At 58.4% G+C, this 115343-nt stretch carries 94 protein-coding genes and 1 pseudogene (2 of these 95 only partly in view); 60 read left to right on the plus strand and 35 right to left on the minus strand.

Going from position 1 to position 115343, the window contains the following annotated elements:
- The 3 genes from BLP65_RS05730 to polX all read left to right on the plus strand — a co-directional run.
- On the plus strand, window positions 1–19 hold the end of the coding sequence (locus tag BLP65_RS05730; RefSeq protein ID WP_092993812.1) for a hypothetical protein. 443 nt of this gene lie to the left of the window's left edge; 19 of the gene's 462 nt are visible here — the last part of the coding sequence; its start codon lies beyond the left edge, outside the window; it ends in the stop codon at window positions 17–19.
- Between the two features lie 16 nt (window positions 20–35).
- A complete protein-coding gene (locus BLP65_RS05735) occupies window positions 36–365 on the plus strand; it encodes a hypothetical protein (RefSeq protein ID WP_092993815.1) in 330 nt (109 codons plus the stop codon).
- A gap of 129 nt (window positions 366–494) precedes the next feature.
- Window positions 495–2213 carry a DNA polymerase/3'-5' exonuclease PolX gene (gene polX, locus BLP65_RS05740; RefSeq protein ID WP_092993818.1) on the plus strand — a complete coding sequence of 573 codons (1719 nt, stop codon included), beginning with the start codon at window positions 495–497 and terminating at the stop codon, window positions 2211–2213.
- Window positions 2214–2224: 11 nt separating this feature from the next.
- On the opposite strand, the gene ftsH is transcribed toward polX, so the two are convergent.
- Window positions 2225–4138 (minus strand): ATP-dependent zinc metalloprotease FtsH, encoded by a 1914-nt coding sequence (gene ftsH / locus BLP65_RS05745; protein ID WP_092993821.1) that lies wholly within the window; start codon window positions 4136–4138, stop codon window positions 2225–2227.
- A 159-nt stretch (window positions 4139–4297) separates the two neighbouring features.
- Here ftsH and BLP65_RS05750 point away from each other — a divergent pair, with 159 nt between their 5' ends.
- Window positions 4298–6436, plus strand: a complete 2139-nt coding sequence (locus BLP65_RS05750) for a VTT domain-containing protein (RefSeq protein ID WP_092994347.1) — start codon at window positions 4298–4300, stop codon at window positions 6434–6436.
- Window positions 6437–6446: 10 nt separating this feature from the next.
- Window positions 6447–7172, plus strand: coding sequence for an endonuclease/exonuclease/phosphatase family protein (locus BLP65_RS05755; RefSeq protein WP_092993824.1), 726 nt, complete (start codon window positions 6447–6449; stop codon window positions 7170–7172).
- Here BLP65_RS05755 and BLP65_RS05760 read toward each other — a convergent pair.
- Entirely contained in the window at window positions 7123–9693 is a 2571-nt protein-coding gene (locus tag BLP65_RS05760) for an AMP-binding protein (protein ID WP_092993827.1), read from the minus strand. The two genes, BLP65_RS05755 and BLP65_RS05760, sit on opposite strands and share 50 nt — an antisense overlap.
- A 376-nt stretch (window positions 9694–10069) precedes the next feature.
- Between BLP65_RS05760 and BLP65_RS05765 the strand changes: the two genes are divergently transcribed.
- From BLP65_RS05765 to BLP65_RS05780, 4 genes are read left to right on the plus strand one after another with little or no spacing between them, the layout of a single operon-like run.
- Complete coding sequence (locus BLP65_RS05765; RefSeq protein WP_092993830.1) at window positions 10070–11101, plus strand: HlyD family secretion protein; 1032 nt, start codon at window positions 10070–10072, stop codon at window positions 11099–11101.
- Window positions 11098–12825, plus strand: a complete 1728-nt coding sequence (locus tag BLP65_RS05770; protein WP_092993833.1) for an ATP-binding cassette domain-containing protein — start codon at window positions 11098–11100, stop codon at window positions 12823–12825. Before BLP65_RS05765 ends, BLP65_RS05770 begins: the two co-directional genes overlap by 4 nt.
- Window positions 12826–12839: 14 nt before the next feature.
- Window positions 12840–13946 carry an ABC transporter permease gene (locus BLP65_RS05775; RefSeq protein WP_245688243.1) on the plus strand — a complete coding sequence of 369 codons (1107 nt, stop codon included), beginning with the start codon at window positions 12840–12842 and terminating at the stop codon, window positions 13944–13946.
- The gene (locus tag BLP65_RS05780) at window positions 13946–15061 is read left to right on the plus strand and encodes an ABC transporter permease (RefSeq protein WP_092993839.1); all 1116 of its coding nucleotides are present in this window, start codon (window positions 13946–13948) and stop codon (window positions 15059–15061) included. Before BLP65_RS05775 ends, BLP65_RS05780 begins: the two co-directional genes overlap by 1 nt.
- Window positions 15062–15161: 100 nt before the next feature.
- On the opposite strand, the gene tal is transcribed toward BLP65_RS05780, so the two are convergent.
- The 4 genes from tal to BLP65_RS05800 all read right to left on the minus strand — a co-directional run bounded on the left by tal (window position 15162) and on the right by BLP65_RS05800 (window position 19747).
- On the minus strand, window positions 15162–16292 hold the full coding sequence (gene tal, locus BLP65_RS05785) for a transaldolase (RefSeq protein ID WP_092994350.1): 1131 nt from the start codon (window positions 16290–16292) through the stop codon (window positions 15162–15164).
- Window positions 16293–16446: 154 nt separating this feature from the next.
- Window positions 16447–17469, minus strand: a complete 1023-nt coding sequence (locus BLP65_RS05790; protein ID WP_092993842.1) for a class I fructose-bisphosphate aldolase — start codon at window positions 17467–17469, stop codon at window positions 16447–16449.
- A gap of 293 nt (window positions 17470–17762) precedes the next feature.
- Complete coding sequence (locus BLP65_RS05795) at window positions 17763–18566, minus strand: EF-hand domain-containing protein (protein ID WP_092993845.1); 804 nt, start codon at window positions 18564–18566, stop codon at window positions 17763–17765.
- Window positions 18567–18652: 86 nt separating this feature from the next.
- A complete protein-coding gene (locus tag BLP65_RS05800; RefSeq protein WP_092993848.1) occupies window positions 18653–19747 on the minus strand; it encodes an acetate/propionate family kinase in 1095 nt (364 codons plus the stop codon).
- 115 nt (window positions 19748–19862) lie between these two features.
- Here BLP65_RS05800 and BLP65_RS05805 point away from each other — a divergent pair, with 115 nt between their 5' ends.
- From BLP65_RS05805 to BLP65_RS05840, 8 genes are all read left to right on the plus strand, one after another.
- Window positions 19863–20186 carry a PilZ domain-containing protein gene (locus BLP65_RS05805; protein ID WP_092993851.1) on the plus strand — a complete coding sequence of 108 codons (324 nt, stop codon included), beginning with the start codon at window positions 19863–19865 and terminating at the stop codon, window positions 20184–20186.
- Between the two features lie 33 nt (window positions 20187–20219).
- Entirely contained in the window at window positions 20220–21449 is a 1230-nt protein-coding gene (locus BLP65_RS05810) for a glucose-1-phosphate adenylyltransferase (protein WP_092993854.1), read from the plus strand.
- 248 nt (window positions 21450–21697) lie between these two features.
- Window positions 21698–22507, plus strand: coding sequence for a molybdate ABC transporter substrate-binding protein (gene modA, locus BLP65_RS05815; protein ID WP_092993857.1), 810 nt, complete (start codon window positions 21698–21700; stop codon window positions 22505–22507).
- Window positions 22508–22668: 161 nt separating this feature from the next.
- Complete coding sequence (gene modB / locus BLP65_RS05820) at window positions 22669–23343, plus strand: molybdate ABC transporter permease subunit (protein ID WP_092993860.1); 675 nt, start codon at window positions 22669–22671, stop codon at window positions 23341–23343.
- Window positions 23340–24416 carry a molybdenum ABC transporter ATP-binding protein gene (gene modC, locus BLP65_RS05825; protein ID WP_092993863.1) on the plus strand — a complete coding sequence of 359 codons (1077 nt, stop codon included), beginning with the start codon at window positions 23340–23342 and terminating at the stop codon, window positions 24414–24416. Before modB ends, modC begins: the two co-directional genes overlap by 4 nt.
- Before the next feature lie 64 nt (window positions 24417–24480).
- Window positions 24481–26319 (plus strand): cation:proton antiporter, encoded by a 1839-nt coding sequence (locus tag BLP65_RS05830; protein WP_092993866.1) that lies wholly within the window; start codon window positions 24481–24483, stop codon window positions 26317–26319.
- Window positions 26320–26477: 158 nt separating this feature from the next.
- Window positions 26478–28418 carry a sensor histidine kinase gene (locus BLP65_RS05835; RefSeq protein ID WP_092993870.1) on the plus strand — a complete coding sequence of 647 codons (1941 nt, stop codon included), beginning with the start codon at window positions 26478–26480 and terminating at the stop codon, window positions 28416–28418.
- A 93-nt stretch (window positions 28419–28511) separates the two neighbouring features.
- Window positions 28512–29573 (plus strand): FAD:protein FMN transferase, encoded by a 1062-nt coding sequence (locus BLP65_RS05840; RefSeq protein ID WP_245688244.1) that lies wholly within the window; start codon window positions 28512–28514, stop codon window positions 29571–29573.
- A gap of 86 nt (window positions 29574–29659) precedes the next feature.
- Here the strand turns inward: BLP65_RS05840 and BLP65_RS05845 are convergent, their stop codons facing one another.
- Complete coding sequence (locus BLP65_RS05845) at window positions 29660–30775, minus strand: PQQ-dependent sugar dehydrogenase (protein ID WP_217631912.1); 1116 nt, start codon at window positions 30773–30775, stop codon at window positions 29660–29662.
- Window positions 30776–31127: 352 nt separating this feature from the next.
- Between BLP65_RS05845 and BLP65_RS05850 the strand changes: the two genes are divergently transcribed.
- A complete protein-coding gene (locus BLP65_RS05850) occupies window positions 31128–31700 on the plus strand; it encodes a 3'-5' exonuclease family protein (RefSeq protein ID WP_092993876.1) in 573 nt (190 codons plus the stop codon).
- Between the two features lie 28 nt (window positions 31701–31728).
- Here BLP65_RS05850 and BLP65_RS05855 read toward each other — a convergent pair whose 3' ends face one another.
- Window positions 31729–33621 carry a sensor histidine kinase gene (locus BLP65_RS05855; protein WP_092993880.1) on the minus strand — a complete coding sequence of 631 codons (1893 nt, stop codon included), beginning with the start codon at window positions 33619–33621 and terminating at the stop codon, window positions 31729–31731.
- Window positions 33622–33912: 291 nt separating this feature from the next.
- Between BLP65_RS05855 and BLP65_RS05860 the strand changes: the two genes are divergently transcribed.
- Entirely contained in the window at window positions 33913–34611 is a 699-nt protein-coding gene (locus BLP65_RS05860; RefSeq protein ID WP_092993883.1) for a response regulator, read from the plus strand.
- Window positions 34612–34702: 91 nt separating this feature from the next.
- On the opposite strand, the gene BLP65_RS16875 is transcribed toward BLP65_RS05860, so the two are convergent.
- Window positions 34703–34876: a hypothetical protein gene (locus tag BLP65_RS16875; protein ID WP_217631913.1), complete on the minus strand. Its 174-nt coding sequence runs from the start codon at window positions 34874–34876 to the stop codon at window positions 34703–34705.
- Window positions 34877–35283: 407 nt separating this feature from the next.
- Complete coding sequence (locus BLP65_RS05870) at window positions 35284–38010, minus strand: cation-transporting P-type ATPase (RefSeq protein ID WP_092993889.1); 2727 nt, start codon at window positions 38008–38010, stop codon at window positions 35284–35286.
- A gap of 235 nt (window positions 38011–38245) precedes the next feature.
- On the opposite strand from BLP65_RS05870, the gene ubiA reads away from it, so the two are divergent.
- Window positions 38246–39112, plus strand: a complete 867-nt coding sequence (ubiA, locus tag BLP65_RS05875; protein WP_092993892.1) for a 4-hydroxybenzoate octaprenyltransferase — start codon at window positions 38246–38248, stop codon at window positions 39110–39112.
- 121 nt (window positions 39113–39233) lie between these two features.
- A complete protein-coding gene (locus BLP65_RS05880; RefSeq protein ID WP_092993895.1) occupies window positions 39234–40580 on the plus strand; it encodes an adenosylmethionine--8-amino-7-oxononanoate transaminase in 1347 nt (448 codons plus the stop codon).
- A gap of 35 nt (window positions 40581–40615) precedes the next feature.
- Here the strand turns inward: BLP65_RS05880 and BLP65_RS16880 are convergent, their stop codons facing one another.
- The 3 genes from BLP65_RS16880 to BLP65_RS05890 form a co-directional block, all read right to left on the minus strand.
- On the minus strand, window positions 40616–40768 hold the full coding sequence (locus tag BLP65_RS16880) for a hypothetical protein (RefSeq protein WP_175452460.1): 153 nt from the start codon (window positions 40766–40768) through the stop codon (window positions 40616–40618).
- A 107-nt stretch (window positions 40769–40875) separates the two neighbouring features.
- Window positions 40876–41325 carry a host attachment protein gene (locus tag BLP65_RS05885; protein ID WP_092993898.1) on the minus strand — a complete coding sequence of 150 codons (450 nt, stop codon included), beginning with the start codon at window positions 41323–41325 and terminating at the stop codon, window positions 40876–40878.
- 250 nt (window positions 41326–41575) lie between these two features.
- The gene (locus BLP65_RS05890; RefSeq protein WP_092993901.1) at window positions 41576–43147 is read right to left on the minus strand and encodes a bifunctional aminoglycoside phosphotransferase/ATP-binding protein; all 1572 of its coding nucleotides are present in this window, start codon (window positions 43145–43147) and stop codon (window positions 41576–41578) included.
- A gap of 208 nt (window positions 43148–43355) precedes the next feature.
- Here BLP65_RS05890 and BLP65_RS05895 point away from each other — a divergent pair, with 208 nt between their 5' ends.
- The 3 genes from BLP65_RS05895 to tsaB all read left to right on the plus strand — a co-directional run bounded on the left by BLP65_RS05895 (window position 43356) and on the right by tsaB (window position 47237).
- Window positions 43356–45284 carry a DNA repair helicase YoaA gene (locus tag BLP65_RS05895; RefSeq protein ID WP_092993904.1) on the plus strand — a complete coding sequence of 643 codons (1929 nt, stop codon included), beginning with the start codon at window positions 43356–43358 and terminating at the stop codon, window positions 45282–45284.
- A 602-nt stretch (window positions 45285–45886) separates the two neighbouring features.
- Window positions 45887–46525: a hypothetical protein gene (locus BLP65_RS05900; RefSeq protein WP_092993907.1), complete on the plus strand. Its 639-nt coding sequence runs from the start codon at window positions 45887–45889 to the stop codon at window positions 46523–46525.
- A gap of 34 nt (window positions 46526–46559) precedes the next feature.
- Window positions 46560–47237, plus strand: coding sequence for a tRNA (adenosine(37)-N6)-threonylcarbamoyltransferase complex dimerization subunit type 1 TsaB (gene tsaB / locus BLP65_RS05905; protein WP_092993910.1), 678 nt, complete (start codon window positions 46560–46562; stop codon window positions 47235–47237).
- 70 nt (window positions 47238–47307) lie between these two features.
- On the opposite strand, the gene BLP65_RS05910 is transcribed toward tsaB, so the two are convergent.
- The 5 genes from BLP65_RS05910 to dapC form a co-directional block, all read right to left on the minus strand.
- Entirely contained in the window at window positions 47308–47952 is a 645-nt protein-coding gene (locus BLP65_RS05910; RefSeq protein WP_092993913.1) for an arylesterase, read from the minus strand.
- Window positions 47953–48127: 175 nt separating this feature from the next.
- Window positions 48128–49264 (minus strand): succinyl-diaminopimelate desuccinylase, encoded by a 1137-nt coding sequence (dapE, locus tag BLP65_RS05915; protein ID WP_092993916.1) that lies wholly within the window; start codon window positions 49262–49264, stop codon window positions 48128–48130.
- 171 nt (window positions 49265–49435) lie between these two features.
- Window positions 49436–49783 (minus strand): ArsC family reductase, encoded by a 348-nt coding sequence (locus BLP65_RS05920; protein WP_092993920.1) that lies wholly within the window; start codon window positions 49781–49783, stop codon window positions 49436–49438.
- A 177-nt stretch (window positions 49784–49960) separates the two neighbouring features.
- On the minus strand, window positions 49961–50785 hold the full coding sequence (gene dapD / locus BLP65_RS05925) for a 2,3,4,5-tetrahydropyridine-2,6-dicarboxylate N-succinyltransferase (RefSeq protein WP_092993923.1): 825 nt from the start codon (window positions 50783–50785) through the stop codon (window positions 49961–49963).
- A gap of 202 nt (window positions 50786–50987) precedes the next feature.
- On the minus strand, window positions 50988–52184 hold the full coding sequence (gene dapC, locus BLP65_RS05930) for a succinyldiaminopimelate transaminase (protein WP_092993926.1): 1197 nt from the start codon (window positions 52182–52184) through the stop codon (window positions 50988–50990).
- A 93-nt stretch (window positions 52185–52277) separates the two neighbouring features.
- Between dapC and BLP65_RS05935 the strand changes: the two genes are divergently transcribed.
- Together BLP65_RS05935 and BLP65_RS05940 are read left to right on the plus strand one after the other, a co-directional pair.
- Window positions 52278–52490, plus strand: a complete 213-nt coding sequence (locus BLP65_RS05935) for a hypervirulence associated TUDOR domain-containing protein (RefSeq protein WP_092993928.1) — start codon at window positions 52278–52280, stop codon at window positions 52488–52490.
- Window positions 52491–52492: 2 nt separating this feature from the next.
- Complete coding sequence (locus tag BLP65_RS05940; protein WP_092993931.1) at window positions 52493–53017, plus strand: DUF488 domain-containing protein; 525 nt, start codon at window positions 52493–52495, stop codon at window positions 53015–53017.
- A gap of 177 nt (window positions 53018–53194) precedes the next feature.
- Here BLP65_RS05940 and glnD read toward each other — a convergent pair whose 3' ends face one another.
- Window positions 53195–55834 carry a [protein-PII] uridylyltransferase gene (gene glnD / locus BLP65_RS05945; protein WP_092993934.1) on the minus strand — a complete coding sequence of 880 codons (2640 nt, stop codon included), beginning with the start codon at window positions 55832–55834 and terminating at the stop codon, window positions 53195–53197.
- A 120-nt stretch (window positions 55835–55954) separates the two neighbouring features.
- Window positions 55955–56740, minus strand: a pseudogene (map, locus tag BLP65_RS05950) (type I methionyl aminopeptidase); the annotation flags it as partial.
- Between the two features lie 245 nt (window positions 56741–56985).
- On the opposite strand from map, the gene rpsB reads away from it, so the two are divergent.
- From rpsB to BLP65_RS06050, 20 genes are all read left to right on the plus strand, one after another.
- Entirely contained in the window at window positions 56986–57738 is a 753-nt protein-coding gene (gene rpsB, locus BLP65_RS05955) for a 30S ribosomal protein S2 (RefSeq protein ID WP_092993940.1), read from the plus strand.
- Between the two features lie 116 nt (window positions 57739–57854).
- Window positions 57855–58739: a translation elongation factor Ts gene (gene tsf, locus BLP65_RS05960; protein ID WP_092993943.1), complete on the plus strand. Its 885-nt coding sequence runs from the start codon at window positions 57855–57857 to the stop codon at window positions 58737–58739.
- Between the two features lie 3 nt (window positions 58740–58742).
- Window positions 58743–59486: a UMP kinase gene (gene pyrH, locus BLP65_RS05965; protein ID WP_092993946.1), complete on the plus strand. Its 744-nt coding sequence runs from the start codon at window positions 58743–58745 to the stop codon at window positions 59484–59486.
- On the plus strand, window positions 59483–60040 hold the full coding sequence (frr, locus tag BLP65_RS05970) for a ribosome recycling factor (protein WP_092993949.1): 558 nt from the start codon (window positions 59483–59485) through the stop codon (window positions 60038–60040). Before pyrH ends, frr begins: the two co-directional genes overlap by 4 nt.
- A 45-nt stretch (window positions 60041–60085) precedes the next feature.
- Window positions 60086–60844, plus strand: a complete 759-nt coding sequence (gene uppS / locus BLP65_RS05975; RefSeq protein ID WP_092993951.1) for a polyprenyl diphosphate synthase — start codon at window positions 60086–60088, stop codon at window positions 60842–60844.
- A complete protein-coding gene (locus tag BLP65_RS05980; protein WP_092993954.1) occupies window positions 60837–61655 on the plus strand; it encodes a phosphatidate cytidylyltransferase in 819 nt (272 codons plus the stop codon). Before uppS ends, BLP65_RS05980 begins: the two co-directional genes overlap by 8 nt.
- On the plus strand, window positions 61652–62842 hold the full coding sequence (ispC, locus tag BLP65_RS05985; protein WP_092993957.1) for a 1-deoxy-D-xylulose-5-phosphate reductoisomerase: 1191 nt from the start codon (window positions 61652–61654) through the stop codon (window positions 62840–62842). The genes BLP65_RS05980 and ispC overlap by 4 nt, the downstream gene beginning before the upstream one ends.
- Window positions 62839–64197 carry an RIP metalloprotease RseP gene (gene rseP / locus BLP65_RS05990; protein WP_092993960.1) on the plus strand — a complete coding sequence of 453 codons (1359 nt, stop codon included), beginning with the start codon at window positions 62839–62841 and terminating at the stop codon, window positions 64195–64197. The genes ispC and rseP overlap by 4 nt, the downstream gene beginning before the upstream one ends.
- A gap of 11 nt (window positions 64198–64208) precedes the next feature.
- Window positions 64209–66527, plus strand: a complete 2319-nt coding sequence (gene bamA, locus BLP65_RS05995) for an outer membrane protein assembly factor BamA (RefSeq protein WP_092993962.1) — start codon at window positions 64209–64211, stop codon at window positions 66525–66527.
- 26 nt (window positions 66528–66553) lie between these two features.
- Window positions 66554–67075 carry an OmpH/Skp family outer membrane protein gene (locus tag BLP65_RS06000; protein WP_092993964.1) on the plus strand — a complete coding sequence of 174 codons (522 nt, stop codon included), beginning with the start codon at window positions 66554–66556 and terminating at the stop codon, window positions 67073–67075.
- A gap of 128 nt (window positions 67076–67203) precedes the next feature.
- Window positions 67204–68232: a UDP-3-O-(3-hydroxymyristoyl)glucosamine N-acyltransferase gene (gene lpxD, locus BLP65_RS06005; protein WP_092993966.1), complete on the plus strand. Its 1029-nt coding sequence runs from the start codon at window positions 67204–67206 to the stop codon at window positions 68230–68232.
- A 13-nt stretch (window positions 68233–68245) separates the two neighbouring features.
- A complete protein-coding gene (gene fabZ, locus BLP65_RS06010; protein WP_092994356.1) occupies window positions 68246–68683 on the plus strand; it encodes a 3-hydroxyacyl-ACP dehydratase FabZ in 438 nt (145 codons plus the stop codon).
- Window positions 68680–69453 carry an acyl-ACP--UDP-N-acetylglucosamine O-acyltransferase gene (lpxA, locus tag BLP65_RS06015; RefSeq protein ID WP_092993969.1) on the plus strand — a complete coding sequence of 258 codons (774 nt, stop codon included), beginning with the start codon at window positions 68680–68682 and terminating at the stop codon, window positions 69451–69453. Before fabZ ends, lpxA begins: the two co-directional genes overlap by 4 nt.
- A gap of 205 nt (window positions 69454–69658) precedes the next feature.
- Entirely contained in the window at window positions 69659–70927 is a 1269-nt protein-coding gene (gene tviB / locus BLP65_RS06020; RefSeq protein ID WP_092993971.1) for a Vi polysaccharide biosynthesis UDP-N-acetylglucosamine C-6 dehydrogenase TviB, read from the plus strand.
- 144 nt (window positions 70928–71071) lie between these two features.
- On the plus strand, window positions 71072–72454 hold the full coding sequence (locus BLP65_RS06025) for a TIGR03013 family XrtA/PEP-CTERM system glycosyltransferase (protein WP_092993974.1): 1383 nt from the start codon (window positions 71072–71074) through the stop codon (window positions 72452–72454).
- Window positions 72455–72493: 39 nt separating this feature from the next.
- Complete coding sequence (locus tag BLP65_RS06030; protein WP_092994359.1) at window positions 72494–73132, plus strand: XrtA/PEP-CTERM system exopolysaccharide export protein; 639 nt, start codon at window positions 72494–72496, stop codon at window positions 73130–73132.
- Window positions 73133–73149: 17 nt separating this feature from the next.
- Entirely contained in the window at window positions 73150–74031 is an 882-nt protein-coding gene (locus BLP65_RS06035; RefSeq protein ID WP_092993977.1) for a P-loop NTPase family protein, read from the plus strand.
- Between the two features lie 5 nt (window positions 74032–74036).
- Window positions 74037–75458: a TIGR03016 family PEP-CTERM system-associated outer membrane protein gene (locus BLP65_RS06040; RefSeq protein WP_281180175.1), complete on the plus strand. Its 1422-nt coding sequence runs from the start codon at window positions 74037–74039 to the stop codon at window positions 75456–75458.
- A 3-nt stretch (window positions 75459–75461) separates the two neighbouring features.
- A complete protein-coding gene (locus BLP65_RS06045) occupies window positions 75462–76457 on the plus strand; it encodes an XrtA/PEP-CTERM system-associated ATPase (RefSeq protein WP_092993983.1) in 996 nt (331 codons plus the stop codon).
- A 93-nt stretch (window positions 76458–76550) separates the two neighbouring features.
- Window positions 76551–77582 carry a polysaccharide deacetylase family protein gene (locus BLP65_RS06050; RefSeq protein WP_092993985.1) on the plus strand — a complete coding sequence of 344 codons (1032 nt, stop codon included), beginning with the start codon at window positions 76551–76553 and terminating at the stop codon, window positions 77580–77582.
- On the opposite strand, the gene BLP65_RS06055 is transcribed toward BLP65_RS06050, so the two are convergent.
- The gene (locus BLP65_RS06055; protein ID WP_092993988.1) at window positions 77553–78689 is read right to left on the minus strand and encodes a GNAT family N-acetyltransferase; all 1137 of its coding nucleotides are present in this window, start codon (window positions 78687–78689) and stop codon (window positions 77553–77555) included. The two genes, BLP65_RS06050 and BLP65_RS06055, sit on opposite strands and share 30 nt — an antisense overlap.
- Window positions 78690–78774: 85 nt before the next feature.
- Here BLP65_RS06055 and BLP65_RS06060 point away from each other — a divergent pair, with 85 nt between their 5' ends.
- Complete coding sequence (locus BLP65_RS06060) at window positions 78775–79521, plus strand: hypothetical protein (RefSeq protein WP_092993991.1); 747 nt, start codon at window positions 78775–78777, stop codon at window positions 79519–79521.
- A gap of 17 nt (window positions 79522–79538) precedes the next feature.
- Here the strand turns inward: BLP65_RS06060 and BLP65_RS16630 are convergent, their stop codons facing one another.
- The 3 genes from BLP65_RS16630 to BLP65_RS06075 are packed head-to-tail and all read right to left on the minus strand — an operon-like array spanning window position 79539 to window position 82918.
- Window positions 79539–80381, minus strand: coding sequence for a polysaccharide pyruvyl transferase family protein (locus BLP65_RS16630; protein ID WP_139181433.1), 843 nt, complete (start codon window positions 80379–80381; stop codon window positions 79539–79541).
- A 6-nt stretch (window positions 80382–80387) separates the two neighbouring features.
- Window positions 80388–81917, minus strand: coding sequence for a lipopolysaccharide biosynthesis protein (locus tag BLP65_RS06070; protein ID WP_092993997.1), 1530 nt, complete (start codon window positions 81915–81917; stop codon window positions 80388–80390).
- Entirely contained in the window at window positions 81917–82918 is a 1002-nt protein-coding gene (locus BLP65_RS06075; protein WP_092994000.1) for a glycosyltransferase family 2 protein, read from the minus strand. The genes BLP65_RS06070 and BLP65_RS06075 overlap by 1 nt, the downstream gene beginning before the upstream one ends.
- Window positions 82919–83458: 540 nt before the next feature.
- Between BLP65_RS06075 and BLP65_RS06080 the strand changes: the two genes are divergently transcribed.
- The gene (locus tag BLP65_RS06080; protein WP_092994003.1) at window positions 83459–84871 is read left to right on the plus strand and encodes an O-antigen ligase family protein; all 1413 of its coding nucleotides are present in this window, start codon (window positions 83459–83461) and stop codon (window positions 84869–84871) included.
- Between the two features lie 177 nt (window positions 84872–85048).
- On the opposite strand, the gene BLP65_RS06085 is transcribed toward BLP65_RS06080, so the two are convergent.
- Complete coding sequence (locus BLP65_RS06085; protein ID WP_092994006.1) at window positions 85049–86179, minus strand: aminotransferase class V-fold PLP-dependent enzyme; 1131 nt, start codon at window positions 86177–86179, stop codon at window positions 85049–85051.
- Window positions 86179–87315 carry a glycosyltransferase family 2 protein gene (locus BLP65_RS06090; RefSeq protein ID WP_092994009.1) on the minus strand — a complete coding sequence of 379 codons (1137 nt, stop codon included), beginning with the start codon at window positions 87313–87315 and terminating at the stop codon, window positions 86179–86181. The genes BLP65_RS06085 and BLP65_RS06090 overlap by 1 nt, the downstream gene beginning before the upstream one ends.
- A 927-nt stretch (window positions 87316–88242) precedes the next feature.
- Between BLP65_RS06090 and BLP65_RS06100 the strand changes: the two genes are divergently transcribed.
- Entirely contained in the window at window positions 88243–89583 is a 1341-nt protein-coding gene (locus BLP65_RS06100) for a glycosyltransferase family 4 protein (RefSeq protein WP_175452462.1), read from the plus strand.
- A gap of 54 nt (window positions 89584–89637) precedes the next feature.
- Here the strand turns inward: BLP65_RS06100 and BLP65_RS06105 are convergent, their stop codons facing one another.
- The 4 genes from BLP65_RS06105 to BLP65_RS06120 form a co-directional block, all read right to left on the minus strand.
- Window positions 89638–90924 carry a right-handed parallel beta-helix repeat-containing protein gene (locus BLP65_RS06105; RefSeq protein ID WP_175452463.1) on the minus strand — a complete coding sequence of 429 codons (1287 nt, stop codon included), beginning with the start codon at window positions 90922–90924 and terminating at the stop codon, window positions 89638–89640.
- Between the two features lie 83 nt (window positions 90925–91007).
- The gene (locus BLP65_RS06110; protein WP_092994020.1) at window positions 91008–91406 is read right to left on the minus strand and encodes a fibronectin type III domain-containing protein; all 399 of its coding nucleotides are present in this window, start codon (window positions 91404–91406) and stop codon (window positions 91008–91010) included.
- Window positions 91407–92367: 961 nt separating this feature from the next.
- Entirely contained in the window at window positions 92368–93522 is a 1155-nt protein-coding gene (locus tag BLP65_RS06115; RefSeq protein ID WP_092994023.1) for a glycosyltransferase family 4 protein, read from the minus strand.
- Between the two features lie 15 nt (window positions 93523–93537).
- Window positions 93538–93861 carry a hypothetical protein gene (locus BLP65_RS06120; RefSeq protein WP_092994026.1) on the minus strand — a complete coding sequence of 108 codons (324 nt, stop codon included), beginning with the start codon at window positions 93859–93861 and terminating at the stop codon, window positions 93538–93540.
- Window positions 93862–94264: 403 nt separating this feature from the next.
- Here BLP65_RS06120 and BLP65_RS06125 point away from each other — a divergent pair, with 403 nt between their 5' ends.
- From BLP65_RS06125 to nadE, 8 genes are all read left to right on the plus strand, one after another.
- Complete coding sequence (locus BLP65_RS06125; protein ID WP_092994029.1) at window positions 94265–95815, plus strand: XrtA system polysaccharide chain length determinant; 1551 nt, start codon at window positions 94265–94267, stop codon at window positions 95813–95815.
- A gap of 68 nt (window positions 95816–95883) precedes the next feature.
- Window positions 95884–96876, plus strand: a complete 993-nt coding sequence (locus BLP65_RS06130) for an XrtA system polysaccharide deacetylase (RefSeq protein WP_092994032.1) — start codon at window positions 95884–95886, stop codon at window positions 96874–96876.
- Window positions 96812–97873: a FemAB family XrtA/PEP-CTERM system-associated protein gene (locus tag BLP65_RS06135; protein WP_399351283.1), complete on the plus strand. Its 1062-nt coding sequence runs from the start codon at window positions 96812–96814 to the stop codon at window positions 97871–97873. Before BLP65_RS06130 ends, BLP65_RS06135 begins: the two co-directional genes overlap by 65 nt.
- A 56-nt stretch (window positions 97874–97929) precedes the next feature.
- Window positions 97930–98832, plus strand: a complete 903-nt coding sequence (locus tag BLP65_RS06140) for a glycosyltransferase family 2 protein (protein ID WP_175452464.1) — start codon at window positions 97930–97932, stop codon at window positions 98830–98832.
- Window positions 98833–98845: 13 nt separating this feature from the next.
- Window positions 98846–100825 (plus strand): asparagine synthase (glutamine-hydrolyzing), encoded by a 1980-nt coding sequence (gene asnB, locus BLP65_RS06145; RefSeq protein WP_092994041.1) that lies wholly within the window; start codon window positions 98846–98848, stop codon window positions 100823–100825.
- Complete coding sequence (locus BLP65_RS06150) at window positions 100809–101069, plus strand: acyl carrier protein (RefSeq protein ID WP_092994044.1); 261 nt, start codon at window positions 100809–100811, stop codon at window positions 101067–101069. The genes asnB and BLP65_RS06150 overlap by 17 nt, the downstream gene beginning before the upstream one ends.
- Window positions 101062–102666 carry a class I adenylate-forming enzyme family protein gene (locus BLP65_RS06155; protein ID WP_092994047.1) on the plus strand — a complete coding sequence of 535 codons (1605 nt, stop codon included), beginning with the start codon at window positions 101062–101064 and terminating at the stop codon, window positions 102664–102666. Before BLP65_RS06150 ends, BLP65_RS06155 begins: the two co-directional genes overlap by 8 nt.
- Window positions 102667–102669: 3 nt before the next feature.
- Entirely contained in the window at window positions 102670–103680 is a 1011-nt protein-coding gene (nadE, locus tag BLP65_RS06160; RefSeq protein ID WP_245688246.1) for an NAD(+) synthase, read from the plus strand.
- 50 nt (window positions 103681–103730) lie between these two features.
- Here the strand turns inward: nadE and lpxB are convergent, their stop codons facing one another.
- The 3 genes from lpxB to BLP65_RS06175 form a co-directional block, all read right to left on the minus strand.
- Entirely contained in the window at window positions 103731–104852 is a 1122-nt protein-coding gene (gene lpxB, locus BLP65_RS06165) for a lipid-A-disaccharide synthase (protein WP_092994365.1), read from the minus strand.
- 147 nt (window positions 104853–104999) lie between these two features.
- A complete protein-coding gene (locus BLP65_RS06170; RefSeq protein ID WP_092994050.1) occupies window positions 105000–106097 on the minus strand; it encodes a DegT/DnrJ/EryC1/StrS family aminotransferase in 1098 nt (365 codons plus the stop codon).
- A 196-nt stretch (window positions 106098–106293) separates the two neighbouring features.
- Window positions 106294–107229 carry a Gfo/Idh/MocA family protein gene (locus tag BLP65_RS06175; RefSeq protein WP_092994053.1) on the minus strand — a complete coding sequence of 312 codons (936 nt, stop codon included), beginning with the start codon at window positions 107227–107229 and terminating at the stop codon, window positions 106294–106296.
- Between the two features lie 296 nt (window positions 107230–107525).
- Here BLP65_RS06175 and rnhB point away from each other — a divergent pair, with 296 nt between their 5' ends.
- Complete coding sequence (gene rnhB, locus BLP65_RS06180; protein WP_092994368.1) at window positions 107526–108131, plus strand: ribonuclease HII; 606 nt, start codon at window positions 107526–107528, stop codon at window positions 108129–108131.
- Window positions 108132–108182: 51 nt separating this feature from the next.
- Here rnhB and BLP65_RS06185 read toward each other — a convergent pair whose 3' ends face one another.
- Complete coding sequence (locus BLP65_RS06185; RefSeq protein ID WP_092994056.1) at window positions 108183–108479, minus strand: sll1863 family stress response protein; 297 nt, start codon at window positions 108477–108479, stop codon at window positions 108183–108185.
- A gap of 182 nt (window positions 108480–108661) precedes the next feature.
- Here BLP65_RS06185 and dnaE point away from each other — a divergent pair, with 182 nt between their 5' ends.
- The gene (gene dnaE / locus BLP65_RS06190; RefSeq protein WP_092994059.1) at window positions 108662–112201 is read left to right on the plus strand and encodes a DNA polymerase III subunit alpha; all 3540 of its coding nucleotides are present in this window, start codon (window positions 108662–108664) and stop codon (window positions 112199–112201) included.
- A gap of 286 nt (window positions 112202–112487) precedes the next feature.
- On the opposite strand, the gene BLP65_RS06195 is transcribed toward dnaE, so the two are convergent.
- Window positions 112488–114545, minus strand: coding sequence for a ferrous iron transporter B (locus BLP65_RS06195; RefSeq protein ID WP_092994062.1), 2058 nt, complete (start codon window positions 114543–114545; stop codon window positions 112488–112490).
- A 155-nt stretch (window positions 114546–114700) separates the two neighbouring features.
- Between BLP65_RS06195 and BLP65_RS06200 the strand changes: the two genes are divergently transcribed.
- A protein-coding gene (locus tag BLP65_RS06200; protein WP_092994065.1) for a hypothetical protein crosses the window boundary here: on the plus strand, window positions 114701–115343 show its 5' portion. Its footprint extends 299 nt past the window's final position; the window shows 643 of its 942 coding nt (coding positions 1–643); the start codon lies at window positions 114701–114703; its stop codon lies off the right edge, out of view.

The raw sequence follows: 115343 nt of genomic DNA on the forward strand, positions 1-115343 counted from the left end.
TATCGATCAGGGGCTTTGAAAGCCGGGAGGAGTTTATGCGAAGGCAAGATCCCGAAAACCGGGTGTTCTGGGGTGGACAGGGGTCGCTTGATTCGGCGGTTGAATTGTTCAGGGAAAAAGGCCATGTCGAGATAGAGATGCCGGCAGAATTGCACCATGCAGTATTTTCGCACCTCTCTTCCGGCGCACGGGAGACGCAGGTGGAGCAGATCGATCAGCAGGGCGATGCGGAGCTGCTCGAACAGATTGCTGAAATCGGACAACTGGCCGACTTGCGGGTCTTTCTGCCTCTTGCGCGCGAGCGTCACGCCAGGGTTTCGATCCAGAGTCCGGCGCCACATCTCACGATTCAGGCAGAGGACTGATAGCGCAGATTATGCCTGGCGTCGGCTGAAGGCCGGGCTACGTTGGTGGAGCAGATGAAGCCCTGTCATCCCGTCCTATCGTTTTTCCCCTGTCAGCCATTCAAGATCGTCTTGCGGTGGTGATTGCCGATGCGTGAGAACCGGGAAATTGCTCACACCTTTGATACCCTGGCTGACCTTCTGGAGATTGAAGGTGCCAATCCGTTCCGGGTACGGGCCTATCGCAATGCCGCGCGCGTAGTCGACAGTATCTCCCAGAACGTGGCGATGATGGTTCGGGAGGGGCGTGATCTTTCGCAGTATCCCGGTATCGGCAAGGACCTGGCCGGAAAGATTCGGACTGTCAGCGAAACCGGGACGCTCCCCCTGCTCGAGGAGGTGGAGAAGCGGGTCCCCCGGGCGTTGAGTGAACTGACGCAAATCGAGGGCCTCGGCCCACGACGGGTCAAGGCCCTCCATGAATCCCTTCAGGTCAACAGCCTCGAAGACCTGGAGAAGGCTGTCGATCAGGGGAGAGTGCGCGAACTTCCGGGCTTCGGTGCACGGACCGAGGAGCTGGTCCGCAATGGCCTGAAGCGGCTTCGTGGCACCCAGGGGCGAACCCTGATTGCCGATGCCGAAGAGACCGCAGTACATCTGGAGCGTTTCCTGTCCGGCCTGCAAGGCGTAAAGCAGGTGACCGTGGCCGGCAGTTATCGCCGCCGCCGGGAGACGGTCGGTGACCTGGACGTACTGGTAACCTGTCGTCCGGGAGTACCCGTCGGGAAGTGGTTTACATCTTTCGAGTCGGTCGAGACGATCCTCTCGCAGGGGGAAACCCGTTCTTCGGTGCGCCTGCGCAGCGGGCTACAGGTGGACCTGCGTGTGGTTCCCGAGATCAGTTACGGTGCTGCGCTGCACTACTTTACCGGATCCAAGGCGCACAATATTGCGATAAGGAAGCTGGGGATGGCGCGCGGCCTCAGGATCAACGAGTACGGTGTATTCAGCGGCGATCAGCGGATCGCCGGGCGAACCGAGGCCGAGGTATTCGCTGCGGTCGACTTGCCATTTATCGAGCCGGAACTGAGAGAGGATCGGGGCGAGGTCGATGCCGCCAGAAACGGGCGGCTTCCGGAGCTGATTCGGATCGAGGACATCCGGGGGGATTTGCATGCCCATACCAACGCCACGGATGGACGTAGTGGTCTTGAATCGATGGTTGATGCGGCCCGGGAGCGAGGATACGAATACCTCGCGATCACCGATCACTCCCAGGCGGTGACCGTCGCAAAAGGTCTGGACGTTGAACGGTTACGGAAGCAGTTGCAGGCCATCGATCGGCTTCAGGAGCAGTATGACGACATCCGGATCCTCAAGGGGAGCGAAGTGGATATTCTGGAGGATGGACGTCTCGATCTGCCGGATGAGATTCTTCGCGAACTGGATATTACAGTCTGTTCGGTACACTCCCGCTTCAATCTCCCCGAGGCGCAACAGACTGAACGAATCCTGCGCGCGATGGACAATCCGCACTTTCGCATCCTGGGCCATCCGAGCGGGCGCCTCCTGAATAAACGGGATCCGTATCCAATGGACCTGGAACGCATCATCACAGGCGCCGTCGAACGCGGCCGCTTCCTGGAGGTAAATGCCCAGCCCGATCGGCTGGACCTGACCGACACTGCCTGCCAATTGGCAAAGGAGAAAGGCGCGAAACTGGCCATTTCCACCGATGCCCACTCTGATTCGGGACTTGCGGGAATTCGTTTCGGGATCGGCCAGGCACGCCGCGGCTGGCTGGAAAAGCAGGACGTGATCAACACCCGGCCGCTGCCGGAATTGTTGAAATTGCTACGTAATACCTGAAACGTTAAAGCCTATGCCGCCTTTTCCGCATCCTTGAACAACTGATTCACCTGGGAGGCCTCGATGGTTTCATGTTCGAGGAGCGCCCTGGCGAGGGCGTCGAGTTTGTGGCGATTGTCCCTGAGTGTCGCCGTCGCATACTTCTCGAATTCCTCCAGGATCTTGCGGATCTCCTTGTCGATGATCTGCGCGGTCTGTTCCGAGAAGTCCGGCGGCTGTGCCATTTCCCTTCCGAGAAAGACGTGCTCCTCGCCTCTTGGAAAGGAAGCCGGGCCGATGACCTCGCTCATGCCCCACTGGGAGACCATGCGGCGCACCAGGCGGGTGGCCTGTGCAAGGTCCGCCTCGGCGCCGGAAGTTACCTCCCCGAATACGGTCTTTTCTGCCACCCGGCCGCCCAGCATTACGGCGACCCGGTCCTTCAGGTAACTGAACTTGACGTTGTGGCGCTCTTCTTCGGGTAGTTGTTCGGTGGCACCCAGCGCCCGTCCGCGGGGAATGATGGTCACCTTGTCCAGTGGGTCGGCTTCGGGTAATTCCCAGGCGAGAACCGCATGGCCGGCCTCGTGATAGGCGACCAGTTTGCGTTCATTCTCGTTGAGCAACCCTTCGCGCTCCTCGCCCAGTATGATCTTGTCGCGAGCACGATTGATATGGGCCATCGATACCGTTTCACTCCCGTCACGCCCGGCGAGCAGGGCGGCTTCGTTGACCAGGTTTTCCAGGTCGGCTCCGGAAAAACCCACTGTGCGCTGGGCAATCACATCCAAATTGACATCCTCATCCAGCGGCATCTTTCGGGTGTGTACACTGAGGACCTGCTTTCGCGCCTCTTTGCGTGGCAGATCGAGAACGACCTTGCGATCGAAGCGGCCGGGGCGCAGCAGAGCCCGGTCCAGTACGTCCGGGCGATTGGTGGCTGCCAGCACCACCACCTGTTCATGGGGTTGAAAACCATCCATTTCGGCCAGGATCTGGTTCAGGGTCTGTTCACGCTCATCATGCCCGCCGCCCACGCCGGTGCCACGGGAGCGACCCACGGAATCCAACTCGTCGATAAAGATGATGGAGGGCGCCTCTTGTTTGGCGTCCTTGAACATATCCCGTACCCGGGCGGCACCGACCCCGACGAACATCTCGATGAACTCCGAGGCGCTGATACTGTAAAACGGCGCACCGGCTTCACCGGCGACCGCTTTGGCCAGCAGGGTCTTTCCCGTACCGGGTGGACCCATCAACAGGATTCCCTTGGGGATCTTGGCCCCCAGTCGACGATAACGGGCCGGGTCCCGCAGATACTCGATGATCTCCCGCAGATCCATCTTGGCGTTTTCGAGTCCCGCTACATCGTCGAAGCGCACGTGCGTTGCACCCTCGCGGAACCGGCGGGCCTTGGACTTGCCGAAGCTGAACATGCCATCACGGCCGCCGGCCCCTCCCATGCGTTCTTGCATACGGGTCCAGCCCCACCAGAACAAGGCAATGATCAGGATCCAGGGGAGTATCCCGATGAGGGCCGACGCCCACCAGGGGGTTTCGGCGCTCTCGGCGTGAACGGTGACGTTGTTTTGCTCCAGTAGCGGGATCAGGTCGGGGTCTTCGACCGAGGGGATCGTGGTGGTGAATCCCCCAGGCTCTTCCGGCTGGGGCGCCGGTTCCTGTTCCTCGTCTGCCGGTTGTTCGGGCTGTGCATAGTGGCCGCGGATATCCTGGCCTTCGATGGTGACTTCGGTGACGCGTCCCTCACGTACCGCTTCCTTGAATTCCGTGTAGGCAAGCGACTCGGTAGTTACGGGGCCCGTGGTGGTATTGGCCCAGTACAGAAAAAGTGTGGTCACCACCAGGATCCAGAGGAGATAGCGCCAGTAAAAACTGCGACTCGATTCGGCCCCGGGACCGTGCTGCGGCCTGTTTGGCTTTTCCATGATGAAGTCTGCCCCCTTGGGTCAACGGTGACGACGGGTAGCCCAGCCATTCGCTGGCCGTAATTATAGCCGCTGACTTTCACAGCGCTGTCTCTGCAAGCGTTTGAAAAAAGCCGGATTTGCTACCCTTGAGAGATGGCAGACCCACCCGGTTTTTCCATGGGAGTTGAACAGATCCTGGTCCCCGGCAGCAATTGTTGGCGGGTCGAGCGGGCGCACCGTGCCGCCTGTCTGGTGGAGGGCGAAGAATACTTCGCGGCGTTTCGCGAGGCGGTTCAACATGCACGCCACCGCATCCTGATCCTCGGCTGGGATATTGATTCCAACCTCCGTCTGATGCGGGGTAAAAATGGGGATGGGGGCCCGCTTGGAGATTTTCTGAACGAGATCGTATCAAGCCGTCCCGAACTCGAAGCGAACGTACTGATCTGGGACTTCGCCATGATCTACGCCATCGAGCGCGAATGGCTTCCCGTCTACCGGCTTGGCTGGAAAACCCATCGGCGGTTGCACTTCCATCTCGACGATGAGCATCCCCTCGGGGGATCCCAGCACCAGAAGGTCGTGGTCATCGATGACGCCGTGGCATTTGTGGGTGGAATGGATTTGGGCAAGTGGCGTTGGGACACCTCGGAGCATCGTCCCGGGGACCCCCGCCGCGTGGACGCAGCGGGCAATGCCTATTTGCCCTATCACGATCTGCAGATGGTCGTCGACGGTCCGGCGGCGGCGGCGTTGGGCCTGCTGGCGCGCAGGCGCTGGGAGAGCGCCACCGGCCAGTCCCTGCCGGGACCGGAACCGAGAGGGGATCCATGGCCCGAGTCGGTGGTTCCCTACTGGTTGGAGGTGGATGTCGGCATCACCCGCACCGAGCCTCGCTACCGGAATCGGCCGCAGGTTCGAGAGGTGGAACGGCTCTACCTCGATGTCATTGCCGCGGCCGGAAAATACCTGTACATCGAGAACCAGTATCTCACCGCAAAGGTGATCCGCGATGCCCTGGCTGCTCGGCTACGGGAGCCGGATGGCCCCGAAATGGTTATCGTGGTGCCGTTAAAAACCGGGGGATGGCTGGAACAGAATACGATGGACGTTCGTCGTCGCGCATTGATTTCGCATTTGCGCAAAGCGGATCGTTATGGACGTCTGCGCATCGTTTATCCCGATGTGCCCGGGCTGGCGCCGGACCACATCAGCGTCCACTCCAAACTGATGATTGTCGACGATGTCTTCCTGCGCATCGGCTCCTCCAATCTCAACAACCGATCCATGGGCCTCGACTCCGAGTGCGATCTGGCTATCGCTTCCGCTGGCGATCCGCACCACTCCAGCGGCATCATCCAATTGCGCAATCGCTTGCTCGCGGAGCACCTCGGCGTGGGCCCGGACGAGGTACAGGCCCAGTTCACCACGACCGGTTCACTGCTGGCGACGGTGGACGCACTCTCCGGGAAAAAGCGAACGCTTAAGGAACTCAATGATCAATCTCATCTCGACCCGGAATTGGAGGCGCTCGTCAACAGCATCGATCTGGTCGATCCCGAGGCACCGGTGGATCCGGAAGAACTGGCGGAGCGGGTAATCCCGGAAGAGCAGGGGCGTCCCGCCAGCCGGGGGCTGTGGTCTGTGATTGTCACCCTGGTGGTGCTATTCGGGCTTGCTGCGGCCTGGCGCTGGACACCACTGGGTGAGTGGCTCGATCTGGAGAGTATGCTCGGGGCACTGGACGCCATTCAGGAGCACCCGTGGGCTCCGGCGCTGGTACTCGCGGCTTACGTGATCGGCGGACTCCTGGTGATCCCCATCACTTTCATGGTGGCCGTTACGGCGATAGGATTTGGTCCGTTATGGGGATTCGTCTACGGCCTTGCCGGTTCACTGTTGAGTGCCACGGTCACCTTCGGTATCGGCCACTTCATGGGCCGCAACACCATTCGCAGGGTGGCAGGGAGCCGCCTGAACCGTCTGAGCCAGCGTCTTGCCGAACGCGGATTGTTGGCCGTGATCACGGTGCGTGTGTTGCCTGTGGCGCCGTTTACGGTGGTCAATCTGGTCGCCGGTGTCTCCCACATTCGCTTCAAAACGTACCTGTTGGGGACCGTGCTGGGCATGGCTCCCGGCATTGCCGGCATGGTGATCTTTATAGACCGCCTGATTGCCGCGATTCGTGAGCCGGGATTCTACAACTTCGCCATTACCATCGTAGTCATCATCGCCCTGGTTGGTGTTGCCGTGCTGTTGCGCCGCTGGGTGCTGCGGCGCCGGGCAGCGCGTGAGGAAACGGAAGCCGGAGACTGATGGGTTTAAAATGCAACTGACCTTCGCTTCCTACAATATCCACCGCTGCATCGGTCGTGACGGTCGCCGGGATCCCGACAGGATTATCCGGGTCCTGAATGAATTCGAGGCGGACGTGATCGCCCTTCAGGAGGTGGAAACCTACCCGGGCGGTGACCGCGACTTCCTGGCCCGCCTCGGCACCAGGACCGGCATGCGGGTGATACCCGGACCGACACTTCGCCATAAACATTACCGGTACGGTAACGCCATACTGACCCGGGCGCGGGTCAACGCGGTTCGTCGTATCGACCTGAGTTTGCTGGAGCGCGAGCCGCGCGGGGCCCTGCAGGTGGACCTGGAATGGGATGAGACCCCGGTGGAGATACTGGCCACGCACCTGGGCCTCTGGCCTCTCGAGCGACGTTTCCAGATTCAGCAGATTCTGGAGCTACTGGCCCTGGAGGATCGGAGTCCGGCAGCCCTTTTGGGGGACATCAACGAATGGTTTTCCTGGGGTCGGCCCCTGCGCTGGCTGCACGGCCACTTCGGCAGACCCCCGTCACCGGCGACGTTTCCGTCCGGATTCCCCGTTCTGGCGCTGGATCGTATCTGGTTTCGCCCCCGCGAGTGTCTCGATACGATCACGCCGCATCGATCCCCCCTGGCGCGAGTGGCATCGGATCATCTGCCTCTGCTGGCCACGGTCACTCTTCCTGCAGAAGCTTCCTCATCCGTTGCTGAAGGGCCTGTGTGATACGCTCGGGCCGCTGGTCGCCCGTACCCTCGCGGTCCAGCTGGTCGACCTCGACGGGGGAAGCAAAGCAGAGCTGTACGGGATGCCGTCGGGGCAGTTTGCGGTCCGGCGGCATGGCCTCGTAGGTGCCTCGTACGACGACCGGCAAGACGGTGACGGGGGTGTGATCGAGCAGGTGCCCCACCCCCTTGCGGAAAGGCTGCATCCGACCGTTTCGGGAGCGCACCCCTTCCGGGAACCAGACCAGGTTGTAACCGCGCTTCAGGACCGCCTCGGCGAGCGCCAGACTGGTCCGCGCGCTTCGCTGGTCCACGGGAATCGCCTGCCCCAATCGGGCGATCACTCGCGTAAACGGATTCCGGAATGCCGCACCGGTCCAGCCGGCCCAGAAGGTACGGCGCATCTGTTCCGGCCCGAGTGCTGCCGCAAGCATGAACGGGTCCAGATGGCTGATGTGGTTGGGTGCAAACAGGACCTGGGCAGGTGGTGGCGGCGCTCCCTCGACCGAGAGGTCGAACCAGCGCTCGGCCACCATGCGATCGATCCGGTGCAGAAAACCAGCCAGCGCTGCCCCGGGAGGGGACAGGGGCTGCAGCCAGTGCTGGTCACGCCGGGTCAGGACCCGCTGCGGGGTCGATCGCTGTTCGCCCATCGGTGTGGAAGACTCGGTTTCCGTCATAAGCTCCAGCAGATCCCGGACGCTCTCCAGTGCCGACGTCTGTGACTCGTCGAGTTCGACGCCGGTGCGCCGACTGATCTCGAGTCCGAGGTCCAGCCACTCCATCGAATCGATGCCCAGATCGAGCTGAAGATTGGCATCCGGTGTGAGCCGTCGATCGGGGTAACGTTCAGTCAGAAGTTCCCAGACCTGGCGCGCCTGGTCACTGTCCAGCAACGCCAGATCCGCATCCGGCATCTCTTCCGGTGTCATGGGTCGGGCAACGGGTTCCGCCAGACCCTCGCGCGCCTGCCGGTAACGCTCCTGCAGCAAGTGCCGGCGCAGTTTGCCCAGACGGGTACGGGGCAGGGGTTCACGGGTGATGGCGAAGTCTGCAATACGCTGATAAGAGGGAAGCTGACCTGAGATGCGGTTGATGGCTCCACGCAGCACCTCTTCGCTGTCGCCGCCATCATGCAGCGCAGCGCTCTCGGGAACCACGACTGCGACAAGCCGGCTCTCCTTTTGGAGAACCGCAATTTCCCGAATGGCAGGGTGGCTTTCGTAGGCGGTCTCAACTTCGTCCGGCTGGATATTCTTGCCGCCCTCGGTGACTAGCACCGTGGAGGCACGGCCGGTGATGTAGACGTAGCCCTCCTCGTCGATACGGGCCAGATCACCGGTCCGGAACCAACCACCTTCGGCAAAGGCTTCCCTGCTCTTGTCGGGGAGGTGGCGGTAGCCTGCAAACACGCCCGGCCCCCTGGCCTGCAGTTCACCCTCGGTGACCCTGAGATCGGTGCCCGGCAGGGCGGATCCGACACTTTCGGGGTGAGGCGAACGCCCTTGATTGATGGTGAGCAGGGGTGAAGTTTCGGTAAGCCCATAGCCGATCGCCACGTCCCATCCGAGGCCCTCCAGACGCAGAGCGGTTTCAGGGCTCAAGGGGGCGCCGCCGCTCGCGAACAGTCTGAGCTGGGGTCCTACGCGGCGATGCACCGGTGCGAGCAACAGGCGACCGGCAGAGATTCCGGTGGTCGAACGAATGCGGTAGCAGATTTCGCCAGCCACCTTTAACAGTACGCCTCCACGGCGCTCCAGGCCTTCAAGCAGGGCACGGTAGAGTCGCGGGACACCAATCATCACCGTCGCTCCACTCTCTGCCGCAGCGTGCAGTACCTCGCGTCCGGTCAAAGAGCGGGGAAGGACCACGCTCAGGCCCAGTGCCAGAGGGACGAGCACACCGATCACCAGTGGATACACATGGTGCAGGGGCAGCGGCAGCAGAAGGCGATCACCGGGGCCGACCAGGCCGGAGTTCTTCAGGACATCGAACTGGTAGGCAAGATTGCGTTCCGACAGGGGGACCCCTTTCGGGGGGCCGGTCGTGCCCGAGGTATAGAAAAGCGCAGCCGGATTCTCCGGTGTGCGGGCAGGAAATTCACTATCGCCACCAGCGTCGGGTGCGGGCGCCTCCACCGGCAGGCGGGCCAAATCCGGCCTCAATGCCTTCAGACGTGAACAGCGCCGGGAATCGCACCAGACGGCGGCCAAATCGGCATCGTCCAGCACGGACGTCAATGTCTCGTCAGTGAACTGGGTGTCGACGGGGACCAGAGTAGCACCACTTCTCAGCACAGCCAGGCTGGCGATCACCGACCGTGCGGAGGGTGCCGCAAAAACCGCAAAACGTCGGTCGGGACCGGCGCCGAGATCCCGGATGAGACGGCTGGCTTCGGATTCGACAGCGTGTGTGAATTCACGGCCCGACAGGGTCTCCTGTTTCCCGGTCTCGAAAGTCACCAGGACCGGTCGATCGTCGGCCTCTTCTATCGAGGCAAACAGGGGTGCGAGGGTGTCCATCACCACTGCCTCAGTGCGCCTTGCCCCCTGCCGGGGCAAGCACTTCGGTATCCGCTTCCCTGAGTCGATAACAGGGAACTCCCTTAACTCCCGCTCCGAATCGGGTTTTTACCCTTGGATGGCGATGCGGGAACCCGTGCAGTGCCATGAAAGGTCTCCTACCGTTAAGAAAGGCATCAAAACTAAGCATAGAGAAGAAACCAACGCAGGCACTGAAGGAAAAAACCGATTCGGGGATTCGGACCCTGCAAGAATTTCCCGAGTGCCGTTAGCGCCTTCAGGCACCCACAAGTCGTTCTCTGTGTCCATGCACTCTCCGCGTACCGGCCTGTCGAGAGTGCAAGGGATCTGCTTTCTGGGGAGGAGAGATGAAATCATGCGCAAGGCGCTCCTGATTGCCTTGATCGGGATTGCGGTCGTGGTCGCAGCGATTTATCTGTGGCCGGGAACCGATGATGGGGAGGGGCCCGGTGAACGTCTGACTATCTACGGCAATGTCGATATCCGCGAAGTGACCGTGGCCTTCAAGGGCAGCGAGCGTATCGCCACTCTGAACGTGGAAGAGGGTGACCGCGTCCAAGCGGGCCAGCTGTTGGGATCCCTGGAAACGCTTCGTCTGGAACATGCACTTGAGCGTGCCCATGCCCGAATGGTGGCGCAACAGGCGCAGCTTGCTGCACTGAAGGCTGGTACGCGACCGGAAGAGATTCGGCGGGCACGTGCAGAGGTCGAGGCGGCGCAGGCGCGTGCCGTAAACGCGCGACGCACCTATTCGCGCCTGCAGAATCTGCTGGAGCAAAAGCTGGCTTCGGAAGAGGATGTGGATGAGGCAAAGGCCTCTCGGGATGCGGCCAATGCACAGCTACGCGCTGCTCGCGAATCCTTGCAGCTGGCCGAGAAGGGGCCGCGCGAGGAGGATATTGCTGCCGCGAGGGCCACGCTCAAGTCGCTGGAGGCCGAAGTTGCACTGGCTGAACTCGATCTGGCAGAAGCCAGTCTGGAGTCGCCGGTCGGCGGCGTGATCCGGGACCGAATTCTCGAGGCAGGGGAGATGGCTTCTCCCCAACGCCCTGTCTATACCGTGGCGATAGACAGCCCGTTGTGGGTGCGGGCCTATCTGCCCGAGCCGCAACTGGGCCATGTCCGGATCGGGATGGGTGCCTGGGTCATCAGCGACAGTTTCCCTGGAAAACGCTACCGCGCCTGGGTCGGTTATATATCGCCTACTGCCCAGTTCACGCCGAAATCGGTACAGACCGAGGAGGTGCGCACCCGTCTGGTTTACCAGGTGCGCATAATCGTTTGCAATCCCGAGGGAGAGTTGCGGCTGGGGATGCCGGCGGAGGTGCAGATTCCGCTCTCGGGGAATACACCTCGGGGCCCTCATGAATGTGGTAAAAGCCGGTGACCTCCCGCAAAGCCGCTCCGGCAGTACAGTTTTCCGACGTCTACAAGAGCTTCGCCGCGCGTGGCAAACAGACCAGAGCCTTGAATGGCGTCAGTTTTGCCGCCGACAGTGGAAGCGTTACCGGTCTCGTGGGGCCGGACGGGGCGGGCAAAACGACGTTGATGCGTTTGGCTGCCGGCCTGTTGGCACCCGATCGGGGTGAGATTCAGGTCCTGGAGATGGATGCCACCGGAGATGCTCTGGCAGTACAGTCGGTGTTGGGCTATATGCCACAGCGATTCGGTCTTTATGAAGACCTCACGGTCCGGGAAAACCTGAACCTCTATGCCGACCTTCAGGGTGTTCCGGTAGACCAGCGGGAGGAGCGCTACCGGGAACTGATGCATATGACCGGTCTCGGCAGCTTCACTGCGCGCCTGGCCGGTCGGCTCTCAGGCGGCATGAAACAGAAGCTCGGACTGGCGTGCACACTCGTGCGTTCACCTCACGCCCTGATTCTGGACGAGCCCACGGTCGGCGTTGATCCGGTCTCGCGGCGTGAACTGTGGACCATTATTGACCGGCTGGTGCGGGACGAGGGGCTCACCGTACTGCTCAGCACCGCCTATCTGGACGAGGCGGAGCGGTGCAGTCGCGTGGTGTTGCTGCATGAAGGTGAAGTGCTGGGAGAGGGCAGCCCGGACTCGTTCAGCCGTCAGCTGCGGGGGCGTACCTACCTGTTGCAGAGCCGGCTGCGGGGCCGTCAGGTTCAAGCACGCCTGCAGGGACGCAGGGCGGTCACCGACGTGGTGGTTGCCGGTGGCCGGGTACGGCTGGTACTCGAGCCGGACAGTGATCCCGGGGAGTTCGAGGGAGAGGGCTCCGTTCAACCGGTGCCGCCACGGTTTGAGGACAGTTTCGTCGCTCTGCTGCGGGAGCGGCGTGGAGCGCCTTCGCTTCCCGAGATGCAGCAGCACACAATTGCAGGGCGTGGTGAGGATGCGGTGATTGCCGTGCGGGATTTGACCCGGCGCTTCGGCGATTTCTATGCCGTCAAGGGGCTCACGTTCTCCGTGCACCGCGGTGAGGTGTTTGGCCTGTTGGGCGCCAACGGGGCGGGCAAGTCGACGACGTTCCGGATGCTGTGCGGCCTGCTGCCCGCAAGTGGGGGAACACTGCGGGTGGCCGGTGTCGACTTGCGCCATGCCGCGGCCGAGGCGCGGGCCCGTATCGGTTATATGTCCCAGAAATTTTCCCTCTACGGCATCTTGAGCGTCGAACAGAATCTGGATTTTTTTGCCCGCAGTTATGGATTGGGCCGCAAGCGTCGCGACGAGCGGATCCGCTGGGCACTGGAGCAGTTTGAACTTGAAGAGTTGCGGGAGTCTGCGAGCGACGCCCTGTCGCTGGGGCACAAGCAGCGGCTGGCAATGGCCTGCGCCCTGATGCACGAACCCGACATCCTGTTTCTGGATGAGCCCACGTCAGGCGTGGATCCACTGGCGCGGCGTGAATTCTGGTTGCGTATCAATGCCCTGGCCGAAGCGAATGTCACGATAATGGTTACCACGCACTTCATGGAAGAGGCGGAATACTGCGACCGGCTCGCCATTATGGCTGCGGGCGAGATCCTCGAGCTGGGTACGCCGGCCGAGATCAAGAGCAGTGTGGCACCGAAGGGACGTGAACCATCGCTGGAGGAGGCCTTCATTACACTCATCGAACGTCGGGACACGGAGGCATGAGGGGCGGAGGTGCGATGCGGCTGCGCGGACTGATGCGCAAGGAATTTCTGCAAATCGTTCGCGACCCCAGCAGCATCTCCATCGCCTTTGTCATGCCGGTGTTCTTACTGCTTCTATTTGGCTATGGGGTTTCGCTCGACGCCGAGGAGGTCCCGGTCGCCGTAGTGATGGAGGCATTCGGCAGCGAGGCGGTCAGCTTTGCGGCAGAGTTCCGTCACTCGCGCTATTTCGAGGCCCGGGAATACATCGATATGCGTGAGGCCGTGGCAGCGCTTCGGGCCCGTGAGGTGGATGGCATCATCCGTCTGCAGGCCAATTTTGCCGAGCGGATCGAGAGCCCGGGGCCGGCCCCCATCCAGGTCATCCTCAACGGGGTGGATGCCAATACGGCAGAGTTGGTCTCCGGGTATGTGCAGGGCAGCTGGCTGAACTGGCTTCAGCACCGGGCCGAACAGGCCGGGCAGCAACTGGAGGTGCCCGTCGAAGTGGAGCAGCGGATCTGGTTCAATCCCGAGGTGAGGAGTCGCAACTTCCTAGTGCCTGGGCTGGTGGCGATCATCATGACCCTTATCGGTGCACTGCTCACGGCGCTGGTAATGGCGCGCGAATGGGAGAGGGGCACCATGGAGGCACTCCTTGTCACGCCTGTCTCCATGACCGAAATCCTGCTGGGAAAGTTGGTGCCCTACTTCATCCTTGGAACCGGCGGTATGCTGTTGTCAGTGGCCATGGCGGTCTGGCTGTTCGAAGTGCCCCTGCGAGGTTCGTTCGGGATCCTGTTCGCGACCGCTTCTCTCTTTCTGCTGGTGGCGCTGGGGATGGGGCTGCTGATTTCGATCACTGCGAAAACCCAGTTCGTCGCCGGGCAGGTGGCGATCCTTGCCACCTTTCTGCCGGCATTCATCCTTTCGGGTTTCATTTTTGATATCAATAGCATGCCCTGGTTCATCGAATGGCTCACCTTTGCCGTTGCTGCACGGTATTTCGTGGCGATTCTGCAGAGCATTTTCCTGGCTGGTGACGTCTGGTCGGTCATCATCCCCAATGCGCTGGCGCTGACAGGTATGGCAGTGCTGTTTCTGGGGCTAAGCCGGATTCGTTCCCGAAAGAGGCTGGAGTGATGCTCTCCTGGCTGCGTGTTCTCGCTCTGGTTCGCAAGGAGTTTCTGGCGATCCTCAAGGATCCCAAGAGCCGGTTTGTCGTCATCGGTCCGCCGCTCATCCAACTGGTGGTGTTCGGCTACGCCGCCACCTTTGATCTCAACAATATCCCGTTTGCGGTCTACAACGAGGATCGCGGCAGCTACTCCCGCGATCTGGTATCGGCTTTTGATGGTTCGCCGACGTTCAACAAAGTGGCCGTACTGAATGCCGATCGGGAGATCGCGCCGCGGGTCGAATCGCAGGAGGTGTTGCTGGTGCTGCGTATCGGTCCCCATTTCAGTGATGATCTGTTGAAGGGGGAACCGGCCAGGGTGCAGGTGATTATCGACGGCCGAAACTCGAATACAGCGATGATTGCCCTGAATTATGCCCGCACCGTCATCCGCGATTTCAATGACCAGGTATTGGCGGAGCGGGGTGCCGCGGGTGCGCCGGCGGAGCTGATCGTTCGCGCATGGTACAACCCTAATCTGGAGAGCCGCTGGTTCATTGTCCCGGGGATCGTGGGCCTGCTGACGTTGGTGGTCACCCTTCTGGTGACGGCTCTTTCGGTTGCCCGTGAGCGGGAGCAGGGGACATTTGATCAGTTGCTGGTGACACCCCTGCGTCCGGTGGAGATTCTGATCGGCAAGGCGACGCCGGGTTTTCTCATCGGGCTGATTGAGGCTGCAGTGGTAATTAGTGTGGCGCTGCTGTGGTTCGAGGTGCCGTTTCGGAGTACCGTTCTTACCCTCTATACCGGCGTGGTGCTCTTTTTGCTGTCGGCAGTAGGCGTGGGCCTGATGATCTCTTCGCTTTCGGTCACCCAGCAGCAGGGGCTTTTGGGTGCGTTTCTGTTCATGGTGCCCGCCATCATTCTCTCCGGGTTCGCGACGCCCATCGCCAACATGCCCGAAGTGGTACAGGCGGTTACTCTGGTTAATCCCCTGCGCTACTTTATGGTGATACTGCGCAGCACCTTCCTTGAAGGCGCCTCCTTCGAGGCACTGATCCCCCAGTTCTGGCCCATGGCGGTAATCGGTCTGATCAGCATGGCGCTGGCCGGCTGGCTTTTCCGTCACCGCATGTACTGAGATGTATGAATCGATTGATCAGGTGCCGGGGCCGATCCACCCAGGAAAGTGACCGGTATGGCAATCCCCACATGTTCACCCAGATCGCCCTTTTTGCACTTCAGCCAGCCAGCGCCCGGCTCTTTTCTTCAATCAGTTCCAGCAGGGCGTCGAACGGATCGATAAACTTCTGAATACCCTCTTCCAGTAGCTGGTCGGTAACGGCATCGAGGTCAATGCCCAGTTTTCCCAGGTCCTTCAGGACCTGTTCGGATTGTTCCACATCCTCTTCAATGGTGTTGCCAACGCGTCCGTGGTCGGCAAAAGCCGCAATCGTATCGTTGGGCATGGTGTTGATGGTGTGTGGTCCGATCAGCGGCTCCACGTACATGACATCGCTATAGTGGGGGTTTTTCGTGCTCGTGCTGGCCCAAAGCATTTTCTGGGGATGGGCGCCTTTCTCTGCCAGTGCTTTCCAGCGCTCCGTGTCCAACAGGGATTGAAACCGGCGATACGCCAGTTTGGCATTGGCAATGGCGGTCCTGCCCAGCAGGTCGACAGGACGCGGATCGGCGGTTTGGCTGGGTACTTCCGGATCGATGATGGCTTCGAGCTTTTTATCGACCAGGGCATCGATCCGGCTCAGGAAGAAACTGGCCACTGAATTCACATCATGAACGGAGTGGCCCGCTTCCACACGTCGCTCAAGCGCCCGCAAGTAGGTCTCGGCGACCTTTTCATAGGCCGTGATCGAAAACAGCAGTGTGACATTGACGTCGATGCCCTCGAACAGAAGTTCCTCGATGGCACCGAGGCCTGCTTGCGTGCCTGGAATCTTGATCATCAAGTTGGGTCGATCAACGGCCGCATGGAGCCGGCGAGCTTCTTTTATGGAGGCCTGCGTCTCGTTGGCCAGGTGCGGTGATACCTCGAGGCTCACGAACCCTTCACGTTCATCGCTGCTGTCGTAAACGGGGCGCAGGATGTCGCAGGCGTTACGAATGTCCTGTGTGACTACACGTTCGTAGATCTCGCTGGTCGAGAGCCCCGAACGGGTGAGATCACGGATCTGGTCGTCATATCCTTCGTGGCCACTGATCGCCTTGTGAAAAATCGCCGGGTTCGATGTGACCCCCCGCAGTCCATCCTCGCGAACCCTACGTTCCAGTTCACCATTGTTGATCATGGCGCGGGTCAGGTTATCGAGCCAATAGCTTTGCCCATAGTCGTGCAGTTGTCGTAGCGGGTTCATCGGGGCGATCTCCTTCGTACCGGACAGAGAAAATTCAACGACCGTCATTCGCTTTCGGCCATACCGTGGCGGCCGGGATGACCTCCCGGCGCAATGACTCAGAGTAGGCAGAGGAATGGATCGATCAACGGATTCTCTCCTCTGCGCTTCCGGGTTATGTGGTATCCATGGCCGGATCGTATCCACCGCGAGAGGCATCCGCGGCCAGTCGGGCCCTGTGGTAGAACGCCTGTTGTGCGTCTTCGACGGTATCTGATCGACCACCCCAGGACGCCATGGCCGGCTCCTGAAGGGCTCGGGCGAACGAAAAGCTCAAAGCCCACGGCTGCCCGGTGAAATCCCGGTTCATCGCATTGAGGTTGGCTGTTGCCTGGGCTGGGGTCTGACCGCCGGAAAGGAAGTTGATGCTTTGCACTGCCGCCGGGACGGTTCTCCGCAGTACCTTGATCGTCCATTCAGCCACCTCGTGCGGCTCCGCCTGCCGGTCGTTCGATTTTCCAGGCAAGACCATGTTCGGCTTGAGGAGCATCAGTTCCAGGGCGACACGGTGGCGCTGCAGTGCATGGAAGACTTCGTGCAGGACCGCTTCGCTGACTTCGGCACAGCGTTCGATATCGTGGTCGCCATCGAGCAGTACCTCCGGCTCGACGATAGGCACAACGCCTTCAGCCTGGCAGGCTGCAGCGTAGCGTGCCAAAACTTCGGCATTGGCCTCGATGCCAAGCGGAGTCGGATTGTGCGGGGTGATGCTGTACACCTCGCGCCATTTTGCAAATCGTGCACCTTGCTGTTTGTAACCGACCAGCCGCTCCCTGAGGCCATCCAGTCCCTGGGTAATTTTGTCGCCCCCTGCGCCGGGCAACTCGGTGGTGCCCTTGTCCACCTTGATTCCTGGAACAATCCCCTGTTCGGTGGCCACTTCGGGAAGGGATCGCCCGGAACCGTTCGTCTGTGCAAGTGTCTCTTCAAAGAGAATAACACCGGCAATGTATTCACCCACCCCGGCGGTAGTCAGGAGCAGGGAGCGGTAGGCGCGCCGCGTCTCTTCCGTGGACTCTATACCCACCGCCTTGAAGCGCTTGGTAATCGTGGGGGTACTCTCATCGGCCGCAAGGATACCCTTTCCGGGACGCACCAAAGCGGCCATGGTCTGGTGAAGTTCTTCTGTGGGGGTCATGACAGATGTTCTCCATCGCATCGAAAGGCGTTAAAGTTAAAGGTTAGCAGCCTGTCGGACGTAGGAAGAATCTACCCGGGATGTGGGTGCGGGGATAGCAGGGAGGAATTCCTGCCATGCAGGCATGCTTATCCAAACCGTGAAATGTTGGCTCTCCCTCCCAGCACGTCGCTATGAGTACTCAGGTACGACAGGTGCTAGCCCCGGTTGATACGGCTCAATGGATCTTCAGAAAAGGTTTTGCCCCCGGCAGAACCTGGCCTGCCGGGGGCATGCGGGCCGGCTACTCAGACTTATTCAGCTTGTTCGGGACGGAGTTCGTCACCGGTTACCCCGGGTTCTTCGCCCATACCTGGATCCATACCGGTATCCGTTTCCTGTCGAATGTCCGGAACCGCTGCTTCCCATCCGGCTTCGAAGGCACTGAATTCAGCCTCGTTGATCTGGTTGTCTGAATCAACATCCACATCCTGCCAGGCGTTGACGATACTGGTGTGCGCCTGTGCCTCTTCACGGCTTATCTGGCCATCACCATTCTGGTCGATCTCCTGAAACGAAGCGATTTCGGCGCCCGGGGAGGGGCTTTCACCGCTCACTTCGGCAAGTCGCTGGTTGTCACGGACAGACCCGTAATCATCCGGGTTGTAGGCGGTACGCTGGTCAAGCTCCTCCTCGGTCATTTGTGTCGAGGTGACGATTTCGCCGTTTCGCAGCTGGAGCTCCTCTACCGGATAAGTGACTCTGTTCTGACTGACTCCGAGCATACCGCCAACGACCACGACGGCGTGGAGACTCTGGTCCTCAGCGCTTTGCACGATGTCGCTGATTTCACCCAGGTTGGTGCCGTCGGGGCTGGCGACTGATTTGCCTTTGAGTTCGCTGACCTGCAGCTGCATCAGTGAATCCGGTGATTCACCCGCGGCCTGGGGGTCGCTCTCCATCGGGGTATCATAGACCGTGTATTGTACAGTTTCGGCCTGCACGCCGGGTTGGGAAGCGCTTTTCGTATCTGTCTGTGCGGCAACCGTCGAACCGGATGCGGCCACGGAAAGTCCCATTATCGTCCCGGTGATCAGTGAAAGGTGTTTCTTTTCCATACAGAGCCCTCCTATCCATGTGTTGACCGCTCTTAATGAGTAATAGTGAACGGAACGGGTTGTGACTATGGGAATTTCCACAACGTCTACCGTGTTGTCGCAAGTTTCTCCACCTTACGGGCGATTACCCGGGCCTCGTCGATGGGTACGACCCACACATCGGTCAGACTCTCTCTTGCGGAGATTTGCAACGGGGCATCCGAGCGGACAGCGTTGCGCTCTTTGTCGAGACAGATGCCGAGCGGCTCCAGTCCCTCCAGTATGCGGTTTTGGATGGTGGCTGCGTTTTCGCCCACTCCACCGCCGAACACTATCCCGTCTGCGCCACCCAATGCCGCCAGGTAAGCCCCGACGTATTTCTTTGCGCGATAGCAGTAAGCGGAAACAGCCTCCCCGGCAAGGACAGAAGGGTGGCTCAGCAGTTCTTCCATATCCGCACTGCAGCCTCCCGAAAGGCCCAGAAGTCCCGACTCCTGGTTTAAAATTCGTTCAACCGAGTCGATGGCGGCGGCACTGTCACCCAGTTTTCGCGCCAGGAACAGGACGATTTCCGGATCGAGATCGCCGCTGCGCGTCGCCATGATCAGTCCTTCTACAGGCGAGAAACCCATCGAAGTGTCGATGGGTCGTCCCCGGTCGATCGCCGCCGCTGAAGCCCCGCCTCCAAGCTGGAGCGAAATCAGGCGACCGCCACGTTCCAGTTCGGGATGGATTTCGCACCACGACTGCCACATCGCCTGATGGGCAATGCCATGGAATCCGTAACGCCGAATCCCGTAACGTTCGCCAAGGTCACGGGGGAGGGCGTAGCGGGCCGCAACCGAAGGCAGGTCTGCAAAAAATCCGGTATCAAAAATCGCGACCGCCGGGACATCTTTCCAGAGCCTTCGAGAGGCGGCAATCCAGCGGCTGGCGAACGGGTTGTGCAGGGGCGCCAGTTCGGAGAGCCGGTCGATTTGTGCGGCAACGGAATCATCGATAAAAACCGGTTGTGACAGTGCGGCTCCGCCATGCACCACCCGATGCCCGACCATCTTCGGTATCCGGCCGTCACAAAACTCCGGCAGGACTTCTTCCGCCCGCGCATCGCCGGGAAACTTGTCGTCATGCACTCGCTGGTGATCGGTGAAGCGAGTCAGCTTGACCGAGGTGCTCCCGGCGTTGACCACGAGAATGTCCACCAGCTCAGCCTCCGAAATCGATAATGGGTACTTCCAGTGTACGCCCTGACACAACGACTGAAGGGCGTTGACACCCGACCCCCCAAGTCTATCTTGCTCGGTAGAGGAGTCGCCTATGTGGGATGATCGGGAAAGTCGTCGAACGGGAGCTGATGCTGAAGTGCTCTTCTACCGGCATGGTGTGCCGGCCGGAAGCGGCAAGGTCAGGAATGTCAGTCTCGACGGGTTGTTTCTGGAGACCAATACTCCCGATCTCGATCGGGATGATCATGTGGAGCTGGAATACCGAAGCCTCAGCGGAACGCGAATTTACCGCTTCGATGCACTCGTTGTACACCGGAGTGAAGATGGCATAGGTTTATTCGTGGAGCGAGATGATAGACGGGTGGCCGACGGGATTCGGGCCCTGATGGGAATCCACAAGCGCATTCACCATTGAAGCGGCGCAAGGCGCAGAGTCACAGGAGGTGGCATGAGCACGACGGCCAAGGTACTGGCCATCGTTCTTGCCGGCGGGGAGGGTTCGCGCCTGAGTCCGCTGACGCAGGAGCGATCGAAGCCATCGGTTCCCTTTGGTGGACGCTATCGAATCGTCGATTTTGTGCTCAGTAATTTCATCAATTCACATGTTTACTCCATTTACCTCCTGGTCCAGTACAAATCCCAATCGTTGATAGAACACGTGCGCAAGGGCTGGGGGTTGTCACCGCAGATTACCGGCCACTTTGTAACCGTCGTCCCGCCGCAGATGCGTGGTGGTGCCGATTGGTTCCAGGGTACCTCGGATGCGGTATACCAGAATCTCAACCTGATCCATAAGCACCGTCCCGATCTGGTTGCGGTGTTCGGTGCCGACCACATCTACCGGATGGACCTGCGGCCGATGATTTCTTTTCATCAGAAGATGCGCGCTGACGTGAGCGTTGCTTCACTCCCCGTGCCCCTCACCGAGGTGAGCGCCTTTGGAATCATCGAAACGGATGAAAAGGGCCGGATTAGCAGGTTTCAGGAAAAGCCCGAGACTGCCAAGCCCATGCCCGGCAATAAAAATCGCGCGTTCGCATCCATGGGTAACTATCTCTTCAATCGTGATGCGCTCGTGGATGCTCTCGAGGAAGCACACCGGAGAGGAGAAAAGGACTTTGGAAAGGATGTCATTCCACGGTTGCTCGGTGATAAGGACGTCTATGCGTATGACTTTTCCAGCAACCAGGTCCCCGGCGTCAAAGCGTACGAGGAGCACGCCTACTGGCGGGACGTCGGGAGCATCCGTGCCTACTGGCATGCCCATCAGGACCTGCTGGGTTCGCAGCCGCGATTCGATCTCTTCAATCCGTTCTGGCCCATTCGTTCCAGCCATTACGACGGGCCCACCGCCAGGATCATCACGGGCCGGGTGGAAGACAGTAGTATCGGTGCAGGAGCTATTATCTTTGGTGGCCATATCAAGAAGAGTATTGTGCGTCGGGAAGTGGTCATCGAGGACGACGTCGAACTGGAAGGTTGCATCATCATGGATTATGTGATGATTAAACGGGGAAGTCGTCTTCGAAATGTCATTGTCGATCGCTACAACATCATTGATGAAAACACGCAAATCGGGTTTGACAGGAAGGCGGATGAGGCCAATTACTACGTTGACGAAGCCTCCGATCTGGTCGTCGTCTCCAAAGGGCGGAGACACCTGGATCCTGTCTATTAGACCAATAGTGCACGCCTGCAGGAGCATCAGGAGTAACTCTTTGGATTGCGTTCCAGACCTCCATGCGTCGACCGGCCGCCCCCCCTTTCTCTAAGCGGATTCTAGCCTGATATAGCGGTTTCGAAGAGATGACGTCGGCCTGAAGACCGACCTGCGGGTACAGTGACCAGGTGCCTGGAAGGTGGCACAATAGGGCGTAACGGCCTCCACCGACCCTGGCCCCTCTCACCGCTCTCAGTCTCCGTCTTATGAATACAAAACGTCTTCGGGAAACCGGAAAAAAAGGTAAGGTCTGCTGGTTGGTGTTCGCTCTGTTCGGTGTGCTCATCGGCTCCGCCCGGGCAGGCGAGGTTTCGGTAGCGGTGGCGGCCAATTTTACCGATGCCACACGGATCATCGTCAAGAAATTCGAGGCTGCCACCGGGCACGGGGCGAAAGTGAGTTTCGGCTCAACCGGCAAGCTTTATGCACAAATCGTCAACGGTGCCCCTTTCGAGGTCTTCCTCGCCGCGGACAGTGACCGGCCGATGCGATTGGAAAACGAGGGAGTGGCCGTCAAAGGGAGTCGTTTCACCTATGCGCGGGGACGACTGGTCCTGTGGAGCCCGGATGAAGAGAGGGTGGATCTCCGGGGAGAGGTTCTTGAATCCGGCGATTTCCGCAAGCTGGCACTGGCCAACCCGGCAACCGCACCCTACGGGCTGGCTGCCCGACAGGTGCTCGAAAATCTGGACCTTTGGGAAGGACTGCGGCGCAAGCTGGTTCGCGGTGACAACATCGCCCAGACCTTCCAGTTTGTAGCCACCCGCAACGCGCAGCTGGGCTTTGTCGCCCGCTCTCAGGTGTTGGCACTTCCCGAGGCGGAGCGGGGATCCTGGTGGAACATTGACCCGGAGCTCTATGAGCCCATCCGCCAGCAGGCGGTTCTCCTCGATCGCGGTAGAAACGACCCGGTGGCGCAAGCCTTTATGGAGTATCTGAAGAGCGATGAAGTCCGCGAAATCATTGAGCGCCTGGGCTACGATAACGCGCGGATTTTGCGCAAGGGTTCAGATTAAATAATGGCATCCAACCATCCGAGGCTGTAGCGGTGGGCTATCCGGGACCGTCAGCGGCAAGGATGCCGCGTCGAGCCTACACGGGTGTATTCACGGCGTGTCCCGGATAGCCCACCGCTACAGCCTGGGCACCATTTCCGAACAGCTATTTTAGGTGAAAGGTGGAATTTGACTGGACCCCTGTCTGGCTGACGCTGCAGTTGGCCTCCGTGACGACGCTGATTCTACTGGTAGTGGGGACGCCTATTGCCTGGTGGCTGGCAAGGACCGGTTCCTGGCTGAAGCAGCCGATTGGGGCTGTCGTGGCACTACCGCTGGTACTGCCGCCGACCGTGCTGGGCTTCTATTTGCTGCTGTTGCTGGGGCCCAACGGACCGGTGGGGGAACTGACCCGGACACTGGGCCTGGGAACGCTGCCGTTTACCTTTGCAGGACTGGTAGTGGCATCGGTGTTTTATTCACTGCCGTTTGTTGTACAGCCACTGCAAAATGCCTTCGAAGCTTTGGGTGAACGACCACTGGAGGTGGCGGCGACTCTCCGGGCCTCGCCTTGGGATCGTTTCCTGACGGTGGCAGTGCCGTTGGCCCGTCCCGGTTTTCTGACTGCGACGGTGCTGGGTTTCGCCCACACGGTTGGGGAGTTCGGGGTGGTGTTGATGATTGGTGGCAATATTCCTGGTGAGACCAGGGTCCTGTCGGTTGCCATTTACGACCACGTAGAGATGCTTGAATACGGCAAGGCACACGCCCTCTCGGCCGGTATGGTCGGTTTTGCTTTCGTGGTCCTCTACCTCCTGTATCTCGCCAACCAGCGACTCGGGATGCGGCGCTCGTGAATGGATTGAGGGCGAGTTTCGTAACCCGCCTCGGCGGCTTCAGCCTTGAGGCGGCATTCAACGGGCCGGGCGTCGGAGTGACGGCCTTGTTTGGCCACTCCGGATCGGGTAAAACCACGCTGCTTCGCTGTATCGCAGGTCTGGAAAGGGCGCAGGGATATCTGGAGGTCAATGGCGAGGTGTGGCAGGACCGTAAAACCTTTCTTCCTGTACACCGCCGGTCCCTCGGTTATGTCTTTCAGGAGGCGAGTCTGTTTCCGCATTTATCGGTTCGGCGTAACCTCGAATTCGGCTGGAAACGTATCGCCCGGAGTGAACGGCGGGTGGCCTTCGAACAGGCAGTGGAACTGCTCGGCATTGAACCGCTGCTGCCACGGAACCCCTCGAGCCTTTCCGGTGGCGAACGCCAGCGGGTTGCCATCGCCCGTGCACTATTGACCAGCCCAAGGCTGCTACTGATGGACGAGCCCCTTTCCGCCCTGGATGAGCGTAGCAAGCAGGATATTTTGCCCTACCTGGAGCGGCTCCATGGTGAATTGGCGCTTCCTGTGATCTATGTCAGCCACTCCCTGACGGAGGTTGCGCGGCTTGCCGATTACATGGTCTGGATGGAGCAGGGCTGCGTCAGCGCGCAGGGTGCGTTGGCGGAGGTGCTGTCCCGGTTTGATTTGGAAGCATCGGAGGCGGAGGAGGCCGGTGCTGTCATTGATGCCGTAGTGGCGGTGCACGATCACCCCTATCACCTGACCGGTCTTGACAGCCCGTGGGGCCGGCTTTGGGTCAAACAGATGGACGCCATCCCGGGGCGCCGGGTGCGGGTACGTCTGCCGGCCAGGGATATCAGTATTGGTCTGGTACCGGACCGGGACAGCAGTATTCTCAATGTCTGGAGCGCACAAGTGGATTCCGTTGGAGACGCCGCTCCCGGTCAGGTACTGGTTCGTTTGCGGCAGCCTGACGATGAACAGGCACCGCCGATTATTGCGCGGATTACCCGTCGTTCTGCCGATGCGCTTGAACTGAGCGAAGGCAGGCGAGTGTATGCGCGAATCAAGAGTGTCGCGTTGATGTAGGGGACATCGTTCCACGGCGCAACGTACCTTTTGTTAGTTACGAGCGATGGGGAGATGGTACGGCATGGCTGAAGAATCCACGGTAATTCTGGTCGGGGTCGTTGTGATCGGGGTGCTTTGCCAATGGGCGGCGTGGCACCTGAAACTGCCCGCCATTCTCCTTCTCCTTTTGGCAGGGATTCTACTCGGGCCGGTTGCCGGAATTGTCGATCCCGATGCCCTGCTCGGTGACCTGCTGTTCCCCGTGGTCTCTCTTTCGGTGGCAATCATCCTTTTCGAGGGCGCGCTCCGTCTCAAGCTTCACGAGGTTACCGGTGGCCTCGGCTCGGTGGTACGTAATCTGGTCAGCGTCGGTGCGCTGTTCAATTGGCTCATCATGTCGGCAGCTGCCCACGCATTTATCGGTTTCGACTGGCCACTTTCGCTTCTCTTCGGCGCTGTTGTGACCGTTACCGGACCGACGGTAATCATTCCGCTGTTAAGAACCATGCGCCCCAATGCCAATATTTCCCGGGTGCTGCGCTGGGAAGGGATCATCATCGATCCGTTCGGGGCCATCCTGGCGATTCTGGTCTTCAAGTACATCATTTCGGGGCGTAGCGCCGATCCCCTGACCACCTTTTTCCTCAGCGCAGGGGCTGGTCTGGGGGCCGGCCTTCTGGGTGCCGCAGTGCTGGGGTTTATCCTGCGCCGCCATCTGTTTCCCGGTTATTTGACCAACGTCGGTACCCTGGCTTTCGTTCTGGCCGTCTTTACCGGGGCCAATTTGTTGCAGGAAGAGACCGGGCTGCTGGCGGTAACGGTCATGGGAGCCTTCATTGCCAACATGCGGGATGTGCCTGCCGAGGAGATTCTCGACTTCAAGGAGAGTCTCAGTGTCGTACTGATATCGGTGCTCTTCATCCTTCTGGCTGCCCGTCTCGACCTGACCCCGCTGCTGGACTTCGTCTATCCCGCCCTCGCGCTTCTTGCCGTTGTGCTCTTCGTTGCCCGTCCGGTGGCCGTTGCGGTGTCTACCTGGAGATCGAAGCTGAACTGGCGGGAGAGGGCTGTGCTGGCCTGGGTGGCTCCCAGAGGGATCGTTGCGGCAGCCGTTTCTGCGGCGTTCGCACTTCGTCTGGAGAGTGACGGCTATCCCGGTGCCGAACTCCTGGCCCCGCTCGCCTTTATGGTGATCATCGGTACCGTAGTGCTGCAGGGGCTTACCGCCCGTCCCGTGGCCAATCTCTTGGGTGTTTCCGAACCGGAGCCCAAAGGGGTCATCATCGTGGGGGCGCACCGGGTCGCCCGCGCCATCGGTAGCTCCCTGCAAGAGAACGGGTTTCCGGTCATCCTGGCCGATGCCAACTGGGAAGATATTGGCAAGGCTCGCATGGAAGGTCTTTCGACTTATTTCGGCAATCCGATATCGGCACATGCCGACCGGCATCTCGATCTGGTGGGGGTCGGGCGCCTGATGGCCATGAGTCACCGTCCGGACTTCAATGCATTGACCTGTCTGCGCTTCAAGAGTGAATTCGGAGCCAATCGCGTGTACGCCCTGCGCATGCCGGAGGAAGGAGAGGATAAAGACAAGCGCGAGCCTGCCTCCCGCTACGCCTGCCCTACGCTTTTCCGCGAAAAGGTGACGCTCCCGATGTTGAGTAGTCTGTTGGCTCAGGGTGGTGAAATCCGCACCACACCCTTGACGGAAAATTTTTCGATGACGGAGTACCGAAAGTTTTACCGGGGACGGGCCATACCCCTGTTTGCGATAGACCCGGCCGGTCGGTTACGGGTCTTCACCGAGGCCAGGGAGCTCGAGCCGAATGCGGGATGGCGTGTGATTGGGCTCTTACCTGAGGAGTTGGTCCAGGTGATGCGGGAGGAGCGTTCGGAAGTGCAGAATGACGGTACTGGTTAGCAGAAGCCGCAGTGCGGTCTAGACTAAAGGGCACGGCTTGAGTTTTGCCGCGTCGTTTGGCAAACGAGCGGGATAATAAACCAAATATAGCTGACGCAAGGAAGGGGGGAGTTTGTTTTGGCTAGTGGAAAGCCGTTGTCAATGCGGGGGGAGACACGGTGAGACCAGGCCTGCGTACCCGGTATGCCGTTTCCACTTCGTGTCTCATTATCGTCGTCGTACTGGTCCTCTCCAGCGGCCTGATGTGGCATTTTCGGCAGGCCCTGGAGAATCTGTCCCAGGCTGGAATGCAGACACTCAGCGAATTGGGAGAGTCCCAGTTACGTAACCACGGCCTGGAGTTTGCCCACCTGGTCGCCGGAAACGTGGCCAGCCCCTATTCACGCCAGAGCATTGAACGCATGCACGAGGTGCTGCAGGACGCTCGTCAACATTATAGCGTCGAGTACCTGGTGCTGTTCGATGAGCGGGGACGGGCCGTCCTGGACGGCTTACGACAGAATGCGCCATCGTTTGGCGAGCCTCTGCCCGAGTCGTTCGCCCTCGGGGTCTTTGAGGATGGCGAGCCGATTGTCCGTCACCGCAACGGCATCATCGACGTCGCCGTACCCGTGGTAACAACCGTTGCGGGGCAGAATGCCGGGGAGAGGGAGCTCCTCGGCGGGCTCTGGGTCGGCTTTTCCAAGAAAATGATGACCGTTCGCCTGTCGGAGATGAGGGACGAGCTCACTGCGTTACGTTTGGAGACCTTGCGGGAAGAATTAATTGCCATCGCCCTTATTACTTCGGCTCTGCTGGTCGGCGGTATATTGGTGGCGGTGCAATTGGGCAGACGCCTGACCGATCCCATTCTCAAACTGGCCGCTACGGCGCAACGCATCGGGCAGGCGCAGCCGGCCACAATCGATGTGGATCGCGGGGACGAAGTCGGTGACCTCGCCAAGGCCCTAGCCGCCATGCAGGAGAGTCTCAGGGCGACGACCGTATCGAAAGACTACCTTGGCGCCATTATCCACAGCCTCCACGAAACATTGCTGGTCACCGATGCGCAATGGCGCATCCGACTCACCAACCGGGCCATACGAGATAGCTTCGGTTTCGAGGAAGATGAGCTCATTGGACGATCCATCGACGAGTTGTTCAACGGATCGGCAGAGTGCCGGTCCGTTTTCGACGCGACCTCCACTTATGCCTATCGGGAGTGTTCCTTCAAGGCAGGGGACGGTAAGTGGGTGCCAGTGGTGGCTTCGGCGGCTTTGCTTAAGGGGGAAGACGGTCAAACCGGTACCGTATTCGTGATCCAGAACATTGCCGAGCGCAAGGAGATGGAGGATGAGCTTCGCCATTACCGCGACAACCTTGAGCGGCTCGTCACAGAGCGGACCGCGGAGTTGAGCGCAGTCAATGAGGAGCTGGAGTCGTTCAGTTATTCCATTTCCCATGATTTGCGCGCGCCGCTTCGGGCCCTGAACGGATTCAGCCAGATGCTCATGGAGGATTATCGGGAGCGGCTGGACGAGGACGGTCAAGGCTATCTGGAGCGTATCCGCGGCGCCAGCGAACGTATGTCGCAGATGATTGATGGCATGCTCACGCTCTCCCGGGTAGCGCGTCGGGAAATCAGGCGGGAATCGGTGGATCTGAGTGCTCTGGCCGAGGAGTTGCTGGACGAACTGCGTTCGGCAGATCCGAAGCGCAGGGTCGAGCTCCATATTGAATCGGGGCTCAGGGTCACTGGCGACCCGGCGCTCCTGCGCCTGCTCATGCAGAATCTTCTCCATAATGCGTGGAAATTTACCGCAAATCGGGAACCTGCACGGATCGAAGTGGGTCGTTCCATAGAGGATGGGCAGACATTTTTCTTTGTGCGCGATAATGGCAGCGGCTTCGATATGTCTGAGGCGAACGAACTCTTCAAACCTTTCCGGCGTCTGGAGAGCGCACAGCACTACGAGGGTACCGGCATTGGACTGGCCACGGTATCGCGGGTTGTGATGCGGCACGGTGGAAGAATTTGGGCCACCGGAACGCGAGGAGAGGGTGCCACTTTCTCTTTTACCATTCCGGATCGTCGCCTGGCTCGCCGATCCTCGGCTTGAGCCTTGAAAGAGGGCCGTCGCGGCTGGCCGCTCTCGACTTTCCGCTGTCTTGGCGTTAACTTGCCACCACCGTTCACTCTGAGAGAACCAGCTGTGCTGAATTCGGATCGGCGGCCCCTGCGAATGGCTGCCTTTTTCCTGTTGCTAGCCGTGCTCCTGACCGCCTGCTCGCGTACCGGGACCGAGACCCTTAGGTATGAGCTCTACGTCTTCGGCACGCTGGTGAACGTCACCCTTTGGGAAGTACAGCCGGAGGAGGGCGAGGTCGCAATTACCGAGCTCAATGAAGCCTTTCAGCGCATGCACCACGATTGGCATGCCTGGAAACCGGGGCCGCTGGTGGACATCAACCGGGCCATTGCCCGCGGTGAATCGACGGAAGTGATCCCCTCTCTAGTGCCCATTATCGAACAGTCCAAAGTACTCGAGAGACGTAGTGATGGGCTGTTCAACCCGGCGATCGGTGGGCTGCTCTCAATTTGGGGCTTCCAGAGCGACCAGCCACCGAGCGGGCCCCCGCCGGCGAGCGAGGCTATCGCCGAGTGGGTGGAGCAAGCCCCCTCCATGGAAAATGTGCATCTGGATGGAAATGTACTGACCTCCGACAACCCTGCTGTGCAACTCGATTTCGGTGCCTTCGCGAAGGGCTACGCCGTCGACCTTGCAATCAGGCACCTGCGCGAGAGGGGTATTGAGAACGCCATTGTGAATGCCGGCGGCGATTTGCGTGCCATAGGCAGCAAAGGTGAAAAGCCATGGCGTGTCGGGGTTCGTCACCCGCAAGGGGGTGGCGTGATGGCGGCCATCGAAGTCCGTGATGACGAGAGTGTCTTCACCTCAGGTAACTATGAACGTTATCGGGAGCACGAAGGAGTCCATTACCCGCACATTCTCGATCCGCGTACCGGCATGCCGATCGAGAGCGTGACCTCGGTGACCGTGATTCATGATAACGGAGCGGAAGCCGATGCCGCTGCCACCGCTTTGATCGTCGCCGGTCCGAAGGAGTGGCACCGCATTGCAGAACAGATGGGTATCCGTTATGTCATGCTGGTCGATGATGGTGGTACCATTTACATGAACCCTGCGATGGCCGAACGCGTCGATTTGCAGGGTGACGCGGCGCAGAACGTCGAACTCAGCCAATCGCTTTGAGGGGCCGGGGAGGAACGCCGGGTGCCGAACCGCTCAACTTCAGCCCTGGACACTCGACGGCCACATCCCTGCGGCACGGGTGGTATTCAGTCCGCCGGCGTGAGTCGCAGGATTTTCCCGTTGGTCTGGTCGGTCAGGGCATACACGGCCCCGTCCATTCCCTGAACCACATCCCGGATGCGGGCATCCAGTTCGATACGCTCCTCTTCGGTGATCTGCTCGCCGTCCTGGCTGAGGCGGACGATGGCCTGAGCCACCAGGCCGCCGACGAGGATGTTGCCCTGCCATTCGGAAAATTGACCGCCGGTGTAGAACGTCATGCCTGAAGGGGCGATTACCGGTGTCCACTGATAGAGAGACTGTGCCAGTTCCGGCCGTGTCGGTGGGTCGGGGATATTGCGACTGTCATAGTGGCTGCCCCAACTGACCAGCGGCCACCCGTAGTTGCGACCGGCCTCGGCAATGTTGAGCTCATCGCCCCCTTTCGGCCCATGCTCGATCTCCCAGAGCTGGCCGGTCTCGGGATGGATCGCTGCGGCCTGGATATTGCGGTGGCCGTAGGACCAGATCTCGGGCTTCGCTCCCGTCTGGTTCACAAAGGGGTTGTCTTCCGGCACCGAACCATCGGGGTGGATGCGGACAACGGTTCCAAGGTGGTTGGAAAGCTCCTGGGCCGGATCGAACCTGAACCGCTCACCCGTGGTGATGAACAGTTTTCCATCGGCCGAAAAGGCGAGCCGGGAACCGAAGTGGTTGCCACCCCCGACCTTCGGTTGCTGACGGAAAATGACCTCTACCCGTCTCAATGTATGGTCCTCCAGCCGCCCGCGTACAACGGCCGTTGAGGCGCCCCCTTGCCCGGGTTCTGCGAAGCTGAGATAGACCAGCCGGTTGGACGTGAATTCCGGATCCAGGGCGACATCCAGCAGCCCACCCTGTCCCCGTGCAAACACCTCGGGGACACCGGTAACCGGCTCAGAGATATCTCCCTCCGGTGACACGATGCGCAGTCGTCCAGGCCTTTCGGTGACCAGCATGCGCCTGTCCGGCAGGAAGGCGAGTCCCCAGGGATGTTCGAGTCCCTCCGCCAGCGTTTCGACCTGGATCGGACCCGACTGGCTTTCCACCGTCCGCGCCATGGCAACTGGCATCGCCAAAGCCAATAGCAGTATCCCTCCGACGAGATAATTCTGGTGCGTCATGAACATTTCCCCGGGAAGTGTAGGGACCTGCCCTTAGGTTAGCCCACAGCGAAGAAAGAGGGTGCCTGATGCGAAGCGACCGGTTACCGCCGGTGGTCTTCAAAGGTGGTAGGCATTCACTCGCTGGCTAAAACGAAACCCGGTGAAAATGCCTCTAACCTGTAGTTACCGGTTGGGCGACTTGAGGGAGCCTCTACAAATTCATTTCGTCACTCCCGCGAAAGCGGGAGCCCAGTAAAATCAACGGCTGGATTCCCGCTTTCGCGGGAATGACGAATTTATAGAAGTGGCCCTTGATTCGGCTCTGATGGGCTGTTTAACTGTGCGGCCTTTTGACGGAAGCAGTGAAAGCATGGCGAAAAGACCCGAGATTTACGTGAGTGTGGATATCGAGGCGGATGGACCGATCCCGGGGCCGCACTCCATGCTCAGTATTGGTGCGATAGCCTATGATGCGGCGGGCGAGAACATGGGTGAGTACAGCGCCAATCTGGAGACGCTGCCGGGTGCCATGGCCTATCCACCGACGGAGGAGTGGTGGAAGGGTTTCCCCGAGGCCTGGGCGGAGGCGCGCCGCGAGCCACGGCCGCCGAAAGAGGTGATGGAAGACTTTGCCGGGTGGCTGGAGGGATTGCCGGGTACGCCGATCTTCGTCGCCTGGCCCGCGACATGGGATTTCATGTGGATCTACTGGTATCTGATACATTTCACCGGCAAGCGCACCTTCTCTGAACACGGCATTGACATGCGCTCCTATGCGATGGGCATGCGTCGGAAGGACTTTCGGCATGCCGGAAAGAACTATCTCCCCAAGCGCTGGTTTTCGCCGCAGAGCCACACCCATGTGGCACTTGATGATGCCCGTGAGCAGGGCGAGCTCTTCATGAACATGATGCGCGAAAATCGGGTTAACAAGAAAGATTGAACAGGCCCTGCAAAGCAGGGGGTCGGGTTTATGCCGGTAGCTCGATCCAGAATCGGCTGCTACCCCCTTCCCGCTCCTCGACTCCGACCGTGCCGCCCATGCGAGAGACACCGCGCTGGACGATGGCCAACCCGAGGCCGGTGCCGGGATAAGCCTCTTCCGGGTGAAGTCGTTTGAAAACCCCGAAGATTCGTTCTCGCTGTTCGGCAGGGATTCCCACCCCGTTGTCCTCCACCCATAGCCGAATGCGGTCGGCACTTGATTCGCTGTAGATCCGCACGCGTGGAGTAACACCTTTCGCAACGTAGGTGATTGCGTTATCCAGTAAATTGGAGAGTACCTGCACGAGGGTCGGGTGGTGCCCCCGGGCCTCGCCCAGAGGAGTGTCCACGGTGACTTGCGCCTCTTTTTCCCGGAGCGGCTTTTGCAACGCCGATAATGCATCCGTAACCGCACGATCAAGGCTGACAGGCAGCGACCGGGTTTCGGTTCGGTTGATGTGGCTATAGGTCAACAGGTCCTGAATCAGCACCGTCATGCTTTGCGCGGCATCGCCGATACTATGGACGTAATCGGTACCTTCTTCATCGAGACGGTCGCCATATTTCTCCCTGAGCAGCTCCGCAAACCCCTGCACGGTCCAGAGGTGGCCACGCAGATCATGGGATACGGAGTACGTAAAGGCCTCGATTTCGTTCTGGGCGTCGCGCAGTTCCCCTGTGCGTTCCTGAACACGGGATTCCATCTCTGCCGCATGCCGCTGAACCTCTTCATTGAGTCGAACCTGCTTAATGGCCAGTGCCAGTACGTTGGCGACTTCAACGGCAACATCGAGTGACTCGCCGCTGCAGACCCCGGCGTGGGGGGCAGCCAGGTGCAGAGCACCCAACAGCTCGTCACGATAGGTGATGGGGACGATGGCATAGGCGCGAGCCCCTTCGTCGGCGAAAATCTGCTCCATGACCGAGAGCTGTTCCAGTGCGTTCAACTCCCTCACTATGAACGGTTCACCGTTCCGGACCGAGTCGGGAATGCCTTTCACATCGATGGGCAGGCGATCTGCAATGCGCAGTCGTGTCAACTGATCCGTGCGCAGGGCCAGGACCTCGGCCTCGGCCTTTTGGAGGTCGAAGAGGGTAATTACAATGCGTTTGCAGGGTAATAAATCGCTGATGTGGGAAAGGGCACCCTCGGCGATTTCAGGAAGCGACCGGGCGGCAAGAATCGCCTGGTCCACCTCCCGAAGCACCTTCAGGCGTTCAGTCGAGCGGCGCAACCGGTGCTCCGCCTGCCTTTTCTCTTCCACCTCGTTCTGGAGGTTGCGATTGGTGGCGGTGAGTTCGGCGGTTCTCTCCTGGACGAGCCGCTCGAGCCGGTAGCGGTGCATGTGGAGTTCATCCTCATACCGGCGCATCGGGAGCAGGGCCATGCGGCGGACCGTGATCCAGAGAAAGCTGCCCAGTACTGCTATGAAGATGGTCGATCCGGCGATGAGCTGAAGACGGACCTTTTCGACCACCTCCTCGATGCGGGTGAAGTCCCGATTCATGGTCAGATGCAGTTCCCGGTCCGGAAAAGCCGTCATGGTGTGCTCAACCTCGAAGGTGTAGCGGGCCGGTCGGTCGCGGCTGTATTCCAGCAGTTCGGTTTCTCCGTCGCGTATATGGATGCTTACAATGGCCGGATTTTGTTGAGCCCAATTGCGCAGCGCGGAGCCCATGGTGGAGATATCGCTGGCGGTAGCCGTCCACGTCCCCAGTAGCTTCAGCTCGTGAACGGCATAGACGCGGGCGGAATTGAGGAACTCTTTCCGCTGCTGAGCGACCAGCAAAGCGTCCCCTACGAGCGAAAACGCCAAAAGCACACCCACAAACGTGAGCAATGTGTGCCGGTAACGCAAGGTGTCGGCCCTGCTAGCCAATGAACTCTTCCTGTTATTCGGTGTAGGGGACTGGCAGCCTGTCGGACTTGGCAAAATCTACTACCGTCGTCATCCATGGCGGCATGCAGACTACCGATCGGGTCGATGCAGTCGCATGTGCCTAAAAATCGCGAACATCTCGCCTCGCTCTCCCGCCAGGCTCGCTACGATTGCCAAATCCCACAGGTCGGTAGTAAACCAGTGTAGTTCTCCGGCGACCCGATCCGGCACCTGGGGGGGATTTTGTGGTCTTTACTTACCGATGAGTGGAATCCTGGAACGGGGAGAGCGATGAGTGAAGCCGTCGGTGAAAAAATACTGGTCGTAGATGATGCGCCACAAAACGTCAAACTGTTACGGCTGATCCTCAAGGATGCCGGTTATCGAGTGGTCGAGGCGTTCAGCGGTCCGGAGGCGATGGACAAGCTGCGTGCCGAAAACCCGGCGGCCATGATTCTCGATGTGCGTATGCCCGGCATGAGTGGATATGAAGTTAGCCGGGCGGTACGCGCGGATTCGGAATTCGCCACGCTGCCTGTGATCATGGTTACGGCACTCTCCATGCCCGAAGAGCGCATCAAGGGTATTGAATCCGGTGCCACTGACTTCATTACCAAACCGTTCGACAAAAAAGAACTGCTGGCCCGTCTGCATTCGAGCCTGTCGCTGGTAAAAGCGGAAAGCCGGGGGTCGCTTGATTTCCTCGAGGAGATGGTGGTCATTACGGACCCTGCCTGGCAAATACTGGGGATTTCACCGACGGCCGCTGATGCCTTGGGAGTGACTGGACAAGAGAGTGCGGGCAGTGATCTGCAGCGGCTGTTAACGGAACGCGAGGCCAGTATGCCGGCAGAAACATCGGACGATGGTCTGATTGATTTTCAGATGCGAAGCGTCGATGGTCGCGAACTCATCGGCCGTAGTAACCCGGTAAGCGACCCTCGGGAGCAACTGTGTCTTTGGGTTACCATACTCCGGGAAAGCACATGATCCACCCGTAATTTTCCTGACTTGTGCGTACAGGGAAACAGCTCCTTTGCTCGTAAATCACTTACACGGCGCTCCCGTGAAGCCCCTGAATTCAGCTACGGTAGACACGCGTGTGTAACCGCGACTGGCGGATGCGGTCCAGTACCGCTTCGAACTTGCGAATTCTTTTGATGACACGGTCGCGGTCCTGACGATGCCGTGAGTGATGTGGGGCATTGTCGATATCGGTGAGGCGTGCCTTGCAGTAGGCAAGTTGTCTTCGCAAAGACTCCTCCGAGAGCATCGGATCAGAGGATGTTTTACGATTCAGCCAGGGACTTGCCATCGGCACGACCTCCTTGTTGATCCTTTGAATAAACGCAGTATCAGAACGGTTTTTCGCGCCGGCCCTCCGACCAATTTCTGTCTGCCTCGGTGGACTTGGCTACGGGCTAAATGTAGTCGATGAGCGGCGATTACAAAAATCATTTTCATGAATTTTGACATCGGCGTCCCGCTTCCATCTGCTACACAGGAAGGATGTCTTACTGCCTCGGACGCAGTGGTTCCCGATTCGAAAGGGGGTTACAAAGAGGGGCTGTACTCCATTAGTCCCTGCAATCAGAGAGGGTTTACGTGGTTTTTATTGAATTGATCATTCTGGCAATCGTGGTTGGCGTCGTTTGGTTGGCACTACGTCCGCCGCGAGGATGAAAGCCGCCAGCGGCGGATGACAAATTTTTCCGATTCCACCAATAGCAGGACCGTGAAGGTGATTGCGACCAACCTGGACCACGCGTCGGTGCCCACAGGTGCGGTCTCAAACAGTGCCTGCATGAACGGGGCGTAGGTAAAGAGCAGTTGCAAACCGATGACCAGGACCACTGCAATCAGCACATAGCGGCTGCCGAAGAGTCCCCGGATATTCAGTACCGAATCGAACATGTAGCGGGTACTGAAGAGATAAAACACCTCAAACAGGACCAGGGTATTGACGGCGATGGTGCGCGCCTCGATAACAGGGGTGCCATTGATGCGCGTCTCCCAGAGAAACAGCCCGAAGGTGCCGGAGACCAGGATCAGTGAAACAAAAGCGATGCGCCAAAGCAGGAATGGAGTCAGCAGCCGTTCTCCGGAATCCCTTGGAGGGCGCCGCATTGTGTCGCTTTCCGGTGGTTCGAAGGAGAGTGAGAGTGCCAGGGTAACTGCAGTGATCATGTTGACCCACAGGATCTGCAGTGGCGTAATCGGAAGGACTGCACCCATCAGGATTGCACCGAGGATCATCAGGGCCTGGCCGCCGTTGGTAGGCAGTATGAACATCACCGACTTCTTGATGTTGTCGTAGACCGTTCGGCCCTCTTCGACGGCCCGGCCGATGGAGGCAAAGTTATCATCGGTGAGTACCATTTCCGCAGCCTCCTTGGCGACCTCGGTGCCATTGATCCCCATTGCTACCCCTACATCGGCCCGCTTCAGAGCCGGGGCATCGTTTACGCCGTCGCCGGTCATCGCAACGACAAGGCCTTCGGCCTGATACGCCTCTACCAGACGCAACTTGTTTTCGGGACTGGCGCGTGCGAAAACATCGGTTTCCAGAACAGCAGAGCGCAACGCCGATTCATCCAATTCGTCCAGATCCCGCCCTGTCATTACCCGGCTACCGTCCCCGATACCCATTTCGGTGCCAATAGCTCCGGCCGTGAGTGCGTGGTCACCGGTGATCATCTTTACGTGGATGCCGGCGGACTGACAGGCGGCAACCGCGTCGATGGCTTCCTGTCGGGGTGGGTCGATCAGCCCTACGATGCCAAGCAGCGTAAGTCCGCCCTCCACGTCATGAAAGTCGAGGCTGCGCTGTTCGGCGGAGGCAGTCCGAAAGGCGATGGCCAATAGCCGCTGTCCGCGGGACGCAAGCTCTTCGATGCGGGCGTGCCAGCGCTCTGTATCAAGCGGTCTGTCATCACCGGCAAACCGCTCATAGGCACACATTTCCATCAGGCGCTCCGGAGCGCCCTTCACAATCATGAAGCCATGTCCCGCATGGTCGTGGTGGAGGGTGGCCATGAAGCGGTGCTCCGATTCGAAGGGTATAACGTCGGTGCGCGGATACTCCTCGTTCATCAGCCTTCGGTCGTAGCCCGCCTTGAGGGCGAGGACCACCAGGGCACCCTCGGTGGGATCGCCCTCTACCGCCCAGTGCTCGTCGTGTTGCCGGATATTACCGTCATTGCACAGCAGTGCGGCGCGGCACACTTCCAGAAGTAGCGGCTGGCATTCAGGTCCCTCTTCATTACTGCAGGTTTGCAGAATCAACGGTCTCTCGGGGGAATCCAGTCGTGCGCCGTCCTGCAAAAACCCGCCGTGCGGGTTGTACCCGATGCCGGTGATGTCATAGCTTGCCTCTGCAGTGGCAACACTCTGGGCGGTCATTTCATTGCGGGTCAGTGTCCCGGTCTTGTCGCTACAAATGACGGAAACCGAGCCGAGGGTCTCCACGGCGGGGAGGCGTCGGATTATTGCGTGGCGGGACGCCATTCGCTGTACGCCGATCGCCAGGGTGATGGTGATGATCGCGGGCAGACCTTCGGGAATCGCTGCCACCGCCAGGCTTACGGCTGCCAGAAACATCTCCTCGGCGCTGTAATCACGCACCAGGTAGCCGAAACCGAACGTCAGAAACGCGAGCCCGGCAATCCAGAAAGTGAGCGTGCGGCCAAATTGGTCGATCTGCCGCAGCAACGGCGTGGTAAGGGCCTGAACGCTGGACAGCATGGCGTTGATACGGCCGATCTCTGTGGTGCTGCCGGTCGCCACGACCACGCCGCTGCCCTGCCCGAAGGTGACCAGCGTAGAGGAAAACGCCGTCCCTGTGCGGTCGCCGATCGGGGCTTCGCCGGCCACCGGATCGGTGCTCTTTTCCACTGGCAGGGATTCACCGGTTAGCGCCGCCTCCTCGATGCGCAGATTGCGGGTTCGGAAAAGGCGCAGGTCGGCCGGCACCTTATCCCCCGACTGCAGGAGAACGACGTCACCCGGCACCAGCTCTTCGGCGGAAATGACTTGCCGTCGACCGCCGCGTAGCACCGTTGCCTGCTGGGAAAGCAGGCCACTTATGGCATCCAGTGCCTTTTCAGCCTTGCCCTCCTGCACGAACCCAATCAGCGCATTGATGACGACGACCCCGATGATGACGGCGGTGTCTGCAAAATGGCCGAGGCCGGCGGTGACACCGGCGGCGGCCAAAAGGACATAGATGAGAATGTTGTTGAAATGCAACAGGAAGCGTTTGAACGGGCCAAGTCGCCGTGGCGGAGGTAGACGGTTGGGGCCGTATTTCTCCCGCCTGTCGCGAATCTCGTCGGGTTCGAGACCCTCGTGCCGGCTCTCCAGTCGGGTAAACACCTCCCCGGTTTCCATGGCATGCCATGCAGGCTGAGGGGCTTTTGCTGGAGATGGTGAAGAGTCCTGGCTGGCCATGGCGACTTGTTGGTGGTGGATGGTTTTCGCCTTATCGGTTGTCGGCCGGCGCCCGCGTCGAATCGCGGTCCGACGAAAGGCCAACGGCATAGGATAAAGGTAACACACGCCCGGTTTGGGGACACAGGGGAAAACCCGTTACAATTTACGTCCTGGCGGACAGCAGGAGCACGCATTGCACGCGATTGGGGCGCGTTTCAAAGAGTACGTCTACCTGACCCGGCTCGACCGGCCCATTGGTATCTATCTGGTACTGTGGCCGATGCTGTGGGCGCTGTGGATTGCTTCGAAAGGGGAGCCTGACCGGCTGGTCTTTGTGGTTTTCGTGGCGGGTACCGTACTGATGCGTTCGGCGGGCTGCGCCATCAATGACTTTGCCGATCGGAAAATCGATGGGCATGTACGCCGGACCCGACAGCGGCCGCTGGCACGGGGTGCGATTCACCCCGGGGAAGCGGTCGCGGTGTTCGCCGTTTTGAGCCTGATCGCCTTCGGACTGGTGCTGTTACTCAACCGATTGACTCTGCTGCTATCGGTAGTGGCGGTCTTCCTGGCGGCCAGTTACCCGTTCATGAAACGTTATACCCATCTTCCCCAGGCCTACCTGGGCGCCGCCTTCGGGTGGGCCATCCCGATGGCGTTCGCTGCGCAAACCGGCACGGTACCGGCCGGGGCATGGATTCTTTTCGCCGCCAACATCTTCTGGGCACTTGCCTATGACACCATGTATGCGATCGCCGACCGTGAGGATGACCTGAAGATCGGTGTGAAATCGGCGGCCATCCTGATGGGGCGTTTCGACCGGTTGGGTATTGGCCTGATGCAGGCGATGACCCTGGGATTGCTCGCGGTTGCGGGCCTCCATTTCGGCCTGGGACCGGTATTTTATGCGGGCCTCCTCGCGGCGGGCGGATTTGGCCTCTATGAGCAATATCTGATCCGCGACCGGGACCCGCAGCTGGGTTTTCAGGCGTTTTTGAACAATCACTACTTCGGCATGTGCATCTTCGCCGGTATCGCCGTCGATTACCTGATCCGCTGAGCGGCACGGCCGTTCCTGTGAAATGAAAAGCTCACCGCAAAGACGCCAAGAGCGCAAAGACTAAAAAATCGGTTTTCTTTGCGTGCTTGGCGTCTTTGCGGTGAATAAGTGAGGTCTTATTTTGAAAAATTCCGACATTATCGATCGCGATCTCGCCGTCGTCTGGCATCCCTGCACCCAGATGAAGGACCACGAAAGTCTGCCCCTGGTACCCATCCGGCGGGGGGAGGGCGTTTGGCTCGAGGACTTCGACGGGAAGCGTTATATCGACGCCATCAGCTCCTGGTGGGTGAATCTGTTCGGTCACGCCAATCCACGCATCAATGCAGCGGTCAAGGATCAGCTCGATACACTGGAACACGTAATTCTGGCCGGCTTCTCCCACCAGCCGGTGGTGGAGTTGTCGGAGCGCTTGGTGAAGATCGCGCCGCCGGGTCTGAACCACTGTTTCTACGCCGACAATGGCTCGGCCGCCGTGGAAGTTGCACTGAAGATGAGCTTTCACTACTGGCGTAATACGGGAAAAACGAACAAAACCAAGTTCATCACCCTCTCCAACAGCTACCACGGCGAGACCCTGGGAACACTCGCTATCGGGGATGTGGCACTCTACAAGAAGACCTATGAACCGCTACTGATGGAGGCCATTACGGTTCCCGCTCCGGATTGCTACGACCGAGAACCGGGGGAGAGCTGTGCGGACGTGGCGCATCGCATGTTTGTACACATGGAGCAGGCGCTGGAACGCCACGCCCACGAGACGGCGGCCGTGATCGTCGAGCCGCTGGTGCAGTGTGCCGGCACCATGCGAATGTACGATCCGGAATACCTGCGCCTGCTGCGCGAGGCGTGTGACCGGCATGGAGTGCATCTTATCGCCGATGAGATCGCCGTCGGTTTCGGGCGCACCGGAACCATGTTTGCCTGTGAGCAGGCCGCAATCAGCCCGGATTTCATGACTACCTCCAAGGGATTGACCGCCGGTTACCTGCCCATGGCCGTGGTGCTGACCAACGAGACGGTCTACCGCGCCTTCTACGATGAGTATGAAAACCTCACAGCCTTTCTGCACTCGCACTCCTACACCGGAAATCCGCTGGCCTGTCGCACCGCACTGGCCACGCTGGATATCTTTGAGGAGGATGACGTGCTTGCGCGTAACGTGGAATTGGCCGAGGTGATGCGACAGGCCACCGAACACCTCAATGAACATCCTCATGTCGCCGATGTGCGACAGACGGGAATGATATTGGCGGTGGAGATGGTAAAGGACAGGGCCACCAGGGAGCCGTTCGACTGGAAGGAGCGCCGCGGACTTCGGGTCTATCAACACGCCCTGAGCCGGGGGGCACTATTGCGGCCACTGGGGAATGTCAGCTATATGATGCCTCCCTATGTCATTACGCCCGAGCAGATCTACTTCCTGGCGGAGGTCATGACCGAGGGTATCGACAAGGCCGTGAAATAGGGTAGTAGTGATGCCGGGGCTGGCCGGTGCCCCGGTTACTCCATCATCCGTCGGATAGTGGGGGCGAGGAGCAGGGCGACAAGGACAGCAGCTACCGTTTCCGGAGCCATTCCCAGAACCTCGGTCGTTGGCAGCTTTCCGCTGGCTGCCGAGTAGAAAATGATGGCAATGGCCAAAAAACGCAGCATACAGGGTTTTCCCGGCCTATTTCGATCGCAGGATAGGCACTTTAACGCTTCGGGCGGATCGAATCGCAGGTTAGGGTTGGCAAAACCGGTGTGAACGGAGTCACAAATCAGCCCAGCTGTGGCGCCAGTTGGCCAAGCAGATCCCGTTCCGGCACCTTGGTGTAGTCCTTCTCGATATTTCGCGTGACGCAGCGGGTCAAATCAGTCGTCATGTGCTTGTTGAACCGGCCGTGAAAACGCGGCGGTGCCACCACAACGAGTTCGCTGAATGCATTCTTGGCCCGGTGGGCGTCCAGCGTGTGGGCCAGCTCCCGCGCGAAGCGATCGACTTCAAAGTCATGCGGATCGGTCGGTTCCGGGAAACTGCCGTAGGCTTTCTTGCCGGCGGTGCCGTCGCTACGGGTTTCCCTGTGACTGGAGTGATCGGAGGTGATCTCCTGGTCCTTGCGGCGGCTGTCGGGGTGAGCAAACTCTTCAATCAGGCTGAGTGCTTTGCCTTCGTGACGAAACAGTCGTGCCTCGCTGCCATTGGCGACCAAAATCCAAGCCTGGTTCATCGAGACCTCCTTAATTCGATTCTACCAAAGAGTGTAGCTTTGCCTTGAACCATTATCCCGTCGAAGCGGTTCTTTCCGATCCGGGTGCCGCCCTGCCGCTCCAACGGGGTGGTGCACCGGGGATCTGCCCGGTTTCCGGTAGCGCACCTGCCCCGAGGTGAAAAGGAGTAAAGGCCGCTATTCCAGGCATTCGGCCGGACGATCCATGGGCCGCCAAACCGGTGGCCGGGCGTAAAAAGCGGGGATCTTGTCAGGCGTTCGCCTGCCAGCTGGTGTCCAGCTCTTTTTCAATTTGCTCGATCAATCGGTTCGTGAACAGTGGCCGGGAGGTATCGATAGTGATTACGGGTTCATCGGGCGCCGGTCGCTGAACGTGAGAAAGTTGCTGTATGAGCACCGCGATATCGGCCTCCGATGCGTCCGAGCCATCGGCTTGCCGACTTGCTACGCGCTCGCGCAGCACCGACTCCGGGGCCTCGCACTGCAGTATCAGGAACGGGACGCCGCGGCGCTGCGCCAGTAGAGCGAACCGGTCCCGTTCCTCCCTCTTCAGAAAGGTGGCGTCCACAAGCGCAGGAGTACCGCCGGCCAGGAGCTGTTCGGTGATCGACTCCAATCGCTCATAGGTCTGCAGGGTCGCCTCGGGGGTATAGATGCCGCCCCCCGGGGCCGATGCGGAATCGGCATCCGGAGCCAGATTGAACAGGCGTTTGCGTTCGACGTCAGAGCGTGCGCGGACCGCCCCGAGCTGCTCGACGAGCGTTTGACTCACCGTCGTTTTGCCGGAGCCGGAGAGGCCCCAGGTCAGTAGCAGGAAGGGCCGGCAGCTTTTGGTGAAATGGCAAGCCAGCTTCAGGTAGGAGTCCAGTTCCGAACGGCTTTGCCGATCATCGGTGATCTGGGAGAGGCGGATGGCCGCGATCTTTGCCCGCACCATGGCCCGGTAGACCTGGTAGAAACGCAGCAGTGTCACGCCACCGAAATCACCGGTCCACTCCAGATAGCGGTTGAGAAAACGCCAGGCCAGCGGCCCGGCGTGCCGGTTGGTAAGGTCCATGGTGAGAAAGGCGATCTCGCTGACGGGGTCGATGAAACGGAGTTGCGGGTTGAACTCGATACCGTCGAATGCCTGGGGCCGGCCATTATAAAAGACGATATTGTTGAGGTGCAGATCGCCGTGGCATTCGCGGATAAAGCCCGCCTGCCAGCGCTCGCCCAACAGCGATCTGTGCTGTTGGTAACGGGCTTCTGACCATTGCTCCAGTTGGTTGAGTTCTGCCGGGTGCTCGGCCAAAAACCGGCGGATCTGCCGAAAGTTCTCCGCCATTGGCGCCAATATCGATTCGGCATCGCCGTAGGCTGTGGTACCGGGCAGGTCGAGATGGAAAGTGGCGATCCGCTGCGCCAGGGCATCGATATGCTCCGGTTGCAGACGCCCGTCTCTTTGCATGCGGCTCATGAGCTCCGTTTCGGGGAAACGCAGCATCTTTACGGCGAATTCGACAGCCGGCGTACCCCCGAAGACGGGTCCCTCCGTCGTCTCGGCGACGCTCACCCGCTCCAGGTAGAGGTCCGGGGCCGTGCGCTGGTTCAGGCGCAGCTCCTCGTCGCAGAAATGGCGTCGCCGTTCGAGAGTCGAATAGTCGACAAACCCGAGGTCCAGCGGACGCTTGAATTTGTAGGCGTACCGTCCGGCGAGCAGGACGCGGGAGATGTGGGTTTCGATGATACGTACCGACCCCTCCGGCCCAGTGGACCGGCAGGAATCCGCCAGGGCTTGAATCCGCCCGCCCTGTTGCTTGTCTTCCGCTTCCAAGTCCATGCAAAATACGCGCTTGTCCGATACCCCACTGATTGTACGATACACTGGATCAGTCGCGCAGGGGGTTCGGTAAACGGGCAGGGAGTCCGCACCTACTGGTCGACAAAACAGAAGGCGAAGAGCACCGACGGTCCCCTGAACCAAAGAACGGGAATAACCGATGGGCTCACGCTCCCCTCAACCCTGACAGGCGACCATCTCCCTTCCCATGCAGACACCCGGTGACATCCTTGGGCCGGACGGGCCCTTCGCCCGGCTACTGACCGGTTTTTCGCCGCGCCTGCAGCAGCGGGAAATGGCCGATGCCGTGGCCGAGGCCATCGCAGGCCGGGAGGTACTGGTCGCGGAGGCCGGGACCGGCACCGGCAAAACCTTTGCCTATCTGGTACCCGCCCTGCTGTCCGGCGAGAAGGTGATCATCTCCACGGGGACCCGCAATCTCCAGGATCAGCTCTTCACCAAGGATCTGCCGCTGGTCCGGGATGCCCTGGCACTGCCCGTGGAGGTTGCGCTGCTCAAGGGGCGGGCGAATTACCTCTGCCTTCCCCGCCTGGATGCGGCCGTCGAGGAGGGATTTGCCAGCCGGCGAATCGCAGCCGAGATCCAGACCGTCAGGCGTTGGGCAGCTATTACTGCCGCCGGTGATATTGCCGAACTGACGGCATTGCCGGAGGATTCCCAGGTTTGGCCGATGGTCACCTCTACCGCCGACAACTGCCATGGCGGGGAGTGCGATCACTTTAATGATTGTTTTCTGATGAAGGCGCGTCGGGCGGCGCAGGAGGCGGATGTCCTGGTGGTCAATCACCACCTGCTGTTCGCCGACATGGCGCTCAAGGAAAGCGGGTTCGGTGAACTGCTGCCCGGGGCCAGTGCCTTCATCCTGGACGAGGCACACCAGCTTCCGGAGACGGCGTCCCACTTTTTCGGCACAAGCATTACCGGTAATCAGTTGCTGGAGCTGGTCCGTGACAGCATTACCGAGGAGCTGCGCGAGGCGGGGGATAGCCGGAGTGTGCGCGAAAGTGCCGAGTCTCTGGAGAAGTCCGTTCGTGACCTGCGACTTGCGTTCGGGGAGTCGCTGCGGCGTGGTCCCTGGCGTGAAGTGATGGCGCAGGTGATGCCCGTCGCAAAAAGCACCGCGGCTTGTCTGGGAGTGCTGAACGACGCCCTTGAGCAGTTGTCGAAGCGGGGCAAGGGACTGGAGGCGTGTGCCCGTCGGGCGGTGGAGTTGTCGGCGCGTTTCGACCAGCTGGTGTCCGATTCGCCGGTCGAGGGCTACATCCATTGGTACGAGACCCACAAGCGCTCGTTCGGGGTCAACCTGACCCCCATGGAGGTGGATCAGGTCTTCCGCGAACAGCTCGAACGTTTCCCCCAGGCCTGGATCATGACCTCTGCCACGCTGGCGGTGGGGGAGGAGTTCGGCCACTTCACCCAGCGGCTCGGCATCGGCGATGCCGTGACTCGTCGCTGGGAGAGCCCCTACGACTTTGCCCGGCAGGCGGTTCTTTATGTGCCACAGGGAATCCCGGAGCCGCCCGCCTCCGACTACACGGCCGCAGTCGTGGAGAGTGCCATACCGGTTATGGAAGCGGCCGGGGGACGGACCTTCATGCTGTTCACCAGTCACCGTGCACTGCACGAGGCGGCGGAACTGCTCGAAGGGCGTTTCGACTATCCCATTCTGATCCAGGGTGATGCGCCGCGGAGCAAGTTGCTGGAGCGCTTTCGGGAACTCGGCAATGCGGTGCTGCTGGGCACCGGAAGCTTCTGGGAGGGGGTGGATGTGCGTGGAGAGGCGCTCTCCTGTGTGGTCATCGACAAACTCCCTTTCGCCTCGCCGGGCGACCCGGTGCTGCAGGCCCGGATCGATGCCATGCGCGAGCAGGGCGGCAATCCGTTTCGGGACCACCAGTTACCGCAAGCGGTGATTAGCCTCAAACAGGGGGTGGGGCGTCTGATTCGCGACGCTACCGATTACGGCGTCCTGGTACTTTGTGACCCGAGGCTGGGTAGCCGCAGTTATGGCCGCGTTTTTCTCGACGCACTGCCGCCCATGACCCGAACCAGGAAACTGGAAGTGGTGGAACGTTTTTTTCGAATCCGGCAGCAGCCTAGAACAGCGAATAGGTAAATTCCGAGCGGGGTGCAACTTATTGATATTGGGGCGCCGGCCGCACGGACGCGGCCGTCGAGCCTTCAGGGACGTATTCATGGCATCCCCCAATATCAATGAGTTGCACCCCGCCCCACCGTTAGCTGATCGGTGCTCTAGTGGGCCATGCGGAAAATAGTGTAACTCTCAGCCGTTCCACAAAGCTCATAGGCAAGGCGCACGAGCGCAGGACTAGCGGGCCCGATTGATGTGTAGGGATGCACGAATGCCGCGAGCGCATGGATGCGCAGGAGCGGCCAAGTGAGTGCAACACCGAATATGGGCTTTGTGGAACGGCCCGGAGGCAGCCCCGCCAAGGAGCCAATGCCGCGTTACGGACTCCTTCCCTGGAGCCCGCCCTTCGGGCCGGCCTGCGGCTGTTCCAATCCGCTCCCGGCGGATTAGCGCACTCTTTGTAAAGGGCTCGCCATTCCCTGCGGAGTGCGCCTTGCCTTGGCTCCTTGGCGGGGCTCTGAGTGTCACACTATTTTCCGCATGGCCCACTGGTCCGCTTGATACCCCCGTAGCGTCCGGGCATGATGCGGCTATATGCACTCACAAAAGAGATCACAGGAGAACTGATGCACAAGCTGATGTTAACCGTCGCTGGCGCCGGAATGCTGCTAACCACCGCTCCCGTCATGGCGGAAACCATGAGCGGGTGGGGCGCAGGTGCCAGGCTGAGCAGTCTCGGGTACGGGGTCGAGGTGACCAAATCCCTGACGCGGCAGCTGAATGCGCGTGTGGGCGTCAATACCTTCAGCCACAGCGATACCCGTACCGAAGGCGATATTACTTATGATGCCGATCTGAGCCTCCGCAACGCCAACCTCCTGCTGGATTGGCATCCGTTTGAGAATGGCTTCCGGATGAGTTTGGGTTATCTGTTAAGCAATAATGAACTGGACCTGGAATCCCAATCAACCGGTACCGTTACCGTCGGCAACAGCGAATACGAGCTGGACGGCGGTTATGTGAACGGAACCGCGGAGATGGGGGGCGGTGCCTATGTCGGTCTGGGCTACAGTCGTGCGGGGCGGTCCGGATGGAGCTTTACGGCCGACCTGGGTGTCGTCATGCAGGGTAGCCCGGATGTCTCGCTTACGAGTAATGTCGTGGGCGATGAAGACTTGCGAGCGGAGGAGAGGGAGCTGGAAAGTGACCTTGACGAGTTCGATCGCTATCCGGTGGTGGGTATTGGTATCTCCTACGGTTTCTGAATGTACTGCGCTTCGCACCCCTGGTTGACCGTTTATGAAACTGATTGCCCTGGAAACCGCCACTGAGGCCTGCTCGGCAGCCCTCTGCAGCGATGGTGAAACGCTTGAACGCTACACCGTCCAGCCGCGTGGCCATGCCGACCTGATCCTCGGGATGGTCGACGAGCTCCTCTCCGAGGCGGGCCTGAAGCTCGGGGAGCTGGATGCCCTGGCCTTTGGTCAGGGGCCCGGCGCCTTCACCGGTGTGCGAATCGCGGTCGGTGTGATTCAGGGGCTGGCTTTTGGTGCCGAACTGCCGGTGGTGCCGGTTTCCACCCTGCAAGCATTGGCGCAGGGGGCATTCCGTGAACAGGGACACGGCCGGGTGCTGGCCGCCATCGACGCCCGGATGGGGGAGGTCTACTGGGGCGCCTTCACGGAGGGCCCTTCCGGCCTCCTGGAGCCTGCGGGCGAAGAGGGTGTGTTCAGGCCCGAGGCGGTGCCGTTTTCGACCGGGAGCGACTGGTTCGGGGTCGGCTCCGGCTGGAACACCTACCCTGAGGTCCTTGCCCGGCATCTGGGCAGGGATATCCCCCACGATGGCGAGCGGCTTCCCAGGGCACGAGACATAGCGGCGCTGGCGGTGCCGGTGATCGGGCGGGGCGAGGGCCTCCCGGCCGAAAAGGCGCTTCCCGTCTATCTTCGGGACCAGGTGGTTCGCAAACCCGCCTGAACACCACTACAGGGTTGATGAGAGTGGGCAGCGAGAGCCCGCAACCGATGAAACTCTGTGGCCACCGTGATTATCTCGTAATTGCCCCCGCTTCATGCAACAGCTCGGCTACTGCTTCGGCCATAAGACGGTAGCCCGCGGCATTCGGGTGGATGCGATCGGATTTCAGCTCCTCATCCGATTCCACAGCAGGGATGATATCCGGCTCCAACGGCACCTGCATGGTCGTGGCGATGTCGCTGTACAGCGGTTCACTCTCCATCAGGAACAGCTTAGGCCTGGGGACGCCCAGGAGTACGACTTCAATACCCCTGGCCCGGGCGATTTCAATCATCTCACGGAGGTTGTCGGCGAGCCGATCACCATCCTGTTTTTGCAGCAGGTCGTTGCCGCCGTGGCAAAGCAGTAGCAGGACGGGTTGGTGCTGTTCGAGGAGGCCGGGCAGGCGCTTCAGTCCCTCGTGACTCAATTCGCCGGGAACGCCGGCATTGACGACGCGTCGGCCGATGAGCCGTTCCAGGACCGCGGGGTAGCTCTCCTCGGGAGCGGCACCGGTGCCGTACGTGAGACTGTCCCCGAACGCCAGAATGGTAGCGTGCTGGTGAAGCGGCAACAGTTGCGGCTGCTCCCCGCAGGCGAAAAGCAGGAGGACGGCAGCAAACACGACGGCGCTGCCCCTGAACCCCCGGATTATGTGGTTGCACGATTCCCGCATGCCTAATTTCCTGTCATGGAATTCCTGGGCTATCCCCTCCGTTCCCGGCGGGGGCCGCCCCCGGCACGATATCCGTGACGGGAAATCGCCGCGGGGGCGCGCCTCCTACCGAGTGGCTATTGCCTCCGTTCCGGGTAGGGAAGCCGCCCCGGCGCGGCCTGATCGGTGATTGGTTTTATTCATCCGTCCCAAAAAGCCGCTCGAGGATCCTCTCGTAGATGGCGGAAAGCTCCTCCAGGTGCTCGACGCGAACCTGCTCGTTCACTTTGTGAATGGTGGCATTAAGCGGTCCGAGCTCGATGACCTGGGCACCGGTGGGGGCGATGAAGCGCCCGTCGGAGGTGCCACCTGCGGTATTCACATCCGGTTCGCGGCCGGTCTCTGCGCGAATGGCGGCGACGGTGGCCTCGACGAGTGCGCCGCGGGGGGTGAGAAAGGGATCACCCGAGAGCGACCAGTCGATCGAGTAGTTGAGGTTACGGGCATCCAGAATGGCATGGACCCGTTTTTTCAGTTCATCGGCGCTGCTTTCGGTGGAGAAACGGAAGTTGACAAGGGCCTCTACCTCGCCGGGAATCACATTGGTCGCCCCGGTCCCGCCGTGGATATTGGAGACCTGGAAGGTGGTCGGAGGGAAAAATTCATTGCCCTCGTCCCACACTTTCCGATAGAGGGCATCCAGGGCCGGAGCCAGATGGTGGATGGGGTTATCGGCCAGGTGCGGATAGGCGACGTGGCCCTGGGTGCCCCGCACCACAAGACGGCCGTTCAGCGATCCGCGCCGTCCGTTCTTCACCACATCCCCCACTTCGCTGGTGGAGGAGGGTTCGCCTACCAGACACCAGTCGACCTTTTCGCCGCGCTGTTCCAGGTGCTCCACCACTTTGACGGTGCCATCCTGCGCCGGACCCTCCTCATCGCTGGTGATGAGGAAGGCGATGCTCCCCCGGGGCTCCGGATGTCGGGTCAGGAAACGTTCGCAGGCGGTGACGAAGGCGGCAATGGAGCCCTTCATGTCCGCGGTGCCGCGCCCGTGCAGCACGCCATCATCGACCACGGCATCGAAGGGCGGGTGACTCCAGTTGGCCTCGGGGCCGGTGGGGACCACATCGGTATGGCCGGCGAAGCAGAATACCGGACCTTCCGTACCTTTCCTTAGCCAGAGATTGTCCACCTCGCCGAAGCGCAGGTGTTCAGCTCGGAAACCCAGCGGCGCGAGGCGCTCCGCCAACAAGGGCTGACAGCCGGCGTCTTCGGGCGTAACGGAGCGGCGACGGATGAGGTCACGGGCGAGGTCGAGGGTTTCAGACATGGAGGTTCCGTCGGTGTTTGGAGAAAGTGAACCACGGGGCGCACGGGGCAAAACTCGATTACCACAGAAGACGCTGAGTCCGTCACAGGGACCACACATGAAATTTTCTGGTGCTCTGTGTCTTCTGTGGCTTGTTCTGGTCCTTCCCCGTGCTCCCTGTGTCCCCCTTGGTCAGTTCTTGAAAAGCTCAGAGTATCCACCTTCGGAGAAGCCTACGCGAATCGCGCCGTCGTGCTCCAGCACCGGGCGCTTTATCAGCGTCGGCTCTTCGCGGATGAGTTCCAGCGCTTTTACTTCATCGACATTGGCTTTCTTCTCGGCCGGCAGTTTGCGCCAAGCCAGGCCCCGGCGATTCAGCAGCACCTCCCAACCGACGGCTTCTACCCAGGCAGTCAGCCGATCCTCCGGAAGGCCGTCGGCGCGAAAATCATGGAACGTGTGCTCGATAGCGTGCTCGCGCAACCACTTGCGCGCCTTTCGCACCGTATCACAGGTTTTGATGCCGTAGATTTTGGCCATTGTTAGCTATCAACCACAGAGAACACTGAGTTCACAGAGAAAACGCTTATAACCTAAAGCGAAAAAGCGTGCTTCTAGCGCAATCCTAGATTTTCCGTTTTTTGAGTCTTTGCGTGTCATCCCTTTGCATTTCTCTGTGTGTTCTCTGTGTCCTCTGTGGTTGGTTTTCTACTGCTGTTAGATATCCCGCAGCAGCTCGTTGATGCCGACCTTGGAGCGGGTCTTCTCGTCGACTTTCTTGACGATCACGGCGCAGTAGAGGCTGTATTTTCCATCCTTGCTCGGCAGGTTTCCGGAGACCACCACCGAGCCGGCGGGGATGCGGCCATAGAGGATTTCGTCTTTTTCGCGGTCGTAGATGCGGGTGGACTGGCCGATGTAGACCCCCATGGAGATGACCGCACCCTCCTCGACGATGACCCCCTCGACAACCTCGGAGCGGGCGCCGATGAAGCAGTTGTCCTCGATGATGGTCGGGGCCGCCTGCAGGGGCTCCAGAACGCCGCCGATGCCGACGCCGCCGGAGAGATGGACATTCTTGCCGATCTGCGCACAGGAGCCGACGGTCGCCCAGGTATCGACCATGGTGCCGGAATCCACGTAGGCGCCGATATTGGTATAGGAGGGCATCAGCACCACACCGGGCGCGATATAGGAGCCGCGTCGGGCCGAGGCCGGTGGGACCACGCGTACACCGCAGTCGCGAAAGTCGCGTGAGTTCATGTCGGCATATTTGGACGGCACCTTGTCGAAATAGTTGGTGAAGCCGCCCTTCATGTAGCGGTTGTCCTCGATGCGGAAGGAGAGCAGGACCGCCTTCTTCAACCACTCGTTGACCTTCCAGTCACCCACGCCGCGGCGTTCGGCAACCCGCTGTTCGCCACTGTCCAGCAGGCGGATGGCCTCTTCGACGGCCTCTTTCACTTGAGGCTCGGCACTGCGCGGCGTGATGTTGGCGCGGTGCTCAAAGGCTTCCTCGATAACACTCTTGATGTCTTCCATCTTTTCTCCTTGAACCGGATTGATAAACGGCTAAACGGTTGAACCACGGGGAACATTGGGAGCACGGGGTTGTTACCACAGAGAGCACAGAGTCGTTTTTTCGAAGATTATTTTCTCCGTGTTCTCTGTGCCCTCTGTGGTTTGCGGTGTTGTCCCCGTGAACCCCGTGCCCCCCGTGGTTAGCTGCTTTTTAAATCGTCACTTACAGGCTCTCGACGAAGCGGCGGACACGTTCGGCCGCTTCGATACATTCATCCAGTTCCGCCACCAGGGCCATGCGTATTCGCCCGGCGCCCGGATTCAGACCATGGGCCTCTCGGGAGAGATAGCTGCCGGGCAGAACTGTCACGTTCTGTTGCTTGAACAGCCCCCGGGTGAAGTCGGTATCGGCGATCGGGGTTTTCGGCCACAGATAGAAGCCCGCATCCGGTCGTTCGATATCGAGGACTGGCTGGAGGATATCCAAAACGGCGCCAAATTTCGCCCGGTAAAGGTCCCGGTTGGCCTTCACATGGGTTTCATCCTGCCAGGCGACGATGCTGGCCGCCTGGGTGGGCGGCGGCAGTGCACAGCCTTGATAGGTGCGGTAGTGCAGAAAGCGGCGCAGGAGTTCGCGGTCTCCGGCCACAAAGCCGGAGCGCAGGCCGGGCAGATTGGAACGCTTGGAGAGGCTGTGGAACACCACGCAGCGGCGGTAATCGTCACGGCCCATTGCCGCGGCGGCCTGGAGCAGGCCGGGCGGCGGGGTATCCTCCTCGAAATAGAGTTCGGAGTAACACTCGTCGGAGGCGATGATGAAATCGTGCTCGTCCGCCAGCCGAATCAGCCTCTGCAACTGCTCCACCGGCATCACGGCACCCGTCGGATTGCCGGGACTGCACAGGTAGATGAGCTGGGTGCGCTGCCAGACATCGGCCGTGACCGCATCCAGGTCCGGGAGGAACCGGTTTTCCGCCGTGGTGTTCAGGAAAAAGGGCGTGGCACCGGCCAGCAGCGCGGCACCTTCATAGATCTGATAGAAGGGATTGGGGGCCAGTACCAGCGGGTCGCGCGAGCGATCCACGACGGCCTGGGCGAAGGCGAACAGGGCCTCACGGGTACCCGCTACCGGAAGCAGGTTGGCCTCCGGGTCAATACTGTCCGTTGGCAGGCCGAAGCGGCGGGTCAGCCAGGCCCCTGCGGCGGCGCGCAACTCCGGGCGCCCCTTGGTAATGGGGTAATTGGCCAGCCCATGCAGGTGCGTGATCACCTCTTCGACCACGAACGCCGGCGGCTGGTGCTTGGGCTCGCCGATAGACAGGGCGATGTGGGGCTTGCCTGCGGGCGGCCGTACGCCGGTCTTCAGAGAATTCAGTTTCTCGAAGGGGTAGGGCTGCAGTTTTTCGAGATCCGGGTTCATGGTGTCGGTTCACGGCAAAACCACCATTATACTGGATGAGAGAAGGGAATGAAGTTGCTAGCTGGCATCTGCCAAGTTTGGGAGGAAGTAGCTATGGCAAGACGCTTCAAGGTTGGCGATCACGTGCGTTGGAACTCGGAGGCCGGCTACGTCACCGGCCGCATCATCCACGTTCACACCCGGGACACCGAGTACAAGGGCCATCGTCGGCGTGCCAGCGAGGACGAGCCCCAGTACGAAATCCGCAGCGACAAGAGCGATCACATTGCCATGCACAAGGATTCGGCACTGGAGCCGGTCCGCTGAGGATGGTGATCTGGACGCTCGTGCACTCGAACCGGAACTGGGGAGAATTTCTCACTCTGCTGCGCTCGCAGCGTATTGAGCAGGTGGCGGATGTGCGCCGCTTCGCCGGCTCACGCAAGCACCCGCAGTTCGGTCAGGAGGAACTGCCCCAGCGGTTGGCCGCCTCCGGTCTGGCCTATCAGCACATCGTCGAACTGGGCGGACGCCGCAGGTCCAACCCCGGCTCCATCAACACCGTGTGGCGCAACCCGGCGTTCCGCGCCTACGCCGACTACACGCAGACCGAGAGCTACCGCAGCGGACGCGCTCGGCTGCTACAGATGGCGGCCCACGGTCGCACCGCCCTCCTGTGTTCGGAGGCGGTGTGGTGGCGCTGTCACCGCGCGCTGATCGCCGACGACCTCAAGAGCGTGGGTATCCTCGTGCTCCACATCATGTCGCCGACGAAAGTCGTGGAGCATCCCTATACAACCGCCGCCAAGATAGTCGACGGTCAGCTCGTATACGGGCCGGCATCGCCGCACTGACCGCCCCGCCGATCCGGGACTCAGCCTCTCGCTCCCGCCCGCAGGCTGAAACCGGCGTGTTTGCGACCGCGAGGCGTCTTCAGATTGAACCGGAACGACCCGCATCAGCGGTGTGCCTACGCCGGCGCAGGGTGGTTTGGGGCCTGGCACTCAATTTCGTTGTAATTCCGTTCGAACTCAGTCCCGATCGAGTCTCTCGCAGATGCGCTGCCGCAGGCAGCGGGTTTTCTGTTCATCGCGCAGGAGTTCGCCGTTTTTGTCGGCAACCATGAAGACATCCTCCACCCGTTCTCCGAAAGTGGCGATCTTTGCATCCTGCAGTAACACTCCGCATTCCGTCAGCGCACGGCCGATCTCGGCCAGTAGCCCGGGGCGGTCGGCCGCAACCACTTCCATGATGGTTCGGCCGTTGCGTAGATCATTCTGGAAGGTCACCTGGGTGGGTAGATTGAAGTGTGTGAGCTGTCGGGAAACCCGACGGCGTACCCTGGGCGGCGTCTCCTCCGGGTGTGCCAGGAGATAGGTCAGGCGCTCACGGATCTCACGTTCGCGCTCTGGTTCTTCAATGGGCTCGCCCGACTCCTCCAGGACGATGTAGGTGTCCAGCGTATAGCCGTCCCTGGAGGGGATGATGCGTGCGTCGGCTACCGTCAGACCCAGCTGGTCGAGTGCGGTGGTGGTGATCGTGAACTGGTGCTCCCGAATGCGGGTAAAGATAAAGACCTCGGTGCCGCCCCGCTTGCGTCGCAGTAGCACCAGCGGCCGGTCCGGCTCGGCCTTTTTGGCGATGGCCCGGCTATGCCAGGCGATTTCATCGACCGAGTAGCGGACAAAATAGTCGTCGGTCAGACGGTCCCAAAACCGGGACACTGCATTCATGTCGACATCGCTCGCCTCGAGAAGCCGGATGGCCTCACGCTGGGTCTCCTCAATCAACTCCTCCTTGACGATGGGATTGGTAAGACCCTGGCGCAGCGCCTTGCGTGCAGCATGGTAGAGCTCGGCCAGCAGCGCATCCTTCCAGGAGTTCCAGACACCGGGACTGGTAGCACGGATGTCCGCCACAGTCAGCAGGTAGAGATACTCCAGGCGGATTTGAGCACCCACCTGTGCCGCGAATTCGTTGATGATGTCCGGGTCGGAGATGTCCTTGCGCTGGGCGGTTGTGGACATCAACAGATGGTTACGGACCAGCCAGGCTACGAGGTGCGTGTCGTATTTCGATAGCAGATGGTGGGCACAGAAGGCGGTGGCATCTTCTGCACCCAGCCGGGAGTGGTCTCCACCGCGCCCCTTGGCGACATCGTGAAACAGGGCGGCGATGTAGAGGAGCTCCGGTTTGGCGATGCGCTGGATGAGTCGACTGCAAAGGGGAAATTCCCCGGCGTGCTCCGGGACGGCGAAACGACGCAGGTTGCGAACCACGAACAGCGTGTGTTCGTCTACCGTGTAGACGTGAAACAGGTCGTGCTGCATCTGGCCCGCCACCCGCCCGAATACCGGCAGATAGGCACCAAGCACACCATAGCGGTTCATCCGGTGCAGGGCATCGGTGATCCCCTGCGGCTGGCGCAGGATCTCCATGAACAGGCTTCGGCAGCGCAGATCCGAACGGTATTCGGCATCGATCAGATAGAGGTGGTTGCGGATCTGACGAATGGTCTCGGCCCGCACGCCTTTGGCATTGGGGTGTTGCATCAGTACCAGGAACAGCTCCAGCAGCGCGAATGGATAGCGCCGGAACACCCGGTCGGAGGTGGTCTCCAGAAAGCCCTTGCGCAGTTGAAAGCGTTTGCTGATGGGAACCGGGTCAGCGGGTTGATCGCCATAAAGGATCTCCTCCTGGAACAGTTGCAGCAGCATCTCGTTGAGCCGCTCCAGCTCCATGACGGTCCGGTAGTACTCCTTCATAAAGTGCTCGACTGCCAGACGCGTTTCGTCATCCCGGAAGCCGAACTGGGTGGCCAGCGTGCGCTGGTGATCGATCAGCAAACGATCCTCGCGGCGTCCGCTGAGGATGTGCAGGCCGAAACGGACCTTCCAGAGGAAGGCCTGTCCGTCGCTCAGCGCACGGTATTCGGAGGCGGTCAGAAAGCCGTGGCCGACCAGGTTATGCAGGGTTTCGGCGCCGTAGTGACGCTTGGCCACCCAGCCGATCATCTGGATATCGCGCAGTCCGCCGGGGCCCTCCTTCACGTTGGGTTCCAGGTTGTAGGCGGTGTCGTTGAACTTGTGGTGGCGCGCGATCTGCTCCTCCCACTTGGCCTCGAAGAATGCCGGGCCCGGCCAGACATGATCCTGACTGGTCCGCTCGCGCATGGCCTCATAGAGTGCCCGGGGCCCGATCAGCAGTCGTGATTCCATGAGATTGGTGGCGACCGTGATATCCGCCTCTGCCTCCTCCACACACTGTTCCACGGTTCGGACACTGTGCCCCACCTCCAGGCCGATATCCCAAAGGAACAGCAGAAAACCCTCAAGGCAGGATTGAAAGTGACGGATGGCCCCCGGTTCGGCGAGGATCATCAGGTCTACGTCCGAATGGGGGTGCAGCTCGCCGCGGCCGTAGCCGCCAACCGCGACCAGGCAGAGCTCGTCGGTCGCCTCCCTGAAATGGAGGCCCCAGGCCCTTTTCAGAAGCCGGTCGACGAAGCGGGCGTGGGCTGTAACCAGCTCGACTACCGAATCTCCTGCCTGAAAACGCTGCTCCAGTGCGGATCGTGCGAACCTGGCGGTGTCTCTGAATAGCGCAAGCGGAGGCTCTCCGGCAGCCAGGGCGCTGTCGAAGGCCTCGGCGTCAAACAGTGCCAGCGACATGTTAATGCGTCTTTTCCGTCTCGGAGGTGCCTTCAGCGCCCTCCGGAGCCGTCAAGCCCTGCACCGTGAACGTAACGCTTTCGGGGGCCTCCTCCGGGCGTCCGGAACGGAAACAGGACATCAGATCTCCTCCCCTTCGCGGAGGGTCAGTACCTCATAGCCGCTATCGGTGACAAGGATCGTGTGTTCCCACTGGGCGGAGAGGGTGCGGTCCTTGGTGATCACGGTCCAGTTGTCCGGCAGCAATTTCACAAACCGTTTTCCGGCATTGATCATCGGCTCGATGGTGAAGGTCATCCCCGCCTCGAGCACGATACCGGTTCCGGGCTTGCCATAGTGGAGTACCTGCGGGTCTTCATGGAACTGCTGACCGATACCGTGGCCACAGTATTCGCGAACCACCGAATAGTGGTGCTTTTCCGCGTATTCCTGGATTGCGTGGCCGATATCCCCGAGATGAATGCCGGGCCGGACCAGCCTGATCCCGGTGATCATCGCCTCCCGGGCCACTCGCACCAGCCGCTCGGCCTTTACGCTCGGTTCGCCGACAAAGAACATCTGGCTGGTATCGCCGTGATAGCCGTTCTTGATGACGGTGATGTCGATGTTGACCAAATCACCCTTTTTGAGCACTTTGTCGCCGGGAATCCCGTGACAGACCTGGTGATTGACCGAGGTACAGATAGACTTGGGGAAACCGTGGTAGTTGAGGGGCGCCGGGATCGCCTGCTGCTCCTCGACGATGTAGTCGTGGCAGATGCGATCCAGCTCACCGGTGGTGACTCCGGTTTGCACGTGGGGTGCAATCATTTCCAGTACCTCGGCGGCCAGCCGACCGGCAATACGCATCTTTTCGATCTCTTCGGGCGTCTTGATGTGGACAGCCATGTGTTTGAAAATCCTGAATTTTGTGGGTTGGCCGGTGGGGCGTTTCCGGCTCGGCGGGTTGTCTGTGAAAAGGCATCGGCAATTGTTGTGCCGTTACGGATATGGTATAAAGGCGCGCTTTTATAGGCAAACGAAAACGGCTCCGGCTCGCGCTGGGGGCGAATAAAATCCACACATGTGCCGTCACGGGTATCCGGGTGCCCCCGTAAGGGGTCGATATCCGAGGGTGCATGGAGGACCAACCCAAATGAGGAGATTTTTACATGGCTAATGTAACCATGCGTCAGATGCTGGAGGCCGGTGTCCACTTCGGCCACCAGACCCGTTACTGGAATCCGAAGATGTCACCGTACATCTTTGGTCAGCGTAACAAGATTCATATCGTCAACCTCGAGAAGTCGCTGCCGCTCTACAATGATGCAATGAATTACCTGGGAAAGCTGGCCTCGAACAAGGGCAAGATCCTGTTCGTCGGCACCAAGCGCCAGGCCCGCGACATCGTCAAGCAGGAAGCCGAACGTTGCGGTATGCCCTATGTGGATTATCGCTGGTTGGGCGGCATGCTGACCAACTTCAAGACCGTCAAGCAGTCTATCCGACGCCTGAAAGACCTGGAGGCCCAGGAGCAGGATGGCACCCTGGCCAAACTGGTCAAGAAAGAGGCGTTGATGCGCCAGCGCGAAAAAGAAAAGCTGGATCGCAGTCTCGGCGGCATCAAGGATATGGGCGGTTTGCCCGATGCGATGTTCGTCATCGATGTCGGTCATGAGAAGAATGCCATCAGCGAAGCCAGGAAACTGGGTATCCCGGTCGTGGCCGCGGTGGACACCAACTGCGATCCATCCGACGTCGACTACGTAATTCCCGGTAACGATGATGCGATTCGCGCCATCAGCCTCTATGTGGCGGGCGCTGCCAACGCCATACTGGAGGGCAAGGCTGCCACCGCACCGATTACCGAAGGCGGGACCGACGAGTTCATCGAGGTTACCGAAGGCGAGCAGGCCTCCGAGTAATCTCGGGCGACCGCTCGAAAGAGATGTTCAGGAAGGGGGGCTTCGCCCCCTTTTTTGGAGTCGTCCCGGGCGGCTGAGCCGCCTGTTTGGAAAATTCTCAAAGGGGACTATGAACAATGGCGATTACTGCTGCGCAGGTAAAGGAGCTTCGTGAACGCACCGGTGCCGGCATGATGGAGTGTAAAAAGGCGCTGGTGGAGACGGGCGGCGATATCGATGCCGCAATCGAACATATGCGCAAGACCGGCTTGGCCAAGGCCGACAAAAAGGCCGGACGCACCGCGGCCGAGGGCCTCATTACCGTCAAGTCTAGTGACGACGGCAAGCAGGCGGCCATGGTCGAGATCAACTGTGAAACCGATTTCGTGGCCAAGAACGAGGACTTTCAGGCCTTCGCCAATGCCGTTGCCGAGCGTGTGCTGGCCAGCGACCCCGACGACCTGGAAGCGCTGCTTGCCATGCCTCTGAAGGATGGTGACGATACCAATGTTGGCGATGCCACCAAAACCCTGATTGCCAAGCTGGGCGAGAACATGGCCGTGCGCCGCTTCGCGAGCTTCAAGACCTCGGGTATTCTGGCCAGTTATCTCCATGGCAGCCGCATCGGTGTGGTAACGGAGCTGGAAGGCGGCGATAAAGAGCTGGCCCGCGATCTGGCGATGCATATCGCTGCCAGTAAACCGCAGTACATCTCCGCCGATGACGTACCTTCCGAGATGATCGAGAAGGAGCGGGAGATCTTCATGGCTCAGGCCGCAGAGAGCGGCAAGCCGCAGGAGATCATCGAAAAGATGGTTGAAGGCCGGGTCAAAAAGGCCCTCAAGGAGATCACTCTGCTGGGTCAGCCTTTCGTGAAAGATCCGGACACCATGGTCGAAAAGCTCCTCAAGGACAAGGGTGCCAAGGTGGTCAGCTTCCGCCGCTTCGAAGTGGGCGAGGGTATTGAGAAGAAGGTCGATAACTTCGTCGAGGAAGTCATGGCCCAGGCCCGCGGTACCTGATCAATGGGCAACGCCGACGCAACCACATTTCCCTATAAAAGGATCCTGCTCAAACTCAGCGGCGAAGCGCTGATGGGAGAGCAGGGGTTCGGCATCGACCCGGCGGTCGCCAAACGCACTGCCCGGGAAGTGGCCGAGGCTGTGGAAGCCGGCGCCCAGGTCGCCTTGGTCATCGGTGGCGGTAATATTTTTCGGGGCGTCAGTCTGGCGGCCGGTGGGATGGAACGGGCCACCGCCGACCATATGGGCATGCTCGCCACGGTGATTAACGCCCTGGCCATTCAGGATGCTCTCGAGCACGAGGACCTGGCAGTGCGGGTCATGTCCGCATTGCCGATCCACCAGGTCTGCGAGGACTACGTGCGGCGACGCGCGATCCGGCACCTCGAGAAACACCGGGTATGCATCTTTGCTGCAGGTACCGGAAACCCGTTTTTTACGACCGACTCTGCGGCTACCCTGCGGGGAATCGAAATCGGTGCCGATCTGGTTCTGAAGGCGACCAAGGTGGATGGGGTGTACAGCGCCGATCCGGTCAAGGACCCCTCGGCGACCCGCTATTCGCGTCTAACCTATGACGAGGTGCTGGCGAGGAATCTGGGTGTCATGGATCTGACGGCAATGGTGCTCTGTCGGGATCATAATATGCCGTTGCGGGTTTTTGACATGAACAAGCCGGGTGCCTTGATGCGTATCTTGCGGGGCGAAGACGAAGGCACCTTGGTTGAAAGGGGAGATAGCGCATGATTAATGATGTCAAAAAAAACGCCGAAGCGCGTATGAAAAAAAGTATCGAAGCGCTACGGAACGAACTTTCCAAGCTGCGCACGGGGCGTGCGCATCCGAGCCTTCTCGACCACGTCATGGTCGAATATTACGGCTCGGAAGTCCCTCTCAGTCAGGTGGCCAACATCTCCAGCGAGGACGCCCGTACCCTGACCGTGACCCCCTGGGAGAAACCCATGGTCCAAAAGGTGGAGAAGGCGATCATGACCTCCGACCTGGGACTCAATCCGGCGACTTCCGGCTCGGTCATCCGAGTGCCGCTGCCGGCCCTGACCGAAGAGCGGCGCCGCGAAATGGGCAAGCTGGTTCGCCAGGAAGGTGAGCACGCCAAGGTCGCGATACGCAACATTCGCCGCGACGCCAATGGCGATTTCAAAACGCTGCTCAAAGAGAAGGAAATCTCGGAGGATGAGGCTCGCAAGGCCGAGGAAGACATCCAGAAGTTGACGGATGCGCATGTAGCAGAAGTGGACACGCTTCTGGAAGCGAAAGAAAAAGATCTGATGGAAATCTGAACACCGGTCAGCGCTTCGAGGGCGCTGCCTCGGTATTCACCAATTATGGCGAACGAACACATCAGTTCGACCCCACGAACGCGCTTGCCGCGGCACGTCGCTGTCATCATGGACGGTAACGGCCGCTGGGCCAAGCAGCGCCACCTCCCACGTTTTGCCGGCCACCGCTCCGGGCTGGAATCGGTCCGGAGCATGGTGAAGCTGTGTCTGCATTACAGGATCGAGGCGCTGACACTGTTCGCCTTTAGCAGTGAAAACTGGCGGCGTCCCAAAGAGGAAGTCGGGCTGCTGATGAACCTGTTTATGACCGCCCTCGACAAAGAAGTCGGCAAGCTGCACAAAAACGGCATTCGACTGCGAATCGTGGGTGATACCGATGCCTTTTCACCCGAGCTTCAGCGGCGCATTGCCGATGCAGAGTCACTCACCCGGGACAACACTGCTTTGACCCTTGCGGTTGCAGTGAACTATGGGGGTCGTTGGGATATCACCGAGGCCGCCCGGTCCCTGGCTGCGGCCGTCGCTTCTGGCGAGATCCGGCCGGAAGATATCACCCCGGATGCCTTGGGAGAGCGCCTGGCCCTGAGTGAACTTCCCGAACCGGACCTGTTTATCCGCACCGGCGGTGAACAGCGCATCAGCAACTTCCTGCTTTGGCAACTGGCCTATACCGAGCTCTATTTCACCCCACTGCTGTGGCCGGAGTTCCGGGAGGCGGGTTTCGAGGCTGCTCTGGACTCGTTTGCGTCCCGCCAGCGTCGGTTTGGCAAGACCGGTGATCAGGTGGAGCAGGAGGATGCTTAAACAGAGAATTCTAACGGCCTTGATCCTGGCGCCGCTCGCGGTGTGGGCAATTCTGGCCCTTCCATCCCTTCTCTTTGCGCTCCTGCTCGGGGTGATCATGCTGCTGGGAGCCTGGGAGTGGACCCGCCTGATCGGATTGAAATCGAGTGCGGGGCGCATCGGGTACACGGCCGCAGTCGCGCTCCTCATCGTTATTCTTTACCCGCTGACCGCAACGCCTGGCAGTGTCATCGCAATTGGTCTATTGGCACTGGTGTGGTGGTCGTTGGCCCTGGTGGCGGTAGTGCGCTATCCCGAGGGTATCGAGGCAATGCGGCAGAACCGCACGGTGCGGGCAGTGGTGGGCGTCCTGGTGCTGGTACCGGCCTGGGGATGTCTGGTCATTCTGCAGCGTGCGCCCGGACCCGGCTTCGTGCTGCTGCTGATGGTTTTAATCTGGGGCGCCGACACCGGGGCCTACTTTGCAGGACGTCGTTGGGGACGCCATCGCCTGGCGGCCCGGGTTAGCCCCGGTAAAACCTGGGAAGGCGTCGTCGGTGGCGCCGCTGTTGCACTGACGGTGGGGGCGATTGGGTGGTTCTGGCTGCGTCCAGAGGTGGTCCTGCCCGGATTCCTGCTCCTTTGTGCTTTCACTATCGCTGCTTCGGTGCTGGGTGACCTCTCCGAAAGCATGTTCAAACGCATGATGAAAGTTAAAGACAGCGGCGGGCTGTTGCCGGGACACGGGGGTATTCTGGACCGCATCGACAGCCTGACGGCGGCGGCCCCGGTGTTTGTGCTGGGTTTTTACGGGTTGAGGAGCTGGATGTGATCGGGATAACGGTTTTGGGAGCCACCGGGTCCATCGGTGTGAGTACCCTGGATGTGTTGTCCCGTCATCCGAATCGTTACCGGGTGGTTGCGCTGACTGCCAATTCCCGGGTGGACCGGTTGGTGGAACAGTGCGTTGCCTTTCGCCCGCGCTATGCAGCCATGGTTGACGAGACGGCAGCGGAGCAGCTTGCCACGCGCCTGCGTACGCTGGCACCCGAGGTGGAGGTGCTGGCCGGCCAGAAGGGACTGGAATTCGTGGCGGCTCTGGACGAGGTGGATTTCGTCATGGCGGCCATTGTCGGGGCGGCCGGGCTGCGCCCGAGCCTGGCCGCGGCCCGTGCCGGCAAGCGTATCCTCCTGGCCAACAAGGAGGCGCTGGTGATGTCCGGTGCCCTGTTCATGGAGGAGGTGCGCCGAAACGGCGCCGAGCTGCTGCCCATCGACAGCGAACACAACGCCATTTTCCAGTGCATGCCGCACGATTTTGCGAGGGGGCTGGACGAGGTCGGTATCAATCGCATCCTGTTGACTGCGTCCGGTGGTCCGTTCCGGAATCTGCCATTATCGGAGCTGGGACAGGTTACCCCCGAACAGGCGGTAGCCCACCCGAATTGGTCCATGGGTCGAAAGATCTCGATCGATTCGGCCACCATGATGAACAAGGGGCTGGAGGTTATCGAGGCCTGCTGGCTATTTGGTACCCGCACGGATCGTATTCAGGTGGTGCTGCACCCGCAGAGCATCATTCACTCGATGGTGTCGTATATCGATGGTTCCGTGGTTGCGCAACTGGGCAATCCCGACATGCGGACGCCGATCGCCCACGCGCTGGCCTGGCCCGAGCGGATCGATTCCGGCGTGGACACGCTGGATATTTTCCAGGTGGCACATCTCGACTTCGAGCCCCCCGATCTGCAGCGTTTTCCCTGCCTGCGCCTGGCAGGCGAAGCGATGGATGCAGGTGGAACGTGCCCGGCCGTCCTGAATGCCGCCAATGAAGTCGCTGTCGCGGCATTTCTGGAGGGTCGCGTCCCGTTTACGGCCATTCCGCGGTCCATCGAGTATACGCTGGGCGAGCTGCCCCGGCGGGAAGCCGCAGACCTGCCGACTATTTTTGAGGAAGACGCTGCCGCCCGGCGAGTGGCGAATGAGTGGATCCGCATCAGCTATCCCGGAGTTTTATGATCGATTTCATCGGTTCGGTCCTTGCGCTGGTCGTTGCCCTTGGTGTTCTCATCGCTGTTCATGAATTTGGTCACTTCTGGGTGGCTCGGCGGATGGGGGTCAAGGTGCTTCGTTTCTCGATCGGCTTCGGTCGTCCGCTATGGAGCCGCAAGGGGGCGGACGGCACGGAATACGTGGTCGCTGCTATTCCCCTCGGTGGCTATGTCAAAATGCTGGATGAGCGCGAAGTCGAGGTACCTGAGGAGGAACTGGACCGCGCCTTCAATCGCAAGAGCGTGGCCAGGCGGTTTGCGATCGTGGCCGCGGGCCCGTTCTTCAACTTCCTGTTTGCCGTTTTTGCGTTTTGGTTGATGTTCGTCAATGGCATTCCCGGCATCAAGCCGATCGTGGGTGAAGTGGTGGAGGAGACGCCTGCCGCCAGGGCAGACCTGCGCCCGGGGCAGCAGATCGTTGCCGTCGGCGGCGAAGAGACTCCAACGTGGGATGCAGTGTTCGATCGGTTGCTTCCCAAACTGCTGCTCGGAGAGCCGGTCGAGCTGACGATCCTGACTGACGGCAGGACGGAAACCAGACAACTCCCCCTGAAGCGGGCCGGGCGCGATGTCAAGCCGGAGGAACTGGTCTCGACCATTGGTCTGCGTCCCCAAAGACCCGATCTGCAGCCGGTTATCGGTGAGATACAGGCAGGCTCCCCGGCGGAAAATGCGGGGTTGCAGCCGGACGACGAGGTGGTCGCCATCGCCGGTCAGCCGGTGCACGATTGGCAGAGCATGGTCGAGGTCATTCGGGAAAATCCGGGCGAGGCCCTCACCTTCAGCCTGCTTCGAAATGGTGAACGTATTGAGATCGAGATCACGCCAGCAAGGGTCGAAACGGAGCAGGGTGCCGTAGGCCGGATAGGCGCACAGGTGAAAGTCGACCCATCCCAGGTGGCTGCGCTGACCAGTACGTGGCAGCAGGGACCCGTCGAGGCGGTCGGTGCTTCCATTGGCCGGACCTGGGAGATGTCCACCCTGACCCTGCGCATGCTGGGGGAAATGGTGATTGGACGGGTTTCGACCGAGAGCATCAGCGGTCCCATAACCATTGCCCGTTATGCCAAGGATTCCGCTTATGCGGGTTTTAGTCGATTTCTATCTTTCCTCGCAATTGTTAGTATCAGCCTCGGCGTGTTGAATCTTTTACCGATCCCGGTCCTTGATGGGGGCCACCTGATGTTTTATCTGGTGGAAGCGGTCAAAGGCAGCCCTGTCTCCGAGACGACGGAGGCTGTCGGCCAGCGGATAGGGATTGCGATAATCATCGCGTTGATGACATTGGCTTTTTACAACGACCTGGTGCGCTTGACCGGGTGAGATAAATATAGATGGCGTTTCCGAAATCCATTCGCCGCTCTGCGGCGGCATTAGTGCTGTTCGCCTCGATACAATCGGCGTGGAGCTTTGAGCCTTTTGTAGTCGAAGAGATTCAGGTTGAAGGTCTGCAGCGGATTTCCGTTGGTACGGTTTTCAACTATCTCCCGGTGGAACAGGGGGAGCGGCTGACTGAAGATCGCTCCAGCGACGCTATCCGGGCACTGTTCCGAACCGGCTTTTTCGAAAACGTCGTTCTGGAGCGGGAAGGGGATACGCTGATCGTCTTTGTCGAAGAGCGCCCCGCCATCGCCAGTATTGACCTGGAAGGCAACGACGATATCCCTTCCGAACAGTTGCTGGAAAGTCTCCAACAGATCGGATTTGCCGAGGGACGCGTATTCAATCCCTCAATGCTGGACCGGGTTGAACAGGAACTGAAACGGCAATATCTGAACTTGGGGAAATACAGCGCCCGGGTCGAATCCGAAGTGACGCCACTGGAACGGAATCGGGTGGCGGTGAATATTTTGGTCGGTGAAGGCGAAGCCGCGAAAATCAAGCGAATCAATATCGTCGGGAACAGTCTCTTTGATGAAGATGAGCTGCTCGACGAATTCGAGCTTGGCACCAAGCCGTTTTTCTCCTGGTTCTCTGACCGGGATCAATATTCGAAACAGCGGCTTGGCGCCGATTTGGAGACGTTGCGCTCCTGGTATCTAAATCGGGGTTACATCAATTTTTCGGTCGATTCGACGCAGGTTTCGATTACTCCCGACAAGCAGGATGTCTATATCACCATCAATATCAGTGAAGGGGAACAGTTCCGGATTGGTGAGCTCGCCCTGGGTGGTGACACGGTCCTTCCCGAGCAGCAGATGCAGGAGCTAATCGAGGTCGGCGAGGGGGAAGTCTTTTCCCGCACGCGGGTCAATCAAAGTGCCCGGGGGATCAGTGAGCGGCTCGGAGATGAAGGGTATGCATTTGCCAATGTCAATCCCATTCCCGACATTGACGAGGAGCAGAAAACGGTCGATCTCACCTTTTTTGTGGATCCGGGCAAGCGCGTATACGTCCGCCGCATCAACATCAGCGGTAATGTGAAAACCCGGGATGAGGTTCTGAGGCGCGAACTCCGTCAGATGGAGAGCGCTCCGATTTCGACCCAAAGCGTGGAGCGCTCACGTGAGCGCATGGACCGGCTCGGCTTCTTTGAACAGGTCGAGGTTGAAACGCCTGTGGTGCCCGGCAGTCCGGATTTGGTCGACGTTAATTACAAGGTGGTGGAGCGGCCCAATTTCGGCAGTCTGAATCTGGGCATCGGTTATGGCGAATCAGACGGACTGCTGCTGTCCGGGAGCATCAATCAGGATAATTTCCTGGGGACCGGCGATCGCGTCGCCATAGAAGTCAATACCAGCGACGTCAATACCGTCTACAGCATCAGCCACACCAACCCGTACTTTACCGATGATGGTATCAGTCGGACACTCCGCGCCTCTTATCGGGAGACCGATGCAGAGGAAGCCGACATTTCCGAGTATACGACGGACTCTTACGGGGCAGGGGTCTCGTTCGGGGTTCCGTTGAGCGAATTCAGTTTTTACCGTCTGGGACTGGACTATCGCGTGACGGACATGCAGCTGGGAACAGATGCGTCCGATGAAATAATCGGCTTCTGCGAAGACAATGCTGAAATCGACGACTGCAGGTTTAGTACCGTGACGCTATCGCCGAGCTGGAATCGGGATACCCGCAACAAGACGGTGTTCCCGGATCGGGGAGGGGTGAGTACGCTGTCAGGTGAACTCGCGGTAGCGGCCGGGGACAACGGCATCGGATTTTTCAAAGCGCGAGCCAAACATGAGCAGTATATCCCGCTGAATGACTGGTTAATATTCAAAGGTGAGGCGGAAATCGGTTACGGTGACGGCCTCGGCGATACTACCGAATTGCCTCCGTTTGAGAGTTTTTATGCCGGTGGCAGTCGGACCGTGCGGGGTTACCGAGCCAACAGTCTCGGCCCGCGGGATTCCAACGACGATCCCCTCGGTGGTAATGCCCGCGTGCTCGGCAATGCGGAGCTGATTTTCCCTTCACCTTTCGGGGAACAGGCGGATTCGACCCGCTTGAGTGCTTTTGTCGATGCAGGTAATGTCTATGACACCGCCGACTCGGACATCGATTTCGGTGAACTGCGCTATTCAGCGGGGCTCTCGCTGGTTTGGCTGACACCGATGGGCCCGATGAGCTTCAGCCTGTCACAGCCTATGAACGAACAAGCCGATGATGAGACCGAGGTGTTCCAGTTTACTCTGGGCACGCTTTTCTAACGATTGAATCTGATCAGGAAGGGAACATGTATCGAATGAAATTGGTCACCAGTTGCAAACGCGTTTCGGCCGGAGCTTTGCTGGCCGCTTGCTTCGTATTTCCTGTTCAGGCCGAAGGTGTTCGTATGGTGTTTGTGAACACCCCCGAGGTCCTCAAGGAAGCACCTCAGGCCCAGGAAGCCCGGGAACGCCTCAAGACTGAATTTGCACCGCGTGACGAACAGTTGGTCCGCTCGGGTAATGCCCTGAAAGAGTTGGAGGAGAGGCTTGAGCGAGACGGGGCGGTCATGAGTGAATCCGAGCGCCGGAAAGTCGAACGAGATATTGTCTCCGAGCGTCGCGAGTTGAAACGTTCCCGGGAAGAGTTTAACGAAGACTTCAATATTCGCCGCAATGAGGAGTTTTCTAAATTGCAGCGCAAGGTGGCAAAGGCGATTACCGATTTGGCCAAGGAGAATGGCTATGACCTCGTTCTTGAAGCGGGCGTCGTTTACGCGAGTGACAAGGTCGATATTACCGAACGCGTCGTGGAACGGCTGAACAACTGACCCATGCCTTCGCAGCGGATGCGCCAGGGGCGCACACAACCAGATACGTTCAGCCCTTGCCGTGGCTCCCAGGCCTCCCTGTCACCACTGCATCACGCTCTTTTCGAAGTCGACCGTTTGGTTAGATAATGGAGTATTCACTGACAGCCTTGGCCGAGGTTGCCGGTGCACGGCTGGAAGGCGAGCCGTCACTGCGTATTGGAAGTATCGGCACGCTAGCCAATGCACATGAAGGGCAGATCGCCTTTTTATCGAATCCGAAATACCGAAACCAGCTATCCGATACACGGGCTAGCGCCGTTATTCTGGACGAGGGCTCTCTTTCAAGGTGTCCTGTCGCCGCCCTTGTGGCCGACAACCCGTATGCCGCGTTTGCACGGGTTACCGCGCTGTTCGACATGGTGGATACGCCCGAACCGGGACGGCATCACACAGCACAGATTCACCAGAGCGCCGAAGTCCATCCAGACGCCGTTGTCGGGCCGAATGTCTTTGTCGGACCCCGCTCCCGTATCGGTGCTGACGTGGTGATTGGCCCGGGCTGTTTCATAGACTCCGACTGCATTATCGAAGATGGAACCCGCCTGGCCGCCAATGTTTCGATCTATCACGGGAGCGATATCGGAAGGCGTGGCGTGATACATGCCGGCGCAGTTATCGGCAGCGACGGCTTTGGATTTGCCAAGGATGCCGGACGCTGGCTCAAGGTCCATCAACTCGGTGCCGTGGTAATCGGGGACGATGTCGAAGTGGGGGCAAACACCACCATTGACCGGGGTGCGGTAAACGACACGATCATCGAAGAGGGTGTAAAACTCGATAACCTGATCCAGATCGCACATAACGTCCGCATAGGTGCTCACACGGCGGTGGCGGCCTGTGTCGGGATCGCAGGCAGTACCGTGATTGGAAAGCACTGTGCCATTGCCGGAGGCGTGGGTATCCTCGGACATCTGGAGATCGCCGATGGCGTGACTATCACGGCCATGTCGCTGGTGACCAAATCGGTCAAAAAGCCCGGAATGTATTCCGCCGGTGTGCCGCTCGAGGCGAATGAGCGCTGGCAGAAGAATTTCGTCCGCTTCAAACAGTTGGACGATATGGCGCGCCGGATTCGATCGTTGGAAAAAGAACTCGAAGAACTGAAAAAAGGGTAGCCACTTGAACACCATGAACATCCACCAGGTACTGGAGTACCTGCCCCACCGATATCCATTTTTGCTGATCGATCGGGTGTTGGACTACCAACCCGGTGAATTTCTGATCGCTGTGAAGAATGTGACGGTCAACGAACCCTTTTTCCCGGGGCATTTTCCGCATCGGCCGGTTTTTCCCGGTGTGCTGATCATGGAAGCCCTGGCGCAAGCCACTGGAATCCTGGCTTTCAAGAGCAGTGACAGCAAGCCGGACGACAACAGGCTGTACTATTTTGCGGGCATCGACAATGCCCGTTTTAAACTTCCGGTGGAGCCGGGTGATCAACTGCGTCTGGAAGTGGAACTTCTCAAGACGAAACGCGGAATCTGGAAATTCAAGGGCGAGGCAAAGGTAGACGGGAAGGTAGTGGCCAGCGCTGATCTGATGTGTGCAGAACAGGAGATCGCATGAGCATTCATTCCACTGCCATTATCGATCCGAAAGCCCGGCTGGCCGAAAATGTATCGGTCGGACCCTATACCGTCATCGGTGCCGATGTTGAAATTGGTGAGAGCACCCGGGTTGGTCCCCACGTGGTTATTCAGGGACCGACGGTCATCGGGAAGGAAAACCAGATTTTCCAGTTCGCATCCATCGGCGAAGCCCCTCAGGACAAGAAGTATAGTGGCGAACCCACGCGTCTGGAGATTGGCGATCGCAACATCATCCGGGAGTCGGTCACCATTAATCGTGGAACCGTCGGTGGAGGCGGTCTCACGGCCGTGGGCGATGACAACCTCCTTATGGCCTACATCCATATCGCCCACGACTGTCACGTCGGGAACGGAGTGATTTTTTCCAATAATGCGTCATTGGCGGGTCACGTGACTATCGGGAATCAGGTCATCCTTTCCGGGTTTACCCTGGTTCACCAGTTCTGTTCCATCGGTGCACACTCCTTTACCGGGATGGGGAGTGCTATCGCCAAGGATGTACCGCCCTATCTGATGGTTAGTGGCAATCCTGCCAAACCTCACGGGATCAACAGGGAAGGACTGAAAAGGAGGGGCTTTTCCCCCGAAGCACTGGGCGCCTTGAAAGAGGCCTATCGGCTCCTGTACAGGAGCGGACTCCCTCTCAACGAGGCGCGCCAGGAGCTCGGAGCGATGGCGGAAGAGCATGCGGTAGTCGCCGAACTGGTTCAGTTCATTGATCAGTCTCAGCGCAGTATCATTCGGTAATTCAGTCGGATCCCGGCCTGCTCCCGAGAGGATCAGGAGTTGGCTGGCTGCAGCATTCGCATTTGTTGCAAATAAGCAACAGGACCCCGATGTCCCTACTTTCCCCGTGCCACTCTCTTCTCTTGCATTCAGAAGGACCTGAATAGCGTCTACACTTCGGATAGACAAGTTGCCAAAAAACGACAGGGAGTCGACTTCATTGGACATGGAACGTGTAAGAATCGGCGTGGTGGGTCTCGGCTACGTCGGACTTCCCCTAGCGGTTGAGTTCGGCAAGCAATTCGAGACCGTTGGTTTTGATATCAAGGCCCAGCGGGTGGCGGAGCTCAGAAATAACCGCGACTCCACGCTCGAAGTTGCACCGGAGGTCCTCGGGCGGGTGCAGCACCTGAGGTTTTCCGATCACCTGGAAGAGTTGACGGATTGCAACGTCTACATCGTCACTGTTCCCACGCCCGTGGATGCCCATCACCAACCGGACCTGACGCCACTGCGCAAGGCGAGTGAGATGATCGGCCGGGTCCTTTCCAAGGGTGATTGCGTCATCTACGAGTCGACGGTCTATCCCGGCGCGACCGAGGAAGTCTGCATCCCAATCCTCGAATCCAAATCCTTACTGCATTTGAATGAGGATTTTATTGTCGGGTATAGCCCTGAACGGATTAATCCCGGCGACAAACAGCGGCCGCTGGTCTCCATCCAGAAGATTACCTCGGCCTCGAGTCCGGAAGGTGCGGAGTTCGTTGACAGTCTCTACCAGCGGATTATTACGGGTGGCACCTACAAGGCCCCGAGCCTCAAAGTCGCCGAAGCAGCCAAGGTCATCGAAAATACCCAGCGTGATGTCAATATCGCGCTGATCAATGAACTTGCCATTCTCTTTGAACGTCTGGAGATCGATACACAGGCCGTACTCGAGGCCGCTGGCACCAAATGGAACTTTCTTCCCTTTCGACCGGGCCTGGTAGGCGGTCACTGTATAGGCGTAGATCCTTACTACCTGACCCACAAGGCCCAGGAAATGGGGCATCACCCGGACATCATTCTTGCCTCACGCCGGATTAATGACGGGATGGGCGAATATCTGGCCAATCGCCTGGTGATGTGCATGCTCCGGCGCAGTATTCACGTACCTGAATCCAACGTCCTGATCCTCGGTCTCGCCTTCAAGGAAAACTGCCCCGACTTGCGCAACAGTCGAATAGTAGATGTCGTTAAAACGCTGACCAAACTCCATGTAAACGTTGATGTTTACGACCCGTGGGTCGACCCTGCAGAGGCTTATGATCAATATGGGATCAAACCCGTTGAGGATCTGCCTGAAGGACATTACGACGCGATGTTACTTGGCGTGGGCCATCAACGCTTTATCGATAAAGGTCTGCCGCACTTCCAGGGGGCTTGTAAGCCCAATCATGTGGTGTTCGATGCCAAGCATGTATTTCCGGCGGATCAGGTCGATGGACGATTGTGATTCCCGACTGATATCGGGATAGCAACAATTGCAGGTTCAGAAAACACCGTCTATACGTTCAATACCAAACCGCTTTTACAGGGTTATGTGGTATTCCGACGGTTCTGGGCAGGAAAGCCTCGATGTTGTTCAAGGAGGACCCGAATGCCGACGATTCGGATTGCCGGTCAGTACTTCCGCACGCCGTTCGTTTTGCTGTTTGGTGCAGAACTGACGTTTGGTGTGCTCTCGGTGTACCTGGCCATGACGTGGTTGCAAACCGAAGCTGTTCTGGGTGAACCGTGGCTCTGGAGCGCCGGTGTATTTGGAGGGACGATGACCCTGAGTATGGCTGCAATGGGACTGTACCAGTCGGGTGTTTGGGAGGGAGTGATCTCCTATCTCTCGCGGCTGGTCGTCGCCCTTTTTGGAGCCGGCGTCATTCTGGCAATCATCTCCTACTGGACGCCGACGATGACGATCGATCGTACGGTCGTTGCGACAGCTGCGGGGATCGCCATTGCGTTCATCACGCTGGATCGGCTCATTTTCCGTCGGCTGGTGGATAGTGGCGCTTTGGCCAGAAAAATTATTGTTCTGGGGACCGGGGCAAAGGCGCGGACAATCAGCCAAATCGCCGAGCAGACCAAAAGCGTGGAGATCGTCTGGTTTTTTCCGGTCGCGGGGGAGAAGTTCGATGTTGATAGCGAACGCATCGTTCACCAACCCGTCAAGCTTTCCGATCTTGCCGAGCAGTACGGCTGCGAGGAAATCGTGATTGCGACCGGGGAACGCAGAAATACCTTGCCGATGCCCGAACTGTTGGCGTGCAGGGCCCGTGGGATAAGGGTCACCGACGAAAACAGTTTTGTCGAAAAGGAGACGGGAAAAATCTCTCTGGACTTGCTGACACCAGGCTGGCTCGTCGGCTCGGAAGGATTTCGTTATGGCGCTCGGGCGCGAATGCTACGGCGCGGGTTTGATCTGGTGACTGCCAGTTTGTTGTTGGTGTTTGCCTTGCCTGTCATGGCAGTCACAGCGTTGGCCATTTTCTTTGAAAGTGGCTTTTCGGGACCGATTCTCTATCGACAGATGCGTGTCGGGGAAAACGGGAACCTGTTCGAAGTACTTAAATTCCGGAGCATGCGCACTGACGCCGAAAGTGACGGCAAGGCGCGCTGGGCAATGACGAACGATGCGCGCATTACCAGGGTCGGGAAATGGATCCGTCGCTCGCGAGTGGATGAGCTTCCTCAACTGCTGAATGTGCTTAAAGGAGAGATGAGCTTCGTCGGACCCCGTCCGGAACGGCCCGAGTTTGTCGATGAGCTTGAGAAGGTCATACCTTTTTACGCAGAACGGCACTGCATGAAGCCCGGGCTTACCGGATGGGCGCAACTACGCTATTCCTACGGAGCATCGCAGGACGATGCTGCACAAAAGCTTCAGTATGACCTCTATTATATAAAGAATCACAGTTTCCTGATGGACCTGCTGATATTGGTTCAAACTGCCGAAGTAGTTGTGTTCGGAAGGGGAGCTCGTTGAATTGTCGTAACAGGAAGACTTTTTGCAATGGAGATGACTATGCGCACTGCCACCATACTGCTTGCTGGGTCCGTTTTGGTTTTGGGGTTGAACGGCTGCACTCAGCTGGACCAGATACGAGGAAAAACAGCGGCGTCGCAGCCGGTAAACCCCGAAGGCGAGCAAGCGGAGGTCAACTATATCATCGGTCCCGGAGACAGCCTGGAGGTGTTTGTGTGGGGTAATCCGGACCTTTCCGCAACCGTTCCCGTCCGGCCCGACGGACGGATTACCACTCCCCTGGTCGAAGATGTCCAGGCCAGTGGAAAGTCACCCAGTGAATTGGCGCGAGCAATGGAAGAGCGCCTGGCGCGTTACGTCAAGCACCCGGTGGTCACTGTGACAGTCTCGGAAGTCGTGGGGCGAGCCACTGAACAGATAAGAGTCGTCGGTCAGGCGGTCGAGCCGCGGATGATACCGTACAGTGAAGATTTGACGGTACTCGATGTACTGATCGCGGTCGGCGGTTTGACAGAGTTTGCAGCCGGTAACCGGGCCAGTATCGTGCGCAAGGTCGGAAAGACCGATAAACAGCAGTTCAACGTTCGGTTGGCGGATTTGGTCAAGGATGGAGATATTTCGGCTAACGTGGAGATGCGACCCGGAGATATCCTGATTATCCCGGAATCGTTCTTCTAACCCAGGGTGGGGCAGACATGAGTAGTATTGAAAAAGCAGCCGAACGCCTGTCGAAGCAGCAAGAAAGCCAACCGGAACGCAGTCGCGAATCCGTACCAGAGACAGGAAAAAACAGCGTAGAGGCTGCGGCGGAACGCATTGCGAAAACGGTTAAAAAAAACACACCGATGCAATCGCCTGCCGTAGATATCCACATCGGGAAGCGCCTCGAGGAGAACAAAATTGGCCTCACCACCGGCGTTCTGGCAGAACAGTACCGTATGTTAAAGCGCAGGGTGCGTTCCAATCTTGAGAACGAGCGCATCAATCCTCGTGCGCGAAACATGGTGATGATAACCAGTGCTCTTCCCGGTGAAGGAAAGACCTTCAATGCCCTCAACCTGGCAATAAGCCTTTCCAAAGAGATGGACCACACCGTTCTCCTGGTGGATACCGATCTGGTAAAGCGCTCGCTCAGCAACGTGCTTGGCTTGAGAGACAGCCCGGGGCTTGTCGATGTGCTGTCCGGCCGTAGCAGCATGCCGGAAGTTTTGAAATGGTCAGACATTCCAAAGCTTGCGGTCCTTCCGGCAGGCTCTTACGAACCACAGGCAGTGGAATTGCTTTCCAGTGACAGGATGCGTGAGCTCGCCGGAGAGATCGCCACCCGGTACAGCAATCGCATTGTCTTGTTCGATGCACCCCCATTGCTTGCGACCAGTCACGCCGCAGTCCTCAGCAGTCTGATGGGACAGGTGCTTTTCGTGGTGGCTCAAGGCACGACACCGCAGCAAGCCGTGAAAGAGGGGGTGGATCTTCTATCACCAAACCCGTTGGCGGGCTTCGTATTCAATATGGCGTCCGGAACATTTGATTCCTATTACGGCCGCTACTATGTGCCCGACGAGCAACAGCAGTGAGTGTGATGATTTTAAAATCGCGAAACAAATTTCAATATTTTTCGTGGCCAGTCGTTCTGGCTGCGGGATATTGTCTGGCAGCGCCGGGCGTAACTCCTGCCGCTGAAGTCGATATAACTCCTGTGCTCCAGGTTTCCGAAATCTATACGGACAATGTGACTCTCTCCTCGAGTAATGAGGAAGAGGATTTCGTTACCCAGATAGCGCCGGGGATCTCCTACTCGCGAACCGCGCCGAGACTGGACTTGTCTCTTGATTACCAGTTCGAGGCGCTTTGGTACGCAAAAGAGTCCGACCATAATGAGACCTATCATCAGGCAGAAGCTGTGGGTGAAGTCGTTGCAGTTCCCGAGTGGTTTTTTGTCAAGGCAGGGGCCGGATATTCACAGGAAATCATTTCATCGGAAGCGCCTGTCTCCGTCAACAACATCAGCGTAACTGACAACCGCACGGATGTTGCGACGTTTACCATCAATCCCTATCTGCACCATCGGTTCAGCGACCAGCTGGTGATGCGGGCAGAGTACCAGGTCGACCGTGTTGAATATGACGAAGGTCGGTTATCTGACGGGGAACGCAGGCAATCACTGATACGTTTCGGTAATGCTTCCGATCAGAAATTTCGCTGGGCCATGCTGGCCTCCCACAGGGTGCTGGTTTCCGATGGCAGGGAGGATTCAGTCCTGGACGAGTGGAGCATCTTTCTGGGGCATCGGTTTTCAACCAGGCTATCGGTTGGCCTTGAGGCCGGATATGAGGACAACGAGTACGGTGGGGTCGACGAGGTACTGGAAGAGGACGGCAGCGTCTGGCGCGTCAGGGGCGAGTGGACCCCCAATACTCAGACAAACATGACCGCTTCGATAGGTAACCGATTGTTCGGAACGACATTCGATCTGTCGGCGTCCCGAGAGACCAATGTGGGGCAGTTCCGGGCGAGCTACTCGGAAGACTACACCAGTGAAATCGAAAGGATCACGGTCGTCGACACTGAGCAGATCGATGCCGAAACGGCTCAATTTACCACGACTACCGCACTCGACAACGAGGTCTATCTGAGCCGCCGCTTACGCGGTGGCTGGTCGCGGGAAAGGGGGCGTACCGGGCTTGAGTTGTACGGTTATACTGAAGATCGTGAGTATCAGATCACCAATGATGAGGAGGAACTGGCAGGTGCAGGAGCCCGCTGGAACTGGCGAGTGGCACCTCGGACCACTTTCCTGGCGGATGGAGAACTGCAGAGGCGGGACTTCAGGGGTATCGATCGAAGAGATTATCTGGGGTATATGTCGTTTGGGCTGGAGCGCCGGATGACACGACGGAGCGTCGGCACACTGCGTTACCAGTACACGGAAAGGGATTCGACCGCGGACAGCTCGGATTATCAGCAGAACATGATCTTTTTAACGGCCAGGGCGGAGTTTTGAACCATGTACGAGACGTTCTACGGACTGAACGGTAAACCCTTCTCGCTAAGCCCGGACCCCAATTTCTATTTTGCGAGCCGTGGTCACCAGCGCGTACTCTCCTACCTGCGATACGGCATTCATCAGGGAGAGGGCTTTGTGGTGGTGACGGGGGAGATCGGAGCCGGCAAGACCACCCTGATTAAGACCCTGGTGAACGAACTGTCGGGTGACACCGATTTTGTTATCGGTCAGATTGCCAGCACGCAACTGGAGGCGTCTGATCTTGCAGAGTCGGTTGCTTTAGCCTTCGGGGTGAGCAATGAAGGGCTCTCTCGTTCTCAGATCTTCAACCGGTTGCAGGGCTACCTGACGCAGCGGCGCCTGGAAGGTAAGCGGGCCTTGCTGATCGTTGATGAGGCACAGAACATGCCCTATTCGACGCTTGAGGAATTACGTATGTTGACCAATCACCAGGTCGGTGATCGCCAGATGCTGCAGGCCTGTCTCGTCGGGCAGGGAGAGTTGCGCGCTCGTTTGCAGGAAAAGCGTATGGAGCAGTTGCGGCAACGGGCTGTGGCATTTTGCCATCTTGGCCCGATGAGCCAGGAGGAAACCCAAGGATATATCAAGCACCGTCTCCAGAGAGTCGGCTGGAAAGGACGGCCGGAACTGCATCAGGATGCACTGGACTCCATTTACTCCGAGACCCAGGGTATACCCCGTCGGATCAATACGCTGGCTGACCGAATCTTTCTGGTAGCGTATCTGGAAGAGAAAGAAATGGTTGACCGCGATCTGGTGACCGAAGTCGCTCGTGAGTTGGCCGAGGAGCAGCCAAGCGCATCCGACGAAAGTGAAGCCGCTTTGGCAGGTACACAAAAGATGGTTTCTGGCCAGGGTGAAGAACTGATGGAGCAGCGCCTCTCTGCGGTAGAAGAGCGAATGGGTTCACTCGAGAAATTGATGGATTGTCGTTCACTGGCCAAGGCGCTGATCCAGAGCCTGCAAAGAACGTGATTCCCGGATGATGGTGATGTCATAGAGGAGACTGAAAGTCTGACAATCGCTGCGATGGAATGTACGTAAACACAATCGGGATTCGGGTAGCCCATGAGTAGACAACAAGTACTGATAACGATTGACACAGAGGAAGACAACTGGAGACCTTTCGCTCCTCACCCGACGACCCGCAATGCCGATGCCATTCCGGCACTTCAGGCGCTGTTCGAACGGTATGGGGCCAAGCCGACGTACCTGGTCACCTACAATATGGGCGAGAATGCGGCGCTTACCGAATTTTTGCGGGACCGCCAGGATAGGGGACTGTGTGAGGTTGGAGGCCATTGCCATCCCTGGAACACGCCGCCCCGAAAGGAAGCACACTACCTGAAGAACTCGATGTTGTTGCATCTTCCTGCACCGCTGGTTGATGCCAAAATCCGCAACCTGCATAACCTGCTGGAGGAACGGCTGGGCACTGCACCGACAACCTTTCGCAGTGGCCGGTGGGGTTATGGCCAGAATGTCGCAGAAGCCCTGCAAGGGCTGGGCTATCGGGTAGAGACCTCGGTAACTGCATACACCGACTGGTCGGACAGTTTTGGGCCGGATTACTCAGGGATGTCACCGCAACCCTACCGGTTTCATGAAAAAAGGATTTACGATGTCGATCCGGCCGGCAGTATGGTGCAGATTCCAGCGACCACCGGTTACCTACAGAAAAACTTCAGTCGACGGGCACGATTTGAACGAACAATTCGCCGGGGTCGATTCAATCGGTTACGCATGATCGGCCTGCTTGACCGACTATCCCTGTTGAATAGGGTCGTGCTTAGCCCTGAAGCAGCCACTGCGAGCGCAATGATCCGGCTTGCAAAACGCATGAATAGCGAAGGCTATGGTTATCTAAACCTGTTTTTTCACTCGCCCACTTTGGTGCCGAACCTCACCCCTTTTGTTCGAACCCGGGATGAAAAGTATCGGTTCATGGATCGCATTGAAGAGTTCATTGCCTTTGCGTGTCAAAGCCGAATGAAGTTCGTTACTGCCTCGGAGGCAGGCCGGACCCTTCTGGGTCACGTTGACTGTGGGTGCGACCAGGGCTTTAAGCCATCAGTTACCAAGGTGCCACAGGCGTTTTAACCGTTTTGTAGAGTAGGCCCCGGTCCGAAGCATGTTTTCCAGCGTCAGCTTCAAGCGGGGACGCTGAATGGTGAGATACAACAGGCGATCGGAAGCATTTGATAGCGTTTGCTTGTAAAAGGAATCCCCAGCCAGAAAATCGTACCGATTGAAGCCCTGCTCATAGTTCCATTGAATGGCCATGTAATGAGTCGTTTCTCCGGGCCGCAGCTCAGGGATGGATTCATAGTTGAAACCGGTCTGGATGACATATATGTGGCCGGCCTTAACCAGACTGTAGATGAATCCGATCGGTATTTCTCCGGCGATCACTTTCAGAAGTTGAGCGCCATTCTGAGGGATTTGTTGTGCTATGAGGTCCCTGTGAAAAGCTTCCCACTCCGGATTGGCGAATGAGCCCGGTTCACCGGAACGTTCCCAACGAAGCTGATGGTACGTTTTCAGCTCCTCGAAGATTTTCAATGCACTCTCGACCGTTGTAGCCGCCTCTATTTGCAGCGGACCCGCTTTCTCAGCAATACGAAGTTCACGACGGATCTTTTTTCGACGACTTGCACTGAGTGAGTCGGGGTAAGTTTGCTGGTTTGCGCGGAGTCGGGATAAATCTACGTAGCGGGATACCAGAGCATTGGTGGTTCGAACCGAGAGACCGGTCGGCACCCCGTTATTCAATTCCAACTGACCCTCTTTGATCAGGGATTCGCTGATCCGTCGAACGTGTACTTCATCCCATTCCGCCGGGGAATCGACCAGTGCCGAGAGCATCGCACTTCGGGCTTCCTGTTCACGACCGGTGCGTAACAGAAAGCCATTGTATTCGGTACAGAAATCGAGTCTGTCGGGCCCCGCCTCGTTGATGAACAGTGCTTTTACCGGAAACACATGGTTGCGAATCCAATGTCTCTCTACCGCGATGGCCAGACCATGCGGTACACCGTTGTCGCTGGCAATCAGCATCCAGGGAGAGAGGATTTTTAGCGCGCGTTCGAGCCATGGTCCCATCCAGGTCCAGGTCTGGAAGACGCTGCATTCGCAGTGTGGCTCCAGCCTGTACCATGCCTCCCGGGCAGCCTCAATATCGGTCACTTTTATCAGTTCTGCTTTCATGTTTACGCAGTTGGTCTCTGTTTAAATATGGTGGCTTGCTACTACGCTAAGAGTAAGTGTCGCACATTAACGAAAGGATCCACGGATGGATTGGAAGCGCATGAGAAGGGCGATCGACGTCTATCGTCGTAGTGGTTCCAAGCAGGTTCTTGCACGTCTTTGCAGTTATGGAATTATTCCTCCATGTGCCATTGAGTACGCAGCCTATGATCTCTATCGTCTGAAGCGTTTTCGGCGGATTCAGGTGCGAACGGATCCTCGTGTCAGCATCGGCTTTGCTTCACGCAGTGATATCTCCCAGCTCTCCCTCCTGACAACAGCAGCAAACAGTAGCGAGCAGCAGGCGATGGACGAACTGTTTGGCAAATTCCTGCGTGAGGGTGGGCGTTGCGTAGCGGTCCGTAGTGGTGAACAGATCGTAGCCTACGAATGGCTGTTCAGGAACCGGTATTGGCTGAGCCGGGATGAGCTAGGCCCGCAAACGATAGAGATCAGGCTGGGAGAAGGGGTGTTTCTGAGTAACGGCTATATCCTGCCCAGCTACCGGCTGAAAGGACTTTTTCCATTGATGGCCAATTTTATTGTCGATTCGTTTCCCGAGTCGATTCCGGTCTATACCCATATTGAAAAACTGAACACTCCTTCAAAGCGCGCTCATGAAAGGCTGGGATTTGAACCGGTGGGTGGAGTTGAATTCTGGAGAATTACAGGCCTGCCGCATTTCTGGGTTCTGAATGCACTCCACAAAAAGATGCCAGTGGTTGCGAGGAAGCGGCCGCTGGTCCTGGAACAGCTTGTCACTGACAAAGCCCGGGCGTGCGGTTCAATATAAAAATTCGATATGCGCTTTTACCTGGCCATGAACTCGGACCTCAGTTGGGCCAGGTGAAGTTCTGCTTCTCGGGCTCTATCGGCCAGACGCTTACTGTCGCTGAGTAGTGGCCTCCTCTTTTCGATGACCGAAAAGAGTTGCTTGGCAACCCAGCGTCGTTTGGCCCGTAGATAGTGTTTTCGCAAAGAACTGTCACGTGAAGAAGCCGAGGGTGCCCAGAGGGATGGAATCGCACTCGGATAATAGTCAAGACCCAGAGAGAGGCACCAGTCCCGCCATTTGAAGGGCAAAACATTGCTATTGGTGGTGATTGGAATCCAGGGTACACGCAACAGATCGGCAACAATGGCACCATGCATGGCCTCGGATAGGAGGAGAGTCAGGCTGTTCAGCTTACGTAAAACAGCATCAACCGGATCAGCGGGATCGATGTAGACAAGACCATGTTCATCGCAAAGCCGTGCCCAGTCAGCGTGAGCGTTCTGCCAGTGAGGCATAAACCCGTACCCTGAGCGGCTCAATGGAGCAGGGGGCAACAACGGGCGAAGCAGAATGGCTGCATCGGTAACCACCCGCTCGTTTGATAATCCCAGAACCCGTGCTGACAGGGGGCCACGCAGAAAACGAATGTCCCAATGATCGTCCAGTCGAGGGGGGTGGTGATAGCCGCAACCCGAACCGAAAACGAGTTTTTTGGAACCGGAGGCGAGGGAACGGTTCAGTATCGTGCCGATGCCGAGAAACAGATCCTGATCGTCATCTGACAAGAGCTCTGGAATGCGACGTTGCCACAACCACGGATTAAGCTCATCACCAAAATTAGAGCTGCCATCGGGGCACTTGAAATAATGCAGGCGCATGATGCTTCAGGTAAACAGGGTATAGAGGGGTCGTAGCCGAATCGGTAATAGGTCGAACAAATAGAGCTTGGTTTCTTGTGCAAGGAACCATTTAAAGGTAATGGCAGTGTAAAGAATGCCGATAATGGCCCCGGCAAGAGCAAGATGGGTATAGCCGGACAAGGGAAAATACCCGGTCGCGAGTTCAGCTCCAATGAAAACGGGAACAGCCGGAATCGCCGAAGAATAGGTGGAACGGTAGTAATCTGTGAGCCTTATTCCTGTTTGGCTGCAGACGAACCGCGGTTGCAGATACAGCCTGGTGATGATGATGGGGATGGTGGTGCCGAGGGCCACTCCGAGTAGTCCCAGCGGAAATACCAGGACAAGGCTAAGGATGACGTTTGCAACCAGCTCGAATACAGAAATCCAGGCGTAGTAGTGGTGCTTGGCAATGGCATTCAGGAGGGAGACCGAGGGACGTTGCGTATTCGCAAGAACGATCCCGGCCACCAGCACCACCATTGGATAATAGGCGTCCAGATACTCCGGGCCCATCCAGATCGCGATGAATTCATCTCCCATAACCACCAGTAGGCCGCCCAGGAGAATCGAGAAGAAGGCACAGAGTTGACTCACCATCATGAAGCGGGAGTTGAGAAGAATCCGATTATCAGATGCATGGTGTTTCGTGAATACCGGCATTACGACGCTGAAAATGCTGGCGACCATTTGCCCCAGATAATCCATCAGGCGCAGGGCAATCGCGAAATGAGTAACGGCTGACGCCGAAATGGCGAAACCTACAATAAAGGTGCCTGCCGACATGCGGACGCGTTCGGCCACCGAGGTGAGGAATACAAACTTGCTGTAATTGAGTGATGCGGCAAACTTCTGTTTGGTAAACAAGCGGGGCTGAATTCTAAGTGTAGGATGGAGATACCATGCTAGCAAAAGCTGTCCTAATCGTACCGCCAGGTCCGAGGCAAAGGTAATCAGTGCGAGGGACACGATGGAGCTGTCGCTGCCTACGATGTAGATGATTAGCGCGGTACGCAACGCCAGCTTGGCCAACTCCAGGGCGCTGAGGAGATCGAATCGCAGCTTGGCCGCCAATAACCCGTGAAAAGCGCCAAACGGCAGGCTTAGGGCAATGTTGAGGCCCAGTATCCCGAACACGTACTGCAACGTGCGTGCGCTGGCGGGGTCGTCGATGAAGGCAGGGACCCACATGATTACCGGGATCAATGCGACAATGATGAAAAGTCCCGCCCCCGAAAATACGACCACGGCCGTCGACATCCAGCCGTTGACGTCCTGCGTTCGCCCTGAGCCCAATGCGTGCGCGACATTTCGCTGGGTTGTCAGCGAAAGACCAAAGTCGAGTAGGCCGTAAAAACCGACCAGACTGGCGGCAATTGCCCAGAAACCATACCAGTGATCACCCAGTGCACCGATGACAAAGGGCATCAGGAAAAAGCCGACAACCACATTGGCCACCAGCGTTAGCGAGCGCATTACGGACCCGAGAATCAGCTTTTTGGAATTTTCGGTCATTAGTTTGACGCCGGTCGGCGAGATCTGAGTCTGGTTGCGAAAGCTACCGTCACCTTTGCGATTTCAATCAAGGATGGAATACGGGGGCTGATGGCAAAGGCGTTGGCAGCGGTCTTTATGGCTTTGGAGTAGTCACCCATTTCGCGATGGAAATAGGAAAGGGACAACAGACGTCTATAGATCAGGTCGATCAGATGGATGCGTTCATCTCTATCCAGCTCAAATTGACGTAAATATTGCCGGTATATGGAAAGATGGGACTGGAGGACTACGCGATGGGTCTCATTGCCCGGCGTGGTCAGTTGGGTGTCACTCTGGTTTCTGAGTACGGTTGCGCAGTGTTGATAGGCAAAGTGATAATGGTTGATTTTTTCCAGGCGAATGATCAGATCACGGTCCTCCGAAAACCGCAGGTCTTCGTTAAAGAGGGCGGTTGGGCGACCACTACCGGTTGAGCGCATCACCACGGATGATAGCAGCACGAAGGACTCCTCCACCAAGGGACGGAAGAGTGGTTGCTCGATTCGTTCTGCTCCCCATGCGAGTCGGGAGGTCCTGAGTCCGGAAAGCTGCTGTTTGCCTGAACTCCAATCCGGCAAAACACGCTGGTGCGGTTGATCGAAGACCAGGAGATTGCCGAATATCAAGTCAATCCCGGGGACTTCATCGAGAACCGCGACCGCCTTTTGCAAATGCCCCGGGAGCCATAGATCGTCCGAATCGAGAAAGGCGATATATTGACCTTGAGCAGCCAAAAGCCCGGTATTTCGCGCGCCGCCGGGGCCTTTCTTGCGTGTGTTGCGCAAGTAGTGAATTTTGCCGAAACGTTGGTTAAGGTTGCGGATTATCTGTTCGGTGTCGTCGGTCGAATGATCGTCGACTACGAGGATTTCGATGGGGTATTGTTCCTGAGCCAAAGCGCTTTTGATCGCCCTTTCCAGCCGTCTTGCCCGGTTAAATGTGGGAATGATGACGCTGACTAATGGCCGTGAATGATCCATTTCAAGGCGGGGTCCATAATATGGGGGTGAATTGCCCCCTTTGCCTATTGTCCATGCGGAAATCAGAGCCTGCTAATGGGCCAAGGTAAGGGGCGCGCTGTGCAGGGAATCGCCCGCATGGGCCACTAGAAAAGGGTGTTTAACTGACGGCGTCTGCCATCGAAGGGTAGATAACCCCATTTGAATGATCAAGGAGTCTCTCTGAAGAGTCGGCTATATTTTGATAGAACTTTATCCGCTCGGGGACGGGCCTTTTGTCTGGGGGAAGATCGGCCCGTTTCGCGCAAGGCGTAGCAGAACTCGGTCGTTGCGATGACTCTTGGCCCTGTTTCGGGGTCGAAGCAGGCACTCGACCTTAAACTCTGGCTCGACACCGATGTGGCGGAAGCACTCGCTCAACTCTCGCTGTGATGCCATCGATGAGCTGCGCCGATAAAAGAAGTTGGGCAGCATCTATTGCGATATATCTACGGTTGGCTAAAGGCCTTGGGACCGGTCTGCAGTCGGGTTTGACCGTCTTCAGGTCCACAAGTACCGCCGATGTTTCGCTCCAACCTGCCTATACTTACGAGCACCATTCATGTTTCCGGCCAGTTTATGAACAACACCGAAGACACCCTTGCATTGCCGGGCGAAGAATCAACGTGGCGCAGAACACAGGGAATTCGCCGACTGCCAAAACGATCGACTGCCGGGTTCATACTGGCCATGGCGTTCCTGTTTTTGGAGTACGTTAGACCTCAAGACTATGTGGCTGCGCTTGGGATCATCCGTCCCGGCCTCATTCTTGCCGTTTTACTGTTTTCGCTGTGGCTGACGAAAAGCGAAAAGGGATATCTGAAGACTCCTCTGGTGCGGGTGTATCTGGCGTTCATTGCGCTGATTGTGATTAGCGTCTTCTATGCGGTGAACAACCATGCCGCCTTCGTCACCACAAAAGGCATGTTGATCACGCTGCTCGCGGGTGTGTTGCCGCTAATGGCCTTCGTGGACAGCCATGAACGTCTAAAGAAGTTTATCCGACTCTGGCTGCTGTTTCACGTCGTGGCTGCCGTGCTGGGCATATTGAACGGAGGAAAAGGACCCGGCAGCTTTCTTGGCGATGAAAATGACCTTGCATTGGCGCTTAATATTGCGATCCCCTACGCATTTTTCATGAGCAAGTCGCCGGGTAATTCCAGAAAAGAGAGGCTACTTTACCTGGGAGCAACGGTTGCTCTCGTTCTGGGGGTGATTGCAACCATGTCTCGAGGGGGCTTTGTTGGTCTGCTGATCGTGACATGCGGAGTGATCGTGTTTTCGGAGAATCGTCTTCGTAACAGTTTGCTTCTTGGGTTTGTTGGGTTGATTGCCTTGCTCTTTGCCTCGGAACAGTATGTGGAAGAGATGAAAACCATCACTGACCCTACGGAAAGTACAGCACAAAAGCGCTTCTACTACTGGGGCAGGGCATGGGAGATGTTCGTCGATAATCCGGTTCTCGGGGTTGGTGCCAACAACTTTCCGTACCAGATTTACGAGTATGAGATACGAGACCCCGAATACGACATCCGGCATAACAAGGTGAGTTGGGGACGGGTTGCGCATTCCGCCTATTTTTCCCTTATCGCTGAGCTGGGCCTCACGGGAACGATACTATTCGGGCTTATTATTGTGAGGCTCTCGCGCATGCTGCGATCCATCCCGAGGTTCTACGCCACCTTGCGGCCGGACAAAATCGAGGCAAGGCATTCCGAAGTCATTCTATTGTCCCGGGCTGCACTTGTCGGACTGTTCGGCTATTTGGCGACAGGTGCATTTCTTTCGGTACTGTATTATCCACACGTTTGGTACTTGATAGCGGTTGCGGTAATCCTGGAACGCCTTGTCGCTCGGCACAGGGAACAGCTAAGGGGCGAGGGTGCACTTTATTCGCCAGGAAACAGAGCGGGAAGCGTTATGGGAGTGAAGTAAGGGGAAAGTGTACTGTTGCATGCTTGGCGATACTTTCAGAGTCCCGCAAAAACGTCAGGACAAGGCGCAGCGCGCAGGCAATGGTCACTCCCTTGTCAAGCGCTGTCCGAATCCGCCGGGAGCGGATTCGGACAGCCGAAGGCTTGCTGAAAGCACCGCCAAGCATGCAACAGTACACTAGTTGTTGAAATCCCCGAGGATTGAAACGATGGCACTGATATGCCTGTCCGTGACACCGCTGTGTATTGGCAAGGTGATAAGCCGGTCGGCAAAATCTCCTGCAGCCGGGAAGGACTGAACGCCAAGGTCTATCCCGGGTATTTCGGGCAGGGGGGTCTGGTACATGGCCGTAGCACCCAATCCCGCGGCATCAAGGCGTTTCAGGAGAGTGTCTCTGCGGTTGCGATCGGGTAGCAGCAAGGGATACCGGGATAGTCGGGGGAATGGCTGTTCACAGCAGAATGCCAGAAGATCCAGGACGACCGCGTTTGCATGAAATGGCGCAATGGCATGATGCATCCGCAGTATGGAGTCGTTGGTGCGGCATCTTGCGGCTGCGATGTTTGCCGTCAAGGCGCGAATACGGGCAGCGTCCATCGCAGTTAAAGACCTGAGGGGCGAATAGGAAGTCTCTCCGAGGGAGAGTCCGGGCAAGCGCTTGGGAATCCAGTAAAGGTGAGGATTGCGCAGTAGATTATAGGCGATAGCCGCGATCCGGAATCGGCTTGGGGATGCTGTGGAATCCGGAGCGGGAAGATAATCGGCCAGTAATTTTGTACGCGCCAGCACTGACCCGCCACCAAGCAGTGACACCGGCTTCCCCCTTCCGAAGCTCAACACCAGAAAATCACTGCGAGGCCCATCGGCCAAGTCATGGAAAAACGATTGTGCGCCATCTTCGATCAGAAATAAATGGTGTTTGCGAGCCAATCCCCGCAGTGCTTCCAGCCGTTCCGGAATTCCGAAAAGATTAATTGCCAGTATCGCAACCGTATTATCCGTTACGTGGCTTTCGACTTCCCGGATATCGAGCCACGGCGTCTCCGGATGAAGGTCCACCAGGACGGGGCAGACAGGTGCATACCGCGCTGCGCTTATCAACGACGGACACCCGTACGCAGGAATAATAATCTCCGGGCTGGGCTGTTCCGCGAGGGAAATGGCGGCGCGCATGGCAGCAGCCAGAGCGGCGGTACCTGATCCGTAGAAGTGTACGCTGTCATACGGAAGGTCGAACGGATTAGCCGAAATTCCGAAACCCGATCGTATGGAAATCGGCTCACCAGCAGGAGGCAGGACGTCCATCATCAGCGTACCGAGGGTTGCCAGGTGATAACCCGCTGACCCAGAAGGTAGGCGACTGTGGCATGGGCCGCTGCCAGGTTCGTTTGAACGAAGTAGTAAGGAATCTTGATCCACCAGCGCTTACGCGACTGGCGCGATACGGTTCCGACGGCGACCAGTCCATAGAGCGAAATCTGAACAGCCAGCACTGCAATAAAGAATCTTGACCCTTCGCCAAGTGCGAGATTGAGAGATGCAAAAAGAATGGTAACCAGAAACCAGGGTACCAACCAGCGCATGACCTTGTGACTCCAGATCTGGAAGCTGAACAGACCATATTGATAGGGGTTCAGGACTTCTGCATGCCTGGCTAATGCCGTCAGTCCTCGCAAAATAGTGCGGGTTTTCCGCTGGTATTCGCCGTTTTCGTTTTTTATGTCGGGATAAATGCCGAGCAATCCTGGGTCGGATATCGCCAGATAGCCCTGGCGGACCGCATTCATCGCAGTGTTGAAGTCGCTGGGTGAACCGGTATCCCAGTCAGCACAGATTGAACGCCTGGCCGCAAAAAAAGAGCCACTGAGCCCGACCAGCGTGTTAACCGATGATTCAAGACGGCGGAGCCACATTTCGTAGCGGACATAAATGCCTTCGCCGGCCACCTGACCGTTTGCCGTAACGAACCGGTCCTCACTGGAAACCGCCCCGATCGCAGGGTCGCTCAGTTGCATGGCAACCCTTTTTATTGCTCCCGGTCCGATATGGGTGGCGACATCGGAAAACACCAGTATCGGTGCTTCGGTCGACCGGATGGCCTGGAGTTGTGCGTTCTCCTTTCCTTCCCGCGTATGGGCGCGAATCACCTGCACGCCGCGCCCGGAGTAGGAGTGAGTGATCTCGTCGGTTCTGTCGGTTGATGCGTCCGAGGCCACGATGATGGACAACCTGTCCGACGGGTAGTCCAGTTCCAAACAGTTATCAAGTTTTGCAGAAATCCTGCGTTCTTCGTTGTGCGCGGTGATAATCAACGCCACCGACGGCCACTCTTGCGGCTCGTTTCGTTTTACTCTCTTTCTCTTCGGCAACAGCGTGAGAATAGCGGGATAGAAGGCGTAACTGTAAAGACTTCCTGCCAAAGCCAGCCAGAAAATGGTTTCCATGCTCCTCCCGAAAACAAGGTAATGCGTTAAAAAGGGTAAAGGCGGGATCGACTGATCCGCATGTCTGAAAATAACGAATAGTCTAAAGTTAGCACCAAGCAATCACGGATTCGCCAGGGATGGAAAAAGAGACCAACGTATTGAAGATTACTCATATTGCATGGGGTGATCTCTGGGCTGGAGCCGAGGTGCAAATCGTAATCTGATCAAGTCGCAATTGCAGACGGGAGGGGTACAAGTCTCGGTGATTCTTTTGAGGAGGGCGCTCTGGCGCGGGAATTGAGGCAGAAGTGGGTTGATCTCCTCGTCCTGCCGGAGTGTGAGAGCGGTATTTCCAGCTTCTTCGTCGGGCTATCTCACGGTACGCGTAAGTTCACCACCGCATCGCGCATAGTACAGATGCAAGGAGAATCTGTTGGCAGCGCTCGCAGGATTTTCATTTCCCGGCGTCTACGCTATCCGCACGGCACGGTGCATGGAGCGCCGGAGCCGGTCGAACGATTCCTGGCCGTGAAGCAGGGGCCGCTCAGGTCGACGGACTGGCTGGTGGGGCGGCTTCTGCAATCAGCGGTAGTGGCGGTATGAGAGGAATTGGGAGCCAAGCTGTCGAAGGCATATGGCAGCCGACATGTGCGGGTGGTTTCCAATGGAATAGATATCTCTGAGTTGTTGGCCACGACTGATTCACAACCCAGTGATACTTCTCGCCGGGAACAGCGGTTGAAGGTCGCGTTCGTTGGCAGGCTGGTCCCCACCAAAAGGCCAGATCTGTTTCTGGACGCGGCAAGGATTTTGGTCGCCAGGGCTCCTGAGCAATATGGCTTCTAAATTTTGGTAATGGTCCACCAACGATGGAGACGGAGGAATACCTCAAAAGGAATCCGCCATTGCTTACTTGGTGCCCTGAACAAATTAGCGGAACAAGACATGAGTCACGATGACCGAAGATTGCAGCTCCTGTGGGTTTCCCATTTGGTCCCCTACCCGCCAAAGGGGGGGGCGTTACAGCGAAGCTTTAACCTCCTTCGCGAGGTCTGTCGTTACCATGCGGTCGATTTGGTAGCTTTTGTTCAGCGCCCGTATCTCAGATATCTTGATGAAGACGAAGATATTGCCCTACAGACCGCTCACTCCGAGCTAAAACAGTTTTGCCGGACCGTGCAATTCGAAGCCCTTCCCGAGGACATCAATCGGACCGGACGGACAGGTTTATTGGTGAGCAGTCTGTTCCGGGCGAAGCCATACACCGTCAATTGGCTGAGCTCGCGCGCTATGGCCATGCGCATAAGGAAACAGGTAGCCCGTGTCCAGTACGACGTGGTTCACCTGGACACCATCAGTCTCCTCGAGTACCGGGACGAACTCGAAGGAATTCCACTTTTGCTCAACCACCACAACATCGAATCGCAGATGATGTTGCGCAGAGCCAGCAACGAAAGGCGTCTGTTTCGTCGCTTCTACATGTTGCAGGAAGGTAAAAAAATCAGGCGCTACGAGTCGACCAGAGGGGCGCTGGCGGACTTGCATATCACCTGTTCAAGACTCGACTCGGAACGTTTGGTCGATGTTGCGCCATCGCTTTCTGAAAAGGTTGCCGAAATCCCGAACGGGGTCGATCTGGACTATTTTGCCCCTTCGCAAGAGAAGACGCGCAACGGTGGCATCATCTTTGTCGGGCGGCTTGGTGCTTACGCGAACCGGCGGGCAGCCCTGTACATTGCCGAGGAACTCTGGCCAGCACTGAAAGTGCGCTTCCCTAACCTTTTGGTAGACATCATCGGTGCCGCGCCGCCACAAAAACTCGTGAACTTGTCTGAATCGGAACCGAATCTTCGCGTCCATGGTTTCGTTGACGATGTGAGGCCTTATATCGACGCCGCATCGGTCTATGTCTGTCCGATCACCGATGGGGGCGGTACCAAGCTCAAGGTATTGGATGCTCTGGCGATGGGTAAGGCGCTAGTGGCGGATCCCATCGCCTGTGAAGGTATTGCGGTGACTGATAACATCGACGTGGCTCTGGCACGCACAACCGATGACTACATCGAAAAGATTGGCTTGCTACTGGACAACGAAGCGGTGCGGACGAAAATGGAAAAGGCGGCGCGCAGATTGGTGGAGAAAAGATACAGCTATTCTGCGATTGGTCGACAACTGGCGGCCCATTACCGATCCATTTCTGGACGGAAAAACGGCGGGACAGTAGTGGACCAACCCGCCCGCATGGTCCCGGAGGTGGTCAAGTCCAGTTTGGAGGGGGATAAATAAACCCAAAAAAAAAGCAGCCGCAAGCGGCTGCCTCTCAGAGAGAGCGTACACGTATTACTGAGCAATTACATTGGTCGGAGGCTGCGGCCGGATGCTGCCCCCGCCATTGGGATAGGCTCCGATATCATCACCGTAACGACCGGCACCTTTGGCGACGGAGGTATCCAGCAGCTGGTAGTCACCTGCTGAAGGATTGACACAATCCGAGCTGTCGACGAGGCTGTTGGCCCCGGGACTCCCGGCTACCCATGACGTGTTTGCTGCATCATGCCATGCCTCCAATGAGCCGAAAGTGTGCTCGTTGCCATAACGCTCGAGGATATTCGACAGAGCGTTGTCGTAGAGATTGTGGTCACTGTAGTCGATCCGGTTATCCCATCCGTTCGAATGATAAATGGTCACAATCTGTTCGCCACTACTGAGAAAGATGTTATTCCATATCTCCACGCCCTGGTGGCCCGCCAGCGAAATGGCAGTTTTGGTATTGAACACATTGTTATAGATAGAAAGGCCGTCATTGACCGTTGAAGTTTCCCAGACTGTGGATTTCACGCCGGTCGGGACATTGTCAAAAATATTTTCGTACACTTCCTGGTCTTTATGGCCGGCGTCGCCCGTTCCGGCGACCGAATAGATGACACCGGTATTATAGAGGTTGCGGAATGTGTTGTTACGGATCGTGACGCCCTTCTGCCCGGAGGAGCGCTTGTGATATACCCCGCGATAGATATTGGAGAACTCATTGTTGGATATCGTGGTGTGGTGCATATCGAAGCTATGCACGCCGGCAACGTTCTGGTTGTACGCTGTGCCACCGACAAAGATGTCATGAATCCGATTACCGTCGACCGTACAGTAGCCACAGTCGTCGAATTTGACACCGCCAACATTGCCGCCGGTACTGCCGTCGATGTGGTGGATGTGATTGTTTTTGACCACGATGCCTTCGGGGGAATCCGTGGTATACACCCCCCCTGAACGGGCATTCTTGATCTCAAAGCCGTCGATTACGATATGGTTCCGTTGGAGAATATAGAATCCGGTTCCCTGATGTTGCTGGTCGATGACCACATGGTCACCCGGGTAAGCCTTGAAGGTGATGGGAGCATCAGCCGTTCCCGAATTTTGTAGTTTTAGACCGGTAATTCCGGTATTGGGATAGCCTGAATAAAGTTCGGTATAGGTTCCGGCTTTGACAAGCACGGTTTCTCCGGCAGTCAGGGTTGATGCCGCTTTTTGAATGGTCTTCCAGGGGCGTGATTCGCTGCCATCATTGCTGTCCGAGGAGGAAGGGTCTCCGGCATCGACATAGAAGGTGTCTCCCGATACCGAAAGGGCCACTTGTGGCGCTGTCATGAGGAGCAAAAGTGTGACAAAGGGGACTATAAAGTGTCTGGACAAAGGGACGTATTTCATGTCGGACCTTATGAATCAATGACTGTCGAAACCATTTCGGAATAGGCACTTTCGATTCCCTCGGAGTTTATCGACGTAACTACGAAGAAGTACTCGATGCCGTTAGCGAGGTTTTCGATGGTGTAAGCAGTAAGGCCGGAATTTTCAACCTCTATCGCATAAGGATAGTCACCAGCGGATTCGCCATAGTAAATGCGATAACCGTTCAGGTCGCTGAGGCTGGAGCCATCGGTGTTTTCCAGGGGAGGCGTCCAGGCGAGCGTTGCGGCCCCATTGCCGGCTGGAACATGTGAGGTGTCGGTTGGCATGGCAGTACCGTCGACTCCACCACCACCACCGCACCCGACAAGGAGCAGGGATCCGGTCAAGACGATTCCCAGCATCGGACTGGGTTTTGCAAAACGCATTTGGGCTCTCCGGTTTATTTCGGAGCGCAGACTTTAGCAATGCGTCAGGCAGCAGTACGTCGGCGCGAGTCACAACGGACCTGTGAACGGCGTAGCGTTAGCGAGTGTTAACCTGGCAGAGGGTGTCGGAGTTCACAACCCGCGAGATCTGGTTCAGTACCCCGCCTCGAGGAGATGTTTCGTTATGCTGTCCACGGCGGAGTCGATGGTGGAAAAACAGGCCTGGAAGTAGCGGTTGCCGTGTCCATATGGATCATGAATGTAATGTCGCCGGGGGGAGGTCCGTAGTTCCAGCAGAGTAATCTGGGCATTCGGCTACTGCTTCTTCAGTTGCAAGCCTTGTGGCGGTTTCATGGCCGCGGTAAGGCGTAGCTGATGGGGCGCTTTGGGTGTGTGCGCGTAGATCCAGCTGGCGCATTGTTGCATTCCGCCCGGGAAGCGGGGAAGCCGGGCCCGCAAGGATTTCCGAACGTTTGGAACACTAGTGGTACGGGAAATCGTGCAATACTTAGCCGGTTTCACAAGCGCCTACGGTAAGGCGCAGGACTGGTCGTAGCCAATTCAAGCGACTGCAACGGAGCCGAGGGTGCTTGTGAGCCGGCCCGAAGGGAGCCCCGCTAAGGGGCAATACTGCGTTGCGGCCCTCGTCCATGGGGGCTGCCCTTCGGGCCAGCCTACAGCTATCCAAATCCGCTCTCGGCGGATTTGTGCACTGCTTGGGCCGCTCCTGCGCATCCATGTGCTCGCGGCATTCGTACATCCCTGCACATCATGCATATCAAAGGGCGCGCTGGCCCTGTCGCCGGCGATGGTTGGGCTTTAGCCCGTTGGAACCCGATGACGGCCTGAAGGCCGACCTACAGGCATTCGGCCCGGTGGGCCATTCCCTGCGTAGCGCGCCTTGCCTTGGCCTATTCGCGGGCTCTGAGTGTCACACTGGGACCCACTAGCTACTTGCGGTTCAGGACTCCGTCGAAACAGTGGCTTCCGACCCGAATGGCTGCCCTAGCACTTCAAAATAGAAGTTGCGGAGCTGACGATAATAGCTATCTGTACCATAATTCAGGGAGCGCCTTTGCGCAGCCTCACCAAGACGCTGACGGAGTGCCGAATCCCCCATCAGGAGGTCCAGGCACGCCGCCAGCTCTTCCCTGTTTTCTGCATCGAACAGCAGACCATCAACACCCGGTTCAATGATTTGTGGGATTCCACCGATTCGTGTTCCGATGCGGGGTTTGCCTGCAGTCATCGCTTCAATCAAAAAGCGGCCCATGCCTTCGGTTCTGGAAGCAAGTACGCAGATTCCGGCGCGGCCAACATGATCCGGCATATCACGATGGTGAACGGCTTGATGAAATTCGATTTTCGGGTGTTCGGCGATATGCCGGTCCAAGAGGTCGCGGTTCGGGTACCAGCCGAGGATTTTCAGGCGCCAGTCCGGATGCCGGTCTGATATGCTTTTGAAGGCGGAGATGAGGATATCCACGCCCTTCACGTAAAAAGGAAATCCCGCCAAAAGAACGATCTTCTCTTCATCTCCACGGGAAAAGCCCTGCAGGTTGATGTAATCGTGAAAGCTGGCAAGTTTCTGGCCCTTTTTGAGACTCTTCCGAAAGGGGGCGAGCTGGCCGGGATATAGTGTCTTTATGCCTGAGCAACGAAGCAGCACAAAACGAATAATGAGCCCGTAGAGGGCCTTCTTGATGACTGCCTTGCGGCCTGTCACCTCATCCACATAATGAATGTCCTCGGCGTAGTCGCCATTGACTTCAGTGACCATTTTTGCCTTCAGAATCCGCGCGGCGACGATGCCCAGAATACCGGTTTTGATGGGGTCATAGGAGACGACCAGATCAAAGGTCCGGCCGCCGAGACGGTGCCTCAGGGCTGTCCCTATCACAAAGAGTGCAAAGCGGATATTGATAACTCGGTTGCGATGAATGGCACGCAGGCAAAATGAATCATAGGTCCTCGATTCATCACTGCTGCCCGATGTCAGGACCTCGCCCTCAAAATCGCGGGAAAGCAATGCAAGTCGTTCGCCGAACTGGCGGTCGAGATCGTATTTCGGACCCGGGAAAAGAAGCAGAATAGACTGCTTTGATGTTGATGGCATCTTGGTGCTCCCTATCTACCGATTTAAGCAAGAGAGGTGAAATCGAAAGAGTGCGTGCGAAGTCCCTATGCCCTGGTGTGGGGCGCCTGATCGAAACCGGATAAACCATTTCGAAAGATGCGCCAACCGATGGTGGCTGGTTAACACATCAAGCTGACTTTTGATGGTGTCCGCGGATTCGGCCATGCCAGGCTGCACGGTTGAGTCATTGGGCTCTTCAAAAAGCCAAACGCGGTGATACATCAGCACGATCAGGCGAGTCACCCCGAAAGAACGCCGATCGTATCCCGTCGTGGCAACGATAAAGCCGATCGAACCCTTGATGATTGGTTTCAACATTGATTTCGAACCTGTGTGGGAGTCGGCATACCGCCCTGGAGGCGTACGCAAACGAAATGGCGGTCGAAAAGTTTCTGCTTTTTTATCTGGCTGGTGCCATCCACGATCGAATCTGGTGCAAAACAAACCCCGGACTTCGCTCACCTCGATTGCTCCCTTCCATACTATAGGACCAAAGTTCAATTGCCGCCCGGCAGCGATGGTACTGAATGAACACCACCGTTAGGTGGTTTGCGCGGAGTATGAAACAGAGCTATACGTGATGGTGTATTCGGCAATACGGTGCGTTTGCCGACCGGCGCGGGAATGTCTCTACCATGGCCGGTGTCATTCGCTGTGACAATATTCAGTAGCCGAGCACGATAGACATTACTCCGGGTCTTCATTACCAAGGGAAAAGTTCGTGAACGAAATCTTTCAGCAGATCGTCGTGTATGCGCGGGAAGCCTTGAGATACCGATGGCAGGCACTGGCAGTCGCTTGGCTTGTTGCGGTGGGGGGCTGGCTTTTTGTTGGCGCAATGCCCAACCAGTACTCGGCACAGGCGAAGGTCTATATCGATACCGATAGTATTCTGAAACCCCTGCTTCAGGGCATATCGGTCGACACCCAGGATGCCGGCGATCGGCTAGGGGCGATGACCCGAGTCCTGTTGAGCCGACCCAATCTCGAAGCTGTCGCCACAAAGGTGGGTATTACAGAGACCGCTGATACTCCCGAAGAGCATGAGAGGACCCTCATCAATCTGGCGAGGTCTATTGAAATAGAAGCCAGTAATAGTGCTGGTAATCCGCGAGCTGCCCCGGATATCTACACGATTAACAGCAATCATGACGATCCGGAGACGGCCAAAAAGATCGTATTGGCTCTTTTGGAAACCTTCATGGGAAAAACCAGGGAAGACTCACTGCACGATTCAAAAGTGGCGGAGGAGTTCCTGTCGCAGCAGATCAGCGCCTACGAAGAGAAACTTTTGGCGTCGGAAAAACGTGTCGAAGAATTCAAGGAGAAGTATGCCGATGTCTTGCCCGAGCAGGGTGGCTCCTATTTCCAACGCTTGCAGCAGGCGCGCGGAGCTCTCTCGGAAGCTGAACTGGATTTACGGCAAGCGATGCGTCGCCGGGATGAATTGCAGTCGCAATTGGACAAGGCCAGAGAGATGCGTGTCATTCTCGGCCCGGATGGTCAGCCGTTCCGATCGCCTCTGGAAGAGCGGATCCTGACACTGGAAAGTCATCTTGACGAACTCTCGCTACGCTACACCGAATTTCATCCGGACTACAGGGAAACGAAGGCGACGCTGCAGGAGCTCCGGCGGCAGCGCGACAACGTCGGTGACCAGGATGCAGGTACCAATCCGATGGTTCAGCAATTGCAGTTGACTCTCGGGGAAACCAACGCCGATATCGCTTCGCTCCAGGTAAAACGGGACGAATACGCCGACCGCGTTGCGGCTCTTCGCAAGCAAACCAAGACCTTGCCGCAGGTAGAAGCCAAGCTACAGCGCCTCACACGTGACTATAACGTGCACAAGGAACGGTACAACACACTTCTGGAGAGAATGGCAGCAGCCCGAATCTCCGAGGATGTGGACAAGACCGGAGAGAAGGTGAAGTTCAAGATCATCGATCCGCCGAGAGAGCCGGTCTTCCCGGCTGCACCCAATCGACCGGTGTTGAACAGCCTTGTCCTGATAGCCTCTCTAGGTATGGGAGTCGGACTTGCCGCGGTTCTCTCTCAGGTTCGACCGGCGGTCTATACGCGCAGCATGCTCGAAGAGCTTGGCGGAATGGAGGTCATCGGTAGTGTAGCCCTGATATCAAGCCCGGAGCATAAAAAGCGAAAGGTGCGGGAGCGTTGGCTGATGGGGCTTGTTGTTCTGGCGCTCGTTCTTGTATTTGGGGGTATTACGGTGGCGCAACTGGGAATGATTGTGCCCCCGGCGAGTGGATAACCCGGGCGGTGATGATCGATAGCGATTCGGTTCTTACGTAATCGGACACCAAATACAGGGAGAGCGCAGTGGTCAAGGAAAGACCGAGCAACGCACTGAGCGTGGATGTGGAAGATTATTTCCACGTCTCTGCTTTCCGTCACTCCGTAACCCGAGCGGACTGGGAAAAGCTGCCCCCCCGGGTGGAGCAGAACACCGACAGACTAATTGGCCTGTTCGAGCACCATTCGGTAAAGGCGACCTTTTTCGTCCTCGGTTGGGTGGCGGAAAAGTACCCCAATCTGGTCCGGCGCATCGTCGACAACGGACACGAAGTGGCCTGTCACGGGTACAGTCATGCACTGATCTACCAGCAGAACAGAGCAACCTTCTTTCAGGAAACCGTCCGGGCAAAGGCGATCCTCGAGGAGCAGGCGCAGCAGCCGGTGATCGGCTACCGGGCGGCCAGTTGGTCCGTCACGGCAGAATCGCTATGGGCGTTGGATATCCTGAGCGAGGTTGGATTTCAGTACGATTCCAGCATTTTCCCGGTGCGAAGGGATATCTATGGAGTACCCGATTCACCCCGGGATATCCACCAACGTAAGACAAGCTCCGGTCTGTTAACCGAGTTTCCACCTGCTACCGTTCCTATGTTCGGTCGAAACCTGCCGGTCGGGGGAGGTGGTTACTTTAGGCTTTACCCCTATGCCTTTACCCGGGCGGCTTTACGACGGGCCGGCAAGATCGGAACTCGGCGTTTCATTTTTTATATCCATCCCTGGGAGATTGACACGGAGCAGCCGCGGCTTGCGGCCGGTCTGAAATCCCGATTCCGTCATTACTTGAACCTGAGTCGCTGTGAGCGGCGGTTGGGCCGGCTACTAAGTGATTTTCGGTTTGATACGGCCAGGAACGTACTGACTGAACTGGGTTACCTGGACATTCCTGGAAAAACAAGCATGGTCACTTCCTATGATGCAGTTGCACGTGAACAGCAGACAACGGCCCGAACGAATCGCCTCAAGAAAACGGCAGAGCCTTTGCAAGCACGCGCGGGACTTCGAGGAGAAAGAGGTTGAACAATGGGATGCATTCGTAGCGTCCCACGGAAGAGGAACTCTCTACCACCAGTTGGAGTGGGGCAGGCTGATTGAGCGTGTCTTTGGACACCAAACCCACTATTGGATGCATACAGGCGACGATGGGGAACTGACGGGTGTGCTTCCATTGGTCGAGATCAGAAGCAGGCTGTTTGGCACCTATCAGATTTCACTCCCGTTTTTCAATTATGGCGGAGCGTTGGGTACCGAATCCCGCATTGAAGCGGATCTGATGAAGCAGGCGTGGACTTGTGCAAAGAAAATGGGGGTGGGTCATATCGAGTTCCGGGATACGGTGGTGCGACACGCTGATTATCCAGTGAGAAAGGATAAGGTGGCGATGCTCAGGGAGTTACCTCCCGATCCGGACCAACTCTGGCGTGAATTGGGAGGAAAAGTGAGATCGCAGGTGCGCCGTCCGATACGGGAAGGGGCAACATTTGTTTGTGGCGGCCGGGAGCGTATCGATGACTTTTACAGCGTCTTTGCGCGCAACATGCGGGACTTGGGGACGCCGGTCTACCCCAAAAGATTCTTTGTGGAGATGCTGCAGACCTTTCCCGACAGGGCAAGCATCGGAGTGGTCCATGTTGACAAAAAACCGGTCGCAGCAGCTATTTTGCTTTTGGACAAAGAGACTATGGAAATCCCATGGGCATCATCGCTGCGAGAATATAATCGTCTCGGCGTGAACATGCTGCTGTACTGGAACGCCTTGTCCGAAGCGATCAGCAAGGGTGCGAGGACCTTCGATTTCGGCCGATCGAGCTATCAGAGCGGAACCTACAGGTTCAAGCGCCAATGGGGAGCCGTAGCCAAACCGTTGTACTGGTCCTATGCGCTCCCGGAGGGTGGGGAGTTGCCCGACCTGACACCGAAAAACGGCAAGTTCAAGCACGCCATAGCCTTGTGGAAGAGGCTGCCGCTGAGTGTGGCCAATCAGCTGGGTCCCAGAATCGTGAAGAATCTACCATGAATTGCCGGCCGGAAATAACACCCCCCGGCAGGTGTCCAGAGGCAAGGATAAATAGCATGGAGCCTACAGTCAGTGTTTTGATCCCTACCCACAACATGGGGAAGCACATCGCCACCGCTATCTCTTCGGCGCTGGAGCAAACCTACCCGGTCGCAGAGATCATCGTGGTGGACGATGGTTCTACCGATGATACCCGACAGGTGATGGAGCAGTTCCGGGAAGACGGCCGGGTGAAGTATTTTCAGCGAGACCACATGGGCCAGGGAAAGGCACGCAACCTCACGCTTGAGTTGGCGACGGGCGAATTTGTCGCCTTCCTGGATGCGGATGACCTTTGGACCAAAGACAAGCTCGAACGCCAAATGCCGGCTTTTTCTGCCGACCAGGAGGTCGGCGTGGTCTACAGCGATGTGGTCGTAATGGATGAAAACGCGAGCGTGCAGTATTTTCCGAAGGTGAAGCGATACTCGGGCCGTATCACCCAACCGCTGTTTTCCGGAAACTTCATACCTATGTCGTCAGCGGTTGCGCGCAGGCGGGCCCTGGATGCAGCGGGCGGCTTTTCGGAAAGTCTGAACATGGGTCTGGATTACGATCTCTGGCTGCGTGTCTCTGTGGTGTGGAAATTTATCCATGTGCCGGGGCCGCTCTTGTTGTGGAGGAGCTGGGGTGGTCAGACGTGCTCCCATAACTTCAGGGGGAGGCACGATTCGGATGCCATTATACGGAAGCGCTTTGTGCAGGAATTTCCCGGAGTGGTCAGTAAGGAGCGCATTCGGCAGACAGAGGCACTTTCCTATCTCCGCCGAGGGATCAACTATCTTTCCCTTGAAGGGGATCGTGCTGCAGCAGCACTGGATTTCGTAAAGGCCATCAGGTTCGAACCTGCTTTGGTGGGTGCCTGGAAAGGATTGGTGAAATGCATTCTGCCGCAGGGGTTTTACAGCGCAGGGAACTAGACAGGTCACAGGTATGTGTGGAATAGCGGGTATTTTGAACCTGCGTCGGGGAGCACCGGCGGTAGGCAGCCTTGAACTGGGGGCAATGATTGCACCACTGGCCCATCGTGGACCGGATGGGGCCGATGTGCGTCGGTTCGGGCCGGTGGGACTGGCTCATGCACGGCTCAGCATCATCGACCTCGAGGGCGGGAAACAGCCGCTCGCCAACGAGGATGGCTCCATTTGGGTAGTCCTGAATGGCGAAATCTTCAACTTCCCGGAACTTCGCCAGCAGTTGAAATCGGCCGGACATAGTTTCCGCACGGAATCCGACACGGAGGTCATCGTACATCTCTACGAGGATCACGGGGAAGCGTTCGTGCATCAGCTGAATGGTCAGTTCGCCATCGCCCTGTGGGACAGCGTACAGGAAAAGCTGGTTCTGGTTCGGGACCGGGTCGGGATCGCACCGCTGTTCTATTCGGAAGAGGGTGAGCGGCTTTTCTTTGCCTCCGAGGTAAAGGCGATCCAGCCGGTTCAGAAAAGAACGCCACGTGCCAACCTGGAGGCCCTGGAACAGGTCATGACCTACTGGGCGCCGCTTAGCCCGAACACGCTGTTTGAAGGAGTTCACGAGTTGCCCCCGGGCCACCTCATGACCGTCGAAAACGGAAAGATGTCCCTCCACCGCTACTGGGACTGGAGTTATCCATCGGACGGAACTTACGACGAGCGGAACGAAGAGGAATTGGCAGAGGAATTGCGATCACTATTGGCAGATGCAGTTCGAATTCGTCTTCGGTCCGATGTTCCAGTTGGAGCTTATCTGTCCGGAGGGTTGGATTCCTCGGCCATTGCTGCTCTCATTCGCCAAGCGGACAGCGCGCCATTGAAGACCTTTTCCATCGGCTTCGACCAGGAGGGGTACGACGAGTCTGACTACCAGGCTGAAATGGTATCGCACCTCGGAACTCGGCATCGTTCGTTTCAGTGCGGGTTGAGTGATATCTCCGAGTCCTTCCCGGAAACGATTTGGCATGCGGAAACCCCTCTGCTTCGTACCGCACCGACACCCATGAAGCTGTTGTCAGGTCACGTGCGGGATGAGGGCTACAAGGTCGTATTAACTGGAGAGGGGGCCGATGAAGTTCTGGGCGGTTACGATATCTTCAAGGAAGCAAAGATTCGACAGTTTTGGTCCCGGAATCCCGACTCGAAATTTCGCCCAGCATTGTTGAAGCGGCTCTATCCTTATCTGAATATTGCCGGTGGACAATCTCTGGCCTATCTAAAACAGTTCTTTGGGCGCGGACTGCATGAGCCCGACAGCCCCTGGTTTTCTCACGTCCCCCGATGGACCACCACAGGGGCCACCAAAGGTTTTTTCTCGGAACGAATGCAGGAATACGTCCTCTCCGGCTATGAATCGGCCCGCTCCCTACTGCCCGCCGAGTTTGACCGTTGGCACTGGTTCGAGAAAGCCCAGTATATCGAGTCGAAGACCTTGATGGCGGGTTATTTGTTGTGTTCCCAGGGCGATCGCATGTTGATGGCCAATGGAGTCGAAGGACGCTACCCCTTTCTTGATCACCGCATCATCGAGTTCGCGAACCGGATCCATCCGCGCCTGAAAATGAGAGGCCTTACGGAAAAATACCTGCTCAAGAAAGCAGTGGGCCGGTACCTTCCGAAACGCATTGCGGAGCGGACCAAGCAGCCGTATCGGGCTCCGGAATCCGCGCCGTTCCTGAATCGTCAAGTCCCGGAATTCATACATGAAATGATGAAGCCGGAGAAGCTGCGCGATTATGGTTATTTTGATCCGACGCGAGTGGCGATGCTGCAACGCAAGATGGCACGTGGTGGCACGCTAGGCTATAAAGATAACATGGCTTTTGTCGGCATTTTGTCGACGCAGCTATGGCACCAGTTTTTTATTGAAAATGCCGCAACGGCATCCAAGCAATCCAACCTGCAAGGAAGCGGAGAGTACAATGTCCATCGAGCATGATGTTCGCGCCTATATCCTCGATAACTTTCTTTTTACTGACGATGATTCCGCATTGCAAAACCAGGAATCCCTGCTGGATCGCGGGATTATCGATTCTACCGGTGTGATGGAGCTGGTGGCCTTTCTTGAGGAGGAATTCGGCATCGGGGTTGCCGATGACGAACTCCTTCCCGACAATCTCGACTCGATTCAGCAAATCGTGGGTTTTGTCTCTCGGAAACAGCGCATCGCGGCAAATGCCTGAGCGGGCTGGTACCAATACGCCCGGTATTCAGCGGCTCGTGCACGATGCCCTGGTATTGAGTTCATCACGATCACCCGAAAAGGTGGCAGTGATCGCCGACAGTGTGCCGCACAGCTATCGCGAGTTGTGGGATTCTGCGCGGCGCCTGGCCGGTACCCTTCAGTCGCGTGGGGTCCGGCCTGGAGATCGGGTGTTGCTTTGGCTGGAAAACGGATGGGCAGCAGCGGTATCGATTTATGCAGTATGGATTGCGGGTGGAGTGCTGGCCGTGATCAACCCGCAGACCAAGCCCGACAAGTTTCTGTTCATTGCGAAGGACAGCCAGGCAACTGCGCTTATCGGGGAAGCCAAGCTGGTCGAATCGCTGGGCGATGCCACAACAGCGGTCGCATCCCTCGGTTATACGGCAGTGAGCGGCGAGTCCGCTCACTTCGAGCGCATCGAGAACATCATTGACGACCCAGCGAGCCCTCTGATCGAGCCGCAACCGGTGATAGCCACCGATCTGGCGGCGCTGATCTATACCTCGGGCAGCACCGGGGAACCCAAAGGCGTGATGCAGAACCATCAGAGCATGGTGTTTGCATCAACCAGTATTATTGAATATCTGCGGCTATCTAAAAGCGATCGGGTGCTCTGTGTTTTGCCTTTGGCATTCGATTACGGCCTGTACCAGCTACTGATGTCGGTTCAACTCGGAGCGACCCTGATACTAGAAAGATCGTTTGTATTTCCAGGACAGGTGCTGGCACGGCTGGAAAAAGAGCGGGCGACGGTGTTTCCCGGCGTACCGACACTGTTTGCCAACCTGATCGATGGCTACCGGCGCAACGGTAAAACGTTTCCGTTTGTGCAGCGGGTTACCAACACTGCCGCAGCGCTTCCAGAGGGTTTTATCGCCGGGCTGCAAGAGGTGTTTCCGAAAGCGCTGGTTTTCAGCATGTACGGGTTGACCGAATGCAAGCGGGCCACCTGGCTCGATCCGGAGCAGTTGTCGCTCCGGCCCGGTTCCGTGGGTAAGGCGATTCCGGGTACGGAGGCGTTTGTGCTGCGCGACGATGGCTCACGGGCTGAGCCCGGAGAGACAGGAATCCTTCACGTGCGGGGTCCGCATGTGATGCTGGGATACTGGCGACGCCCCGAACAGACGGCCCGGATGCTCAGGCCGGGGTATTGGCCGGGGGAGCGCATGCTGTGCACTCAGGATCTGTTTCGTTCGGATGAGCATGGTTTTCTCTATTTCGTCGGACGGTCGGATGATGTCATCAAGAGCCGTGGTGAAAAGGTGAGTCCCGTAGAGGTGGAGAGGGCGCTTTGCCGGATCGAAGGTGTCCACCAGGCGGCGGTACTCGGTGTCGAGGATCCGATCCTCGGTCAGGCGATTTGGGCGTTTGTCGAACCGGATGGAACCAATGAGATCACTTCCGCACACCTGAAGGCGGGCTGTAGCGAAAGACTCGAGCCGTTCATGGTTCCCAAGCGGTTTGAAATTATGGACCAGTTGCCTCGGACAGCCAACGGAAAGGTGGACAAGCAACATCTCTCTGCCGAATTTGCACAGACAACAGGCGAAGGCGCCGCATTAAGGAGGGTGTAACCTATGGCAGATTCGATGCCGGGTTCGATGACAGATTCAATAAAGGCGAAATCGAGTCTGAGCTATGACGTCCTGCAGCTGGATCCTTCTGCAGAAGCCGGGCAGATTGGTCGCGGGATCCGGGAGCACCTCCGCACCAGCCTCAAACGGCGCGGCATGGTTTTGGGCCTGTCCGGAGGCGTAGACAGTAGTGTCTGTGCCGCGCTGGCTGTCGAGGCGGTGGGACCGGAGCGGGTGTTCGCGTTACTGATGCCGGAAGACGACTCTTCGGGTGAAAGCCTCGAAAAGGGGCGGATGGTCGCAGAACAGTTGGGTATCCGCTATGAGGTGCGTGATATCACGGCGACGCTGCAGGCGCTGGGTTGTTACCAGACGCGTGATGACGCCATTCGGCGGGTGTTCCCCGAGTACGGTAGTGACTGGCGCAACAAAATCGTGATTCGCGGCGGCACGGATGGGCGGATTAATCATTTCAACCTGGTGGTCGAATCTCCGGATGGAGAGCTGCACGAGCAGCGCCTGAGGATGGATGAGTACCTGGAAATCGTCGCTGCCACCAATTTCAAGCAGCGGGTCCGCAAGATGTTGGAGTATCACTACGCGGACCGCTTCAATTATGCGGTGGTGGGTACGCCCAATCGGCTCGAGTATGAACTGGGTTTTTTTGTGAAGAACGGCGATGGCTCGGCCGATCTCAAGCCTATCGCCCATCTTTATAAAACTCAGGTGTATGCTTTGGCCGAGCACTTTGATATCCCCGAGTCGATCCGGATGGCGCCGCCGAGTACCGATACCTACAGCCTTTCACAGAGCCAGGACGAATTCTACTTCGCACTCCCGTACGGCGAGATGGACCTGGCGCTCTGGGCCTATGATCATGGTCGCGCAGTGCAGGAACTGGGAAACGTATTGAATATCGGCAGCGAAGGGGCCTTGCGGGTTTATGCCGATATCGAAAAGAAGCGGCAGATGGCCAGTTACCTTCACGCACCGCCGCTGCTTTGTGCTGACTAGCAGTCTGTCGGGTGGTTTACCGCCTGATACCCGGTGAAGTCAAAAAGCCGTTATCGACTCGGCAGCATGCCTTCGAGCAGTTCGGCGGCGCGCCCCGCGCCGCCGGGTTCACCGAGCTTTTCGCGCACCTCTTTGAGGGCTGCCACTGAGCGGGCATGGTTTTGCGGCCGCAGGAGCTCTTCAAGCTCGGCGGCCAGCGCCCGCGGCGTTGCCTCGTCCTGGAGGAGTTCCCGTGCCACTTCGCGGCCCGCTACGATATTGCACATGGCGATGTGCGGGAGCTTTATCAGCCGCCGCATGATGGCGAAGCTGAGCGGTGACACCTTGTACACGACGGTCAGCGGGACACCCATCAGGGCGACTTCCAGCGTTGCGGTGCCCGATGCGGTGGCAATCGCATCACAGGCTCGGGTGACGTCGTAAAAACACTCTTCCACGGTGGTGACGTTGACACTGCTGTTCTGCAGGTGAACATCGATTTCGTGACGATCGAGACTCGATGATTGGGGTAACAGGAATTGCGCCTCTCCCATGTGCGACTGCAGCAGCGTGGCGGCTTCCAGTAATAGCGGCAGAAGACGCTGCAATTCGCTCCGGCGGCTCCCCGGAAACAGGCCGATAATCGGCCGGTCCGGGTCGAGGCCGAAGCTGCGGGCGGCCTCGTCGCGGGTCAAGTCACTGCCGACTTCATCGACCAGCGGGTGACCGACATAACGCACCGGTACCCCATACTCGCGGTAAAACGACTCCTCGAAAGGAAAGACGACTGCCATCAGGTCCACGTACTCCCTGATGGTGTAAACACGCTTGCGGCGCCAGGCCCAGACCTGGGGGCTGATGTAATAAAAAACGGGAATGCCCAGCTGTTTGGCGCTCTTGGCGAGTTTCAGATTGAAACCGGAGTAGTCCACCAACACCAGCAGGTCGGGCCGTTCGCTCGCCAGGAGCCGGCGCATGTGCTGAAGGACGCCATAGATAAAGCGGAAGTGCCTGAGAATCTCGAACAGCCCGAGAACGGCCATATCGCGGCAGTCCACCAGGGTTTCCACCCCGGCAGCGCGCATGCGCGGCCCTCCTATACCGAAAAACTCGAGTTCGGGACGCAGGTGGCGTGCCTCTTCGACCAACCGCGCCGCCCGCGACTCGCCGGAGGCCTCCCCGGCAATGATCATCACCCGCTGCTGCTTAACCACAGAGCTCACCGAGATTCAAAGATGTCATAGTAAAAAATCCTGCAAGACGCCAGAGTTTCCGGTTTCAGTTTTTAACCTCGGCTTTCTCTGTGATCTCCGTGATCTCTGTGGCTATTTTTAAAATGTTCAGGCGACGGTTTCCCGGATAACGCCGATCACTGTATCGACCTGCTCATCGGTCATTTCGGGGAAAATCGGCAGGGAGAGGCATTGGGCGGACACGGACTCGGCCACCGGCAGTTCGACACCCCGGCACGCTTCGGCAAACACCTCCTGCTGGTGGAGCGGGATCGGGTAATAGACAGCGCAGGCAATATCGTTGCCGCGCAGCGCCTGCATGATTTCATCCCGGCGCTCCGACAGCAGTGTGTACTGGTGGTACACATGGCGGCCGATGCCATCCTCGTGTGGCGGCGTAACGTCGGCCATCTCTTTCAGCGCAGAAGTATAACGGTGGGCGACCCGCCGGCGGCTGTCGTTGTATCGGTCGATGTGCTTGAGCTTGGCACGCAGAATGACGGCCTGAAGCTCATCCAGGCGGCTGTTGAAACCGATCTCGGAGTGATGGTACTGCTTCCAGCTGCCGTGATTCCGCAGGACCCGCAGGTGTTCGGCCATGGCGGCCGAGTTGGTGGTGACCAGCCCGCCGTCGCCGAAACCACCCAGGTTTTTGCTGGGAAAGAAGCTGAAGGCGCCGACCGCACCGAGGGTGCCGGTTTTCCGCTGGCCGACGGCTGCACCGAACGATTGGGCACAATCCTCGACTACGGAAAGGCCGTGTTTCTCCGCCAATGCGCCGACGGCCTGCATATCCACCGGCTGACCGAAAAGGTGCACGGGGAGCAGGGCGCGCGTGCGCTCGGTGATGGCTGCTTCTGCCTTCGCCAAGTCGATGTTGAAGGTGGCGGGATCGATGTCCACAAAGATCGGTGTGGCGCCCACGTAGCGGATCGCCTCGGCGGTGGCGATAAAGGTAAAGGGGGTGGTGATGACCTCGTCGCCCGGGCGGATTCCCGCGGCGATGAGTCCCAGATGCAGGGCGTCGGTCCCGGAGGCGACCCCGATGGCGTGCTCCGCCCCCAGGTATTCGGCGGTCTCCCGCTCGAAGGCCTGCACATTCGGGCCCAGAATGAATTGCGTCTTTTCCAGTGCTTGCAACAGGCCGGCGTCGATCTCGTCCTTGATGGCGAGATACTGGCCCTTGAGATCCACCATGGGGATCATATCGGGAACTCCTTGAATTCGTTAGTCCGGATTATTTACCGCAAACGCCCAAAGCGCACAAGGAACTGAGTTTAAGATGTTTTGCACTCGCCATAGCGTTGCTGCTTTTTGCTACGACTGCACCGCCTTGTGTTGCGGTCGGTTATTGGTTCCTTGGCGCTCTTTGCGTCTTTGCGGTGAATAGTCAATATGTGGGTTAGTGGCTGCGGGTGACCATTTCAGTGATACGGGTGGCGGTCTTTAGTGCCTGGCACCCGTCTTCGCCACTGACTACCGCCGGTTTGCCCTCGGCGATGGAGTCGAGAAATGCCTCGATCTCCGCCATGATGGCGTCGCTGCTTTCGAAGACGGTCTCTTCACTGGTGATTTCCGGTATGCCGGGAAACATCTCCTTCTCACCCTTGCGGTGGATGCTCAGCGTCTTGTCCTGGAAGTCGATGCCGATATACGCATCATGCTGAAACACCCGCATCTTGCGCTGCGGTTTCAAGCTGACCCGGCTGGCGGTGACGTTGGCAACACAGCCGTTTTCGAATTTGATGCGCGCATTGGCAATATCGGTCTCGTCGGTGAGGACGGAGACGCCGTCGGCGTGGATCTCCCGTACCGGTGAACGGACCAGATTTTGAATGATCTCGATGTCGTGGATCATCAGATCGAGTACCACGTTGACATCGGCTCCGCGTGGGTTGAAGGAAGCCAGCCTGTGGGATTCGATGAACAGCGGATCCACCAGCACGTCGTCCAGGGCCAGAATGGCGGCGTTGAAGCGCTCCAGATGCCCCACCTGCAAGAGCCGTTGATGCTGACGAGCGAGTTGCACCAGCTCCTCGGCCTGGGCGACGGTTGCGGTGATGGGCTTCTCGACCAGCACGTGGAGGCCGTTTTCGAGGCACTCCCTGGCGACCTGGTAATGCAGCTGGGTCGGTACCACGATACTGACCGCATCCACCCGGCCGAACAGATCACGGTAGTCGGACAGGGCCTGGGTGCCCAGCTCTTCGGCGACCCTTGCGGCGGCTTCCGGATCCACATCGGTGACTGCGACCAGTTCGGATTGGGGCAGCGCAGCGTACTTCTGAGCGTGGAAGCGGCCAAGATAGCCGACTCCGATAACAGCGGTTCTTATCATCTGCAAACACGGAAGGTTAGGAAAACGAGAGCCGCTTCACGGCGGCCGGCGGTCTGTCCGATTCAAGTCATCCATTGCGCGCCCTGATGAAGGCGTCTTCCTCTCTCGTCAGTACCTGCCAACAGGAGGTGGATATCCCGGGCAGCGCAGGATTACTCATTGCCGGGGCGAGTTTCCCGGTTCCGGCAGCCGGTGAATGATCGCATTTGCCCGGATGCAAATCAACGCGTGCTTTGCCGTTAGGGCCGGGGTATGCTTTCGAAAAAACTCGAATGAGGAGAGAATCCGGCGTGCCGATACAGACCCGTTTTGATTTTTCCACCGGGTCAGACCGGATCGCGGGGGTCGACGAAGCAGGTAGAGGACCGTTGGCGGGAGCGGTAATAGCGGCCGCGGTCATTCTCGACCCGAATCATCCCGTCGAGGGTCTTGACGACTCCAAAGTCCTGTCCGCGGCCACCCGGGAGGCACTTTACGAGGCGATTACCGGAAGCGCATCGGCATGGGCGGTCGGCCGGGCCGAGGTGGAAGAGATTGACCGGATCAACATCCTGCAGGCTACGTTGAAGGCAATGACGAGGGCGGTCAACGGGCTCGGCGTCGAGCCGGAACACGTCCTTGTGGATGGCAACCAGTGTCCACAAGTGCCGTACCCGGTCCAATACGTCATCGGGGGGGATGCGCTGGTTCCGGCAATCAGTGCGGCCTCAATTGTGGCCAAAGTGATCCGCGACCGGGAAATGGCCCAGTTGGACACCCGGTTTCCGGGCTATGGATTCGCCAGCCACAAGGGCTATTCGACAGCCGCCCATCTGGATGCCCTGAACCGTCTGGGGCCGAGTCCCGTGCACCGGACCTCGTTCGCTCCAGTGCGCCGGTTGCTGGAAAGGGAATTTGGATAGGGGCGCCCCGTGGGGTGTGGACCAAGGGACGCCCTGGTATCGATTTGAGTATCAGTGGGTCCGTGAAACCTTCGAGACCAGCCGGTTGACGCGGCAGCCGATGTCATCGAAAACGCGAATGATACCCGCCTGCAGGTTCTCTTCCTCCCATGATTCTGCCTGTTTGAGCCGCAGTTGGCTCAGTCGACTCTTTGCGGCATCCCGCCTCTCCTTCAATTCCTGGACGTCGCGGAAATAGCGGCTGCGGGTCCGCGGTCCGATTCGATCCAATTCGGCTTCCAACTCGTTAATCCGGTGCTCCCAGCCGTCAAGTTGGTTCTCGAGCCGTTGAATGGCTTTTTCCTGCATGGGTAAATGACTCCGTCCTGAATACTATCGACGAAAGTATAGGTGGGATTTTCCGGTTCAGCGGAGCAAATACGCGTGCGCTTCCGGTACGATTTGCGATCCGGCGGGATGGTAAAGCCCGAACCGAAGGCGCTCATCTGTCAAGTCTTGTTGCTTTCGGGGCGATCCGGTAGGTTTCCGCCATGACACCTACCTTCTGCCACCTTCGGATACACACCGAATATTCGCTGGTCGACGGCATCGTCCGCATCAAGCCGCTGGTCAAGGCGGCTGCCGAGGCGGGTATGCCGGCGGTCGCGCTGACCGATCAGTGCAACCTGTTCGCTCTGGTGAAATTTTACGGTGCCGCTCAGCGGGCGGGGGTGAAGCCGATTGTCGGGGTGGACCTCTGGCTCGAGGACGAAACCGAAGACCCGACCCGTGAAGGGCCGGGGCAATCCACTCGCCTGCTGCTGCTGTGCAAGGACGAGATCGGCTACCGGCATCTCACCGAGCTGGTCTCGCGCAGCTATATCGAGAACCAGCACGGCGGCGTGCCCATGATCAAAAAAAGCTGGCTGACGGCCGACAGCACCCGGGGCCTGATTGCGCTCTCGGGCGGGCGCGAGGGGGATGTGGGCCGCGCCATTCTGGATGGCAAGCGCGAGGTCGCCGCCAGGCTGCTGACAGAATGGATTCGCCTGTTCGGCGACAATTTCTATCTGGAGTTGATGCGTACGGGTCGGGAGGGGGAAGAGGATTATCTGCACGGAGCGATAGAGTTGGCCATGGCGATGGGTGTCCCCGTGGTCGCCACCAACGATGTGCGTTTCCTTGATAAAGGGGATTACGACAGTCACGAGGTACGTGTCTGCATCCATGAAGGGCGCACGCTCGATGACCCGCGCCGCTCGCGCCGCTATTCGGAGCAGCAGTATCTGCGCAGCCCGCAGGAGATGGCGGAACTCTTCTCGGACATCCCCGAGGCGCTGGAGAACTCGGTGGAGATTGCACGGCGCTGCAATCTCGAGCTGAAGCTGGGTACCTACTATCTGCCTGATTTTCCCGTCCCGGCGGGGATGACCATGGACGAATACTTCCGCCAGCTATCCAGGGAGGGGCTGGAAAACCGCCTGAAAACCCTCTTCGACACCGAGGCCCCGGAGTTTTCCGAGCTCCGCAGGCCCTATGATGAACGCCTGGAGCGTGAGCTGGGTGTCATTACCCAGATGGGTTTCCCCGGCTACTTCCTTATCGTTGCGGATTTCATTCGGTGGGCAAAAGGCAATGGCGTGCCGGTGGGGCCGGGTCGCGGCTCCGGGGCCGGCTCCCTGGTGGCCTATGCACTGACCATCACCGACCTGGACCCGCTGGCCTACGACCTGCTGTTCGAGCGCTTTCTCAACCCCGAGCGCGTGTCGATGCCGGATTTCGACGTCGACTTCTGTATGGAAGGCCGCGATCGAGTGATCGACTACGTGGCCGAACATTATGGCCGTGACAAGGTTTCCCAAATCATCACCTACGGCACCATGGCCGCCAAGGCCGTGGTGCGTGATGTGGGTCGGGTGCTGGGCCACCCGTACGGCTTCGTCGACCAGATCTCCAAGCTGATCCCCTTCGAGGTGGGGATTTCGCTGGAGAAGGCAATGGAGGACGAGCCGCAGCTACGCGAACGCTACGAGCGGGAAGATGAGGTGCATGATCTCATCGATATGGCGCAATCCCTGGAGGGAATCACCCGCAATGCCGGCAAGCACGCCGGTGGTGTGGTCATCTCTCCCTCGAAATTGACCGATTTCGCTCCGCTGTTCTGTGAGCCGGGCGGGCAGGGGCTGGTAACCCAGTTCGACAAGAATGACGTCGAATCGGTGGGTCTGGTGAAATTCGACTTCCTGGGTCTGCGCACTCTCACCATCATCGACTGGGCCCTGGAAAATATCCGCCAGGCCAGCGGTGAGGAAGTGGATATCGCCACCATTCCGCTGGATGACCGGCCGGTATTCGACCTGCTCAAGGCGTGCAGGACCACGGCGGTGTTCCAGCTGGAGTCACGTGGCATGAAGGAGCTGATCAGCCGCCTGCAGCCGGACTCCTTCGAAGAGATTATCGCTCTGGTGGCACTGTTCCGGCCCGGACCCCTGCAGTCGGGTATGGTGGACAACTTCATTAATCGCAAGCACGGCCGGGAGACGGTCTCCTATCCGGACCCGCAGTATCAGCATGACCTGCTGAAGCCCATCCTGGAGCCCACCTACGGCATCATCCTATACCAGGAGCAGGTGATGCAGATTGCCCAGGCCTTGGCCGGCTATACGCTTGGCGGTGCCGATCTGTTGCGCCGCGCCATGGGCAAGAAAAAGGCCGAAGAGATGGCCAAGCAGCGGGCGGTTTTTCAGGAAGGGGCAGAAAAGAACGGTATCGATCCGAATCTGGCAATCAAGATCTTCGATCTGGTGGAGAAGTTTGCCGGTTACGGCTTCAACAAATCCCACTCGGCCGCCTATGCACTGGTCTCCTACCAGACCGCCTGGCTCAAGGCGCACTATCCCGCCTCGTTCATGGCTGCGGTGCTGTCGGCCGACATGGACAATACCGACAAGGTGGTCACGCTCATCGACGAGTGCAACAGCATGGGTCTCGATGTGGTGCCGCCATCGGTGAACACCTCGGCCTACAAATTCACGGTTCGCGAGGATGGCGCGGTGGTCTATGGGCTCGGCGCGATCAAGGGCGTGGGTGAGGGGGCCATCGCCTCCATCGTCGAGGAGCGGGCTCATGGTCCCTACCAGGATCTGTTTGACTTCTGCAAGCGCGTTGATCTGAAGAAGGCCAACCGTCGGGTCATGGAGGCCCTCATCCGGGCGGGTGCGCTGGATAGCATCGGACCCAATCGCGCCACCATGGCAGCGGCGCTGCCCGATGCGCTGCGCATTGCTGAAAAGCACCTGCAGAACGCCCAGGCGGGCATGGAGGATCTGTTCGGCTTCGGGACCGCCAGCGAGCCGGGGGAAGGGGCCTATGAATACGAAGTCGTGCCCGAATGGGACGATGATATCCGCCTCACGGGAGAAAAAGAGACACTCGGACTCTGGCTTACCGGCCATCCGATCACCCGGCATGAGGCCGAACTGAGGCATTTCATCACTGCCCCGATCGTCCGGCTGGCACCACAAAAAGGCAAAAACCAGGTGCTCGCCGGACTGGTCAGCGGTATGCGGGTGATGACCACCCGCCGCGGCGACAAGATGGCCATCGTGACCCTGGATGACCGAACTGCTCGCATCGACCTGAAACTGTTTTCGGAGGTCTTCGAGCGGGCTCGTGACAAGCTCGGCAAGGACCGGCTCGTCGTGGTCAAGGGTGAAGTGGGGGTCGACGACTATTCCGGAGGAAACAGCGTCAGTGTCGAGGAAGTGTATGAACTGGGCGAGGCGCGGCAGGTCTTCGGTCACGGAGTCATTATCGACCTCGACGAAGAGTCCCTGAACGAGTCGCTGATGGATGATCTTGCCGCCGCGCTCCGTGCCAGCGGTGAGGGTCAGTGTCCGGTCGTGATCGCCTATCACAACCAGAAGGGCAGCGCACTGGCGGTGCTTGGCCACGCCTGGCGGGTCCTGCCCTCAGAGGAATTGATGGCTCGTCTGCATCGCCTGCTGGGGCCGGAGCGGGTACAAATCGATTACGACCGGGTCTCCCGTCACATGCCTTCCCTTCCCGAGCCCCAACCTTTCGAAGCCTGACCGGTAAAAACTTGCCAATCCCGCCCGGACGGAGAGACCGGCCGTTGCTTGTCCAGCGAAGGATCAGCCGCCCCCTTTGTTTCAGGGTTCCCGCGGTCACGACTCGCCAGCCCAGAAGCAGCAACACCAGCAGCAGCGCCCGGGGACCGGAGGCGGCGGCGCCGCCGGAGCTTTCCGATACCACATCGACCACGTCGGCGGTAAAGGCGATGCAACTGGTAATTGCAGTATTGAGGTGGGAAAAAGATGTAGATGGGAGCGGAACGGGCGGCTTTCGGACTGGGCGCTAACCGCCGCTGATAAAGCGAAATGCTTCCATTGACAGGCGAACCACACCGCTGACCAGAAGCGCCACCATCACCGAAACTGCTACCGAGATCAGCGCATAGCGGCGGCCGATGGTCCGGAGCATCACGGCGAACGTGGATACACACGGGATATAGAAGGTCAGGAAGATCAGAAAGGTGGTGATCTGCACCCAGTCGAGGACATTGCCCACCTCGAAGGTGCCGAGGGCCTGATAAACCATCAGCAGTGACAGTTCCTTTCGCAGGATGCCGAACAGGATAGGAACGCCGAGTACCACCGGCAGCCCCAGCCACCAACCGGTGATGGGTGTCAGCACCGTATTGATCAGACTGTCGGCGCCGACGTGGCTCAGCAGCGCGAGTACCACACTGCCCCCGACGAGTAGCGGTGTGACAATGGTAAGAATGTCACTGGTCCGCGCCCAGGTGGTGCTCAATAGCGTGTGCCACGACGGCAGTGCATAGGGCGGGATCTCCTGTACCTGCCCGGGGCCGGTCTCCGGGTAGTGGCGGGCGAGCAGTTTTCCGACCACGGCGATGACGACCATCGTCAGGAGAAATAGCGACAGTATGCCCACGCCCCCCAGGTACTTGCCCGCCAGCGCCAGGATGATAGCCGAGCGAGCGGAGCAGGGAACGAAGGTAATCAGAATCGATGCCACCACTCGCGCCCGTCCGCGGGTGGTGACCGCGGCGGCGGAGAGGGCAGGGACATTGCAACCGAGCCCGAGCAGGAACGGGACGGCAACGCTGCCGTGCAGGCCAACGCGATGAAAGCCCCGGTCCAGGACGAAAGCGATGCGCTGCATGATGCCGGCCTGCTCGAGGGCTACCAGCAACATCACCAAAGGGATCATGTAGGGAACCACGATTCCCACCAATCCGATGAGCCCGTCCGCCACCGCCCTGCCGACGACGCCTGTGATCGACTGCGGTTCCCAGGCCGCGGCCCAGTCCACCAGTCGCGCCGCCGTCATGCTGTCGAGCCAGGCACTCACCTCGAACACCACAAACAGCACCGCACCGAATACGGCGAGACTTCCCGCCAGCCCCCACTGAGGATGCAGGAATAGCTCGTCAAGCCAGTAGCGCCATCCGCCACCTTCGTGAGATGCACCGATACGCGTTACTGACTCGAACAGGCTGGCGGCACGATGATGGCGATCGGCATGCAGCTCTTCCTCCAGCCGGCGCGGCAGGTTCTTTTCCGCCTCTCCCCGCAGGCGCTCCAGTTCGGGAACGAGCTCGGGAAAGTGTTGCTGCAGCTCATCCCCGAAGTAGGGATCGCCGATGGCCACCTGCATCAGCAGAAAGGGGTGGGGCACCCGGAACGCCGCGTGGATATCGGGACGATTAAGTGCCCGACTGAGTGGCTGGAGGGGGCCGCAGATGTGTGGACTGGCCGGTTGGGAAAGCGGACATACCTCCTCACGCACCGCCTCGGCAGCCTTGGCGAACAATTCCGAGATGCCGTGTCCCATCAGAACCGTGGTGGGCACGACGGGGATACCCAGCTGCCGGCTAAGACTTCTGGTATTGATGTGCAGTCCCTTGTGAGCGGCCTCATCCATCATATTGAGGGCCAATACCACGGGACGCCCCAGTTGCGACAACTCCAGGGTGAGTTCGAGGTGCCGATCGAGGGCGGTGGCATCCACCACCTGAATGATCACATCAGGAGGTGCCAGGGGGGCCGGTGGCGCCTCCGGCTCATGGGCGGCCACCGGAGGCAATTCATCACCCCAAAGCAGATAGCGCAACGCGACCTGTTCATCGCTGCGAAGCAGGTGCAGCGAGCGGATGCTGGGAAGGTCCACCACCCGCGCCTCATCCAGGCCGATTTGAACCGAGCAGTCGCGGTAAGCCCGCTGTGTCCCACCCAGTTCGCCAGTGTGGACCGAGGTACTGGATACCGCATCGAACAGCGTGCTCTTTCCGCTGTTGGGCATGCCGATGAGGGCGATGCGCAGGCGGTGCTCTCCTCGAAAGAGGCGATTCGGGATGGGGACGACGGATTCACGGTGGGATTTGGACATCGGTCACATTTTTCCCAATTCGACGCTCCCGGTCCAGCGCGCCGGTGAAATTTATCGAAAGTTGAACAATGTCACGATTTGACCGGGAATCCCCGTGACGGCCGGCGGTCCATAATTTGAAGAGCGTGAAGACCTATGGTCGGGAATCGAGGGGCATGGCGAAGCAAAATCTGTATGACCTGATCGAGCCGCAGAAACCGGAGTCGGTGGAACGGGAAGTCGTTGCCACCATGCGGGCGATCGACGCGGAGTTCGAGGTGGATCGTCTGCAGCACCTCTATAGGCACATCGTGCTGCTGTTTCAGGGACTGTATCCCGGATATCGGGCCAGTGATGCCTGGTACCATGACCTGGAACACACCAATGCGGTATTTCTCTGTGTGGCGGCCATGCTGGACGGGGCGCACCAGGACGGTGTCCGGATCAGTTCCCGCGGGAAACTCCTGGTACTTGCCTGTGCACTGTTCCATGACGTCGGGTTGATTCGGCGCCTGGACGAGACCGAGGGCACTGGAGCCCGCTTCACAGTGGGTCATGAGGGCCGCAGTATCGCCTCGATGACCGACTATTTTGTCAAACACGGCTTTTCGGACGAGTCGATCACCGATGCGACCCACATCATTCTCTGTACCGTACTGAACAAGGCGGTAGGAGAAATCCCTTTTCGAAACACTGAAGTGAGAAAACTGGGTCAGATTCTCGGGAGCGCCGATGTGGTTGCGCAGATGGCCGACCGGGCCTATCTCGAGAAGCTCCTGCTACTCTTCCGGGAGTTCCGGGAAGCTCGTCTCCCCGGTT

Origin of the sequence: Thiohalomonas denitrificans (assembly GCF_900102855.1) — a bacterium.
Lineage (GTDB): Bacteria > Pseudomonadota > Gammaproteobacteria > Thiohalomonadales > Thiohalomonadaceae > Thiohalomonas > Thiohalomonas denitrificans.

Bases quoted from the DNA above. Each gene is read 5' to 3' on its own strand.
- BLP65_RS06185 (WP_092994056.1), bottom strand. From the start codon at position 108,479: ATGCAGGAAAAAGCCATTCAACGGCTCGAGAACCAACTTGACGGCTGG.
- BLP65_RS05850 (WP_092993876.1), top strand. From the start codon at position 31,128: ATGGCGAAAAGACCCGAGATTTACGTGAGTGTGGATATCGAGGCGGAT.
- BLP65_RS05845 (WP_217631912.1), bottom strand. From the start codon at position 30,775: ATGACGCACCAGAATTATCTCGTCGGAGGGATACTGCTATTGGCTTTG.
- BLP65_RS06070 (WP_092993997.1), bottom strand. From the start codon at position 81,917: ATGACCGAAAATTCCAAAAAGCTGATTCTCGGGTCCGTAATGCGCTCG.
- tal (WP_092994350.1), bottom strand. From the start codon at position 16,292: ATGAACCCGCTACGACAACTGCACGACTATGGGCAAAGCTATTGGCTC.
- BLP65_RS05860 (WP_092993883.1), top strand. From the start codon at position 33,913: ATGAGTGAAGCCGTCGGTGAAAAAATACTGGTCGTAGATGATGCGCCA.
- lpxB (WP_092994365.1), bottom strand. From the start codon at position 104,852: ATGATCATTGCCGGGGAGGCCTCCGGCGAGTCGCGGGCGGCGCGGTTG.
- BLP65_RS05900 (WP_092993907.1), top strand. From the start codon at position 45,887: ATGCACAAGCTGATGTTAACCGTCGCTGGCGCCGGAATGCTGCTAACC.
- BLP65_RS05830 (WP_092993866.1), top strand. From the start codon at position 24,481: ATGGCTGAAGAATCCACGGTAATTCTGGTCGGGGTCGTTGTGATCGGG.
- BLP65_RS05940 (WP_092993931.1), top strand. From the start codon at position 52,493: ATGGTGATCTGGACGCTCGTGCACTCGAACCGGAACTGGGGAGAATTT.
- BLP65_RS06175 (WP_092994053.1), bottom strand. From the start codon at position 107,229: ATGATAAGAACCGCTGTTATCGGAGTCGGCTATCTTGGCCGCTTCCAC.
- BLP65_RS06140 (WP_175452464.1), top strand. From the start codon at position 97,930: ATGGAGCCTACAGTCAGTGTTTTGATCCCTACCCACAACATGGGGAAG.
- fabZ (WP_092994356.1), top strand. From the start codon at position 68,246: ATGAACATCCACCAGGTACTGGAGTACCTGCCCCACCGATATCCATTT.
- tviB (WP_092993971.1), top strand. From the start codon at position 69,659: ATGGAACGTGTAAGAATCGGCGTGGTGGGTCTCGGCTACGTCGGACTT.
- BLP65_RS05920 (WP_092993920.1), bottom strand. From the start codon at position 49,783: ATGGCCAAAATCTACGGCATCAAAACCTGTGATACGGTGCGAAAGGCG.
- BLP65_RS06195 (WP_092994062.1), bottom strand. From the start codon at position 114,545: ATGTCCAAATCCCACCGTGAATCCGTCGTCCCCATCCCGAATCGCCTC.
- uppS (WP_092993951.1), top strand. From the start codon at position 60,086: ATGGCGAACGAACACATCAGTTCGACCCCACGAACGCGCTTGCCGCGG.
- BLP65_RS05760 (WP_092993827.1), bottom strand. From the start codon at position 9,693: ATGGACACCCTCGCACCCCTGTTTGCCTCGATAGAAGAGGCCGACGAT.
- BLP65_RS06110 (WP_092994020.1), bottom strand. From the start codon at position 91,406: ATGCGTTTTGCAAAACCCAGTCCGATGCTGGGAATCGTCTTGACCGGA.
- BLP65_RS05765 (WP_092993830.1), top strand. From the start codon at position 10,070: ATGCGCAAGGCGCTCCTGATTGCCTTGATCGGGATTGCGGTCGTGGTC.
- glnD (WP_092993934.1), bottom strand. From the start codon at position 55,834: ATGTCGCTGGCACTGTTTGACGCCGAGGCCTTCGACAGCGCCCTGGCT.
- BLP65_RS06075 (WP_092994000.1), bottom strand. From the start codon at position 82,918: ATGGATCATTCACGGCCATTAGTCAGCGTCATCATTCCCACATTTAAC.
- nadE (WP_245688246.1), top strand. From the start codon at position 102,670: ATGGCAGATTCGATGCCGGGTTCGATGACAGATTCAATAAAGGCGAAA.
- BLP65_RS06170 (WP_092994050.1), bottom strand. From the start codon at position 106,097: ATGATCCCCATGGTGGATCTCAAGGGCCAGTATCTCGCCATCAAGGAC.
- BLP65_RS06080 (WP_092994003.1), top strand. From the start codon at position 83,459: ATGTTTCGCTCCAACCTGCCTATACTTACGAGCACCATTCATGTTTCC.
- BLP65_RS05910 (WP_092993913.1), bottom strand. From the start codon at position 47,952: ATGCGGGAATCGTGCAACCACATAATCCGGGGGTTCAGGGGCAGCGCC.
- BLP65_RS06030 (WP_092994359.1), top strand. From the start codon at position 72,494: ATGCGCACTGCCACCATACTGCTTGCTGGGTCCGTTTTGGTTTTGGGG.
- BLP65_RS05895 (WP_092993904.1), top strand. From the start codon at position 43,356: ATGCAGACACCCGGTGACATCCTTGGGCCGGACGGGCCCTTCGCCCGG.
- ftsH (WP_092993821.1), bottom strand. From the start codon at position 4,138: ATGGAAAAGCCAAACAGGCCGCAGCACGGTCCCGGGGCCGAATCGAGT.
- dapC (WP_092993926.1), bottom strand. From the start codon at position 52,184: ATGAACCCGGATCTCGAAAAACTGCAGCCCTACCCCTTCGAGAAACTG.
- frr (WP_092993949.1), top strand. From the start codon at position 59,483: ATGATTAATGATGTCAAAAAAAACGCCGAAGCGCGTATGAAAAAAAGT.
- dapD (WP_092993923.1), bottom strand. From the start codon at position 50,785: ATGGAAGACATCAAGAGTGTTATCGAGGAAGCCTTTGAGCACCGCGCC.
- BLP65_RS05885 (WP_092993898.1), bottom strand. From the start codon at position 41,325: ATGAACCAGGCTTGGATTTTGGTCGCCAATGGCAGCGAGGCACGACTG.
- BLP65_RS05795 (WP_092993845.1), bottom strand. From the start codon at position 18,566: ATGGAAAAGAAACACCTTTCACTGATCACCGGGACGATAATGGGACTT.
- BLP65_RS05780 (WP_092993839.1), top strand. From the start codon at position 13,946: ATGCTCTCCTGGCTGCGTGTTCTCGCTCTGGTTCGCAAGGAGTTTCTG.
- BLP65_RS05980 (WP_092993954.1), top strand. From the start codon at position 60,837: ATGCTTAAACAGAGAATTCTAACGGCCTTGATCCTGGCGCCGCTCGCG.
- BLP65_RS06060 (WP_092993991.1), top strand. From the start codon at position 78,775: ATGGATTGGAAGCGCATGAGAAGGGCGATCGACGTCTATCGTCGTAGT.
- BLP65_RS05775 (WP_245688243.1), top strand. From the start codon at position 12,840: ATGCGGCTGCGCGGACTGATGCGCAAGGAATTTCTGCAAATCGTTCGC.
- BLP65_RS06040 (WP_281180175.1), top strand. From the start codon at position 74,037: ATGATTTTAAAATCGCGAAACAAATTTCAATATTTTTCGTGGCCAGTC.
- rpsB (WP_092993940.1), top strand. From the start codon at position 56,986: ATGGCTAATGTAACCATGCGTCAGATGCTGGAGGCCGGTGTCCACTTC.
- BLP65_RS16630 (WP_139181433.1), bottom strand. From the start codon at position 80,381: ATGCGCCTGCATTATTTCAAGTGCCCCGATGGCAGCTCTAATTTTGGT.
- dapE (WP_092993916.1), bottom strand. From the start codon at position 49,264: ATGTCTGAAACCCTCGACCTCGCCCGTGACCTCATCCGTCGCCGCTCC.
- lpxA (WP_092993969.1), top strand. From the start codon at position 68,680: ATGAGCATTCATTCCACTGCCATTATCGATCCGAAAGCCCGGCTGGCC.
- dnaE (WP_092994059.1), top strand. From the start codon at position 108,662: ATGACACCTACCTTCTGCCACCTTCGGATACACACCGAATATTCGCTG.
- BLP65_RS06025 (WP_092993974.1), top strand. From the start codon at position 71,072: ATGCCGACGATTCGGATTGCCGGTCAGTACTTCCGCACGCCGTTCGTT.
- BLP65_RS06100 (WP_175452462.1), top strand. From the start codon at position 88,243: ATGAGTCACGATGACCGAAGATTGCAGCTCCTGTGGGTTTCCCATTTG.
- modA (WP_092993857.1), top strand. From the start codon at position 21,698: ATGAATACAAAACGTCTTCGGGAAACCGGAAAAAAAGGTAAGGTCTGC.
- polX (WP_092993818.1), top strand. From the start codon at position 495: ATGCGTGAGAACCGGGAAATTGCTCACACCTTTGATACCCTGGCTGAC.
- BLP65_RS06155 (WP_092994047.1), top strand. From the start codon at position 101,062: ATGCCTGAGCGGGCTGGTACCAATACGCCCGGTATTCAGCGGCTCGTG.
- BLP65_RS06055 (WP_092993988.1), bottom strand. From the start codon at position 78,689: ATGAAAGCAGAACTGATAAAAGTGACCGATATTGAGGCTGCCCGGGAG.
- BLP65_RS06045 (WP_092993983.1), top strand. From the start codon at position 75,462: ATGTACGAGACGTTCTACGGACTGAACGGTAAACCCTTCTCGCTAAGC.
- BLP65_RS05735 (WP_092993815.1), top strand. From the start codon at position 36: ATGCGAAGGCAAGATCCCGAAAACCGGGTGTTCTGGGGTGGACAGGGG.
- rseP (WP_092993960.1), top strand. From the start codon at position 62,839: ATGATCGATTTCATCGGTTCGGTCCTTGCGCTGGTCGTTGCCCTTGGT.
- BLP65_RS05805 (WP_092993851.1), top strand. From the start codon at position 19,863: ATGTGGGATGATCGGGAAAGTCGTCGAACGGGAGCTGATGCTGAAGTG.
- BLP65_RS06115 (WP_092994023.1), bottom strand. From the start codon at position 93,522: ATGCCATCAACATCAAAGCAGTCTATTCTGCTTCTTTTCCCGGGTCCG.
- asnB (WP_092994041.1), top strand. From the start codon at position 98,846: ATGTGTGGAATAGCGGGTATTTTGAACCTGCGTCGGGGAGCACCGGCG.
- BLP65_RS06090 (WP_092994009.1), bottom strand. From the start codon at position 87,315: ATGGAAACCATTTTCTGGCTGGCTTTGGCAGGAAGTCTTTACAGTTAC.
- BLP65_RS06120 (WP_092994026.1), bottom strand. From the start codon at position 93,861: ATGTTGAAACCAATCATCAAGGGTTCGATCGGCTTTATCGTTGCCACG.
- BLP65_RS05935 (WP_092993928.1), top strand. From the start codon at position 52,278: ATGGCAAGACGCTTCAAGGTTGGCGATCACGTGCGTTGGAACTCGGAG.
- BLP65_RS05790 (WP_092993842.1), bottom strand. From the start codon at position 17,469: ATGACCCCCACAGAAGAACTTCACCAGACCATGGCCGCTTTGGTGCGT.
- bamA (WP_092993962.1), top strand. From the start codon at position 64,209: ATGGCGTTTCCGAAATCCATTCGCCGCTCTGCGGCGGCATTAGTGCTG.
- BLP65_RS06085 (WP_092994006.1), bottom strand. From the start codon at position 86,179: ATGATGGACGTCCTGCCTCCTGCTGGTGAGCCGATTTCCATACGATCG.
- lpxD (WP_092993966.1), top strand. From the start codon at position 67,204: ATGGAGTATTCACTGACAGCCTTGGCCGAGGTTGCCGGTGCACGGCTG.
- BLP65_RS05755 (WP_092993824.1), top strand. From the start codon at position 6,447: ATGCAACTGACCTTCGCTTCCTACAATATCCACCGCTGCATCGGTCGT.
- pyrH (WP_092993946.1), top strand. From the start codon at position 58,743: ATGGGCAACGCCGACGCAACCACATTTCCCTATAAAAGGATCCTGCTC.
- BLP65_RS05750 (WP_092994347.1), top strand. From the start codon at position 4,298: ATGGGAGTTGAACAGATCCTGGTCCCCGGCAGCAATTGTTGGCGGGTC.
- BLP65_RS06000 (WP_092993964.1), top strand. From the start codon at position 66,554: ATGTATCGAATGAAATTGGTCACCAGTTGCAAACGCGTTTCGGCCGGA.
- BLP65_RS06050 (WP_092993985.1), top strand. From the start codon at position 76,551: ATGAGTAGACAACAAGTACTGATAACGATTGACACAGAGGAAGACAAC.
- BLP65_RS06150 (WP_092994044.1), top strand. From the start codon at position 100,809: ATGTCCATCGAGCATGATGTTCGCGCCTATATCCTCGATAACTTTCTT.
- BLP65_RS06035 (WP_092993977.1), top strand. From the start codon at position 73,150: ATGAGTAGTATTGAAAAAGCAGCCGAACGCCTGTCGAAGCAGCAAGAA.
- BLP65_RS05810 (WP_092993854.1), top strand. From the start codon at position 20,220: ATGAGCACGACGGCCAAGGTACTGGCCATCGTTCTTGCCGGCGGGGAG.
- BLP65_RS05890 (WP_092993901.1), bottom strand. From the start codon at position 43,147: ATGGACTTGGAAGCGGAAGACAAGCAACAGGGCGGGCGGATTCAAGCC.
- tsf (WP_092993943.1), top strand. From the start codon at position 57,855: ATGGCGATTACTGCTGCGCAGGTAAAGGAGCTTCGTGAACGCACCGGT.
- tsaB (WP_092993910.1), top strand. From the start codon at position 46,560: ATGAAACTGATTGCCCTGGAAACCGCCACTGAGGCCTGCTCGGCAGCC.
- BLP65_RS16880 (WP_175452460.1), bottom strand. From the start codon at position 40,768: ATGCTGCGTTTTTTGGCCATTGCCATCATTTTCTACTCGGCAGCCAGC.
- BLP65_RS05870 (WP_092993889.1), bottom strand. From the start codon at position 38,010: ATGGAAACCGGGGAGGTGTTTACCCGACTGGAGAGCCGGCACGAGGGT.